Here is a 98,899-nt window from a genome sequence, read left to right on the forward strand (position 1 = left end):
GTCGCCGGGCGCGCGCCGTGCGGGCGGGGGGGTGGGGGGGGGGGGGGGGGGGGGGGGGGGCCCCCCCCCGCCCCGCGCCCCCGGTCCCTCGTCAGGGGTACGACACCACCGTCGACGGCGTGGTCGAGGTGCCCGCCGTCGGCGCCCCCGAGTCGTTGATCACGTGCTCGTACTGCCCGTTCCCGCCGAGCGAGACGACCAGCAGGTTGTGGAACCGCACGTCCGGCCGGGCGGGCGCGGCGAAGCCGTGGTGCTGCAGGATCGTCGGGTCGACGTTGTAGTAGCAGTAGCTGCCCAGGCCCCACCCCTCGTGCGCGGTGACGCCGTCGCCGACCTTGTAGGCGGCGTAGCCCTTCACCGGGCCGTCCTGGATCGCGGCCTGGTTCGGGGCGTCGTACGCCTTCTCGTTCTGGAAGAAGATCGTGCGGCCACGCTGGCCGTTCCACTGTACGTCGTACTTGTTGAAGTGCTCGACGAACAGGCCGGTCGCCAGGACGTCGTGGCCGTTGACGACGACACCGTAGTCGGCCCGGTTGGTCTCCCAGCCGACGCCGGTGCCGTGGTCGGCGCGCCACACCCAGGTGTGGTCGACGATCGTGTGCCGGCTGTTGACGACCATGCTCGTGGTGGCCCGGCCCGCGCCCGCGCCGCCGATGCGCACGAACACGTCCTGCACGGTGGTGGGGTTGGCAAAGTGGTCCCGGGACGCGCCCGCGGGCCCGATCTCCAGCAGGGTCGGGGAGTTGACCGGTCCCGCGTCGACGAGGAAGCCCGCGAGGCGGACCCCGTCCACGTCGGCGACCTTCACGGCGGTGACGCCGTTGTCGGGCACGATGGTCGCGTATCCCAGGCCCAGGACCACGGTGCCCGCACGGTCCACCTGGATCGGCCGGTCCACGTGGTAGATGCCCGGGGTGAGCAGCAGGTGAAGTCCCTGTGCGAGCGCCTGGTTGAGGGTCGCCGCGGTGACGCCCGGCCGGGCGACGTAGAACCGCGACAGCGACAGGGACGTCCCGCGTGGTGTGCCGTTGCCCCAGGTCACCCCGCGCGCGTTCGTCCGCTTCTGAGGCAGGAAGACACGGAACTCGCCTCCGCCGACGTACAGGAAGGGCTTCTCGCGGGAGACCGGCGTCGTGTCGAGCGTGGTGTACGGCGGGTTCGGGAAGCTCTGCGCCGGGGCGCCCTCGACGCCGGAGAACACCATGTTCCACACGCCGTTGAGCCAGCTGCCGATCGCGCTGTCGCGGGTGTACCACTGCTGCTGGGAGTACGGTCCGACCTGGCCGTCGATCCGGCTGTCCGCGATGTAGCCGCCGCTCGCCCATCCGTAGCCGGTGGGGGAGAGGTTGAGGCCGCCGCGGACGTGCATTCGGCGGAAGGGCGCCGCCTGGGCGACGGCCCACCGGTTGGTCCCGTTCGCGGGGACCAGGGCCAGGTTCTCCGCCGAACGCCAGAAGTTCTGCGTGGCGTTGCCGTTGAACCAGCCCGCGTCGACCGTCACGTCCCCGTTGATGGTCGTGTCGTCCGGGGACAGGCCGAGGCCCGCGATCGAGGTGTAGAAGCCGAGCTGGGCGTTGAGCCCGTGGTAGGTGCCGGGCTTGAACAGCAGGGCGTAGCGGCCGGTGCCGAACTGCGCCGACTCCTGCTGCCGGAACACCTGGTCCAGCCGGGCCTGGATGTCCGGCGTCGACGGGTCGAAGACCAGGACGCTCGGGCCCAGGTCGCCGCCGCCGGGCAGGGCGGCGGGACGCTTTCGGGACGGGGCGGCCGACGCGGGCGCGGCTCCGCCCGCCACGGCCGAGGCGACGGCGGCCGCGCCGGCGGCTCCGAGCAGGGTTCTGCGGCCGACGGAGGGTCCCCGCGAAGCGGGGGAGTGGGAGGTCATGGGGCGGCTCTCCTCATTCAGGAAGCGAACGGTGGGGAGTTCGGGGAGCGCTCTCTCGCCGGGGAATGCTTCATGCGGTGAATGGAACCGTCAAGGGGTGCGACGAGAGTTCGTCGCACTCTGTCCAAACCCTTGACGGACCCGCCTTCCGAGGTTTAACTCACGTCCTAAATTAAGCCATGATGGCAATCCCGGAAGGGGACACCAGGACCCATGCGCACCATCCGAGCCGCTGCTGTCGGCGCCGTCACCCTGTCTCTCGCCCTCGCGGCCACGGCCTGCGGCGGCGGTTCGTCGACCGGCGGGGGGTCCGACGACTCGCCGAAGACGCTCACCTACTGGGCCTCCAACCAGGGCGCCAGCATCGCCGTCGACAAGAAGGTCCTCCAGCCCGAACTCGACAAGTTCGAGAAGCAGACGGGCGTCAAGGTGAAGCTGGAGGTCGTCCCCTGGTCCGACCTGCTCAACCGGATCCTCACCGCGACCACCTCCGGTCAGGGTCCCGACGTGCTCAACATCGGCAACACCTGGAGCGCCTCGCTGCAGGCCACCGGCGCGCTGCTGCCCTGGGACGCGAAGAACTTCGCGAAGATCGGCGGCAAGGACCGGTTCGTCGACTCGGCGCTCGGCTCCACCGGCGCCGAGGGCAAGGACCCGGCGGCCGTCCCGCTGTACTCGATGGCCTACGCGCTCTACTACAACAAGCAGATCTTCGCCGACGCCGGCATCTCCAAGCCCCCGGCCACCTGGGACGAACTGGTCGCGGACGGCAAGAAGATATCCGCGAAGGGCAAGTCGGTGCTCGGCGCCGAGGGTTCGAACGTCGCGGAGAACATCCACCACGTCTTCGTCTTCGCCAAGCAGCACGGCGCCGACTTCTTCACCGCCGACGGCAAGCCCGACTTCACCAACGACAACGTGGTCGCCGCCGTCAAGCAGTACGTCGACCTGATGGCCAAGGACAAGGTCATCCCGACCGGCAACGCCGAGTACGCGCAGAACCAGTCCGTCAGCGACTTCGCCAAGGGCAAGCAGGCGATGCTGCTGTGGCAGTCCGCGTCCTCCAACCTCAAGTCGCAGGGCATGAGCGCCGACGCCTACGGCATCGCCCCCGTCCCCGTGCAGTCCGGCACCCCCGGCACCGGCACCCAGGTCAACTCGATGGTCGCCGGCATCAACCTCGCCGTCTTCAAGAACACCGACAACCTCGACGGCGCGACCAAGTTCGTGAAGTTCATGACCAGCGACGCGGAACAGAAGATCCTCAACACCGCCTACAGCTCCATCCCGCCGGTCAAGGCCGCCCAGTCGGACGCCGCGTTCACCGCCCCGGCGAACGCCGTCCTGAAGGACACCCTGGCCACCAGCGCCGCCGCGCTGCCGCAGGTCGCCTCCGAGTCGCAGTTCGAGACCACGGTCGGTACGGCCGTCAAGGACCTGTTCGCGGACGCCGCCGCCGGACGCCCGGTGACCACCGACTCGGTGAAGGCGGCGCTCCAGAAGGCCCAGCAGCAGATGCCCGCGAAGTGAGCACCGGCACCATGACGACCGCCACCGAGGTCAGGAAGTCGGTGCACAAGAGCTCCCCCGGGGCGGCGCGCCACCCGCGCCGCCCCGGGCGGATCCGCCGCGTCTCCCTGCCCTACCTGCTTCTTCTGCCCGCCCTGGTGCTCGAACTCCTGGTCCATCTGGTGCCGATGGTGATCGGCATCGTGATGAGCTTCAAGGAGCTCACGCAGTTCTACATCCGCGACTGGGGCAGCGCCCCCTGGTCCGGTCTCGACAACTACTCGATGTCGGTGGACTTCAACGCCCCCGTCGGCGAGGCGCTGCTGCACTCCTTCCTCGTCACCGTCGGCTTCACCCTGCTGTCGGTGGCCCTGTGCTGGCTGATCGGCACGGCCGCCGCGATCTGCATGCAGGACACCTTCCGCGGCCGCGGCCTGCTGCGCGCCCTGTTCCTGGTGCCGTATGCGCTGCCCGTCTACGCGGCCGTCATCACCTGGGTGTTCATGTTCCAGCACGACAACGGCCTGGTGAACCACGTCCTGCACGACCAACTGCACCTCACCGACAAGCCGTCCTTCTGGCTGATCGGCGACAACAGCTTCTACGCCCTGCTGACCGTGTCCGTGTGGAAGGGCTGGCCGTTCGCCTTCCTCATCGTGATGGCCGGTCTGCAGAACATCCCGAAGGAGCTGTACGAGGCGGCCGCGCTGGACGGCGCCGGGATGTGGCAGCAGATCCGCCGCATCACCCTGCCGTCCCTGCGCCCCGTCAACCAGGTGCTGGTCCTGGTCCTGTTCCTGTGGACCTTCAACGACTTCAACACGCCGTACGTCCTGTTCGGCAGGTCCGCCCCCGAGGCCGCGGACCTCATCTCGGTCCACATCTACCAAGCGTCCTTCGTCACCTGGAACTTCGGCACCGGCTCCGCGATGTCCGTCCTGCTGCTCCTGTTCCTGCTCGTCGTGACGGGCGCGTACCTGCTGCTCACCTCACGCGGACGGAGGGCCGCCGATGTCTAGCACCGCCGCCTCCCGGGTCCCCTCGGCCTCCCCGACGGCCCCACCGCGCTCCTTCCTCTGGACCCGGCGGATCTTCCTCACCCTGCTCACCGGCTTCGTCCTGGTGCCGGTGTACGTCATGATCTCCAGCTCCCTGAAGCCGCTCGCCGACGTCACGGGCAAGTTCCGCTGGCTGCCCAGCGGCCTGACGATCCGCCCGTACATCGACATCTGGTCGACGGTCCCGCTCGCCAAGTACTTCGCGAACTCCCTGATCGTGGCGGGCGCGGCGACCGTCTGCTCGGTGGTGATCGCGGTGTTCGCCGCGTACGCCGTCAGCCGCTACAGCTTCCGCGGCAAGCGCGTCTTCACGGTCACCGTGCTGTCGACGCAGATGTTCCCCGGCATCCTCTTCCTGCTGCCCCTGTTCCTGCTGTACGTCAACATCGGCAACGCCACCGGCATCGCCCTGTTCGGCTCGCGCGGCGGCCTGATCCTGACGTACCTCACCTTCTCCCTCCCGTTCTCGATCTGGATGCTCATCGGGTACTTCGACTCGGTGCCGCGCGATCTGGACGAGGCGGCGCTGGTGGACGGCTGCGGACCGCTCGGCGCGCTCTTCCGCGTCGTCGTGCCGGCCGCGATCCCCGGCATCGTCGCGGTCGCCGTCTACGCCTTCATGACCGCCTGGGGCGAGGTCCTCTTCGCCTCCGTCATGACCAACGACACCACCCGCACCCTGGCCGTCGGCCTCCAGGGCTACTCCACGCTCAACGACGTGTACTGGAACCAGATCATGGCCGCGTCGCTGGTCGTGAGCGTGCCCGTGGTCGCGGGCTTCCTGCTGCTGCAGCGCTATCTCGTCGCGGGACTGACGGCGGGCGCCGTCAAGTGAACCCGCCCCGTTCCGAAGGGACTTACGTGTCCGAACGTATCGACCTCGCCGCACTCCCGCACGACTTCCTGTGGGGCACGGCCACAGCGGCGTACCAGATCGAGGGAGCCGTCGCGGAGGACGGCCGCGCCCCGTCGATCTGGGACACCTTCTCGCACACCCCCGGAAAGATCGCGGGCGACGACCACGGCGACGTCGCCTGCGACCACTACCACCGCTGGCGCGAGGACATCGCCCTGATGGGCCGGCTCGGTACGAACGCCTACCGGTTGTCGATCGCGTGGCCGAGGGTGTTCCCCGGCGGCGACGGCCCGCTCAACCAGAAGGGCATCGACTTCTACGACCGGCTGGTCGACGGCCTGTTGGAGGCCGGCATCACCCCCTCCGTCACCCTCTACCACTGGGACCTGCCGCAGGCGCTCCAGGACCGCGGCGGCTGGCCCGAGCGGGCGACCGCCCTCGCGTTCGCCGACTACGCCTCGGCCGTCGCCGAACGCCTGGGTGACCGCGTGCGACTGTGGGCCACCCTCAACGAGCCCTCCTGCTCGGCCTGGATCGGCCACCTGGAAGGCAAGATGGCCCCGGGCCTGACCGACCTGACGGCCGCCGTCCGCGCCTCCTACCACCTGCTGCTCGGCCATGGCCTGGCCACCCAGGCGATCCGCGCGGCCGCCCCGGCCGCCCAGGTCGGCATCGTCAACAACCTCTCCACCGTGCACCCCGCCACCGACCGCCCCGAGGACGTGGCGGCCGCCCGGCGCCACGACGGCCACGTCAACCGCTGGTGGCTCGACCCGGTCCACGGCCGCGGCTTCCCGGCCGACATGCGCGAGGTCTACGGCGTCGAACTCCCTGAGCAGGAAGGTGACTCGGCGACGATCGCCGCTCCGCTGGACTGGCTCGGCCTCAACTACTACTTCCCGGCGTACGTGGCCGACGACCCCTCCGGCCCCGCGCCCTACGTCTTCTCGGTCCGCCGTGAGGGCGTCCCGCGCACCGGCATGGACTGGGAGATCGACGCGAGCGGTATCGAGACGCTGTTGCTCCGCCTCACCGACGAGTACGGCGCCCGGAAGATCTACGTCACGGAGAACGGCTCCGCCTACCCCGACGTCGTGCGCCCCGACGGCACCGTGGACGACCCCGAACGCCAGGAGTACCTGGTGAACCACCTCGCGGCCTGCACCGCGGCGGCCCGCAAGGGCGCCCCGCTGGCCGGCTACTTCGCCTGGTCCCTGCTCGACAACTTCGAGTGGGCGTACGGCTACGACAAGCGCTTCGGACTGGTCCACGTCGACTACCGGACGCAGGTGCGCACCATCAAGGGAAGCGGACACCGGTACGCGGACATCGTGCGCGGCCACCGCGGGCGTACACGCAAGGCCGCCTGAGGGGACCCCCGGTGGGCGCGCGTGCGGGAGCGCGCGCCCACCGCGAGGGGACCGACAGGCGAGTGAAATGACATGAGCACGCCAGGCATGCACGGTCACGGCACACACCTACCCACAGGAGGTCACCGGCCGCTACATCCGCCTGCGCGGCGTCGAACGCGCCACGCCCTGGGGCTACTCACTCTGGCGTGCCGGCCACGCGTGCCCGGCGTCAGCTCCACCTCGCCTACGAGGGGGAGAGCGAGCCGGCGCTGCTGGCACAGGTCGGACCGGGCGAGTTGCTGCGCGGCTGAATCGAGTTCGAGGGCGTCCTCGCCGGGGGCTGCCGCGGTCGCGCGTGGACAAGGTCGCGGGTGGGGGGTGGGGGGTGGGGGGCGGAGGCGGACTGGTTCGGGTGGAGCAGATGAGCTGACCGGTTGAATCATGCGGGTGGCTGCGTACGTGCGCACGGGTCTGACCAGTGGGTCCGGGGCGTGTTGGCTCGCATCGAGGCGGACGGCCGGTGCGAGCATCGGGCCGCCGCTGCGCATCGCTGTCGGCCTTTAGCACGTATCGGCTCTGTTCGCGAGGAGACCGCCGGATGCCACGGGTTCGTCCGCCGAGAGTTCGTTCGTACACACGCCTGCTTGTGGCGTTCCTGATGATGCTGGCGGGAACGGCGGCTCTCGGCGCGGCTCCGGCCCATGCCGCGACCGAACAGATCACTGTCAGCCTGTACCGGGTGGTCGAACTGTCGTGCAACGAGGGGGCCGGTGAGGCCTGCGGGAACGACTACTACCCGAAGTTCGAGATCGACCATCAAGGGCTGTTCGACGGCAAGGACGACTACTGCTGTGCCCACGGGTCCGACTTCAGGACGAACTGGGTGCGTCAGGCGACCGTGGACACCACCCACAACCCCGTTGACATCCACATGGAGTTGTGGGATCAGGACGACCTGAGCGGCGACGACGTGATCCACTGGGTCAAGGGCGCCGATTACCTGGACCTGCGGTTCGACCTGAACACCTGCACCTTCACCGGCGGTGGCCTGACCACACAACAAGGGGCGAACGTACCGACCCTGGCGGGTGAGAGCGAGACGGACGGCGAGGACTCGGCCCGGGGGTACTTCACCATCTCCACGCCGTCCTGCATGAACCTGGCGAAGAACGCGGACAGTGACGGCGACGGCATCATGAACACCTGGGAGACCCCCGGACAGGGCCTCGACTACGACAACGACCACACAGTCGAACTTCCTCTGGGTGACGAGCCCTACGGGGCCCTCCCGTACCGCAAGGACCTGTTCGTCGAAGCGGACTACATGTCCGGGGACAAGCCGCAGGCCGGAGCCCTTGCCGATGTCGTCAAGGCGTTCGCCGAGGCACCGGTCGATCCGTATCCCGACCCGTCCGATCCGACGAAGACCAAATACCGGGGCGTCAACCTTCACGTGACCGAGGACGAAACCGTACCGACGGTGTCCGTGATGCTTTTCGACTCGGACGGCCCGGGCGCGCTGGACGACTTCAACGACCTCAAGCACGGGAATCCGGCCGGTCCCTGTACGGGGCATTTCGGCACCGCCGCCGACCGGGCCAGCGCGAACTGCGCGAACATTCTGCAGGCGAAGCGCCAGGTGTACCGCTACATGATCTTCGGCGAAAAATACAGCGAACAACCCGGCTCGTCGGGCCGTGCGGAGTGGTCCGCCGTCGGCCCCCAGGGCGGCAACGACTTCATCGTGACGCTCGGCTCCTGGGGCGACAACGGGATCGCCCGCGCCGGCGGACGGAAGAATGCCGAAGCCGCCACGTTCATGCACGAGCTCGGACACACACTGAGCCTGGGACACGGGGGCGATGACGACATCAACTGCAAACCCAACTACCTCAGCGTGATGAACTACCCGCTCACGTTCGCGGACAACGACCACACGAGGCCCCTGGACTACAGCAGCGCGGCCAGGGGCACCGCCCTCGGCACGACGCCCACCACGCTGCTCGACGAGGCCCACCTCAACGAGAACAACGGCGTGTACGGGAACCCCGTACCGGACCGCAAGACCGTGTACGGGGTCGGCGGCAAGCTCCGGGTCGCACCCGCCACGAACGGCCCCATCGACTGGAACGGGGTCAACGGCGACAAGGAAGCCGATGCCGCCGCCGACCTCAATCGCATCACGTCCATCAAACCCGGATGCGAATTGGACAGTCCCGACGAGAAGCTGCACGGTTACGACGACTGGGCCCACATCCAGTACAACCCGCGTCTGAACGTGCGGTTCTTCGAGGACGGCCCTCGCCCCGACCTGCCGCTGGAGCTGACCGAGGACGCGGTTCTGGCCATGTCGCAGCAGGCCGACCTGAAGATCAGCAAGTCGGCCGACCAGACCGAGGCGGCCGGCGGGGACACCGTGAGCTACACGACCGCCGTGTCCGACCTCGGGCCCGGCACCGCCACCGGCATCAAGGTCACCGACACGCTGCCCGACGGCACCACGCAGGAGCGCTCACTGCCGGACCTGAACAACGGGGGCGTCGCCACCGTCTCGCCGCACTTCACCTATCAGGTGCCGTGCGACACCAAGGACGGCACGGTACTCACCAACCGGGCCACGGTCACCGGAACCGACACCGACGGCGTGCCCGACCCGTACACGGACGACAACACCGCACAGGCCACGACCACTGTGCACGCCCCCGTACTGACGGTGGACAAGGCCGCGACGAAGACGGTCAACGCCGGCGAGGCGATCACCTTCACCATCACCTACGCGAACACCGGCGGCGGGGCCGCATCCGGTGTCACCGTCACCGACACGCTGCCGGTCGGCGTCTACTACAGCCAGGCGCTGGACACCGGCCCGAGGCCGAGTTCGGTCACTGTCCATGACGACGGCACACGCACGCTCGTCTGGAACGCGGGCACCCTGCCGGCCCACTCCGGCGACCAGAAGATCGTCTTCACGGCACGCCCGACGCTCCTGGCACCGGCGGGCACCACCTACCGGGACACCGTCTCCGTCGCCTACAAGAACGCCACTGAGGCCTGCACCTTCGCTCCGGTCACCGCCTCGGCCGACACCACTGTGACGGTCGTGCCGCCCACGCGCGACCCGCTGTCCCAGGGCTACTGGAAGACCCATCCGGCAGCGTGGACGGCCGAGTTCCTGGCGCGCATCCAGGCCACGGACCAGCGCTACGACACCAACCGGGACGGAGCCCTTTCCGCTGCGGAGGTCATTGCTTCGTACGACAGCAACGAGCCCAAGAGCGTCCTGAGCAAGCAGCTGCTGGCCACGTACTTCAACCTGGCAGGCAGGCGCATCAACGCCGACACGGGCATCAGCTCGCCGACGGCCTCGGCCCTGGGGCTGCACACGGTGCGCGAGGCGGCCATCTACGCCCAGCAGACGCTGGAACTGCCGGTGAACCCCAGTACGTCGCCCCGCTACAGCAGAATCATCGACGTGCTGAACGACATCAACACCAACAGGAACGAGACGTACTAGCCGGATGAGGTCACGGCGACTCTCCTCAGGACCGCTCCTGTGCATCCCTCCTGAACAAGAGGATCACCCGCACACGTATGTCGTCTTCGTGGGAGGATCGCCCAGACCATGAGCGCATCCCCGGCGGTACGGAGTCTGCGCGCCGCGGTGTTCGCCGCGGTGTGCGTGCTGCTGGCTGCCGTCGGGCACGGGTTTGCCACCGGTGACATGCCGTCGGTGTGGGCGGACGGCGCCGGGTTCGGCGGTGTCTTCCTCGCCGGGTGGCTGCTCGGCGGCCGGGAGCGGTCTCTGCCGGGGATCGGGGCGGTCATGTTCGCCACGCAGGCGGGTCTGCACATCGCCTTCGATGTCGCGCACCCGCGCGCGGCCGTGTCCGCGCGCGACATGCGGCCGGCGTCCATGGACGGTCACGTCGATGCCGTCGTGGGCCATGCGCACGGCCACTTCGCGCTTGCCTCGGACGCCATTGCACATGTCCACGAGATGTGCACGCCCGTCACGGCCGCCCACCTCCTCGCCGCCCTCGTCGCTTCATGGTGGCTGCGGCGTGGGGAGGCCGCGCTGTGGTCGTTGCTGCGTCGGGCGGCCGCGTTCGTGCCCTTGCTCGGGGTGGTCCGGTGGCGGGGCGCTCCCGTCCCGCTTCCCACGCCTCCGGGCGGCCCAGGGCGCACGCACGCCGAGGCCGTCCCGCTGCGGCAGCTCCTGCTGCGGCACGCGATGCGTCGCCGAGGGCCCCCGGCCTGGATCCCGTACACGATCTGATCCACCATCACGCCTTTCATCCCGTACGGAGATCCACTCACCCATGTCCACGTTCACGTCACGCACCACCCTGCGCCGCGCCGCAACCGTCACCGCCCTCGTCGTCGCCGGAGTCCTCGCCGCCGCGGGTGTCGCCTCGGCGCACGTGACCGTCCACCCCGAGAGCTACGCCAAGGGCGCCACGGACGGTCTGCTGACCTTCCGTGTGCCCAACGAGGAGGACAGCGCGAGCACCACCAAGGTCCAGGTCTTCCTGCCCACCGACCACCCCGTCCTCGGTGTGCTCGTGCATCCGCAGGGCGGGTGGACCGCCAAGCTGACCACCACCAAGCTCAAGAAGCCGGTCAAGACCGACGACGGGACCATCACCGAGGCCGTCTCCGCGATCACCTGGACGGGGGGCAAGATCGGCGCCGGGCAGTTCGAGGACTTCGACGTCGCCTTCGGGCAGCTGCCGCAGGACACCGACGAGCTGACCTTCAAAACCCTCCAGACCTACTCCGACGGCAAGGTCGTCCGCTGGATCGAGCAGGGTGGGGAGGAGGAGTCGGAGAATCCTGCGCCGGTGCTGAAACTCACGGTCGGCGACAGCGAGTCTTCCACCGCGTCGGCCACGAAGGGCGGCGACACCAAGAGCGGTGACACGAAGAACTCCGCCCAAGCCGCCTCGGACTCCAGTGATTCCACCGCCCGCGGCCTCGGCATCGCCGGGCTGATCGTCGGCGTCCTGGGTCTGGCCGCGGCCGCCTTCGCGATCGTACGCGGGCGGTCCGCTCGCTCGTGACAGCCGCGCGCTGAACGCGAAGGGCCCGGATCAGTCGCTGATCCGGGCCCTTCGCACAAGCAGGAGCAAGGAGGAGCGTCACTGCGTGACCAGTTCCAGCCTCTCCAGGGCGGGTGCCTCTTCGACGACCGGGGACGTCCGTGACGTCCGCCACAGCCACAGCACGTCCCGCCCGAACGACCACAGCAGCGAGCCCAGCGCCAGCAGCGCCACGGCCAGGTTCGCGATGTGCGGGAGCAGTTCGGAGCCCGCCAGCAGCAGGCAGACGCCCTGCAGCGCGGCGACCGTCTTGCGGGCGAAGGACGGCGGGAGCGGCGCGTTCAGCCAGGGCGCCACGCGGGCCGCGGCGACGAACGCGTAGCGCATGCCGCCGATCAGCAGCACCCACGGGCCGAGCTGCATCGACACGTACACGCTCAGCACCAGGATCAGGAACGCGTCGACCTCCATGTCGAAGCGGGCGCCGAGCGCGGTCGAGGTGCCGGTGCGCCGGGCGACCTTGCCGTCGACGCCGTCCAGGATCAGGGCCACGGCCGTCAGGCCGACCAGCAGCGTCACCGGCGGGGAGCTCTCGAAGGAGTCCGCGACCAGCGCCGTCACCCCGCCGACCAGCGTCGCCCGGCCCAGGGTGACGCGGTTGGCGGGGCCGAAGGAGCGCAGCCGGGAGCGGTGCAGCGCCCGGGAGAGCACCGCCCAGGAGGCGATCGCGAACGCCAGGCCCGTCAGCCAGCCGGCCGGCCCCATGCCGATCGCCGAGCCCAGCAGGGCCAGCAACAGGATCTGTACGCCCGCTCCCACAGCGGTCTCCTGCTGGACCAGCCTCGCTTCGTAAGTGTTGTTCAGGGCCACCGCACGTCCTCCGGCCGAGTGACAGAGTCGATCAACGCCGCGTACTGTGCGCGGCCTGTGCACATCTCGGTACGTGAACAACTTCCCGATCGTTCAGGAGGATGCCGATGAACCGCTCCGCGCGCGCGTTCTGGCTCCGCTCGCCCGGCCAGGGCGAGCTCCGTGACCACGCCCTGCCCGCGCCCGCCGAGGGCGAGGTCGTGGTGCGCTCGCTCTACTCCGGAGTGAGCCGCGGCACGGAGACGCTCGTCTTTCGCGGCGGCGTCCCCGAGAGCCAACACGCCGCGATGCGAGCGCCGTTCCAGGAGGGCGACTTCCCCGGTCCGGTGAAGTACGGCTACCTCAACGTCGGCGTGGTCGAGGAGGGACCGGACGAGCTGACGGGCCGTACCGTCTTCTGCCTGTATCCGCATCAGTCCCGCTACGTCGTTCCGGTGAACGCGGTGACCCCCGTGCCCGACGGCGTGCCCGCCGAGCGGGCCGTCCTCGCCGGCACCGTGGAGACCGCAGTGAACGCCCTGTGGGACGCGACGCCGCTGATCGGCGACCGGATCGCGGTGGTCGGCGGTGGCATGGTCGGCTGCTCGGTGGCCGCCCTGCTGGCCCGCTTCCCCGGCGTACGGCTGCAGCTGGTCGACGCCGATCCGGCCCGCGCCAAGACCGCCGAGGCGCTCGGCGTGGCCTTCGCCGCGCCCGAGGACGCGCTCGGCGACTGCGACCTGGTCGTCCACGCCAGCGCCACCGAGCAGGGCCTCGCCCGCTCCCTCGAACTCCTGCGCGCCGAGGGCACGGTCCTCGAACTGAGCTGGTACGGCGACCGGCGCGTGGCCCTCCCGCTAGGCGAGGCCTTCCACTCCCGGCGGCTCACCGTGCGCAGCAGCCAGGTCGGCTCCGTCTCCCCGGCCCGCCGCTCCAGCCGCGACTACGCCGACCGGCTGGCCCTCGCCCTCGACCTGCTCGCCGACCCCGCGCTGGACGCCCTCATCACCGGGGAGAGCGCGTTCGAGGAGCTGCCGGAGGTCATGCCGAGGCTCGCCTCGGGGGAGCTCCCGGCCCTGTGTCACCGGGTCCGCTACGGCGACCGGGGCGACACAGACTGACGGAATCGCACAATCCAGGACGACGAGACGGCCTGACCTCAGAAAAGAGTGAGATCGGGCTGAACACGGGGAAGCGAAGAGCCGTACTACACGGCATCCCGCGGCAGGCATCAGCCGGGGGAACCAGACGCGCCGCACCTGGAGGGTCGTCCGTTGTTCAGCATCACCGTCCGCGATCACATCATGATCGCCCACAGCTTCCACGGCGAGGTTTTCGGGCCCGCGCAGCGCCTGCACGGTGCCACGTTCCTCGTGGACGCGACGTTTCGCCGTGAGCAGCTGGACGACGACAACATCGTCGTCGACATCGGACTGGCCACGCAGGAACTGGGCGCCGTCGTCAGCGAGCTGAACTACAGAAACCTCGACAACGAGCCCGACTTCGCCGGTGTCAACACCTCCACGGAGTTCCTGGCCAAGGTCATCGCCGACCGGCTCGCCGAGCGGGTCCACAAGGGCGCGCTGGGCGAGGGCGCCCGGGGGCTCGCGGGCATCACGGTCACCCTGCACGAGTCGCACGTCGCCTGGGCGAGTTACGAGCGTGCCCTGTGACCGACACGACCATGGACCGTGCGCCGTCCCTGACCTTCGTGCCCGCCCAGCGCGCGGCCCTCGACCACGTCGGGATCGTCCCCATGTCCCTGCGCACCGTGCACTTCGTGATGCCGGGCGGCGTCGACGACCCGGCCCAGCCCAGCGGCGGCAACGCCTACGACCGGCGGCTGTGTCTGGACCTGCCCGGCTTCGGCTGGCAGGTCACCCCGCACGCCGTGGACGGGACCTGGCCCCGCCCCGGCCGGGCCACTCGTGACGAACTCGCGCGCACGCTGCGGGAACTGCCGGACGGCGCGGTCGTCCTGCTCGACGGTCTGGTCGCCTGCGGCGTACCCGACATCGTCGTCCCCGAGGCCGCGCGCCTGCGCCTCGCGGTGCTGGTCCACCTCCCGCTCGGCGACGAGACGGGTCTCGACCCGGCGGTGGCGGCGGACCTCGACGCCAAGGAGCGCGAGGTACTGCGGGCGGTGCCGGCGGTCGTGGCCACCAGCGACTGGGCGGTCCGCCGCCTCGTCTCCCACCACGGCCTCGCCCCCGACCGCGTGCACGTCGCCGCGCCCGGCGCCGACATCGCCCCCCTCGCCCCCGGCACCGACGGCGTCTCGCGCCTGCTGTGCGTGGCGGCGGTGACCCCGCGCAAGGGGCAGCACCGGCTGGTCGAGGCGCTCGCCGCGGTACGGGACCTGCCGTGGAGCTGCGAGTGCGTCGGCGGCCTCGGGAACGATCCCGAGTACGTCACCCATCTGCGGTCCCTGATCGAGAAGTACGGCCTGACGGACCGTCTGCACCTGGCGGGCCCCCGCTCCGGCGCCGCGCTCGACGCCAGCTACGCCGCCGCCGACCTCATGGTCCTCACCTCGTACGCCGAGACGTACGGCATGGCGGTCACGGAGGCGCTCGCGCGCGGCATCCCGGTGCTGGCCACCGACGTCGGCGGTCTGCCCGAGGCGGTCGGCCGCGCCCCCGACGGCGGCGTGCCCGGCATCCTCGTCCCGCCGGAGGACCCGGCCGCCCTCGCCGCCGAACTGCGCGGCTGGTTCGGCGAGGCCGATGTGCGCCGGCGCCTGAAGGCCGCCGCCCGCGGCCGCCGCGCGGCCCTCGACGGCTGGGCGACCACGGCCCGCAGCCTGGCCGGAGTCCTGCACCGGCTCCCCGACGAACCCCGGAGGGCGGCATGAGCCAGACGACCACCACCACCCAGTCCGGGGGGATCCCGGCCCAGCCGGGCCTGCGGGACCTGACGGGCGCGGAGCGAGAGGGCACCCCGACCATGCCGGAGCCCGTCACACCGACCACCGCAGATTCGTCCGTGCCGGAGCCCGGCACGGCGACCGCCGCCGTGGCGAGCGACGCCGGACCCGCCGCGGTCATCGCCGGTGCCGGGCCCGTGGCGCGGCCCGGGGAGCGGGCCACCGTACGGCTGCGGGAGGACGTGTCCGACGAGCCGCCCCGGTACGCGCCCGAGTGGCTGCAGCTGCGCGAAGAGGTCGACGCGGCCGCCCGGGCGCACGATCTGCTCGACCCGCTGCGGATCCGGCTCGCCAATCTGCCGGGCCGCTGTGGCGGTCTGGTCGTGCACGACGTGGGCTGCGGCACCGGCTCCATGGGCCGCTGGCTCGCGCCGCGCCTGGACGGCGCCCAGCACTGGGTCCTGCACGACCGCGACCCCTACCTGCTGCACTTCGCCGCCGTCGCCTCCCCGCGCGCCGCCGCCGACGGCAGCCGCGTCTCGGTGGAGACCCGGCGCGGCGACGTGGCCCGGCTGACCCGGGACGCGCTGGCCGGCGCCTCGCTGGTGACGGCGTCCGCGCTGCTCGACGTCCTCACCCGCGAGGAGGTCGAGACGCTCGCCGACGCCTGCGTCGGTGCCGGCTGCCCCGCGCTGCTCACCCTCTCCGTCGCCGGGCGGGTCGAACTGACCCCGTCCGACCCGCTGGACACCGAGATCGCCGAGGCGTTCAACGCCCACCAGCGGCGCACCGGCATGCTGGGACCCGACGCGATCACCGCGGCCGCCGAGGCGTTCTCCGAGCGCGGCGCCACGGTGAAGGTGCACCCGAGCCCCTGGCGGCTGGGCCCCGAGGAGGCCGCGCTGACGGCCCAGTGGCTGCGCGGCTGGGTCGGCGCCGCCGTCGAACAGCGCCCCGAACTGCGGGAGCGCGCCGACCGCTACCTCCAGGACCGGCTGGCCGCCTGCGAGGCCGGTGAGCTCGACGTCGTCGTCCACCACAGCGACCTGCTCGCCCTGGTCCGGCCGACGGGCGGAGCGTCATGAGCGCGCACACGGCGGGACCGCAGGCGGTGGGCGCCGAGGCGCTGTCCCGGACGGCACGAACGGCCCCGCACGCGCGCGTGGCGCCGACGCTCACGACCCGCACGTGCTCGCACCTCGGCGACACGGCACGGGTCGCGGCGCCCCCGCGCGAGCCCTCGGCGGCAAAGACCGCCGCCCCGGAAGCGGCCGCCCCACCGGCCCCCGCCCGGGGCGGCGGTCCGCGCCGTTTCCTCGCCCGCCTCAACACCCCCGCCGTGCGCACCCACTCCGGCACCGTCGCAGGCGTCTCCATCCTCACCGCCCTGCTGTGGCGGCTGGGCACCGGCGTCCTCCTCGACGGGCTCCGCCGGATCGACACCGTGACCCTGCTCGCGGCGCTCGGCATCGGCGTCGTCACCACCGTGTTCAGCGCCTGGCGCTGGCAGTTGGTGGCCCGGGGCCTGCGGATCCGGCTGCCGCTGGCGCCCGCCGTGGCCGACTACTACCGGGCGCTGTTCCTGAACGCGGCCCTGCCCGGCGGAATCCTGGGCGACGTGCACCGGGCGGTCCGGCACGGGCAGAGCGCCGGCGACGTCCGGCGCGGGGTCAAGGCGGTCGTCCTGGAACGGGTCGCCGGTCAGGTCGCGCTGACCGTGTTCGGCGCGGTGGTGCTGCTGACGCTGCCGTCCCCGGTCCGCGACGACGCCCGCGACTTCGCCCCGCTGGTGGCCCTCGCCGCCGCGGGCGCGCTCGCCGTCGTCCTCGCCGTCCGTCTGAACCGCGCGCCCTCCCGGCGCGGCGGCGCCCTGCGCAACACCCTCGCCGAGGCGCGCGAGGTCCTGCTGTCCCGCGCCAACGGGCCGGGCGTCGCGGTGTCCTCCGCGGTCATCCTGGCCGGGCACCTGGCGATGTTCGTGGTGGCGGCCCGGGTCGCCGGATCGACCGCGTCCGTCGCCGTGCTGATGCCGATCGCGGTCCTCGCCCTGGTCGCCATGGGCCTGCCGCTGAACATCGGCGGCTTCGGCCCCCGCGAGGGCGTCACCGCCTGGGCGTTCGGCGCCGCGGGCCTGGGCGCGAGCAGCGGAGTGGCCGTCGCCGTGGTGTACGGGGTGCTGAGCTTCGTGGCGAGCCTGCCCGGCGTCGCCGTCCTCCTCGTCCGCTGGTCCGGCGGACTGCGTGCCGGGACCGCCGCGACGGAGCCCGGCCACGCTCCCGACGCCGGTTACCCGCGTTCGTCCGCGGACGTGAGCAACTCGGCATACGCGCCGAAGGATTCGGCGAGGCTCGCCAGCAGTTCCTTGCCCTTTTCCGCCGACCCCAGGGAAGGACGGCCGATGACACCCGATTCGGTATAGGCGGACATTCCCACGGTGAGCAGATGACGGCGGTCGTCCGCGACGAAATCGGCGGACTCGTAACCAGGGCGGACGAATTCAGGATGAGCGTGCAGCAGAATGGAGGTCTCGATTTCCCCCGCGTGCATGTCGGTCAGCAGCGAGGTGAGGACCCCGGCCCGCTCCCGCGCCGCCTCCCAGTCCTCCGCCGCCGGGAACAGCGCCATCCGCTCCCCACGCGCGGAGGCTTCCTGTACGACGTTCCCCAGCACATAGTTGCCGCCGTGGCCGTTGACCACGACGAGCGCGTCGACGCCCGAGCGGCGCAGCGACGCGGCGATGTCCCGTACCACCGCATGAAGAGTCACGGAGGAGATGCTGACGGTCCCCGGCCAGGCAGCGTGTTCGTGCGAGCAGGCGATCGTCACCGGAGGCAGGAGGTGCACCGGGTACGCCGCGGCGATCTCCCGGGCGATGGCACAGGCGACGAGCGTGTCGGTCGCGAGCGGAAGGAACGGCCCGTGCTGTTCGAAGCTTCCGACGGGAAGGACGGCGATCTGTGGTGAGACGCCGGCCCCCCGCGTCCGTACGTCCTGTGTGGTGTCCTCCGGCAACAGACCGTATGCCTCCGTACGCGCGCCCGAACCACTCATCTTTTCACGGCCTTTCGTCTCTGCTTAGGAATCAGATCATGACAGAAAACATCGGCGTACTCGGCAAGAAGTCCCCGCGGCGTTCGGGCGCGGAACGGGTTGTGAATGCCCCGCTGCCCACCGTGTACGGGAAATTCCAGGCGGTCGGCTACCTCGACCACGACCGCGGCGACGAGCAAGTGGCCCTGGTCTACGGAGACATCGGCACCGAGAACGTGCTGACCCGGCTGCATTCGGAATGCCTGACCGGTGACGCGTTCGGCTCCCAGCACTGCGAGTGCGGCGACCAGTTGGCCTCCGCGCTGCGCGCGGTCGTCGCGGAGGGCAGCGGCATCGTCGTCTATCTGCGGGGCCACGAGGGCCGGGGCATCGGCCTGCTGGCCAAGCTGCGCGCGATGGCCCTGCAGGCGGAGGGCCTGGACACCGTCGAGGCGAACCTGGCCCTGGGCCTGCCGGTCGACGCCCGCGACTACCGCGTCGCCGCCGAGATCCTGCGCGACCTGGGCGTCCGCTCCGTACGCCTGATGTCCAACAACCCGCGCAAGCGCGAGGCGCTGCTGCGCCACGGCATCGAGGTCGCCGAGCAGGTACCGCTGCTGATCGAGCCGTGCGAGAACAACATCACGTATCTGCGGACCAAGCGGGAACGAATGGACCACAACCTTCCCCATCTGGACGCGGTCGCCCACTGGTCCTGATTCGCCGGGCGGCGGTCCGGACAGGATGAGGGTGACATCGTCCACCGCGACGGCGGCGGGCCCGGCACCCAGGACGCCGCGGCGGCCCGGGCCGTGCTCCGCGCGGCGAAGGAGGCAGACGCGTGAATCTCCAGGCCCGGGTCGTGATCGTGGGCGGCGGTGTGATGGGCACGAGCATCGCCTACCACCTGGCGAGCGCGGGCGTACGGGACGTCGTCCTGGTCGAGCGGGACGAACTGGCCGCCGGGTCCACCTCCAGGGCGGCGGGTGGGGTGCGGGCGCAGTTCTCCGACGAGCTCAACATCCGGCTCGGGGCCAGGAGCCTGGAGGCCTTCGCCCGCTTCGGGGAGGAGATCGGCCACGACATCGGGCTGCACCGGGTCGGCTACCTCTTCCTGCTGTCGACGCCCGAACAGGTCGCCTCCTTCGAGCAGAGCGTCCGGCTGCAGAACTCCCTCGGCGTGCCCAGCCGCCTCATCACCCCCGAGGAGGCCCGCCGCCGCTCCCCGCTGATCACCACCGAGGGACTGCTCGCCGCCGCCTACTCCCCGGACGACGGGCACTGCACACCCGAAGCCGTCGTCCACGGCTACGCGGCAGCCGCCCGCGCCCACGGCGCCCGCATCCTGCGCCACACCGAGGTCACCGGCATCGAACGCCACGGCGACACCCTCACGGCCGTGACCACGACCCTGGGCCGCATCGCCACCGACACCGTGATCTGCGCGGCCGGCCCCTGGTCCCGGGCGGTCGGCGCGATGGCCGGCGTCGACCTGCCGGTACAGCCGCTGCGCCGCCAGATCGCGGTCACCGAACCCGTCACCGGGCTGCCGCCGGCGCTCCCCATGACGATCGACTTCACCACCAGCCTCTACTTCCACGCCGAGGGCCCCGGCCTCCTCGTCGGCATGTCCGACCCCGACGAGAAACCCGGCTTCGCCACCGACACCCACGACCGCTGGGTCCCCCGGCTGTACGAGGCGATGCGGCACCGCGCGCCCGCCCTGCTCGACCTGCGCCGCACGGGCGGCTGGGCCGGCCTGTACGAGAACACCCCCGACCACAACGCCCTGATCGGCGAGGCGACTTCACCGTCCCGATTCCTGTACGCGACCGGCTTCTCCGGCCACGGGTTCCTGCAGGGACCCGCCGTCGGCGAGGTCGTCCGTGACCTGTACCTCGGCCGCGCACCCTTCCTGGACGTCGGCCCGTTGAGCGCCGACCGGTTCGCCGCCGACGCCCCGCGCCCGGAGGCCAACCTGGTGTGACCGGGCTCCACCGGTGGCCGCGCCGGGCCGGTTCAGTCCACGACCGCCTCGTGCACGAGTCGCTTCAGCTCCGGGAACACCTTCAGCGTCTTCGGCCGCACCTGGGTCATGAACTGCGCGGTCAGGTCGCGGCCGGGGTCCACCCAGAAGGTGGTGGTCGCCACGCCGCTCCAGCCGTAGGCGCCCAGGCTCGTCGGGGCGAGGGTGCGGGCCGGGTCGATCACGACGGAGACGTTGAAGCCGAAGCCGACGCCCGCGTTGCCGGGCTCCTGGTGGGCGGGGGCGCCGAAGGCGCGCAGATCGGCGTTGTCCGGGAGGTGGTTGGCCGTCATCAGGGCCACCGACGCGGGCGTCAGCAGACGGGCGCCGTCCAGCTCGCCGCCCCGGCGGAGCATCTCCATGAACCGGTGGTAGTCGTGCGCCGAGGCGACCATGCCGCCGCTGCCGGACAGGAACCGCGGGCGCCCCTTGAGCGGCAGCCCCGGGATCGGCTCGATGCCGCCCGCCTCGGTCTCGCCGTACAGCTCGGACAGCCGCTCCTCCTGCTCCGGCCCGATGTGCAGGCCCGCGTCGGTCATGCCGAGCGGCCGGAAGATCCGCTCGGCGAAGAACTCGTCGAGCGGCTGCCCGGACACCACCTCGATGACCCGGCCGAGCACGTTGGAGGCGACGGAGTAGTTCCACTGCGTTCCCGGCTCGAACTGCAGCGGCAGGCTCGCGTACACGTCGACCGTCTCGGCGAGGTTCGCGCCCGGCGGCACCGAGGACTCCAGCCGCGCCGCGCGGTAGAGGGCGTCGACGGGGTGGGAGTAGTAGAAGCCGAAGGTGAGGCCCGCGGTGTGGGTGAGCAGATGCCGGACCAGGATCGGTCCGGCGGCCGGGCGGGTGCGTACCTCGTCGCCGGAACCGCCCTCGTACACCCGGGGGTTGGCGAAGACCGGCAGGTGGCGCTCGACCGGGTCGTCCAGCGACAGCCGGCCCTCCTGCACCAGCAGCAGGGCGGCGACCGCGGTGACCGGCTTGGTCATGGAGTAGATCCGCCACAGCGTGTCGGCCTCGACCGGCAGCCCGGCCGCGACGTCGCGGTGGCCGTACGTGGTGAGGTGGGCGACACGGCCGCCGCGGGCCACGGACACCAGATAGCCGGGCAGGCGCCCTTCGTCGACGTGGTGGGCGAAGTACTGGTCGAGGCGGTCGAGCGCCTTCGCGTCCAGTCCGGCCTCGTCCGGGTCGACGTCCTGACGCAGTGGTGCCATGGCTCTCCTCAAGTCGCGCCGTACGCGGTGCGGTCCGGCCTGCCCCGCCCCTGGGACGGCCTCGGAACCCACCGGTTCTCATCGTCGCGCAGGAACAGCCGCAAGGTCCCGTTCATCGGGGTGTGGTGTGATCGACGCGACGCGGTCGGCGGGCAGTGCGCGGGCCGCCGGCACCGCGAGCGCGGCCACGGCCGCGAGCAGGAGCAGGGTCCGCTCGGCGCCCTGGCCGGCCATGACCGCGCTCGCCACGGCGACCCCCAGCGTCGGGCCGATGTTGAGGGCCGTCTGCTGCAACCCGCCCGCCACTCCGGCCGAGCCGACGTCCGCCTGCCGTACGACGACATGGGTCGCCGCCACCATCACCGTGCCGAAACCGGCGCCCAGCAGCGCGAATCCGCCGCACAGGGCGGCCGTTGCGGAGGCCCGCGACAGCACCAGGACGCCGAGCGCGAGGACGGCCACCGCCGCCCCGGTCGTCCGGCGGGCACCGACCCGGCGCAGCAGGACGGGGCACCCGGGGGCGGCCACCACCATCAGCGCGGCCAACGGCAGTCCGCGCAGGGCGCTTTGGAAGGGGTCGAGGCCGAGCGTCCGCTGCAGGACATACGTGACGGCGAACAGCGTGCCGAACAGTGCCGCCGACGCCGCGACCAGGATGCCCAGCGCCGCGCCCACCGACGCCGAGCCGATCACCCGCGCCGGCAGCAGCGGGCTCGCGGTGCGCCGCTCGTGCCGGACGAGGACGGCACCGGCGAGCACCGCCACGCCCAGCTCCGGCCAGTAGGGGGCGACCAGGAAGTGGACCAGGCAGGCCAGCGTCACCGCGAGCAGCACCGCACCCGGCACGTCCAGCCGGCCGGCGCGGGAGCGCTCCGGCCGCGGCCCGCGCGCGGTGAGGGCTAGCAGACCGAAGCCGAGCGCGGGCAGCACGTTGAGGAAGAACACGGCACGCCAGCCCGGCCCGGTCACCAGCGCCCCGCCCACGACCGGCCCCGCGGCGGCCGCCAGACCGATGGCGCTGGTCCGCACCGCGAGCGGCATCGCGAGCCGGTCCGGCGGGTACGCGGCGCGCAGCATCCCCAGCGTGGCCGGCTGGAGCAGGGCGCCGCACACCCCCTGCGCGACGCGCAGCGCGATCACCCAGCCGATCCCGGGCGCGAGAGCGATGGCCGCCGACGCCGCACCGAAGCCGAGCATGCCCCAGGCGAACACCCGCCGCTGCCCGTACCGGTCGCCGAGCCGCCCGGCGAACACCAACAGGCTTGCCACCGCGATGAGATAGGCGGTACTCGTCCACTGGACCTCGGCGAACGAGGCGTGCAGATCCCGCTGCAGGGTGGGCTGCGCGACCGTGAGGACCGTACCGTCCAGGGCGACGACCACGGCGCCCACCACGCTGCTCGCCAGCGTCAGTCGGCGGTTCACCGGCCGCCCTCCGGGCCGAGGTGGGCGTCCAGGGCGGAGCGCAGCAGCGCGTCGAAGTCCTGGACACCGGTGGCCAGTTGGAGGCTGCCCCAGCCCCACAACTGGGCGATGCCGTGCAGGTTCGCCCACAACGCGCCCGCGACGAGCCGGGCGTCCGCCTCGGGCCGGACCCCGCCGACCAGCTCGGTCAGTAGACCGAACAGCGGCAGGCTCGTCTCCCGCAGGCCCAAGTGCCCGCTCTCCAGGAGGTCGTGGCGGAACATCAGCTCGTACATGCCGGGGTTGTCCAACGCGAACCGCAGATAGGTCCGGCTCAGCCGGGTCAGTCGCGCGCGGGGATCGGCCGTGCCGTCGACGAGCGCCGCGGCCGCCTGCTGAGCCAGCGCGTCGAAGCCGCGGCGCGCGATCGCCGACAGCAGTTCCAGATGGGTGGGGAAGTAGCGGCGCGGCGCCCCGTGCGAGACCCCCGCGCGGCGGGCGATCTCCCGCAGGGTGAGCGCCGGCGCGCCCTCGGCGGCCACCAGTTCCACGCCGACGTCGACCAGACGGGTGCGCAGCCCCGCCTCCGCATCACTGTTCATAGACACTGTCTACCAGTCGATAGTAGACGGTGTCTACTGAATGAGGTGGACGCCGTCTGCGAGTCGGACCCGCTCGGGAATGCGCGGCCCGCCCGGTCCCGTTGATCCAGACATGACTCAGGACGCGACACAGGACGCACTGCTGAAGCTGCTCTCCGAGCACCACGGCGGGGTGCTGGTCACCCTCAAGCGCGACGGCCGCCCCCAGCTGTCGAACGTGAGCCACGCCTACTACCCGGGCGAGCGCGTCATCCGGATCTCCCTCACCGACGACCGCGCCAAGACCCGCAACCTGCGCCGCGACCCCCGGGCGTCGTACCACGTCACCACCACCGACCGGTGGGCGTACACGGTCGCCGAGGGCACGGCGGAGCTGTCACCGGTCGCCGGCGACCCGCACGACGACACCGTCGAGGAACTCGTCCGCCTCTACCGCGACGCGGCCGGCGAGCACCCCGACTGGGACGAGTACCGGGCCGCGATGGTCCGCGACCGCCGCCTGGTCCTGCGGCTGCGGGTGGAACGGGCGTACGGCATCCCCAAGGGCGACTAGCCGGCCGTCCCCTCGGCGGTGCGGGCCTCGATCGCGTGCAGGACCGCCACCATGTCCTCGCCGCCATGCCCTTGGGTCACGGTCTCCTCGAAGAGCGCGTGGCAGGTGTCGAGGAGCGGTGAGGCGAGACCCGCCGCGCGGGCGGCCTCGGCGATCAGCCGGTTGTTCTTGAGGACGTCCAGTGCCGCCGCCTGCACCGCGAAGTCGCGGGTGTGCAGCTTGGGCGCCTTCATCCGGGAGACCCCGCTGGCCATCGGGCCCGCGTCCAGCACGTCCAGGAACTGACGCGGGTCCAGGCCCTGCCGCTCGGCGAAGTGGAACGCCTCGGTGAGTCCGGTGACCAGGGTGATCAGGAAGAGGTTCACCGACAGCTTCATCAGCAGGGCGCGGGGCGCCGGACCGCACACGAACGTCTCCCGGCACAGCGGCGCGAGCAGCGGTCGTACGACCGTCACCGCCGCCTCGTCCCCGGCCAGCATCGCCACCAACTGCCCCCGCTCCGCCGGGATCCGCGACCCGGAGACGGGCGCCTCGACATAACTCCCGCCCGCGGCACGGACGTCGGCCTCCAGGGCGTGGGAGTAGCCGGGCGAGGTCGTGCCCATCGGGACGACCACGCGTCCGGCGACCCGCGCCGCGAACTCCGGGGTGTCACGGGCCAGTACGGCGTCGGTCGCGGCCTCGTCGGCCATCATCAGCAGCACCACGTCCGCCCGCGCGAACACCTCGCCGGGGTCGCTCGCCACCGCCGCGCCGGCCGCGCGCGGCGGCTGCGCGCGAGCCGGGGTGCGGTTCCAGACCATGAGCGGGGTGCCGGCCCGCGCGAGCCGCAGGGCCATGGGCCCGCCCATCACTCCGAGACCGATGAAACCGACGCGCACGGGGGACCGCCCTCCGGCCGGGGACCGATTATGACAGCGGTCATAGTAGCGGGTGTTATGACGTCGGTCATAGAGTGGGCGCGGATCCACGCACGGCACGCCGGGAGGTCGGGATGGCACAGGCCCAGCGGGGGCCGCGCGAGCGGATGGTCTTCAGCGCGGCCCAGCTCATCCGGCGCGACGGGGTCACCGCGACGGGCATGCGCGAGGTCGCCGCCCACGCCGGGGCCCCGCGCGGATCGCTCCAGCACTATTTCCCGGGCGGCAAGGTACAGCTGGTCAACGAGGCCGTGGGCTGGGCGGGCCGGTACGCGGGCAGGCGGATCGCGCGGTTCCTGGCCGCTCTGGACGAGCCGTCGCCGAGCGGGCTGTTCGCGGCGATGGCGCGGCAGTGGACCGACGAGTACGAGACGTCCGGCTTCGACTCCGGCTGCCCGGTCGCCGCGGCCACCGTGGACTGCGCCGCCACGGGGGCCGCGACACGGCAGGCGGCGGCCGCCGCGTTCGCGACCTGGCGCGAGCCGCTCGCCGAGGCCCTGACGGACATGGGGGTGCCCGCCGCACGGGCCGCGTCGCTCGCCACGCTGATGATCAGCACCCTGGAGGGCGCGATCCTGATGGCCCGCGCCGAACGGGACGTACGCCCCCTGACGACCGTCGTCCGCGAACTCGGGCCGCTCCTCGATGCCGCCGTGGACCCGTCCGCGTGAGGCCCGGCGGCACCGGCCGGAGCCGGTGCTTGTCCCCGGCCCCGCACCGCACTAGCCTCCGCGCGTGATCAATGGGGCACATGTGGTGCTGTACAGCGGTGACGCGGAGGCGGACCGGGCGTTCCTGCGGGACGTACTGGGGTGGACGCACGTCGACGCCGGGCACGGGTGGCTGATCTTCAAGGCGCCGCCCACCGAGGTGGCCTGCCACCCGGCGGACGGCGAGCCGTCGCACGAACTGATGCTGATGTGCGACGACCTCGACGCGACCACCGCCGAACTCCGGGACAAGGGCGTGGAGTTCACCCGGCCGGTGGAGGAGGCGCGGTGGGGCCGGGTGACCGGCTTCCGGCTGCCGGGCGGCGGTGAGCTCAGCCTGTACGAGCCCCGTCACCCGCTACCGTGACCCCGGCCGACTCCTCCTTGACCCACCCTTCCAGCAGGTCCACGAACTCCACCGAACGGTCCTGCCAGTCGAAGGCGCTCAGGGCGGCCTCGCGGCCGAGTCGGGCGGTGCGCAGCCGCAGCTCGGTGTCGGCGGCCAGCCGCCGTACCGCCTCCGCCGCCGCCCGCGGGTCCTCGTAGGGCACCACGAGACCGCAGTCGTACCGCTCCACCAGTTCCGCCGCCAGCGGGTTCGGCGTGGTGACCACGGGGACGCCGTGGGCCATGTACTCGACGACCTTGGTGGGCCGTGAGTGGCGGTAGTTGGGCTGGTCGTGGAGCAGGGACAGCCCGGCGAGTGCGCCCGAAAGCCGGTGCAGGGCACGGTCGTTGGGCAGGAAGCCGTGCCAGCGCAGCACGCCGTCCCGGTCGGCCCTGGCGAGGATGTGCCGGACGTCGGGGTCGGCCGCGCCGATCACCTCGACGCGGACGTCCGGCGCCAGCAGCCGTGCCGTGGCGATCAGGTCGAGCGCACCGCGCGCCCGGGACAGATGACCCAGGTAGACGACCCGGTCGGTCCCCGGCGGGGCGGGCGGGTCGGCCGGTGCGGTGGCGAAGTTGGGGACGACGGGGTGGACGCGACGGAAACGGGCCTGGTAGGCGTCCTCGGCGAGCAGCAGCCGCAGATGCCGCTCCGCGAGCCGTTCCGCCGCCCGCACCGCCGAGCGCAGCGGCGGCCGCAGCGCCTTGGGCAGCCAGGCCTTCATGGTGAGCGCGGCGGCGGTGTCCTCGTGGACGTCCCAGACGGTCACGGGTGCCGCGCCGGCGCGCCGCCAACGGCGCAGGGTGCCGGGGAGCGTCAGCAGCAGCTCCGGATCGTGCAGCAGCACCACGTCCACCTCGGTGCCGCGTTCGGCCAGCAGGGCGCGGGCCGAGCGCAGGGCCGCGCGCCGGTCGCGGCCGGTCGCGCGGGGGAGGTCCACGCCCTCCAGATACGGGCGGGGGACCACCTCGCGGGCCGAGAACGGGGCCGCGTACACCACTTGGTGGCCCCGTTCCCGCAGCGCGGCGATCTCCCGGTGCAGGATGCGCGCGTCCTCGGGATGGTGGACGACGGTGACGACGAGTATCCGCATCAGAGCACCTTTCAACTCCGCGCGAGACAACCGCGATGGGCGACGGGGGCGGCCGACCGGAGGCCGGCCGCCTGGAGCATGGCCGACTGGGGGAGCGGGCTACAGGACCTCGACCCCGGGCCGGAAGATCCGTCCCCGGGTGTCGAACAGCAGCCGCGCCGCGTCGGCCAGGGCGGGCAGGTCGTAGGCGGAGTGGTCCTGGAGCAGGATGGTCAGTTCGTGCTCGCGCACCGCCGTCATCAGGTCGGGGACGCGGGGCACGTTGACCCCGTCGACCGACCACAGCGGTACGTGCGGATCGTGGAAGGAGATGTCCGCCTGCCGCTCCCGCAGCAGCCGCGCCACCGGCACGGCCGGGCTCTCGCGCTGGTCGGCGACGTCCGGTTTGTAGGTGACGCCGAGCAGCAGCACCCGCGAGCCGTGCAGCGGACGTTCGGCCGTGTTCAGGAGGTCCTGGGCGCGGCGCACCACGTACTCGGGCATCCGCCGGTTGATCTCCTGGGCCAGCTCGACGAACCGGAACTCGTAACCCAGTGACGAACGCACCTTGTACGAGAGGTAGTTGGGGTCGATGGGAATGCAGTGCCCGCCCACCCCGGGGCTCGGCCGGAAGGCCTGGAAGCCGAAGGGCTTGGTGCTCGCGCAGCGGATCGCGTCCCACACGTCGACGTGGAGTTCGCGGCTGATGATGGCCAGCTCGTTGACCAGCGCGATGTTCACGTGCCGGTAGGTGTTCTCCAGGAGCTTGGCCATCTCGGCCTCGCGGGTGCCCTTCGCCTGGACGACCGTGTCGATGAACTTGCCGTAGAAGGCCACCGCGCGCACCGCGCACGACGGGGTGCAGCCGCCGACCACCTTGGGGGTCTCGCGCAGCCCGTGCTGGGTGTTGCCGGGATCGATCCGTTCGGGTGAGAAGGCGAGCGCGAAGTCCTCGCCGACCCGCAGCCCGGACTCCTCCAGCAGCGGCCGGACGATCTCCTCGGTGGTGCCGGGGTAGGTGGTCGATTCCAGCACCACCAGGTGCCCCCGGCGCAGCCGGCCCGCCACCGCGCGGGTGGCCGAGGTCACCGCGCCCAGATCGGGCCCGCCGTCCTCGCCCAGCGGGGTCGGCACGCAGATCACCACGGTCTGCGCCCGGGCCAGACAGGCGTCGTCGGTATGGGCGGTGAAGCCGGCCTCCCGCATCCGGCGGACGTCGTCGTCGCTGACGTCGTCGACGTGGGAGTGTCCGGCGTTGAGACCCGCGACCACGCGCGGATCCCGGTCCAGGCCCACGACTCTCAGACCGACCGACACGGCTTCCCGTGCCAGCGGCAGTCCGACGTAGCCGAGCCCGATCACCGCGAGTTCGACACCGTCGGTCGGTTTCTCATCCCCGAGCTCTGCACTCATGTCCCCGAGTGGTTCGGCCTGTTCGACCTGCATAGGGATTCACCCGGCCTTCACGGCTGGATTGGGTTGTGTGCACGGGACCTCAGAGGCATCCCAGAGCTCGATACGCCTCACGGGTCGTCTGTGCGACCCGGTCCCAGGTGCGTTCCCGCGCGACCAGCGCGCGAGCGGCGGCTCCGCATTCGAGTCGCCGCTTTTGACTGTAAAGCAATATTTCGATGGCATCTGCCCAGGCAAGTGGTGATCCGGGAAGAATTAGCTGCCCGTTAACCCCCGATTCGACGAGTTCTCGCATCGCGGTGAGATCACTTGCGGCCACGGGGAGACCGCTCGCCATCGCTTCGACGGGCTTGAGAGGGGTCACCAGACGGCAGACGCGCTCGTCGGTGCGCGGCACCGCGAACACATCCAACACGGCGTGGAAATACCGCACTTGGGAGTGTGGGACGCGGCCGGTGAACAGGGCGACGCGGTCGTCCAGCAGGCCGAGCCGGGCGGCCTGCCGCTCCAGCGCCGCGCGCTCCGGTCCCTCGCCGACGATCAGCAACCGCAGCGGGATTTTTCGCCGGCGCAGCTCGGCACCCGCATGGAGCAATGTGCCGATGCCCTCGTGCGGGGTGAGGCTGCTGACCGTGCCGACGACGAACTCGTCCGGGGCGATGCCCAACCGGGCCCGCACCGGTGCCCCGTCCGGCGGCGGCGCAAGGAACATCTCGTCCACGGCGTTGGGCACGATCAGGACCCGCTCCTCGGGCACCCCGCGGCCCACGATCTCGGCCTTCATCGCCGCGCCCAGCGTCAGCACCAGGTCGGCCTCGCGCATGCAGTGCGTCTCCAGGGCGCGTCGCGTCCGGTAGACGGAGTCCCGCGGACCGCGCCCCGGCCGCTGGGTCAGCCAGGTCTCCTCCAAAAAGCCCCGCACCTCGTACACCACCGGCAGCCGGTAGGACTCCCGCAGGGCCAGGGCCACCCGGCCGTTGCCGTGGTCGGTCGCCGCGTGCAGCACGGCCGGCCGCAGCCGCTCCACCAGCCGGCCCGCCAACTCGGCGTTGCGGTTCAGCAGCGGGCCCTGTCCGTAGGGCAGCCAGGCCGGCAGCAGCCGGTGCTGCGGCACCTCGCCCACCGTCTGCAGCGCACTGGCGTCCAGCACCCCCTGCGCCACCGGGAACCCGATCCGCGTCACGACGTGCGGATCCAGCCCGGCCGTCCGCTGCGCCTCGGCGAGCTTCTGCGTGCGCACGGTGTAGCCGGCGTGCTTGAACGGCAGCGAATTGGTCACCACATGGAGCACCCGGCCGGGGACCGGCCGGACCGGCCGTCCGGCGGGGGCCGTCACCCGAACGGCGGACGGAGTGGCCACCGGTCCGGCCGGCCGGGCCCGGCCGGACAGCCACCGCTCGACGGGCCGCGCCCGGCGCCGCACCGGTGCCGGCAGCAGCCGCACACCGAGCAGCGCGGCCCGGGCGGGGTCGTGGCGCAACTCGCCCCAGGCCACCGAAGCGGCCAGACTGACAGCGCGGGGGATACGACGGGACATGCCGCCACGGTAGGCCGACGGAGCGCGCGACGCGGTGCCGAACGCCCGGCGGCACCCCGAAGGGCCGAGCACGAACGGGCTCTGCACATCCGCTCGGGCGCCCCGGAGGCGGGGCGCTCATGGGAGGCAACGACATGAACGGCCGCGTACTCCATGTGGTCGGCACCCGGCCCAACTTCGTGAAGGCCGCGCCGGTCGTCGCCGCGCTCGGGGTGGCCGGCTGCGACCAGGTCCTCGTCCACACCGGCCAGCACTACGACGCCCGGATGTCGGACGTGTTCTTCCGTCAGCTGGGCCTGCCCGAGCCGGACACCGACCTCGGCGTCGGCTCCGGCAGCCACGCCCGGCAGACCGCCGACCTGCTGGTGGCGCTGGAGGCCGAGCTGACCGCCCGCGCCCCGGCCCTCGTCGTCGTGTACGGCGACGTCAACTCCACGCTGGCCGCGGCCCTGGTCGCCGCCAAGCTGGGCGTCCCGGTCGCGCACGTGGAGGCGGGCCTGCGCAGCTTCGACATGACGATGCCGGAGGAGGTCAACCGGCGTCTGGTCGACCAGCTGGCCGAGCTGCTGTTCGTCACCAGCCCCGAGGCCGTCGGCCATCTCGCCCGCGAGGGCGCCGACCTGGACCGGGTGCACTTCGTCGGCAACCCGATGATCGACACCCTGCTCACCCATCTGGACCTGTTCGACCCGGCCGCCGCGCGGGCCGCCTACGGGCTGCCCGACCGCTACGGCGTGGTCACCCTGCACCGCCCCGCCAACGTCGACGACCCCGAGGCCGCCCACGCCGCCGCCCGCGCGCTGACCGAGGCGGCCCGCCATCTCGACCTCGCCGTCCCGCTCCATCCGCGCGGGCAGGCGGCGCTGCGCGCGGCCGGCCTGGACGGCGCGCCCGGCGTCCACCTGCTCGAACCGCTCGGCTACGTCGAGTTCATGAGCCTGGTGCGGGGCGCGGCCGCCGTGATCACCGACTCGGGCGGGGTGCAGGAGGAGACCACCGTGCTCGGTGTGCCCTGCCTGACCCTGCGCACCACGACCGAACGCCCCGTCACCGTCACCCACGGCACCAACCGCCTCGTGACGCACGCGGAACTCGTGCCCGCCCTGCGCAAGGCGCTCGACGGCGGGGCGGCGGCGTCGGCCGAGGGGCCGCCGCTGTGGGACGGCAGGGCGGGCACCCGGATCGCCCGCGTGGTCACCCAGTGGCTGGAGCACCATGACTGACCGCACCGACATCCCCCTGGACCTCGGCACGGACCCGGATCCCCCCGAGGACACGTACTGGGACATCCGCCACCGCGAGCAGGACGACCTGGCCTCCGGCGGTCACATCAGCCTGGACCGCGCGGGCAACGAGCTCTTCTACGGCCTGCGGCTCGGCGCCCTGCTCACCCTCATCGGCGACCTCAACAGCACGATCGCCCCGCTGTTCGTGCTCGACGCGGGCTGCGGCAAGGGCCACTTCGCCCGGGCCCTCGCCCGCTGCGGCCACCGCGTCGACGCCTTCGACGCGAGCCGGGAGGCGATCGAGCGGGCCCGCGCCGCGGCCGGCGGCCCGCGCTACACCGAGGCCCGGCTCGACACCTGGCGCAGCCCCTGGCCGTACGACGTCGTGCTCTGCGTCGACGTCCTCTTCCACGTCCTCGACGACGCGGAGTGGGCGGCGGGCCTGCGTAACCTGGCCTCCCTGGTCCGGGTCACCGGCCGGCTGATCGTCACCGACGAGGACGTCCGCGTGCCCCGACCGCGGGGCGACTACATCGTGCACCGGCCCACCGCCGCCTACCGCGCCGAACTCGAACCCCTCGGGCTGCGGCACACCGAGTTCCGGCCGTACGGCTTCCGGGAGAACGAAGTCGGCTTCCACGTCTTCACGAGGACCCGCTGATGCGCCTGACCGATCTGCTCCACCCGCACCTGGACGGCGTCACCACGGTCGTCGACGCCACCGGCCACGGCCTGCGCCTGGACTCCTACCTCCACCTCCCCGACGGCGTCGCCCTGCGCGAGGACGCCGAACGGCCGGTCGGCGAGGGCGAACTGGTGCTCCTGTCGTACGGCCCCGACCCCACCCTGCACGGCACCGAGGACGACTGCCTCGCCGTACTCGAACGCCTGCGGCCCGGCGCGCGCGGCCTGCTGCTCCTCGGACACCCCGAGCCGCCCTACCACCGGCTGCTGGACGCCCTGGTGACCCACGGCTGCCAGGTACTGCGCGCCGCCCCGCTCGACTACACGCACCTGCACGCGGGCGCCGTGTTCGCCCGCACCGGCGGGGACGAACTCCTGCCCCCGCACGACTGGTTCGGCCGCGTGGTGCCCTCGGACGGCTTCGCCACCGCCCTCAGGATCGCCGACGAGTACGTGTTCGCCGACCTCGTCTCGCGTTCCCTGCGCGCCCGGGTGCTCGACCTGGAGCGCCGTGCCGAGGAGGCCGAGCGCGCCCGGGACGCGGCCCGCGCGGACGGGCTCGCCGACCGGCTGGCCGCCGCCGTCCGCGAGCGGGAGCAGCTGGCCTCCGCCCTGCGCGGTGCCCGGGAGCGGGTCGACGTGCTGAAGGCACGCGTCGCCATGTTGGAGGGCTCGACCTCGCTGCGGGTCGGGCGGGCGCTGGTCTCGGCCGCCCGGTCGCCGCGCCGCGGAGCGGCGCGCCTGCCACGGGAGTTGTACGGGATGTGGCGCGGGCGGACCCTGATGAAGGCCGCGCCGACGGCCCGCCCGGCGGCCGACAACGCCGCGCCCGTGACCGCCGACGACCGCCTCCACCTCGTCCACCGCGCGTTCTCCTGCGCGCCCCGCGACCGGCTGGTGATCGCCGGCGTACTCACCGACGCCACCGCCGAGGACTTCGCGGCGGACGCCGTCGTCAACCGCCTGCTGCCGCACGACGGCGGCGTGCTCGTACGGCGGACCGACCCGGACGCCGTGGTGGTGCAGCTGAGCGCCTGCACGGGAACGGGGCCCTGGTCGCTCGCGGGCAGCGGCCTCGCCCCCGACCTGGACCGCCGCATGGCCGAACTCCTCACCGAGGCACGGGCCCTGGGCCGGGCCACCGTCCTGTGGCGGGACGCCCCGCCGACCACCGCCCCCGGCCTCGCCCAGTTCACCTGGGACGCCGTCCTCGACACGGACACCGGCGTCCGGCTCTCCCGGCTCGACCCGGCCGCACAAGGCAAGGAACGGCTCCGAGAGGTCTTCCAGTGGGACAGCACCCGGGTCCGGCTCGCCGAGCTGGCCCGGCTGGTCGGCGCCCCCGACCCGCTGGACGAACGCCGGGTCGCCGTGCTGGCCGCCCCGCGCGACCGCACCGACCGGGCCCGGCTCGTCGCGCAGGTCCTCGGCCAGGACCACCGGCCCGCCGAAGTGCTCGTACCGGACCCGGCGGGCCTGGAGGAACTCGACGCCGCCGGGGTCACCGTGCGCACCGGAGCACCCACCGTCGCCTGGGTCGCCGACTGGAGCGACCCCGACGAGGACCGCCCGGACACCCTGCTGCTGGACCTGATGTGCGCCCAGGAGTACTCGGGCGCCGACGCGCTGGGGCACGCGCCGGGCGGCGAGGACTTCACCTTCGTACCGGCCCTGCGGCGTCCGCTGCTGGTGCGCCGGTCCCTGCACCGGGCCGGTGCGCCACCCGAGGCGTGGTGCGGCCAGGGGTACCGACTGTTCGCCGTGCGCGGGAAGGAGCCGTCATGAGCCGTGTGGTGCGCGCCCTGGTCTACGGCGACGTGGACCTCAACCTCATCGACGGCTCCGCCGTCTGGGCCCAGTCGACGGTGCAGGCGCTGTCGCTGGCCGGGTGCACGACCCGGCTGGTGCTCAAGGCCCCCGTCCGCACCGGGCGGCTGATCGATCCGCTGGCCGGGCTGCCCGGCGTGACGGTGGTACGGCCGCACGAGGAACGGCTGGTCGACGGGCAACGTGGCCAGACCCTCTCTCCGGTGCAGGCCTCGCAACTGCTGGCCCGGCTGGACCGGGAGGAGCCCTGCGACCTGCTCGTGCTGCGCGGCCGCAGACTGGTCTCCCGGGTCGTCGCCGACGGCCACTTCCACGGACGGATCTGGGCCTACCTCACCGACATCCCGCAGTCCGCCGCCGCCATGACCGAGGAGGCCCGCGCGGAACTCGTCCGGATCGCCGCCGCCTCCCGGCAACTCCTGTGCCAGACCGAGGAACTGCGCGGCCACCTGGAGGCGTGGGTGCCGCAGGCCTGCGGCCGCAGCGTGCTCTGCCCGCCCGCCGTACCCGAGCCCGGCTTCCCGACGCCGGAGCGCACCCGGCCGCACGACCCCCTGCGGCTGGTGTACACCGGCAAGTTCGCACCGCTGTGGAACACCCTGCCCATGACCCGGCTGCCGGCCCTGCTGGCCGAACGGGGCGTGCACGCCGAACTCCACACCGTCGGCGACAAGATCCACGACGACTCCGCCCACCCCGGCTTCCGCGAGGCGATGTACCGGGCCCTGCACGGCGACACCCCCGGCGTCCGGCACCACGGCGGACAGTCCCGCGAGGAGGCCATGCGTATCGCCGCCGAGTGCGACGTCGGTCTCGGCTGGCGCGACAGTCTCCTCGACGCCAGCCTCGAACTGTCCACCAAGGTCCTGGAGTTCGGTGCGCTCGGCCTGCCCGTCGTGCTCAACCGCACCCCCGCCCACGAGACGCTGCTCGGCTCCGACTACCCGCTGTTCGTCCCGGGCCGCGCCGAACTCGCCGACGCCGCCGAGGCGGTGGCCCGCGCCGCCCGCGAACCCGAGGCCCGGCGCTTGGCGGCCGACCGCTGCCGGGAGGCCGCCGGCCGGTACACGCTCCGGGCCGCCGCGACCCGCTGGCGCGCCCACCTCGACCACGCCTTCCCGGCGGCGCCGCCCGCCGTGACCGCCCGGACGCGCCCGCTGCGGGTCGGCGTCGCGGGCCACGACCTGAAGTTCCTCACCCGGCTCCTGGACCACTTCCGCGCCCTGCCCGGACTCGACGTGCGCGTCGACGCCTGGCCCGCGCTCGCCCGGCACGACCCGGCCGCGAGCCGTGCGCTCGCCGACTGGGCCGACGTGGTGGTCGTCGAGTGGTGCGGTCCGGCCGCCGTCTGGTACAGCCGCCACAAGCGGCGCGGCAGCCGGCTCGTGATCCGGCTGCACCGCTTCGAGCTGGACGCCGAGTGGCCCCGGCAGGTCGAGATCGACGCCGTCGACCGGGTGGTGTGCGTCAGCCCGTACTACGCCCGCCGCACCCTGGAGCACACCGGCTGGCCCAAGTCCAAGGTCGTGGTCGTCCCGAACTGGGTGGACACCGACCAGCTCGACCGGCCCAAGGCGCCCGGCGCCCGCTTCCGGCTCGGCATGATCGGCATCGCGCCCAGCCGCAAACGCCTCGACCTGGGCCTCGACGTCCTGCAGCGGCTGCGGGCCCGCGACCCGCGCTGGCACCTCTCGGTCAAGTCCAAGCCGCCGTGGGAGTACTGGTGGATCTGGAACAAGCCCGAGGAGCGCAGGCACTACGACGCGATCCTGCGCCGTATGCAGACGTCCCCGCTGCTCGAAGGGGCCGTCGTCTTCGACGACTTCGGCGCCGACGTGCCAGCCTGGCTGCGCCGGATCGGGCACGTCCTGTCCACCAGCGACGACGAGAGCTTCCACCTCGCCCCGGCCGAGGGCATGGCCTCGGGCGCCGTACCGGCACTGCTGCCCTGGCCGGGGGCGGACGAGATCTACGACCGCCGCTGGATCCACGACGACCCGGAGGCGATGGCGGAGGCGATCCACGGCCTCGGCGAACCGGAGCCCTGGCGGGCCGCCTCGGAGCTGGCCCGCGACCAGGTACGGGAGTCCTACTCCCTGGACAGGGTGGCGGCGGCCTGGACCGACCTGCTGGTGAGCGGCGCTCAGCCCGCCGCGCGCTCCGCCGTGAGGTAGGCGATCACCATGTCGCCCAGCATGGCGCGGTCGTGCTCGCGCTGCGCGGGCACGACCGGGGTCCGGGCGAACAGCGCGCCGAAGGTGTGCCGGCCGGCGATCCGGAAGTAGCAGAACGAGCTGATCATCGCGTGCAGGTCGACGGCGTCCACCTCGGCCGTGAACCGGCCCGACGCCCGGCCCGAGGCTAGGGCGTTCCGCAGCGCGTCGAGGGCGGGCGAGCCGATCGTCCCGAGCTTCGCGGCGGCGGCGAGGTGGCCGGCCGCGTGGGCGCTGCCGATGCCCACCAGCCGGAGGAAGTCCGGGTGCCGCTCGTGGTGGTCGAAGGTGAGCTCGGCCAGCCGGCGCACGGCCGCGACCGGGTCCAGGTGCGCGACGTCCAGGTCCCGCTCGGCGTGGTGGATCGCGCGGTACGCCCGCTCCAGTACGGCCGTGTACAGCTGCTCCTTGCCGCCGAAGTAGTAGTAGATCATCCGCTTCGTGGTACGGGTACGGGCGGCGATCTCGTCGACGCGGGCACCGTCGTATCCGGACCGGGCGAACTCCTGGGTCGCCACGTCGAGGATCTCGGCCCGGGTACGGGCCCCGTCACGGCTCCGCCCGTTCGGTCGTGCCGGTCGGTCGACGGTGGTCATCGGTTTCCTTCGGGCCTGGAGCGCACCCTGCGCCGGAGCGGGAGACTACCCCGCCGGGGGCCCGATGGCGACGGTTCCCGCTGGGGGTGTGCGGGGGTCGTTGTTGCCGGTGTGGGGTGGTTCGGGGCTGGTGGCGTGTGGGGGTGGTTGTTGGTGTGGGGTGGTCCGGGGCTGGTGGTGTGTGGGGGTCGTTGCCGTTGGTGCGCGGCGGCTCAGGGCTGCCGGTGTGCGACGGCCGTCCGCCGCTGGTGTACGGCGACCCCTGCTGCCGGTGTGCGATGGCTTGCGGCTGGCGGTGTGCGGCGACCCCCGCCGGTGTACGACAGCCCGCGGCTGCTGGTGTGCAGCGACCCCCACTCCGGGTTTGCGAAGGCTGCCCGCTGTCGGTGCGCGATGGCTTGCGGCTGGCGGTGTGCGGCGACCCCCGCCGGTGTACGACAGCTAGCCCGCAGCTGCTGGTGTGCAGCGACCCCCACTGCCGGTATGCGAAGGCTGCCCGCTGTCGGTGTGCGACGGCCCCCGGCTGCCGGCTACGGCGACCCCCACTACCCGTGTGCGACAGCCCCGGCCGCCGGTATGCCGCGGCCGCCCGTCGCTGGTGTGCGGTGGGCGGCCGGGGCTTTCGTGTGGGGCGTCAGGGGCTGGTGTTCCACTGTGCGATCACGGGTCGTCCGTGTTCCGTCGACAGGCGGCTGAGTGTGCCCGTCGCCAGCTGGAACAGGCTGCCGTCGGCGGGGGCCAGGCCCAGGCGGCGGGCGGCCAGCACTCGTAGGAAGTGGGCGTGGGCCACGAGGATCACGTCGCCGGGGCCGGTGGTCAGGGCGGCGTCCACGCGGGCCAGCACCCGGTCGGCCCGCTCGCCCACCACGGCCGGTGACTCGCCGGGATGCCCCTCGGGGCCCGGCGGCACGCCGTCCAGCCACAGGTTCCAGCCGGGCCGGGTGCGGTGGATGTCGACGGTGGTGGCGCCCTCGTAGCCGCCGTAGTCCCACTCGTGCAGGTCGGGCTCGGGTTCGGCCCCGGTGATGCCGGCCAGCTCGGCGGTGCGTATCGCGCGGTCCAGGGGGCTGGTGAGCGCGAGGGCGAAGGTCCGGCCGGACAGGAGCGGAGCGAGGGATTTGGCCTGTTCCTCGCCGTCGTGGGTGAGGGGCAGGTCGGTCCAGCTGGTGTGCCGGCCCGACACGCTCCACTCCGTCTCGCCGTGGCGGACCAGCAGGAGGTCGCCCATGGCGTTACTCCTTCGACTCGACGGCGTGGCCGCCGAACTGGTTGCGCAGGGCCGCGATCATCTTCATCTGCGGGGAGTCGTCCTGCCGGGAGGCGAACCGCGCGAAGAGGGAGGAGGTGATCGCCGGGAGCGGCACCGCGTGGTCGATGGCCGCCTCGACGGTCCAGCGGCCCTCGCCGGAGTCCTCGGCGAACCCGCGCAGCTTGTTCAGGTGCTCGTCCTCGTCGAGGGCGTTGACCGCGAGGTCGAGCAGCCAGGAGCGGATGACCGTGCCCTGCTGCCAGGAGCGGTACACCTCGCGGACGTTCTCCACCGACCGGACCTTCTCCAGGAGCTCCCAGCCCTCGGCGTAGGCCTGCATCATGGCGTACTCGATGCCGTTGTGGACCATCTTGGAGAAGTGCCCGGCGCCGACCTTGCCCGCGTGGACGAAGCCGTACGGGCCCTCCGGCTTGAGCGCCTCGAAGATCGGCTGGAGCCGGTCGACGTGCTGCTTGTCGCCGCCGACCATCAGCGCGTAGCCGTTCTCCAGGCCCCACACGCCGCCGGAGACGCCCGCGTCGACGAAGCCGATGCCCTTGATGCCGAGTTCGGCGGCGTGCTTCTCGTCGTCCGTCCAGCGGGAGTTGCCGCCGTCGACGACCGTGTCCCCGTCGTCCAGCAGGTCCTTGAGTTCGTCGATGACGGACTGGGTGGCGTGCCCGGCCGGGACCATCACCCAGACCGTGCGCGGGGCGTCCAGCTTCCCGACCAGTTCGGCGAGGTCCTTGACGTCCGAGACATCGGGATTGCGGTCGTAACCGACGACGGTGTGGCCCGCGCGGCGGATCCGCTCGCGCATGTTGCCGCCCATCTTGCCGAGACCGACGAGTCCGAGCTGCATGATCAGTTCACTTCCTAAGCGTGCGGTAGGCGGCGACGAGATTGCTGGTGGACGGGTCGAGACCGGGCACGTCCGCGCCCTCGGTGAGGGCGGGCTCCACGCGCTTGGCGAGGACCTTGCCCAGCTCCACGCCCCACTGGTCGAAGGAGTCGATGTTCCAGACGGCGCCCTGCACGAACACCTTGTGCTCGTACAGCGCGATCAGCTGACCGAGAACCGACGGGGTCAGCTCGCGGGCCAGGACGGTCGTCGTGGGGTGGTTGCCCCGGAAGGTGCGGTGCGGGACCTGTTCCTCGGCCACACCCTCGGCGCGCACCTCGTCGGCGGTCTTGCCGAAGGCGAGCGCCTGGGTCTGGGCGAAGAAGTTGGCCATCAACAGGTCGTGCTGGGCCCGGAGTTCCCCGCTCAGCTCGGCCACCGGCCGGGCGAAGCCGATGAAGTCCGCCGGGATCAGCTTCGTCCCCTGGTGGATGAGCTGGTAGTAGGCGTGCTGCCCGTTGGTGCCGGGCGTGCCCCACACCACGGGACCGGTCTGCCACTCCACCGGATCGCCCTCCCGGTCCACCGACTTGCCGTTGGACTCCATGTCCAGCTGCTGCAAGTAGGCGGTGAACTTGGACAGATAGTGGGAGTACGGCAGCACCGCGTGCGACTGGGCGTCGAAGAAGTCGATGTACCAGATGCCCAACAGGCCGAGGATCAGCGGGGCGTTGGACTCCGCCGGGGCGTTCAGGAAGTGCTCGTCGACGAGCCGGAAGCCGTCGAGCATCTCCCGGAACCGGTCCGGGCCGATCGCGATCATCAGGGACAGGCCGATCGCCGAGTCGTAGGAGTACCGGCCGCCGACCCAGTCCCAGAACTCGAACATGTTGGCCGTGTCGATACCGAAGTCCGCCACCTTCTCGGCGTTCGTCGACAGGGCCACGAAGTGCTGGGCCACCGCCTTCTCGTCGCCGTCCAGGCCGGCCAGCAGCCAGGACCGCGCCGAGGTGGCGTTGGTGATCGTCTCGATGGTGGTGAAGGTCTTGGACGCGACGACGAACAGCGTCTCCGCCGGGTCCAGGTCCCGCACCGCCTCGTGCAGGTCGGCGCCGTCCACGTTCGACACGAAACGGAACGTCAACTCCCGTGCCGTGTAGGGGCGCAGCGCCTCGTACGCCATCGCCGGGCCGAGGTCGGAGCCGCCGATGCCGATGTTGACGACGTTCCTGATGCGCCGGCCGGTGTGACCGGTCCACTCGCCCGAGCGGACCCGGCGAGCGAAGTCGGCCATCTTGTCCAGGACGGCGTGCACGGCCGGGACGATGTTCTCGCGGTTCTCACCGTCGACCTCCACCACCGCCTCGCGCGGCGCGCGCAGCGCGGTGTGCAGCACGGCCCGCCGCTCGGTGAGGTTGATCCTCTCGCCGCGGAACATGGCGTCGCGCAGGCCGAACACGTCGGTGGCGGCGCCCAGTTCCCGCAGCAGGGCCAGGGTCTCGTCGGTGATCAGGTGCTTGCTGTAGTCGATCAGCAGGTCGCCGACCCGGACGACATAGCGGTCGGCGCGCCCCGGGTCCGCGGCGAACAGCTCCCGCAGCGAGGCCTGCCCCCGGGCGCGGTGGTCGGCGAGCGCCGTCCACTCGGGCCGCCGGTTGAGCTTCGGGTGATCCGACAGTGCGTCAGACATGTCAGGCGTTCTCCTTGATGCCGTCGCCGCGCAGGGCGATGGCGTACATCTCGTCGGCGTCGAGGCGGCGCAGTTCCTCGGCGATGAGTTCGGAGGTGGCGCGGACCTTCAGGGCGAGGGTGCGCGGCGGCTGGCCCGGCAGGGTCAGCGTGGCCAGGGGCCCTTCGGGGCGGTCGATGAGGATCTCGCCGTTGTCGGTGCCCAGGCGCACGGCCGTGACGACCGGCCCGGGGGTGACCACCCGCTGGACCGGGACCCGCAGGCGGACCTCCAGCCAGCGCGCGAGGAGTTCGGCGCTCGGGTTCTCGGCCTCGCTCTCCACGGCGGCCGAGATGATCTTCGTGCGGGCCTGGTCCAGGGCGGCGGCGAGCATCGACCGCCACGGGGTCAGCCGGGTCCAGGCGAGGTCGGTGTCGCCGGGCGCGTAGGAGCGGACGCGGGTCTCCAGGGCGTCGAGGGGGTGCTCGACGGCGTACATGTCGGTGATCCGGCGCTGGGCGAGCGCGCCCAGCGGGTCCTTCGCGGGGTTCTCGGGGGCGTCCACCGGCCACCACACGACCACCGGGGCGTCCGGCAGCAGCAGCGGCAGGACGACCGAGTCGGCGTGCTCGGACACCTCGCCGAAGGTCCGCAGGATCACCGTCTCGCCGGTGCCCGCCTCGGAGCCGACGCGGACCTCCGCGTCCAGGCGGGACCGGGTGCGGTCGCGCGGGGTCCGGGCGTGCCGCTTGATGACGACCAGGGTGCGCGAGGGGTGCTCGCGCGAGGCGTCCTCGGCGGCCTTGACCGAGTCGTAGGCGTTCTCCTCGTCCGTGACGATGACCATCGTCAGGACCATGCCCACGGCCGGGGTTCCGATGGCGCGGCGGCCCTGTACCAGCGCCTTGTTGATCTTGCTTGCCGTGGTGTCGGTCAGGTCGATCTTCATGGCCTGCGCCAGCTCCGTCCGTCTCGTGCGAGCATCTCGTCGGCTTCCTCGGGTCCCCAGCTGCCCGACGCGTACTGCGCCGGCCTGCCGTGTGTCGCCCAGTACTCCTCGATCGGGTCGAGGATCTTCCAGGACTCTTCCACTTCCTGGTGACGGGGGAACAGGTTCGCGTCGCCCAGCAGTACGTCCAGGATGAGTCGCTCGTACGCCTCGGGGCTGGACTCCGTGAACGACTCGCCGTAGGCGAAGTCCATCGTCACGTCCCTGATCTCCATCGAGGTGCCCGGCACCTTCGAGCCGAACCGCACGGTCATGCCCTCGTCCGGCTGGACGCGGATGACGATCGCGTTCTGGCCGAGTTCCTCGGTGGCCGTGGAGTCGAAGGGGGAGTGCGGGGCACGCTGGAAGACCACCGCGATCTCGGTGACGCGGCGGCCCAGCCGCTTGCCGGTGCGCAGGTAGAAGGGGACGCCCGCCCAGCGGCGGTTGTCGATCTCCAGCTTGACGGCCGCGTAGGTGTCGGTCTTCGACTGCGGGTCGATGCCGTCCTCCTGCAGGTAGCCGATGACCTTCTCGCCGCCCTGCCAGCCGCCCGCGTACTGTCCGCGCACGGTGTGGCCGCCGAGGTCCTCGGGCAGCCGCACCGACTTGAGCACCTTCAGCTTCTCGGTGAGCAGCGCCTCCGCGTCGAAGGCGATGGGCTCCTCCATGGCGGTGAGCGCCATCAGCTGGAGCAGGTGGTTCTGGATGACGTCACGGGCGGCGCCGATGCCGTCGTAGTAGCCGGCCCGGCCGCCGATGCCGATGTCCTCGGCCATCGTGATCTGCACGTGGTCGACGTAACTGCGGTTCCAGATCGGCTCGTACATCTGGTTGGCGAAGCGGAGCGCCAGTATGTTCTGGACGGTCTCCTTGCCGAGGTAGTGGTCGATGCGGAACACCTGGTCCGGGTCGAACACGTCGTGCACCACGGCGTTCAACTCACGGGCGCTGGCCAGGTCGTGGCCGAACGGCTTCTCGATGACCGCCCGCCGCCAGGAGCCCTCCGGCGCGTTCGCCAGGCCGTGCTTCTTGAGCTGCCGCACGACCTTGGGGAAGAACTTCGGCGGTACGGACAGGTAGAAGGCGAAGTTGCCGCCGGTGCCCCGGGAGGAGTCCAGCTCCTCGACGGCCTCGCGCAGCTGCTTGAACGCGGTGTCGTCGTCGAAGTCGCCGGGGATGAACCGCATGCCCTCGGCGAGCTGCTGCCAGACCTCTTCGCGGAACGGGGTGCGCGCGTGCTCGCGCACGGCGTCGTGCACCTCCTGCGCGAAGTCCTGGTCCTCCCAGTCCCGGCGGGCGAAGCCCACCAGCGAGAAGCCCGGCGGCAACAGACCGCGGTTGGCCAGGTCGTAGACGGCCGGCATCAGCTTCTTGCGGGACAGGTCGCCGGTCACCCCGAAGATGACCAGTCCGGACGGGCCCGCGACGCGCGGCAGTCGACGGTCGCGCGCGTCGCGCAGCGGGTTCGTCCAGGCGGTCCCCGGGATGACGGGCACCCGCACCTCGGCGGGTGCCGACTCCTGGTCGGAAGTGGTGGTCATTACGCTGCTACCCCCTTGCTGTTCAGGGACTTCGTCACGGCGTTCAGCAGGTCCTGCCAGGCCACCTCGAACTTGGCGACGCCCTCGTCCTGAAGCCGCTGGACGACCTCGGCGTAGGAGATGCCGACGACGTTCCTCGTGGCGACGAGTTCGGCGAGGTTGCCGGACTCGATCCGCCCCCGCGACAGGTCGTCGAGCCAGATCGAGACGCCCTCGTCGACGAGGCGTCCCAGCGCTCCCGCGGTCGCGGTTGCTTCGGTCACTTTGATCATCTTCTTTCTGGCGATCGGATCAACCGCGGGCGGCGGCGAGCGATTCCCGGGCCGCGGCGGCGACGTTCTCGGTGGTGAGACCGAACTCGGCGAACAGGGTCCGGGCGTCGGCGGAGGCGCCGAAGTGTTCGAGGGAGACGATGCGTCCCGCGTCACCCACGTAGCGGTACCAGGTCAGGCCGATGCCGGCCTCGACCGCGACCCGCGCCCTGACCGACGGCGGCAGCACCCGCTCGCGGTAGGCCCGCGGCTGCTCCTCGAACCACTCGACGGACGGCATCGACACCACACGGGTGCCGATCCCCTCGGCTTCAAGCAGTTCGCGCGCGTCGACCGCCAGGCGCACCTCGGAACCGGTGGCGACGATGATCACCTCCGGGGTCTCGGTGGCGGACTCGCGCAGCACATAGCCGCCCTTGGCCGCGTCCGGGTTCGGCGCGTACGTCGGCACGCCCTGGCGGGTCAGCGCGAGCCCGTGCGGGGCCGGGTGGGTGGCGTGCCTCTTCAGGATCTCGGCCCAGGCCACCGCGGTCTCGTTGGCGTCCGCCGGGCGGACGACGTTCAGCCCCGGGATGGCGCGCAGCGAGGCCAGGTGCTCGACGGGCTGGTGGGTGGGGCCGTCCTCGCCGAGACCGATGGAGTCGTGCGTCCACACGTAGGTCACCGGCAGCTGCATGAGCGCCGACATCCGTACGGCGTTGCGCATGTAGTCGGAGAAGACCAGGAACGTGCCGCCGTAGACGCGGGTGTTGCCGTGCAGGGCGATGCCGTTCATCTCCGCGGCCATCGAGAACTCGCGGATGCCGAAGTGGATCGTACGGCCGTACGGGTCGGCCTCGGGCAGCGGATTGCCCGTCGGCAGGAAGGACGACGTCGTGTCGATGGTGGTGTTGTTCGAGCCGGCCAGGTCGGCGGAGCCGCCCCAGAGCTCGGGGACGACGGCGCCGAGCGACTGGAGCACCTTGCCGGAGGCGGCGCGCGTGGCGACCGACCTGCCCTCCTCGAAGACCGGCAGGGCGTCCTCCCAGCCCTCGGGCAGCCGGCCGGCCACGATCCGGTCGAACAGCTCGGCCCGCTCCGGCCGGGCGCCGCGCCACTCGTCGAGCCGCTTGTCCCAGGCGGCGTGCGCCTCGGCGCCGCGGTCGAGAGCCTCGCGCGCGTGGGCGAGGACGTCGGCGTCGACCTGGAAGGACCGCCCGGGGTCGAAACCGAGGACGCGCTTGGTGGCGGCGATCTCGTCTTCGCCGAGCGCCGAGCCGTGGGAGGCCTCGGTGTTCCGCGCGTTCGGGGCGGGCCAGGCGATGATCGTGCGCATCGCGATGATCGAGGGGCGTCCGGTCTCGGCCCGCGCCGCCTCCAGAGCCGCGTACAGGGCGTGGACGTCGACGTCACCGTCCTGCGTCGGCTCGATGCGCCGGGTGTGCCAGCCGTAGGCCTCGTACCGCTTCAGCGCGTCCTCGGAGAAGGCCGTGGCGGTGTCGCCCTCGATGGAGATGTGGTTGTCGTCGTAGAGGAGGACGAGGTTGCCGAGCCGCTGGTGGCCGGCGAGGGAGGAGGCCTCGGCGGAGACACCCTCCTCCAGGTCGCCGTCGGAGACGATCGCCCAGACGGTGTGGTCGAAGGGGGAGGTGCCCTCGGGGGCCTCGGGGTCGAACAGGCCGCGTTCGTAGCGGGCGGCCATCGCCATGCCGACGGCGTTCGCGACGCCCTGGCCCAGCGGGCCGGTGGTGGTCTCCACGCCCGCGGTGTGTCCGTACTCGGGGTGACCGGGGGTCTTGGAGCCGTGCGTGCGGAACGCCTTCAGGTCGTCCAGTCCCAGCTCGTACCCGGCGAGGAAGAGCTGGGTGTAGAGGGTCAGCGAGGTGTGGCCGGGGGACAGCACGAAGCGGTCACGGCCGGTCCACTCCGGATCGGCCGGGTCATGGCGCATCACCTTCTGAAAGATCGTGTACGCGGCGGGCGCCAGGCTCATCGCGGTGCCGGGGTGGCCGTTCCCGACCTGCTGGACGGCGTCGGCCGCCAAGAGGCGGGCGGTGTCGACGGCACGCCGGTCGAGGTCGGTCCACTCGAAGCCGTCGGTTGTCTGCGTGCTCTTCTTCAAGAAGTCCTCGATTGAAGCGCGGTATCTGGCGGACGCGTTCAAAACTAAAAGTCTGACTTTTTGGAGGGAAGGTCGGGGTGTGTCAGCCTGTGGTGAAAGTGGGACACCGGCGGTACGGCAGGGCGGCACGAGAAGGACATGACGGACAGAGCACCCCACGGCGAGGGCGACGGGGACGGGATCAGAACCTTCGCCTTCCCGGCCGACCTGAGCGTCTGCGGCGTCGGCATGCAGGTGGGCCCCATGGGCGCCGGCCGCACCTGGCACGTGGACGCGCCTTTGCACCGTGTCCACCGCATCGACTTCCACGTGGTCATGCTGTTCGACGACGGCCCGGTGCGCCACATGGTCGATTTCGCCGACCACGAGGCGACGGCCGGCGACCTGCTGTGGATCCGCCCCGGACAGGTCCACCGTTTCTCGCGGACCAGCGAGTACCGCGGAACCGTGCTCACCATGCAGCCCGGTTTCCTGCCCCGCGCCACCGTGGAGGCCACCGGCCTCTACCGCTACGACCTGCCGCCCCTGCTGCACCCGGACGAGGCCCGGCTCGCCGCGCTGCGCGCGGCCCTCGCCCAGCTGCGACGCGAGTACGAGGACACCACGACCCTCCCGCTCACCCTGCACACCGCCGTACTGCGCCACAGCCTGACGGCGTTTCTGCTGCGGCTGTCCCATCTGGCCGCCAGCTCCGCGGAGGCGGCCCGGCAGCAGGCCGACACGACGTTCACCCTGTTCCGCGACGCCGTGGAGAAGGGGTTCGCCACCAACCACAGCGTCAGCGCCTACGCCGACGCGCTCGGCTACTCCCGCCGCACCCTCGTGCGCGCCGTCCGCACCGCCACCGGCGAGACCCCCAAGGGCTTCATCGACAAACGCGTCGTCCTGGAGGCCAAGCGGCTGCTCGCCCACACCGACATGCCCGTCGGCCGGGTGGGCGCGGCGGTCGGCTTCCCCGACGCGGCGAACTTCTCGAAGTTCTTCCAGCTGCGCACCGGACAGACGCCGGTGACGTTCCGGGCGGAGCTGCGGCAGTGACCTGAGCTGTTGTCAGTAACCCATCGGGCGGTAGTACCCCAGGACCGCCGCCAGGTGCGCGAACCACTGTCCCAGCAGTGCGCGCGGTTTCGCCGTCACGGCGCACTCGAAGACCCTGCCGTCGATGTGGACGACGGCCGTCATCAGGGCCTTGCCCGAGGGGCTCGCCTTGTAGTGGACGCTGCGGATCTCCTGCCAGGAGAACTCGGCGGTGAGGCCGTGGTCCTCGAACGTGACGCCGTCCACGTCGACCACGATCGAGTTGTGGCGGTCGACGATCATGAACTCCGGTCCCGTCGGCGCCGGTTGGGGCGGCACGGGCGGCTGGGGGTGCTGGGGCGGCGCGTACTGCGGTGGAGCGGGGGCGTACTGCGGCCGGGCGGGGGCGTACTGCGGCGGCGGAGGGCCGAAACCCTGTGGCTGCTGGTCGCCGTACGGCTGCTGATGCGTCATGGGTCCCCCGGTCCCCCGTGCTTTGTCTTCTCCTACGGAACCTACCCGTCGGCCGTGAGGGAGACGTTTCCGGGGGGCCCGGCGCATCGGTGACGTCTGGACGGCTCGGGCGGCCACGGCCGAAGTGTGGCGCGGATGCGTCGACCGGACCCTGGCGAACGGCATGCGGGTCGCCGTCCGCCAGGGCCGGGCGAGAGGGGCGAGAGGGGCGAGAAGGGCAGGGAGGCCGGGAGATCGCCCTCAGTCCGAAGGAAGGTCAGTGACCGAAGTCGAACCAGTTCACGTTCACGAAGTCTGCCGGCTGACCGCTGGTGAACGTCAGATACACATCGTGGGTGCCGGTGACGGAACCGATGTTCGCCGGTATCGTCCGCCACGTCTGCCAGCCGCCGGTGTCGGCCAGCGCGAAGCTGCCGATGGGGGAGTTGCCGCGGCTGTCGAGGCGTACCTCGACCAGGCCGCTCACCCCGGAAGCGGCGCCGCTCGCCACCCGGGCGTGGAACTGGGTGGCCGGCGTGGAGCCGAAGTCGACGCCCTTGTACAGCGCCCAGTCCCCGCCGGCGAGCCAGCCGATGTTCTGGCCGCCGCCGGTGTCCGAGGTGGCCTCGGTGCCCACGCCGGACTGGCTGTCGTAGGACTCGGCCTGGATGGTGCCGTAGGCGTCCCGGCCGCCGGACGGCGGAGGTGTGGTACCGCTCCCACCGTCCGACGACTGAAGCACCTGGACGTAGTCGACGACCATCGGGCGGCCGGACGCGGTGTCGCCGTCCAGGCCGCCGCCGAGCGCGTCCGGGAAGGCGCCGCCCATCGCCACGTTGAGGATGACGAAGTAGCCGTGGTGGGTGGCGTTGGCCCAGGTCGTCGCGTCGACCTGGTTCGCCGTCACCGTGTGGTAGTTGACGCCGTCGACGTAGAAGCGGATCGCCTCGGGGCTGACCGAACGGTCCCACTCCATCGTGTAGGTGTGGAAGCCGGACTGGCAGGTGCTGCCCGGGCAGGCGATGTTGTTGCCGATGCCGGTGGTCTCGTTGCAGGGGCCGCCGGGGTTGGTGCCGCAGTGCATCGTGGCCCAGACCTTGTTCAGGCCCTGGACGTTCTCCATGATGTCCAGCTCGCCGACGCCGGGCCAGTTCTGGTAGTTGCCGCGGTACGGCGCGCCGAGCGTCCAGAACGCGGGCCAGTAGCCCTCGGCGGCCGTGCCCGTGACGTTCGGCATCTGGAGGCGGGCCTCGACGCGCAGCTTGCCGCCGGACGGGGGCTGGAAGTCGGTGCGGTTGGTCTCGATGCGGCCCGACGTCCAGTTGCCGGCGGCGTCGCGCAGCGGGGTGATCCGGAGGTTGCCGTTGCCGTCGAGCGAGACGTTGTTCGTGCTGGACGTCATCGTCTCGACCTCGCCGGTGCCCCAGTGCGCGGGGCCGCCGGGGTACGAAGTGCCGGTGTCGTACTGCCAGTTGGCCGTGTTGACGCCGGAGCCGGCGGAGCCGTTGAAGTCGTCCAGGAAGACCTGGGTCCAGCCGGACGGGGGCGTGGGCGCGGAGGCGTTGGCCGGCAGGGTGGCGGCCGTGGCCGCGACGGCCGCCAGGCCGATCGTGGCGAGGACGGCGACGAGGGCCCGCCGCCGTCTGGGGATACCGGAGGTTTCACTCATGGGGGTGCCTCTCGGGTGCGGGGGAGTTGCGGGGGTTCCCTTGGGAGCCGGGTTTGAGAGCGCTCTCAAAGTGGGCCCAATGTGCTCTCCGCTCCTTCGGTCGTCAAGACTTGAATCAAAGAAAGTCCTTGCTTCTCGGTGGAGTTCATCCGGCGAAGCCACCCGCGTACGGCACGGCGCCGCCTGCCTTCCGGTCCGCCCAGGACGGATTCCAGCCGTTCAGGCCGGTACCGTCGCACGGGATTCGGGTGAGGACCCGCGGACGACACGGCCAAAAAGCGCGGTTGCCCCTGTCGATCCCGGTGTGAACGAGGTATGAACAGCCGACCGGTGTCCTGCTTTTCCGGTGGGATCCCGCGCCCCGTACGGCATTTCCGGAGGTATCCGTGACCGAAGTCCGCAAGCGGCACACCGTGGCCGTCGTCGGAGCAGGCGCGGCGGGCACACTGACCGCCGTTCAGCTCTGCGAGACGGCGTCGCGCCGCCGGACTCCCCTCGACGTCGTCCTGATCGACCCGGCCCCGGAGGCGGGCCGGGGCACCGCCTACGCCACGCCCGACCCGCGGCACCGCCTCAACGTGCCCGCCGGCAACATGAGCGCCTACCCCGACGACCCCGGCCACTTCACCCGCTGGCTGTGCCGGCACGGCGAACCCGAGGTCACCGGCGCCGACTACGCCACCCGCTACCGCTACGGCGCCTATCTCGCCGACACGCTCGGCCAGGCCGTCGTCCGCGCCCACGGCACGGTCGCCGTACGCCGCCTGCGCACCAGCGCGGAGAGCTGCGGCGCCACCCCCGACGGCCGGATGGAGCTGCGCCTGGCCGACGGGACACGGCTGGCCGCCGACGCCGCCGTCCTCGCCACCGGACCCGCCGGACCGGCCGCCGCCTGGGTGCCGCCCGCCCTGCGCGACTCGCCCCGCTTCGTCGGCGCGCCGTGGACGCCGGGTGCCCTGGACGGCGCGCGGGAGAGCACCGAGGCCGTGCTGCTCGTCGGGACCGGTCTGACCGCCGTCGACCTCGCCCTGACCCTCGACCGGCCCGACCGCAGCGTGCACGCCCTCTCCCGGAACGGACTGCTGCCCCAGCCGCACACGCTCCGCCCGGCCGGTGTGATGCCCGCCCCGGCGGACCTGTCCGACACCTCGTTGGCCCGGCTGCGACGGGCGGTCTACCGCCATCTCAGCCGTTCGGTCCGCACCCACGGCGACTGGCGCCCCGGCCTCGACAGCCTCCGCCCGCACACCCCCCGCCTGTGGCGCAGTCTCTCGCCCGAGGAGCGCGCGGAGTTCCTCGCCCGCGAGGGCGCCCTGTGGAACACCCACCGCCATCGCATGGCCCCCGCCACCGCCGAGCACGTCTCCCGCGCGCGGACCGCGCGGCGCCTGCACGTGCACACCGGCACGGTCGCCCGGGTGACCGCGCAGGACGACGGCCCGCTCGCCGTCGAGCTCTCCAACGGCCGTACCCTGCACGTGGGTTGGGTGATCGACTGCACCGGTCCCGGGCGGCTGCCGGACGGCCCGCTGTGGAGTTCGCTGTTCGCGGCCGGTACGACGGTGCCCGGTCCGCTGGGCATGGGTGTCGCCACCCACGACGGTCGGCTCCTCGACGCGAGCGGCGCCGCCGGGCTCCCGCTGTTCACGCTCGGCGCCCCGCGCCGCGGCGAGCTGTGGGAGACCACCGCCATCCCCGAAATCCGGGTCCAGGCGGCCGAGTTGGCCCAGCAGCTGCTGGCGCCGCTCGCCCCCCGGCGCCGTACCACCCGGCGCCCCGTCGACGGGCACGGACTGGCCCTGTCCACCCACGCCGAGGCGGCCGCCGCCTATCGCGGCGGGCTCGACCGGGTCCTCAAGGTCCGCTCCGGCGCCCGGGACGCCTTCGCCCGCGCGGTCGCCCTCGACCCCGGCTTCGCCCTCGGCCACGCCTCCCTCGCCCTGCTGGGCCACGAGTGCGGCGCCGCCGTCGACGTGCCCCGGGCCCTCGCCGACGCCCAGCGCTCGGCCCGCGAACGGGCCGACGAGCGCGAGCGGTCCTTCGTGGACGTGGTCACGCGCCGGGTCACCGGCGGGGACGGGGACGAGGCGCTCGTACGCCATCTGCGGGAGCATCCCGGCGACGCGCTGGCGCTCGCCGCCGCCGTGCCCACCATCGCCTTCTCCGGCGTGAGCGACCTGCACGACGACGACGCGCTCGGCCTGCTCGACGTGACCTCACCGGCCTACGACGGGCACTGGTTCCACACCTCGCTGCTCGCCTTCCTGCGCCAGGGACAGGGCCGGCTGCACGAGGCGGGCGAGCTCGCGCACCGGGCGCTGGCCACCGAGCCCGCCTCCGGGCACGCGGTGCACGCCCTCGCGCACGTGCACTACGAGTCCGGCGCGCACGAGGCGGGCCGCGACTGGCTGGAGAAGTGGGTGACCGGTCGGGGCCGCGGCGCGGTCCACCGGGCGCACTTCTCCTGGCACATCGCCCTGCACGAACTCGCCCTGGACGACCCGGCGGCGGTCCGCAGGCGCTGGTTCGCCCAGCTCGCGCCCGGCCGGGTGACCGGGGTGCGGGCGCTGGTCGACTCGGGGTCGCTCTTGTGGCGGGCGCGGCTGAGCGACAGCTGGCGGGGCGACCTGCCCGCGACCGACGTGCTGGACGCCGTCGAGCGCGAGGTGCTGGAGCGGCCCGCGACCGCGTTCACCGCGCTGCACGCGGCCGTCGCCCTGACCGCCGCCGGGGACCTGCCCGCCCTGCGCCGGCTGCGCGACCACGCGGCCGGCGCGGATCCGGTGCAGCGGGAGGTCGTCGCGCCGCTGTGCGAGGCGTTCGCGGCGCTCGTCGAGGAGCGCTTCTGGGAGGCGGCCAGCGGACTGGACGCGCTGCTGCCCGTGCTGCGCCGGGTCGGCGGCAGCGCGGCCCAGCGCGAGGTGGTCGAGGAGACGCTGCTGTACGCGCTGGTGGCGGCCGGCCGCTGCGACGCGGCCCGCCGTCTGCTGGACGCCCGCCTCGACCGCAAACCGGCGCCCCGCGACCGACGGTTGCTGGCCACGCTGCCGGGCTGACCCGGCACCCGTCTCCACCGGGCCCCGATCCGAGAACGAGTCGGACTCGGGGCCCTCTGGGTTCGTACACGTTCCGCGCCCCGGACAGGGGCACACCCCGGGCGGGCCGCGCACCCCGGCGCCGCACGAAAGCCCGGGTCACGAGCGCGGAACGGATGGTTCCGTACCCGTGCTCGGCATATGCGGCGCTAGTCACGGGCGGACAGCCGCGTCCCCGATGTTCATCATCCTTTAACTATCAGCGCTTACCTACGTCTCCGTAACCTCACGGCCTGCTCAGCTTCACGTGCCTCTTCACCCCACAGAAGGGACGTACCGAGGTGATGTCACGCAGGTTGAGGAAACCACTGCCCAGACGAGCCGCACTCGTCGCCGCCACCGCCCTGCTCGGCGGACTGCTGACGGTGCCGGCGGTCTCCGCCACCGCCGCCGGGACACCGCGGGTGTGCGACGCCGCGGACGCCGACATCTACCGGCCCCCGGACCGCGCGAGCGCCGCGCCCGGTGCCGTCGTCGCGTGCCGCCGCGTCGACTCCCTCCCCATGGTGGTCGGCGCACCGCCGCTGGACGCCTGGAAGGTGCAGTACGGATCCACCGACGGACGGGGCAGGCGGGTCGTCGTGGCCGGCACCGTCGTCGTACCGCGCAAGCCCTGGACCAAGCCCGGCGAGCGGCCGGTGGTCGCCTTCGTGCCCGGCACCCTGGGCATCGGGCCGCAGTGCGCGTTCTCCAAACAGCTCGCCGGCGAGTACCAGGACGCCTACGAGGGTCCGAACCTCGCGGCGCTGCTCAACGCCGGCTACGCCGTCGCCGCGACCGACGGCCAGGGGTACCTGGACGGCCAGGTCCATCCGTACGCGGTCGGCGCCGAGGCGGGCCACGCCACCCTCGACATGGCCCGCGCCGCCTCCCGGGTGCCCGGCAGCGGGGTGAGCCCCCAGGCTCCGGTGGGCATCTGGGGCTACTCGGAGGGCGGCTCCGGCAGCCTGTGGGCGGCCCAGCTGACCCGCTCGTACGCGCCCGAACTGAACGTCGTCGGCTCGGCGTCCGGCGGCATCCCGGCCGACCTCAAGCAGGTGGCGAGCAACCTCGACGGGCAGTTCTTCGCCGGGTTCCTGGTGGACGCGGTCATCGGCCTGTCCGTCACGCATCCGGACATGCCGTTCGACGAACTCCTCGACGACGACGGCCGCAAGGCGGTGCGGGACGCCGAGTCGCTGTGCGCCGTCGGCACGGTCGCGCGGTTCGCGGGCGCCCGGTTCGAGCAGTACACCAAGGACCGGCTGACCCTCGACCAGATCTACGCCCTGCACGCACCCGACGGCACCACGTGGAGCGAGGTCGTCGACGGCAACAGGCTCGGTGTCGGCGTGGGCACACCGGGCTCCGGCGCCCGCTACGAGATCGGCTTCCCCGTCCTGCAGTACCGCGGGATCCTCGACGAGGTGATCCCCGCCGAGACCGCCGACGCCACCCGCCGCGCCTACTGCGCCGCCGGCGTCACCACCCAGTGGACGCCGTACCTCGGTGACCACCTCTCCGGCGACCCGCAGACGATCGGCGACGTCGTCAACTGGCTCGGGGACCGCTTCGAGGGGAGGAGTACGAAGGGCAACTGCTGACCCGGGTCACGAGCACCGCGGACGGCGGCGGGAGACCCGCCGCCGTCCTGCGGCGTCCGTCGCGCTTCTACTGCAGGCGGTACGAGTAGACGGTCGTCGCCACCGCGCACACCCCCGGCGGGATCACCTCCGCGCGCAGGGTGCCCGACTTCGTGTCGTAGTCGACGCCCTCCGCCTCGAAGGTGCCCGTGCAGATGCTGGACTGGGGCACGGCGAACAGACTCCGCACCGAACCGGTGACCGGCTTTCCGTCGAGCCGGTGCGGGAGGTCGACCTGGAGCAGCGGCCGGATCTCGGGGAACAGCGCGCCCGAGGCGTCGTCCGAGGCGCACACCAGACGGGTGTCGGTGACGAAGTCGCAGCCCTGGATGTCGCGCACCGGCCGGTCCAGGGTGATCTGGCCCGCCTCCGGCAGGTCGCCGCCCCTGGCCGGGGTGGACGGGTTGAGCAGGGGAGCGGGGAAGACCTGGAGCCTGCTCTGGTCACCCCACTCGCCCGACACCAGCCACTGCCCGTCGGGGGAGACGGTGGCGAAAGAGTTGTTCACCTTCTCGCCCGGGTTCAGCCGGTGGGTGTAGTCGTAGCGCTGACCGGACGGCGTGGTGACCGCGTACATCTTCGACGTGGCCGAGTCCGCGCCCTGGTAGGCGTCGAAGACGTAGCCGCGCGCGATGTCCGGGTCGCCGACGTGGTTCCAGCCCTTGATCCGCAGGTCCAGCGGGATGTCCAGCAGCCCGCGGTACAGCAGGGAGCCGTCCGCGCGGTCCGCGAGGCCCTGCCCGCCGCCGAGGGTGTCCGTGTACGACGTTCCGGTCTGCGCCCAGTGCGGTTCCCCGGCCGCGAAGGCGCTCGGGGTCCCGAGGGTCAGGGCGGCCGCCAAAGCGGTGAGGGTGAGCAGCTGACGCTTCATCAACAACCTTTCACGTCCACGAAGATGGGGTTGGAATAGAACCACGTGTCGACCCACGGGTCACCATTGCCGGGCTCGTGCGCGATCGGGCCGTGCGGGTCGACGGACGCGCCCAGAAGACCCGCGCCGTGCCGGTTGCCGTCGCTGCCGCGCAGCCGGACGTAGAAGGACTCGTCACCGGCGGTCAGCGGGATGCGCAGGGTGTACGTCCCCGTGCGGCCGATGACCTCCTTGGACCGGACGACCTTGGTGTCGGGCGCCTTCCAGCTGTCGCGGTCCGTCACCGGGCCGCGCACCGCTCCCCGGATCACGTCCACGTGCGCCAACTCGGGCAGGATGTCGTGCGGGTTGGGCCGGGAGGCGGTGGTCACCGTGGCGTACAGCGTGAGCCGCTCGCCCTTGCGGACGCGCAGCCGGCCGCCGAGGGTGACGCCCCGCTCGTCGTCGCAGTCCCGCTTCAGCCGGACGTCGAGCCCGTCGAGCAGGTGCCCGTGGTCGAGCCAGACGCGGCCCGCCCGCAGGCCCGCCATCACGGCGCGGTAGCCGTAGCGGGTGACGCCGACGTGGGTGCGGCTGAACTCGCCGGGCCAGAAGTCGCTGCCCGGCTGCGGGGTGTCGGTGTCGACCGGGTCGGGCAGTCGGCCGGTGTTGTCGAAGTTCTGGCCGGGCGGCCAGTCGCCGTTCTTCCAGGTGTCGAAGACCACCCGGTGGACGTCGGAGTTGGTGGTGACGGAGAACAGCCTGCCCTCGGCGAGCATCGCGTCCCACAGGCCGCCCACGGTCGCCGTCGCCCAGTCGAAGCCGCCGTAGGTGACGTAGGCCTCCGCCGGGTAACCGGCCCAGGAGTTGGCGGACGGCCTGTTCTCGTACTCGCCGCGGATCGACGTGGTCGCGCCGCGCCAGCCGGGGATGGCCGCGCCCTGGGCGCCGGGCGCGCCCTCCATGCCGATCATGATCTCGGGCGCGGCGTCCCGCCAGTTGCGCAGCTCGTGCGGGGAGTCGATGCCCAGGCGCAGCGGGTGGTTGGCGAGGACCAGGACGTCGTCGACGTAGCCGGTGCGGCGCTGCTCGGCCAGCCACTGGACGGCCTTGACCGCGTGGGCCTCGTTGCGGGCGGTGTTCGGGTTGTCCGGGGCGCCGTCGGTGTAGCCGAGCAGCTTGCCGTCGTAGGCGAGCTCGAACTGCGTGAGCAGGTCGACCTCGTGGGGGCCGGGCGCGGCGAAGATCGTGGCGTGCTCGGCGCCCGGGATGTACCACTCCAGGCCCTGGAAGATCAGCTGGCGCGGGTTGGCGGCGCGCGCCTTGACGATCTCCTCGTGCTCCAGCTGGGCGCCGTAGCGGGCGTGCCCGAAGTTGGAGTGCTCGTTGAACACCATCCAGTCCAGGCCGTACCGGGCGGCGGCGCCGGCGATCTGGGCGAACGTGTACTTGGCGTCGTGGCTGTACACGGAGTGGACGTGGTGGTCGCCGACGACGTAGGCGAGACGCGGGTCGCTCCCGCCGAGGGCGGGGCCGCGCCCGGCGGCCAGCGCCGGGGTCGCCGCCGACCCCAGGGCGAACGCGGCGCCGAACAGGCCCGCGCGGCGCAGGAGATGGCGTCTCGACACGCCCTGGGGGTCGAGGCTCGCGGGGGAGACGGACGGGTCGGCCCAGGAGGGCAGCTGCTGCTCGGTCATGGGTGATCCTCGGGGAGGTCCGCGGACAGGGGGTCAGTGGTTCATGAACGACGTGACCGGCAGCGCCCGTTCGACGATCCGGATGTCGCCGAGCCGGCCGTGCAGGATCTGGTCGATCTTCCCGCCGTACTCGTAGCCGCCGACCAGCCAGGGCAGACCGGCCGAGGCGAGCCCGGCGGCGGGGGCGTGCGGGTTGCGGGCCACGGGGCAGCCCTGGACGTACATCGTCGTGTGCCGTCCGTCGTTGACCACGGCGACGTGCCACCAGGTCTCCCGCGCGGTCTCGTCACCCCAGTTGGTGGCGAGCTGCTGCTGGTTGAGCGGCCGGGCCGCCCACTGCGGACCGGGTCCGTCGGAGACGGACAGCGTGGCGAGCGGCTCGTCCGGGTCGTCCGTGGACGGCCCGGCGGTCCCGTTGCGGCCGGCCCGGCCGACCAGCCCGGACCAGGCGTTGTGGGAGGCGTCCCAGTCCGCCGGCAGCCAGTAGAAGGCCTCGATGGTGTAACCGGAGCGGAGGGTGGCCGAGTTGAGCGGCGCGCCGTCGACCGTGCGCAGGTAGGCGCCCCGCAGCGGGGACTTGTAGCCCTGGAACTCCAGGCTGCCGTGGCCCGGCTGGTCCGGGTGGTGTGCGGCGGACCACACGAGCCGGCCCTCGCCCACCGTGACCGGGACCAGGTCGTTGCCCCGACCGGACAGGTCGCGGACCGTGCCGGTGAGGGCGGCGCCGTACTCGTGGCCGTCGAAGCGCCAGTAGGCGACCGTGCCCGGGACGAGCATCCGCGCCGCGGGACGCGCCGGACGCGGCGGCACCGGCGCGAAGCCGGAGAACCGCTGCTCGAAGTCGATGTCGACGGAGAACCGGTCCGCGGCGCCGGACAGTTCCATCTCCTGCCGCTCCAGCTCGTTCAGCCCCTGGGCGGCCCGGCCCAGGATCCACGGCGACAGCGTCTCGACGTCGATGGTCTTGCGGTCGAGGTCGAAGTGGTAGAGGCGGATCATCGCCGCGCCGCCGAAGTAGCGGTTCTGGTAGTTCGTCAGGTGCAGGTGGACGTCGTTGCCCGCCGCGTTCTTGCGGATCGCCCGCCCGGCCGGCCAGTAGTGGCCGTTGAGGGTGAGGAAGATCTGGTCGTGGTCCTCGATCAGCTGGTCCCACAGCTGCTGCCCGTGGTCCGACAGGGCGTCGTCCGCCACGACCAGTTCGTGCGTGGTGAGCACGACCGGCGTCCTGGGGTGCCGGGCCAGGACGTCCTTCGCCCAGGCGTATCCCTGCGCCGACGGCCGCCAGTCGAGGGCGAGCACCAACCACTCCCGCCCGGCCGCGCGGAAGAGGTGGAAGGTGTTGTAGCCGTCCGGGGAGGCTCCGCCGAAGGTGGGCTTGCCCTGGAAGCGCCGCGGACCGAACGTGTCCAGGTACGGCGTCGGGCCGCGCTGGTCGTCCGTCGAGGACCGTACGTCGTGGTTGCCCGCGAGGACGCTGTAGCCGACGCCGCGCCGGTCGAGCGGCCCGAACGCCTCGCCGATCGCGGCGCATTCCTCCTTGGCGCCGTTCTGCGTGAGGTCGCCGAGGTGGGACAGGAAGACGATGTTGTCGTCCCGGCCGTGCTCCAGCAGATAGCGCAGCGAGGCCTCGACCGGCCTCTTGTCGATGCTGGGCCCGTCGAACAGGTACTGGGTGTCGGGCATCACCGCGAGCGTGAAGCGGCGGCTCTCGGCGTCGGGCCGCCACGCGGAGGCCGTCTCGGCGGTGGCCGCCTCCGCGGTGGCCGGGAGGACGGCACCGGCCGTGGCGGCGGCGCCCAGCAGCGCGGTGGCCCTCAGGAAACTGCGTCGTCCGGCACCGGCCTGCGCGGCCTCGCCCTGGGCATGGTCATGCGACGTACACACGTGTGCTCCGTAAAGGTGGCAGTAAAGGTGGCGGAGGGGGCAACGGGAGGAGGAGGTTCAAAGAGCGCGCAGCGTCCAGGTCCAGCGGTGGACGCCCGGTGCCACGAGACAGGACGGCGAGGTGTCGGGGCCGCACGAGGCCGTGCCCAGCCCCCGGTGCGCCGCGTCCAGGTGCACCACGCACCCGGGGTGCGGGACCAGTTCGTCGTGGTGGGTGGCGGCGGTCAGGTCCTCGGCGCGGAGGGGGGTCCCCCCGGCCGAAGGCTGGGGGAGGGTGACGGACACCTGGCGTGGTTCGTCCAGTTCGACCGTGAGCCCGCCGGCGTCCGGAGCCGACAGCGTGAAGCGGCGTACGCCGTGCCGGCCGCCGCTCTCCCGCGGCCGCAGATACGGGGTGAACAACTCGTCCACGCGCACCGTGTGGTGGCCGACGGGCGCGCCCGCGCCGCGGTCCGGGTACGACTCCCAGGGCCCCTGCCCGAACCACTCCAGCAGGTCCGGGCCCGACACCGTCTCGAACACCGAGCCGACCCGCGCCACGTCGTCGAACTCGACGGGCAGCTCGACCGTCTCGGCCACCCGCACGCCGCCCGCGACGGGCGTGAACTCCTGGCGGTGCCGGACGACGCCGACCGCGCCGGCGTACTCCGCGAGCACGGTCACCCGGTCGTCGTCCCGCCGTACCGACACCACCTTGCGGACCAGGGAGTCGAGCCCCCACCCGCGCCGGCGCCGGGCGATGCCGCCCAGCTCGTCGTTGTCGGTGGACGCCCGCCACAGGGACAGGGTGGGGCCGGCGGTCAGCAGCGGGTGGACCAGCAGACCCTCCCCGTCCACCTCGATGCCGCGGTGCGCCGCCGGGGGCTCGTCCGCGGGGGCGGGGGCCGCCCGCAGCCGCACCTGCGGCGTGCACACCCGCGTACCGCGCGGCGCCCACGGCAGGTCCTCGGTCGTGGTCACCCGCAGCGTCAGCCAGGCCTCGCCGCCGTCGTGCGGCACGGCGAAGGGGAGCGGCACGGCGGCCGTCTGGCCCGGCCGCAGGTCGGGCAGCTCGGCGGGTGCCGTCAGGGTGCGGCCGTCGGCCAGGGACAGCTCCCAGCGCCCCGCCAGCCAGTCCAGGCCGCGGAAGTGCTGGTGGTTGGAGAGGACGATGCCCTCGTGCCGGAAGCAGGCGATCCGCACCGGCGCCGCGAGCTCCCGGTGCTCGTACAGCACGGGCTTCGGGGTGCGGTCCGGGAAGACGACCCCGTCCGCGATGAACGCGCCGTCGTGGAGGGTCTCGCCGAAGTCGCCGCCGTACGCCCACCGGTAGCCGGGCGCGGAGACACCGTTGTCATAGAGTCCGGCGCCCGCGCGCCCTGCCGGTCTTCCGTCGCTCACGCGCTGCAGGATTCCGTGGTCCCAGAACTCCCAGATGAAGCCGCCCTGAAGACCCGGGGTGGACTCGATGGCGGCCCAGTGGTCGGCGAGCGTGCCGTTTCTGTTGCCCATCGCGTGCGGGTACTCGCACTGGATGAGCGGTTTGGTCTGCCGACCGGACAGCGCGGCCACGCAGTCCTCGATCGGCGCGTACAGGGGGCAGGCGATGTCGGAGGCCGAGTCCGGGTCCGCCCAGCCGCGCTTGGCCGCGCCCTCCGACAGGTCGAACTCGGCGGCCAGGTGCGAGTCCTTGGAGATGCCCACGGGCCGCCCGTCGACCTGGACCAGGAGCACGCTCTCGGCGGCCCCGACGTGGAGCACGATCCGCCGATCCGTCCAGTCGGCCGGGATGTCCACCGCACGCTCGTGGACGCCCGTCGGATGGGCCGCGGGCGCCGGCGGCGGAAACTCGGCGAACGGCATGCGGACGTTCGTGTACCGCGGCAGGTCGTCCGTGTCCTGCAGCGTCCACGCGCCGGGGACGCGGGCCGTCGACCAGGTGTCGTCGGCCGGCGCGTCCGGCGCCGGCAGCAGCCGTAACCGCCAGTCGCCGTCCAGGGACACCGCACCCGGCCGACGGTCGACGGCGCTCATCGGCAACCGCCCCCAGGAGGTCACCTCGGGTGCCTCCCAGGGGCGCAGGGCGATCAGGGGATCGCGGGACATCAGCGGATGGCCCCCTTGGCGAGGTCGCCGATGATCTGCCGGGCGCCGACCGCGAACACGATCAGCAGCGGGACGAGGGCGAGCAGGGCGCCGGTCATCACCATGCCGTAGTCGGTCGTGCCGTGGGTGCCGTTGAGCTGGGACAGCGCGACCTGGAGGGTCACGTTGTCCGGGTTGGTGAGGGCGATCAGGGGCCAGGCGTAGTCGTTCCACTGGCCCATGAAGGTGAAGATGCCGAGGAAGGCCAGCCCCGGCCGGACCACCGGGAGCGCCACGTGCCAGTACTGGCGCAGGAAGCTCGCCCCGTCGATCCGGGAGGCGTCCAGGAGTTCGTCGTGGATGGCGCCCTTCATGTACTGGCGCATCCAGAAGATGCCGAACGCGTTGGCCGCCGCCGGGACGATCAGCGAGGTCATCGTGCCGATCCAGCCGAGCTTCGCCATGATCACGAACTGCGGGATGGCGGCGAGCTGCGCCGGCACCATGAAGATGGCCATCAGCAGGGCGAACAGCGCGTTCTTGCCGGGGAAGTCGAACTTGGCGAAGACGAAGGCCGCCAGCGAGTCGAAGAACAGGACCAGGAAGGTCACCGAGCCCGCCACCAGCAGGGAGTTCAACATCGAGCCGAAGAAGTCGATGTTGTCGAAGAGGTGGCGGGCGTTGTCGAGGAGGTGCGAGCCCGGCAGCAGCTTCGGCGGGTAGGAGAAGATGTCCGACGTCTTGTGCGTCGACATGATGACGGCCCAGTAGAACGGGAAGGCCGACAGCAGCAGCCCGACGACCAGGACGGCGTGCAGGGCGGTGCCCCGGCTCCGGGTGCCCTTCACGGCCCTGGTCCTGCGTGTGCCTTGGATGGTTGCCATGGTGAGCGGCCTTCCTAGTCTTCGCCCCGGCGCTGCACCAGGCGCCAGTTGACGATCGAGAAGAGGATGACGACGAGGAAGATGCCCCACGCCACGGCGGCGCCGTAGCCGAAGTCGTTGTTGTCGAAGGTCTGCTGGAAGAAGTAGAGGACCATCGTCCGGCCGGCGTGGCCGGGCCCGCCGGAGAACGTCGAGTCGTTGGCGGTCGTCTGCAGCAGCACCTGCGGTTCGGAGAAGCTCTGCAGACCGGTGACCGTCGAGACGACCAGCACGAACAGCAGCACCGGCCGCATCATCGGCAGCGTGATCCGGAAGAAGGTCTGCCCCGGACCGGCACCGTCCATCCGGGCCGCCTCGTAGAGCTCGCCGGGGATCGTCTGCAGTCCCGCGAGGAAGATGATCGCGTTGTAGCCGGTCCACTGCCAGGTCATCAGGGTCGCGATGGCCACCTTGATGCCCCACGGTGTGTTCAGCCACGCCACCTGGTCCAGGCCGACGGCCTGCAACAGGGCGTTCACCAGGCCGAAGTTGGTGGAGAACACCGATCCGAAGATGATCGCGACGGCCACCACCGAGGTGACGTTCGGCAGGAAGTAGGCGAAACGGTAGACGTTCTTGAAGCGGACCGCCGAGTTGAGCATCACGGCCGTCACCATCGCCAGCAGGACCATGGGGAAGGTGGCCAGCGCCCAGATCACGACGGTGTTCCCGACCGAGCTCCAGAAGTCGCTGTCGCCCAGCAGGTACTGGTACTGGGACAGGCCCGCCCACTCCATCGGGCCGAGACCGTCCCAGCGGTGCAGCGAGACGTAGAGCGAGAAGCCGACGGGTATCAGGCCGAAGCCGAGGAAGAGGAGGTAGAAGGGGGAGATGGCGGCGTAGAGGTGCCAGTACTTGCGCCAGCCCCGCCGGGTGCGCGCGGCGGGCGCCGACGCCAGGGCGGCGGTGGGCTTCTCCAGTGCGGGGACGGTGGCCATCAGTGGCTCACCCCCAGGTGGTCCGCTATGCGCCGGCATTTGCTCATGGCGTCCCTCCAGGCCTTCTCCGGGTCCTTGCCGAGGACGCCGACGTTCTTGATCTCGTCCTTGACGGGCTGCCCGAGCGCCACGTCGAACGGGCTGTTGTAGGCGACCGCGATCTTCTGCGCCGCGGGTCCGAAGACGTCCATCGTGACCTGACCGCCGAAGAACGGGTCGGGCTCGCGCAGTTGCTTCAAGGCGTAGGAGGCGGGGGTGGAGGGGAAGAGTCCCGCGTCGACGAAGCCCTGGGCCTGGTTGGCCGCGTCGAGGATCCAGGTGATGATCTCGAAGGCCCGCTCCGGTTCCCGGCACGCCTTGGTGATCGACAGGAACGAGCCGCCGTTGTTGGAGGGCCGCACGGGCATCTGCGCCACCCGCCATCGGCCCTTCGTCTTCGGCACACCGGTCTTGAGGTCGTTGGTGGCCCAGGAGGCGCCGAGCTGGCTGGGCAGCTTGCCGTCCTGGATGGCGGACAGCTGGTCCGGGGTGCCGGTGACGAGGTCCGAGACGATCCCGCGCCGCTTCGCCTCCACGGCCAGCGCCCAGGCGGCGCGCACATGTTCCTGGTCGCCGATGAAGTGGCGGTCCCGGTCGACGAACCGCTTGCCGCCCTGCTGCACCGCGTTCTCGAAGACGGCGTTGACGTCGGTGAGCAGGTAGGTCCCGGGGATCCGCTTGCGGAGCTGCTCGCCGGCCCCGAAGAACTTCTCCCAGGTGTTCAACTCCCGGGAGACGTCGGCCGGTTCGTGGGGCAGTCCGGCCTTGCGGAAGACGTCGTACTGGTAGAAGTGCGCGACCGGGCCGCAGTCGATGGGGAAGCCCACCATGGTGCCGCCGTCGGCGATGCCCTGGTCCCACTTCCAGGGCAGGTACTGGCTCCTGTACTTGTCCGCGCCCAGCGTCCTGAGGTCCACGAACTGGTCGGCGTTGGGCAGGTAGGAGGCCATGTCCTCGCCCTTGAGACCCGCGATGTCGGGGATGTGGGCACGGCCGGTCATCGTGGTGATCAGTTTGGCGCGGTAGTAGCCGCCGATCTTGACGGCCCGCAGGTCGACCGACCTGCCGTAGCGGGCCCTGGCCTTGTCGACGACGGTGTCGCCGAGACCGCCGTCCCAGTACCACAGGACCATGTTCCGGCCGGTCGAGCCGGTCGGAACGGCGCAGCCGGTCGCCAGGCCGCCGAGCGCCGTGGCGGCCGAACCGGCCAGGCCCGCGCGCAGCAGGCCTCTTCGTGAGAGCCGCACAGCTCCCACCGCCTTTCGGATCTGTTCGGGACTTGCGTACGGGGATCAGTGCTGCCGGTCGGGAGGGGTGACGGGGGCGTACGTCACGGGCGGGCCCACCCGCGCGGGGATGCGGTCGGCGAGGAAGCCGTACGACCGCCGGAGCTCGGGGTCGGTCAGCGCGCGCCACCAGCGGTCCACGCCGTACCAGCCGGGGGCCGCCAGCGCTCCGCCGTGGTGCCGTACGGACAGTCCCGCCGCCAGCACCGCGAACCGCAGCCGCTCCGCCAGCGGCCAGCCGCCCAGCGAGGCCGCGACGAAGCTCGCGCCGAAGACGTCGCCGGCGCCCGTGGCGTCGAGGACATCGATGTCGAGGGCCGGGACGTCCGCGTACTCGCCGGTCGTCTGGTCGACGGCGACGGCCCCGTCACCGCCGCGGGTGACCACGGCCACCGGGACGAGCTCGCAGAGCGTGCCGAGGGCCGCCACCGCGCTGTCGGTGCGCGTATAGGCCATCGCCTCGGCCTCGTTGGGGAGGAAGGCGTGGCACAGGGCCAGTTGGTCGAGCAGATCGGTGGACCACTGCCGGCTGGGGTCCCAGCCGACGTCGGCGTAGACGTGCGTGCCGTTCGCGGCCGCCTTGGCGATCCACTCGCGCGGTTCGGCCTCGATGTGGACGAGGGCCGTGCGCGCCTCGGGCGGGTCGCCCATCAACGCGTCCTGCGAGTAGGGAGGTTCCTGGCCGTGGGTGACGAGCGCCCGGTCGTGACCGTGGGCCAGGGCGACGGTGACCGGGGTGGGCCAGCCGTCGGCGGTGCGGGAGAGGGAGAGGCCGACGCCCTCCTGTCCGTCGAGGACGTCACGGCAGTACGCGCCGTAGAAGTCGTCACCGAACACCGTGGCCAGCGAGGTGCGCAGGCCGAACCGGGAGGCGGCGACCGCCAGGTTGGCGATGCCGCCTGGCCCGCAGCCCATGCCGGCCGTCCAGATCTCCTCGCCCGGTGTGGGCGGCTTGCCCAGCCCCGTGAGGACGAGGTCGTAGAAGAGCAGCCCGGTCAGCAGCACGTCGGGCCGGTCGTCGTCCACGTGCACGTCCTCTCGCTCGGGAGAGCTCGTCAAAACTCTTCATTTCGGTGACCGGAATCGTGCGCCGCCCCGACGAGATTGGTCAATACCCGAGCAGAACTGAGCATGGATTTGATTGAAGATGACGAGTAGTGTTCATGGCGTGCTGGCAGAACGACGACATCAACTCATCCTGCGGGCCCTGCGCTCCGGTGGCCCCGCGGCCGTGACCGACCTCTCCGAGGAGCTGGGCGTCAGCCCGGCCACGATCAGGCGCGACCTGGTCAAACTGGAGGAGGACGGGCTGCTCACCCGGGTGCACGGCGGCGCCGTGGTGGACGAGGGCGACCAGCCCTTCGCCGAGGTCGCCGAGGTGCGCGTACCCGAGAAGGACGCCATAGCGGTGCGCGCGGCGGGCATGGTCCGGGACGGCCAGTCGGTGCTGCTCGACATCGGCACCACCGCCTACCGCCTCGCCCGCCAGCTGCACGGCCGCCGCCTCACCGTGATCACCAGCAACCTGGTGGTCTACGAGGAGCTCGCCGACGACGAGGGCATCGAGCTCGTCCTGCTCGGCGGCATGGTCCGCCGCGAGTACCGCTCGCTGGTCGGCTTCCTCACCGAGGACAACCTGCGCCAGCTGCACGCCGACTGGCTCTTCCTCGGCACCAGCGGGGTGCGGCCCGGCGGGCAGGTGATGGACACGACGGTCGTCGAGGTGCCGGTCAAGCGCGCCATGATCAAGGCGAGCAACCGGGTCGTCCTGCTCGCCGACGCCGCGAAGTTCCCGGGGACGGGTATGGCGAAGGTGTGCGGTCCCGAGGAGCTGGACGTGGTGGTGACGAACGCGCCCGTGGACCCGGCGACCCGGGCCTGTCTGGAGGAAGCCGGCGTCGAGGTGGTCGTGGCGGGAAAGGTGCAGGCGTGAGACTGACGATTCTGGGCGGCGGCGGATTCCGGGTGCCGCTCGTGTACGGCGCACTGCTGACGGACCGCGCCGAGGGACGGGTGACCGAGGTCGTCCTGCACGACCTGGACGACGGCAGACTGCGCGCGGTCGCCCGTGTCCTGGCCGAACAGGCGACGACCGTCGCCGACGCCCCCCGGGTGACCGTCACCACCGATCTCGACGAGGCGCTGCGCGGCGCCGACTTCGTCTTCTCCGCGATCCGCGTCGGCGGCCTGGAGGGCCGGGCCGCCGACGAACGCGTCGCCCTGGCGCAGGGCGTCCTCGGCCAGGAGACGGTCGGCGCGGGAGGCATCGCCTACGGACTGCGGACGGTCCCCGTGGCCGTCGACATCGCCCGGCGCGTGGCCCGGCTCGCCCCCGACGCCTGGGTCATCAACTTCACCAACCCCGCGGGCCTGGTCACCGAGGCCATGTCCCGCCACCTCGGCGACCGGGTCATCGGCATCTGCGACTCGCCGGTCGGCCTCGGCCGCCGTATCGCCCGCGTGCTCGGCGCGCGCCCGAACGAGGCGTGGATCGACTACGTCGGCCTCAACCACCTCGGCTGGGTCCGCGGCCTGCGCGTCGCCGGGCGCGACCAGCTCCCGCGCCTGCTCGCCGACGACGACCTGCTCGGCTCCTTCGAGGAGGGCAAGCTCTTCGGCGTCGACTGGCTCCGCTCGCTCGGCGCGATCCCCAACGAGTACCTGCACTACTACTACTTCAACCGGGAAGCCGTACGGGCCTACCAGCAGGCCGAGAAGACCCGCGGCGCCTTCCTGCGCGACCAGCAGGCGCGCTTCTACGCGAACGCCCGGCTCGCCGACGTCTCGGCCCTGGACCTCTGGGACCGCACCCGCGCCGAGCGCGAGGCCACCTACATGTCCGAGAACCGGCAGACGGCCGGCGCCGGCGAACGCGACGCCGACGACCTCTCGGGCGGGTACGAGAAGGTCGCGCTGGCGCTGATGCGGGCGATCGCACGCGACGAGCGGGCGACGCTGATCCTGAACGTGCGCAACCGGGGCACCCTGTCGGTCCTGGACACGGACGCCGTCGTCGAGGTCCCCTGTCTGGTCGACGCCAACGGCGCCCACCCGGTCGCCGTCGACCCGCTGCCCGATCACGCCACCGGACTGGTGTGCGCGGTCAAGGCCGTCGAGCGCGAGGTGCTCGCCGCCGCCGAGTCCGGTTCCCGCGCGACGGCCGTCAAGGCCTTCGCGCTGCATCCCCTGGTCGACTCCGTGAACGTGGCCCGCAGGCTCGTCGAGGGCTACACCGCCGTCCACCCCGGCCTGTCCTACCTTGCGTAAGGGCTTTCACCCCGCCTCCTGGAGACTTCCATGCACGACGAACGCCGTCGCGTCGAGGAGCGCGTAGAGCGCCTCCACCACCAGCGCGTCAAGCCGGCGATCCATGCGGCCACCGTCCCCTTCGAGGTGGAGGCCTGGCAGGCTCCCGGGGAGCCGGTGTCCTTCGCGGAGGCCGCTGCCGCCCCGTACGCACCCTTCGCGATGGACACCCCCTGGGGGCCGCCCTGGGGCACGACCTGGTTCCGGATGCGCGGACAGGTTCCGGCCGATTTCGCGGGCCGGCGGGTCGAGGCCGTCATCGACCTCGGCTTCGTGGGGGACTGGCCCGGCAACCAGGCCGAGGCCCTCGTCCACCGCACGGACGGCACCCCGCTCAAGGCGGTCAACCCGCTCAACCAGTACGTGCCGATCGCCAACCCGGCCGTCGGCGGCGAGGAGATCCACTACCTGGTGGAGGCCGCCTCCAACCCCGACATCCTCGCCAACGACTTCGCGGGCCCGACGCCCTTGGGCGACGTGCTGACGGCGGGCGACCGTCCGCTCTACACCTTCCGGCGCGCCGACATCGCCGTGCTCGACGAGGAGGTCTGGCACCTCGACCTCGACCTCCAGGTGCTGCGCGAGCTGATGCTGGAGCTCGGCGAGCACGACCCGCGCCGACACGAGATCATGCACGCCCTCGACCGGGCCATGGACCTGCTCGACCTGGACGACATCTCCGGCTCGGCGGCCGGGGTGCGCACCGCCCTGAAACCGGTCCTGTCGAAGCCCGCGCACGCGAGCGCGCACATCCTCTCCGGTGTCGGCCACGCCCACATCGACTCCGCCTGGCTGTGGCCGATCCGCGAGACCAAGCGCAAGACGTCCCGCACCTTCTCCAACGTCACGTCCCTGGCCGACGAGTACGAGGAGTTCGTGTTCGCCTGCTCGCAGGCCCAGCAGTACGAGTGGGTGCGCGACAACTATCCGCACGTGTGGGCCCGCATCCAGGAGTCCGTCAAGAAGGGCCAGTGGGCGCCGGTCGGCGGCATGTGGGTCGAGGCCGACGGCAACCTGCCCGGCGGCGAGGCGCTGGCCCGTCAGCTGATCCACGGCAAGCGCTTCTTCATCGAGCACTTCGGCGTCGAGACCAAGGGCGTCTGGCTGCCGGACTCCTTCGGCTACACCGCGGCCTACCCGCAGTTGGCCAGGCTCGCGGGCAACGAGTGGTTCCTCACCCAGAAGATCTCCTGGAACCAGACCAACAAGTTCCCGCACCACACCTTCTGGTGGGAGGGCATCGACGGCACCCGCATCTTCACGCACTTCCCGCCGGTCGACACCTACAACGCCCGCTTCAGCGGCGAGGAGATGGCCCGCGCGGTGCGCAACTACCAGGAGAAGGGCGGCGCGACGCGCTCCCTGGCCCCCTTCGGCTGGGGCGACGGCGGCGGCGGTCCCACCCGCGAGATCATGGAGCGGGCCCGGCGGTTGAGGGATCTGGAGGGCTCCGCGAAGGTCGAGATCGAGCATCCCGACGCGTTCTTCGCCAAGGCGCGCGCGGAGTACCCGGACGCCCCGGTCTGGGTCGGCGAGCTCTACCTGGAGCTGCACCGCGCCACCTACACCTCCCAGGCCCGCACCAAGCAGGGCAACCGGCGCTCCGAACACCGCCTGCGCGAAGCGGAGTTGTGGGCGACGACGGCCGCCCTGCACGCGCCGGGCTACAGCTACCCGTACGACAAGCTCGACCGGTTGTGGAAGACGGTCCTGCTGCACCAGTTCCACGACATCCTGCCCGGCTCGTCGATCGCCTGGGTGCACCGCGAGGCGGAGGCCGAATACGCCCGGGTGGCGGGGGAGTTGGAGGAGCTGACCGCCGAGGCGGTCGCCGCGCTCGGAGCCGGCGAGGCGCGGGTGTTCAACACGAGCCCGTTCGACCGCGCCGAGGTGCTCCGCACGGCCGAGGGCGCACCGGTCTACGTCGAGGTGCCCGCCGGCGGCAGCGCGCCGCAGGCGCACGCCGAGCCGCCGCGGCCGGTGACGGTCGACGGGACGGTGCTGGACAACGGGCTGGTCCGGGTGCGGGTGGCGGACGACGGAACCCTGTCCTCCGTCCTCGATCTGCGGGCGAACCGCGAGGTCCTCGCCGACAGCGGCAACCTGCTGCGCCTGCACACCGACCTGCCCAACTACTGGGACGCCTGGGACATCGACAAGCACTACCAGAACCGCTACACCGACCTGCGGGACGCCGACTCCGTCACCGTCGTCGAGGCGGACCCGCTCCTCGCCGCCATTCGCGTCGAGCGCTCCTTCGGCAAGGGCTCCAGGATCACCCAGACGATCACCGTCCGCGCGGGCAGCCCCCGGATCGACATCGAGACCGACATCGACTGGCACGAGACCGAGAAGATCCTCAAGGCGGCGTTCCCGGTGGACCTCCGGGCGCCGCACTCCTCGGCGGAGATCCAGTTCGGCCACGTCCAGCGACCCACCCACACCAACACCAGCTGGGAGGCGGCCCGTTTCGAGGTCTCGGGCCACCGCTGGGTGCACATCGGCGAGCCCGGCTACGGCGTCGCCGTCGTCAACGACTCGACGTACGGCCACGACGTCTCCCGCACGGTCCGCGAGGACGGCGGTACGACGACCACCGTCCGACTGAGCCTGGTGCGCGCCCCGCGGGTCCCGGACCCCGGCGCCGACCAGGGCCGACACCGCTTCACCTACTCCCTCCTGCCGGGCGCGAGCATCGCGGACGCGGTCGCCGAGGGCTACGCGCTGAACCTGCCACTGCGGGTGGCCCGGGCGGCGGGCGCGCCCGCACCTGTGGTCTCCGCCGACGGCGAGGGCCTGACCGTCGAGGCGGTCAAGCTGGCCGACGACCGCTCGGGCGACGTCGTCGTACGCCTCTACGAGTCCCGCGGCGGCCGGGCCCAGGGCGTGCTGCGCACCGGCTTCCCACTGGCCGGCGCCCAGGTCACCGACCTGCTGGAGCGGCCGCTGCGGGACGCGGAGGTCGACGCGGGCGGTGCGGGCGGTGCGGTCTCCGTGACGCTGCGCCCCTTCCAGATCCTGACCCTGCGTCTGCGGCGCGCCGGGGTGAGCTGACCCGTGCCCATGCAACCCTGGTTCACCGACGCCAAGTTGGGGATCTTCGTCCACTGGGGCGTGTACGCCGTCGACGGCGTCCAGGAGTCCTGGTCGTTCTACGACGACCTCGTGCCCTACGACCGGTACATGTCCCAGCTGGACCGCTTCACGGCCGCCCGCTACCAACCCCGCGACTGGGCGGCCCTGTTCGCCCGCGCGGGTGCCCGGTACGCCGTGCTGACCAGCCGGCACCACGACGGCGTCGCCCTGTGGGACACCGCGCACGGCGACCTGAACGTGGGCCGCGACCTGATCGCCGGCTACGCCGACGCGCTGCGCGAGCGGGGCCTCAAGGTCGGCCTCTACTACTCGCACTCCGACTGGAGCCATCCCGACTACGCCTCCACACGCAAGCCGGGCCGTCCGGCGGAGCTGGAGGACAACCGGTACTCGGAGGTCGCCGCCGGGTTCGAGGACCCGGCCGCCTGGGAACGGTTCATCGCCTACCGCGACGGCCAGATCCGCGAGCTCACCGGCCGCTACCGGCCCGACCTGATGTGGTTCGACGGCGAGTGGGAGCGCGCCGCGGAGCAGTGGCGCATCCCCGAACTCGCCGCGCTGATCCGCTCCGAGGTGCCCGACGTCGTCTTCAACGCCCGGATGCTCGACGAGGGCAACTACGCGACACCCGAACAGGGCGCTCCCGTCGTACCGCCCCAGGGGCCCTGGGAGCTGTGCCTGACCGTCAACGACTCCTGGGGTCATCAGCACCACGACCACCATCACAAGTCGGTGGACCAGCTGATCCGTTACTTCACGGAGACGATCGGCGGCGGGGGCAATCTGCTGCTCGGCGTCGGCCCGCGCGAGGACGGCACCATCCCGGACGCACAGGCCGAGCGGCTGGAGGGACTCGGGGCCTGGATCCGCCGGCACGCGGACGCCGTGTACGGGACGGTGCGGGGGCTGCCGGCCGGGCACCACTACGGCCCGAGCACCCTGTCCCCGGACCGCCGCACGCTGTATCTGATGCTCTTCGACGCCCCGCGCGCCGAGATCAACGTCCGGGGGCTGCTCGGTTCGGTGCGCCGGGTCACCGTGCTCGGCAGCGGTACCGAACTGGCCCACCGGGTCACCGGCGGCCTGCACGAGACTCCCGGGGTGCTGTGGATCGAGCCGCTCGCCGGGGCCGATCTCGACCCGCACGCCACGGTGCTCGCCGTCGAACTCGACGGGGAACTGGAGTTGTACCGCGGCGCGGGCCGCTCCTAGGGGATTTCATCGGGTCGGCCGGTCGCTCCCCGTGACCGCGGCCGGCCGACCCGATCCCCCGTTCCCCCGTTGGTGCATCCCCCGTCGGTTGGTGCTTCCCCCGTCGGGTTCCCCCGTGGTTCCCCCGTTCCTGGTATGGAGAGCGCCCAGTTCGCCTCCTGATACACCCTCCGCGGAAAAAAAATCCCCCGGCCCTGAGGCCGGGGGGATCTCGGTGGTGCCGGTGCGCCGGTCAGCCGGTGAAGCCGGCCGTGATCGAGGTGAACTGCCAGTTGTTCTGGCTGATCCCGGAGCAGTTGCTCACCACGCCGCCGCCCGGGCAGGGCCGGTCACGGTTGGCCGACCAGAACGCGAGGCGGGCGATGTGGTGGGAGTTGGCCCAGTCGCGGATCTGGGTCCAGATCGCCGGGGTGGTGTTCTCCTGCTGGTCGGACAGTCCGTTCATGCCGGATATGCCGATGTGGGAGTAGGCGGTGGCATCGTCCCAGCCGAAGGTGGACTTCAGCTTGGCCTTCAGCCCCTCGGCCGCGTTGACGGTGTTGCCGTACATGTCCGAGCCACCACCGAAGTCGAACGGCATGATGGTGAAGACGTCGACGTTGGCGCCGAGCGACTGCGCCTGCTCGATGAGCCGGTTGCCGTAGTAGGTCGGGCCGGTCGTCGAGGTGCCGAAGGTGACGATGGTCTTCAGGCCGGGGTTGTTGGCCTTGACCGTCTTCAGGGCGGTCAGGATCTTCGCCTGGACGGCCTCGTTCTCGAACTCGTCCGAGTTCTCGATGTCCATGTCGATCGCCTTCAGGGAGTAGGCGTCGATCACCCTCTGCAGGGCTCCGGCGAGCGCGCTCGCGGAGGAGCAGTTGGCGCCGAGCTTGCTGCCCTGCCAGCCGCCGAACGACGGGACGATGTCACCGCCCGCGGAACGGATCTGGTTGATGGCGCTCTGGTCGACACCGCCGGTCAGCGGCCTGCTGCCGTCCCAGGCGGGAGTGCAGCCACCGGAGTCCAGCACGAACGCCATCGTGAACCACTTGATGCCCGTCGCGCTCATCACCGTGGTCGGGCTCGGCGGATCGCCCCAGCCCTCGTACAGATACGGCGCGGCCTGCTTGAAGCCGGTGCCGCCGCCACCGCCCGCGTTCGTCGTGACGCTCACGGAGTTGGAGGCCCCGGAGGTGTTGCCGGCCGCGTCGCGCGCCCGGACCGTGAAGGTGTAACCCGTGCTCGGGGACAGCCCGCTGACCGTGGCGGACGTACCGGCGACGGTCATGACGTTGTTCGACCCGCTGTAGATGTCGTACCCCGTCACCCCGACGTTGTCCGTCGAGGCGTTCCACGACAGGGAGACGCTGGAGGAGGTCTTGCCCGTGGAGGTCAGGCCGGTGGGCGTGGTCGGCGCCTGGGTGTCGCCGCCGCCCCCGCCACCGCCCGGGCCGTCCAGGTTGATGTCGTCGGCGTAGTACGTGCCCTGCGCGTACCAGCCGTGGACGTAGATGGTGGCACTGGTCTGGGAGGCGCCGGTGGTGAACGACACCGACAGTTGGCTGTACGCCGACGGGGAGGTCGTCCACGTCGAGGCGCCGCCGTTCACGCCGAGGTACACATAGCTGCCGCGTACCCAGCCGCTCAGGCTGTAGGTGGTGTTGGGCTGGACCGCGACGGTCTGGGTGCACTGCGCGTTGTCGCTCGAAGTCACCGCCCCCGCCAGGGCCTTGGAGCCGCCGTGCACGGGGGAGGAGACGATCGAGCCGAGGTTGCCGGTGCAGGTCCAGGGGGAGAGGCCGCCCGACTCGAAGCCGGGGTTGGTCAGGATGTTGGCCGCTTGGGCCGTGCCGGGCAGGGCGAGGGCCCCGCCGAACGCGAGGGCGACGGTGCCGAGCAGGGCGAGGAGACGGCGTCTGGAACGCCGGAGTGTGTTGCGCACGCGATCTCCCTGAAGGAATGGGGGTGTTCGGGAGTGCACGGATGTGCGGAGGGGGTGCGCAACCAAGTTGGTATGGACCAATCCGGGTGTCAAGGGCTGCGTCGGAATTGGTCCATACCGGTGGCCGACCGCGCGGCCGGCCACCCGACCGTGCGGTCGATGACCTACAGAGGCAGCGCCGGTGCCGCCGCCCCGGTCGGTGCCGACTCCACGGGCGCGGGCACGGCCGGCGCGGAGTCCGCGGGTGCGGGCACGGCCGGCAGCAGCACCTCGGTCTCCTCGATCCGCTGTGAGGGCAGCGTCACCGGCCGCACCGGCCGCGGCCCCGACACCACCGCGTAGTCCTGGCCCAGGAACGGCGGCTCCATGACCCCCGGGTCCTCGCCCAGCGCCAACTGCACCGCCGCCCAGGGCGCGTTCACCCCGCAGAGGGACAGCTGGTGCAGGCCTCCGGCGGGCCGCGTGTTGACGTCGAGCAGCACCGGCTCGTCCTCGTACATCCGGAACTGGATGTTGGACAGGTAGTGCAGCCCGAAGCCCTCGGCGATCAGCCGCGCCGGCTCCAGCCACCGCTCGTGCAGGGTGAACCCGCGACGGCGGCCGTTCTTGGTGCGGCCCACGGCCAGCCGGATCCGGTTGTCCGGGCCGGTCAGGCAGTCCACCGAAACCTCCGGCTCCGCCAGGCGCGGCATCACCAGCCAGTCCACCGGGTGGTCGGCCTGCCTGAGCGCCTCGACGACCAGGTCGAGCTGGACATACGGGCCAGGGAAACCGCTGAGGTGGAGGAGCGAGAAGGGGGCGCGTGTGATCACCCGGAAGCCCACGCCGCCGGCGCCGGCCGCGGGCTTGAAGCACGCCTTGTGGCCCGCCGCCTCCAACTCCTCGACGGCGGCGACGAGTTCGTCGGCCGTCCGGACCCGCCACCACGGCGGCACCGGGACCCCGACCGAGCGGACCGCCTCGTAGGCCGTGGCCTTGTCCTCGAAGACGGCCACCGCCTGCGGCGTCGGCGCCAGCAGCGCCGTACCGACCGCCTCGAAGTCGGCCCGGTGCGCCACGATCGCCGCCTGGTGCAACCGGGGCACGAACACGTCGATGCCACGCCGCACGCACTGGTCCAGCGCGTACTCCACGTACGCGGCCGGGGACAGGCCCTCGGGCTCCAGGTCCGCGGTGTCGGCGGCGGCCAGCACGGGGGAGTCGGGGTCGCCGTGCGTGGCGTGGATCTCGACCGCCCGATCGCTCGGATTTCTCCGCAGCTGATCCAGGAAGAACACGTTCTCCGCGTACGTGCGGTTGAGCCAGACGCGTACGCCAGAGAGCATGCAGGCCGCCTTTCGGGGGAATGCGGGCAGGACTCGGTGGCCCGTGCCCGGGCAGGGTGGTGTGGAGGGACACCAAACCGCCCTGTCGAAAGGGACGTTCATGGCGGTGGTGTTGGGGCGATCATACGGGTTTCAAGGGCCTCGTCGTGCAACGCGCGTGTTACGGATTTCCCACCGGCAGGCGACCCGCCGTCCGGGTTTCCCCTTGTTCGGCGACCGTGAATGTGTTCTCGTGTTGCCATTGGGTGATCGGAAGGGGCGACGGGTGGAACCGACGGCCGGTGGCGCCGGACAGTTGCTGGCCATCAGCGACCTGCACATCGCGTACGCCGAGAACCGCGCGCTCGTCGAGCGGATGCGCCCCGAGACCCCCGACGACTGGCTGATCGTGGCCGGAGACGTCGCGGAGACCGCGGCCGACGTCCGCTGGGCCCTCCAGACGCTCTCCGCGCACTTCCGCAAGGTCCTGTGGGTCCCCGGCAACCACGACCTGTGGACCCACCCCAAGGACCCCGTCACCCTGCGCGGCGCCTCCCGCTACGAGCACCTGATCCATGTGTGCCGGGAGCTGGGCGTGGTCACCCCCGAGGATCCCTACCCCGTGTGGCACGGCCCCGGCGGCCCGGTGGTCGTGGCCCCGCTGTTCCTCCTGTACGACTACTCCTTCCTGCCGGCCGGCTGCTCCACCAAGGAGGAGGGCCTCGCCTACGCGCACGGCACCGGCATCGTGTGCAACGACGAGTACCTGTTGCACCCCGACCCGTACCCCTCCCGCGAGGCCTGGTGCCACGCCCGGGTCGCCGAGACCGAGCGCCGGCTCGCCGAACTGCCCCCCGAGCTGCCCACCGTCCTGATCAACCACTATCCGCTGGACCGGCACCCGACCGACGTCCTGTGGCACCCCGAGTTCGCCATGTGGTGCGGCACCGCTCTCACCGCCGACTGGCACCGCAGATTCCGCGTCGCCACCATGGTCTACGGTCATCTCCACATCCCGCGGACCACCTGGCACGACGGCGTCCGCTTCGAAGAGGTGTCCGTGGGATACCCCCGCGAGTGGCGCAAGCGTCCGGAGCCCCCGGGCAGACTGCGTCGTATTCTGCCGATGGAGGTCGGATCCGGTGATCGAGGAGCTGCTCCCGGACTCGGTCGTCGCCGTGGAACTGCACGGTGACGACGCGATCCAGGACGCCCCGCTCTACCCCGAGGAGGAGGCGCTCATGGCCCGGGCCGTGGCCAAGCGCCGCCGTGAGTTCTCGTCCGTGCGCGCCTGCGCCCGGCGTGCCATGGAGAAGCTCGGAGTACCCGCCCAGCCCGTGGTGACCGGCGAGAGCGGGGCCCCGCGCTGGCCGGCCGGCCTGGTCGGCAGCATGACCCACAGCGACGGCTACTGCGCCGCCGCCCTGGTCCGCGCCACCGACCTGGCCTCCCTCGGCATCGACGCCGAACCCGACGAGCCGCTCCCGCAGGACGTCGTCTCCTACGTCTTCCTGCCCGCGGAGAACGAGCGGCTGCGCCTGCTTCAGGCGCGGCGTCCCGACGTCCACTGGGACCGGATCCTGTTCAGCGCCAAGGAGTCCGTCTACAAGGCGTGGTTCCCCCTCACCGGAAAGTGGCTCGACTTCGGCGAGGCCGACATCGAGCTGAGCGCGGACCCCGGCGAGCGGCGGCGGGGCACCCTGCGCGCCGAACTCCTCGTCCCCGGCCCTCAGGTGGGCGGCAGCCGCCTCCAGTGCTTCGAGGGCCGGTGGAGCGTGCAGCGCGGCGTCGTGACCACGGCGGTCGTCGTGCCGCACGCCGCCTGAGCGCCGGGCCCGGGTCCGCGGGCACCGGCCGGTCTCAGGCGCTCGGGCACCAGTGGCGCAGCAGCCGGAAGAACTCCTCCTCGTTGCCCGACAGTCCCGCCCGCGCGAGGGCCCGGTCCGCCTCGGCGAGCACGGCGGGCGGGACGAGGGCGGGCCGGCCACCGTCGGGTGGGCCGTCGAAGGCGGCGCGCACGGTATGCAGCAGGCGCAGATAGGCCTGTACGGCGGTGCGCTCACGGTCGGTCAGTACGGCGGTGGGCATCGTCGGCTCTCCCCTGTCGGCATCTCGGTCGCGCGCCCGCACGGCGCGTACCTCCAGCTTGCCGCCCACCACTGACAACGCCCTTTCTCCCGCGCTCTCGGCTTCGCCCGACCGGGGGGAGCGCGAGGGGAGCGCATCGGGTCGCTTCGCACGCTCGGCGCGGGCGGGAGCGAGGTCAGCCCTGGGGCCCCAGATAGCCCAGCGACGCCTCGATGCGCCCCGCCAGATGGTCCCGCTGCACGGGGCCGCGCACGGACGAACCGGCCAGCCAGGTGCGGCACTTGCTGGCGAGGAGCAGGCCGAAGGTCTCGGCCTCGCGTTCCTCGTCGAGGTCGAAGCGGGTCCGGGCGGCGACCTTGTGGATGGTGGCCTGGAGGGCGTCCTGGTCGGTGTCGTCGCTCAGCAGGCGGGTGGCGACGCCGACACCGACACCGTCGACGTGGTGGCCGCAGTGGTCCGCCTTCATGTGCCACAGCTCGTGGCCGAGGATCACCAACTGGTGGTCGGGCGCGGTGCGTTCCTCGACGACGATCAGGTCGCGGTCGGCCATGTCGAGCCACAGCCCGCTCGCGGTGCCGATCGGGAAGACGGCCGTACGGAACAGGACCGGGCGGCCTCGGCGGCGGCTCATCCCGTCGCACAGCGCCGCGTACAGGTCCTGCGGCCGGGCCGGCGCGGGCAGCGTCAGCTCTCCGACGAGCTCACCGCTCAGCCTCCGCATGTCCTTACCGATGCCCACAGTCCTCCCCCGGGTCACGACTCGGGTCGCTTGACGCTCTCCAGAAGCATGTCCAGCCACTCCGCGACCTTGTCCCGGTGCTGGTCGGTGGGCAGCTGTGCGGCCCGCCAGGCTATCCCGCGGACGCCGTGGTCCTGGAGCAGCCGCTCCAGCGGGTCCTGCGCGGCCGAGGCCGCCGCCCGCTCCCGGTCGGCGAGCTTCTGCAGGAGCTCCTGCTCGGTGCGCTGCAGCGCGCCCGCGAGGGCCTCGGGGTCCTCCGCCGTGAGGAAACCGGCGTGTACGCGGAAGAAACGCTGGAGAGCGTCGCAGTGCTCCATGGTGGGGCGCCGGTCGCCGTTGATGAGGGCGCCGGCCTGCTGTCGGGACATGCCCGCGCCGTCGGCGATCTCCTGCTGGGTGTACCGGCGGCCGTTGGGCTTGAGCCGGGTGCGCCGCAGCAGGTCGAGGCGCTGCAGGAAGCGGGCCTGTACGTCGGGCTCGCCCGCCGGGCGGCCGCTCAGCAGGGCCCGGACGACGGGCTCGGGGACGCCGCAGGCGACGGAGAGCCGCCCGACGTCGAAGACCTCGGCGTGCGGGACGCCGAGCCGGTCGGCGAGCGCGGTGACGCGGGCGACGACGGCAGGTATCTGGGCGGTCGCCGTGGCGCCCGGATCCTCGTAGCCATCGGTCACCGACAGAACTCCTACGTCTCTCAGAGGAATCAGCGCCTTCTCACAAGCGGTTCCCGTGAACTTCCCGGAGAGTAGCGGGTGCTTCGAACTCACATCCAGGTCTCGCCACAACTGTGGCCAATTTCAGCCGTCAACAGGCATGAAATGCCACGATAGTTGACATGGCTCTTGTTGGAGCAGCAGGATCACAACGCCGCGTGAAGGCCGCATAGGCAAGAGGGGTGACCTCCCGATGGCATATCAGGCAGGTGGGCAGCGGCCGGCGCCGCGGCCCGTGCCCGAGGGTTTTGAGGCCCAGGCGTATCTCCAGGACTACGCCACGATGCTGGAGGCTGTGCCCTTCCCGTCCGTCGTGTTCGACCACCGCTGGGACGTGGTGCTGGCGAACAGCGCGTTCGAGACACTTTTCCGTGGCGTCGGCCCGCATCCCACGGCCATGCCGTGCGACAACTTCCTGCGGTTCGTCCTGTTCCACCCCGACGCGGGGCGGGTGCTCGGCGAGCACGAGGCGCGCTGGTGCCTGCCGATGCTCGCGGCGTTCAGGTCCGCGGTCGAGCGGTACGGCCACGATCTCGAACTGCAGGCGATCCGCCGGGAGATCGCCCAGGACCCGATCATGGAGGCCGCCTACCGGCAGGGCCTGCCGCACTGGATCCGCGTGGTCGGCGAGGACGCCGCCGCGGAGCACGACGGCGCCGTCCGCCCGCTGCTGCACCCCGACCCGCGCTGGGGCGCCACCGAGTGCCGGGTGGTCGGTGAGACGCCGCGGATGCTGGAGGCCATGGGCTACACGCGCCTGACGTTCGTCCTGCGCGACGCGCGCCGCCCCGCCGCGGCCCCGCGTCGCCCCCGGCGCCTCGCGGGCGCCGCCACGCACCTGACCGTCGTGCCGACACCGGAGGCCTGACCCGGCACCGCCGGCGTTCAGGTCGCCGACGGCGCCGGGCCGGCCGCGGACGCGCACCCCGACCCACCGGCTCGGCTGCCGCCCACGCGACTTGGCCGACGGCCAGGCCCCGCGGCCGGCCGGCGTTGGCTCGGAGGCAGGTTGTCGTGTTGCTGTGAGTCCGTAGCCTCGGTGCCCGGCTGGTTGCCGCGGCTCGGCGCCCGTCGCCGCGCCGCCCGGTCCGTCGCTTCGGCGCTCTGCCCGTTGCCACGGTCCGCTGCCTTCCGGCAGGCGCTGCGCGTTGCCGTGCCTGGCTGTCTGCCGGGCCGCCCGGCCCCGTCGTCGCGGCTCGGAGCCAGTCACCGTGCCGCCCGGTCCGCCGCCTCGGCGCTCTGCCCGCTGCCACGGTCCGCGGCTTGCCTGCCTGCCCGCCGGCAGGCGCTGTGCCTTGCCCCGCCCCGCCGCCTCTCGGGCGCGCCCGGCTCGTCCTCGCAGCTCGCAGCTCCTCGTCGCGCCGCCCGGTCCGTCGTCTCGGCGTTCAGCCCGTCGTCACGACCAGGACCAGCGGCACGCTCGGGCACGGCACCAGGCGGAGGGGGCCGAACGTCGCCGTGCGGGCCCGTTCCAGTACGGCGCCGAAGTCCGGGCCCTTTGTCAGGGAGCCGGCCAGGTGGGCCGGGTCCGCGGAGGCTGCCACCCGGCCGCGGGCGTTGACCAGATGGGCGGGGCCGGGCAGCTCGCGGAGCAGGGGCAGTGCGGCCGCCTCGAAGTGCCGCAGGTATATGTCTGCCGCGGCCACGCCCACGAACCGGCCCGCCACCTCCACCGGCGCGGACAGGGTCAGGCTGTACTCGTCGGAGCAGAGGTAGTCGACGTACGGGCCGGCCACCGCCCGCCGCCCGGTGTCCCGGGGCAGGGCGAACCAGTCCCAGTGGGTGTAGTCCGAGTACGCCGACCGCTCCGGGTCGAGGTCCGGCAGCAGTGGTCGTACGTCCCCGTCGGCCGTCGTCTGCCACCACTCCAGCCAGGCCGGCACATCGCCCAACAGCCCCGGCGCGGCGATGAAACCCACCCCGGAGACCAGCTCCTGCCGGGCCAGCCGCAGATGCAGCCCCGGACGCAGCGCGGCCAGGTCGACCGAGGCGGGCGCGCGGCCCTGCTCGCTCACCCGGGCCAGCAGCGCGGCCGTCTCGGCGCGGGTCTGCGCGACGGCGGCGAAGACGGCTTCCAGGGCGTCGCCCACCCGGGACGCGACGCGTTCCTCGGCCGACGCGTCGAGCGTCGTGGTGCCGCCAGGACCTGGGCTGCTGCGCATGGCGCCCTCCAGCGGACGGGGACCGAAGCGGCGCGCCCTACAGGGTCAGGCGCAACGCGATGAGCCGCGCCGTCGACTCCTGGACGCACCGTTCGGCCAGCGTGCGGGCCGATTCGTGGGCCCCATCCTGCACGGCCGAGATCACGGACCGGTGACGGTCCGCCACTTCTTCACGATATGTGTCGTCCCCGAGCACGAGACACAGCAGCGCCCCGACCTCCGTCTGCAACGTGACCTGTTCCCGGGTGAGCCGGGCGGACTGGGCGGCCGCCGCCAGCTCCACATGGAACCGGCCGTACACCCGGCCGCGCGCCGCCGCGTCCCCGGCGTGCGCCAACTCCTCGGCACTGCGGCGCAGCTGCGCGAGGTCGTCCGGCTCGGTGCGCTCGGCCGCGAGCCGGGCCGCCGCGCCCGACAGGGCGGCCCAGTGGTCGCCGAGGTCACGCAGCTCCTCGGTGCTCCAGCCGCGCAGCCGGACCTTGAGCCGCTCCTCGCCGGGGACGTCGGGCAGCGAGACGAAGCTGCCGCCGCCGCGGCCCCGGCGGGTGACGACCAGCCCCTGCTGGCGCAGCGCCATGAGCGCCTCCCGCAGGGTCACCGTGGACACGCCGAGCTGCCCGGCGAGCTCGCTCTCGCCGGGCAGCTGCTCCCCGTCGGCGAGCAGCCCGAGCTCTATGGCGTCGCCCAGCCGGTGGACGACCGTTTCGACGCGGGCACGGTTGTCCACCGGCGTGAAGATGGCTCTGCGGGCCCCGCCGTCAGTCGGTTGCTTCACGGCCACCACCTTCCACGTTGACTCAAGCTTTACCCTAAGGGGGCCTTGAGCTTTGAACTATGACTTCATATCTTTCCTCATAACGACAGCGAGTGCCAGAAAGGTTCCCGCCATGGAGGGAAGCGCGATCCGGCTACAGGATCTGCGGAAGTCGTTCGGCGAGACGGCCGCGGTGGCCGGCGTCGACCTGGAGATCAGGGACGGGGAGTTCTTCTCCATGCTCGGCCCGTCCGGCTCGGGCAAGACGACCGTGCTGCGGATGATCGCCGGCTTCGAGACCCCGAGCGGGGGCCGGGTCGAGCTCGCCGGTCAGGAGGTCACCGGCCTCGCCCCGTTCGAGCGGGACGTGCACACCGTCTTCCAGGACTACGCCCTCTTCCCGCACATGACGGTGGAGCAGAACGTCGCCTACGCCCTCAAGGTCCGCAAGGTGCCCAAGGCCGAACGCCTCGTCCGCGCCCGCAAGGCCCTCGCCGAGGTCCGCCTCGACGGCTACGGCAGGCGGCGCCCCGCCCAGCTCTCCGGCGGCCAGCGCCAGCGCGTCGCCCTCGCCCGCGCCCTCGTCGGCCGCCCCCGCGTACTGCTGCTCGACGAACCCCTCGGCGCCCTCGACCTCAAACTGCGCGAGCAGATGCAGGTCGAGCTCAAGGCGCTCCAGCGCGAGGTCGGCATCACCTTCGTCCTGGTCACCCACGACCAGGAGGAGGCCCTGACCATGAGCGACCGCATAGCGGTCTTCCACCAGGGCCGCATCGAGCAGGTCGGCACCCCCGCCGAGATCTACGAGCGTCCGGCGACCGCGTTCGTCGCGTCCTTCGTCGGCACCTCGAACCTCCTGACCGGCGAGTCCGCCCAGCGCGTCGTCGGCACCGCGGGCACCTACAGCATCCGGCCCGAGAAGATCCGGGTGCTCAAGGAGTCCGCCGTCGCCGACGAGCCCGAGCACGCCACCGCCACGGGCACCGTCGCCGAGGTCGTCTACCTGGGCAACGCCACCCGCCTGCTGGTCGACCTCGACGCCGGCGGCCGCCTGACCGCACTCCAGCAGAACCTGGAGACCTCCGCCGAGGACGTCGCCGCCTACCGCGGCACCCGCGTCCGCCTGCAATGGCACCGCCGCCACACCGTGCGGGTCCCCGACGACGTCCGCTGACCCCCTCGTCACCCATGGAGAACGCCGTGCGCCTCACCCGAACCCTGCAGGGCGCGGCAGCAGCCGTGCTGCTGCTCGTCGCCGCCACCGCCTGCGGCTCCGCCGACTCCGGCGGCTCCTCGGCCACCGGCCTCAATCCCCCCGACCTGAAGGCACAGAAGTCGCTCGGCAAGACCGAGGGCCAGGTCAACCTGATCGCCTGGGCCGGCTATGTCGAGGACGGCTCCAACGACCCCAAGGTGAACTGGGTCGGCGACTTCGAGAAGCAGACCGGTTGCCAGGTCAACTCCAAGGTCGCGGCCAGCTCCGACGAGATGGTCAAACTGATGAAGACGGGCCAGTACGACGCCGTGTCGGCCTCCGGCGACGCGTCCCTGCGCCTGATCGCCTCCGGCGACGCCGCTCCCGTCAACACCGGCCTCGTACCGAACTACAAGGACGTCTTCAGCGGCCTGAAGAACGGGGCCTGGAACTCGGTCGACGGGCGGATGTACGGCATCCCGCACGGCCGGGGCGCCAACCTGCTGATGTACAACACCGAGAAGGTCACGCCCGCGCCCACCTCCTGGGCGGCCGTCTTCGACGACGCGTCGAAGCACCAGGGCCACGTCACCGCGTACGACTCGCCGATCTACATCGCCGACGCGGCCCTGTATCTCAAGGCGACCAGGCCGGAGTTGAAGATCAAGGACCCCTACGCGCTGGACCAGAAGCAGTTCGACGCGGCCGTGGCCCTGCTGAAGAAGCAGAACGCGAACATCGGCGAGTACTGGAGCGACTACCTCAAGGAGGTCTCCGCCTTCAAGAGCGGTGACTCCGTGGTCGGCACCACCTGGCAGGTCATCGCCAGCCTCACCGCCGACGAGGGCGCCAAGGTCAAGGCCTTCGTACCGAAGGAGGGTTCGACCGGCTGGTCGGACACCTGGATGCTGTCCGCGAAGGCCAAGCACCCGAACTGCGCCTACAAGTGGATGGACTGGATCATCTCGCCGAAGGTGAACGCCCAGGTCGCCGAGTACTTCGGCGAGGCCCCCGCGAACGCCAAGGCCTGCGCGCAGACCAGTGACAAGAACTTCTGCGCCACCTACCACGCCAGTGACGAGGGCTACTGGAAGAACATCGCCTTCTGGAACACGCCCATCGAGCAGTGCCTGGACGGCCGCACCGACGTCAAGTGCGTGCCGTACGCGAAGTGGGTGCAGGCCTGGACCGAGATCAAGGGCTGAGCCATGACCGTCGTCGCGCAGACCGCCGGACGGCGCCCCACGGGCACCGTCCGGCGGCTCGCCGGGCAGCTGCACCGCCGTCCCCGGCTCAGACTCGCCCTGCTGCTCACCGCCCCGCTGCTGTGGCTCGCCGTGCTCTACCTCGGCTCGCTGACGGCCTTGTTCGTCTCCGCGTTCTGGACGACGAACTCCTTCACCTCCGAGGTGGTGAAGGTCTGGTCGACCGACAACTTCCACGCCCTGTTCACCACCCCCGTCTACCGCCAGGTGATCCTGCGCAGCATCGGCGTGGCGCTCGCGGTCACCGTCCTGTGCGCGATGATCGCCTTCCCGCTCGCCTTCTACACGGCCCGCGTCGCCCGGCCGAAGTGGCGCCCGCTGCTCGTGGTCGCGATCCTCACCCCGCTGTGGGCCAGCTACCTGGTCAAGGTGTACGCCTGGCGGCTGATCCTGTCCGAGGGCGGGCTCGCCGACTGGATGCTGAAGCCTTTCGGGCTGAGCGGCCCCGGGTTCGGGCTCCCGGCCACCGTTTTGACGCTGACGTACCTCTGGCTGCCGTACATGATCCTGCCGGTCCACACGGCCCTGGAGCAGCTGCCCGCCAACCTGCTCGACGCGTCGGCGGACCTGGGCGCCCGGCCCGGCCGGACCTTCCGGTCCGTCGTCCTGCCCATGGTCCTGCCGTCGGTCGCCGCCGGTTCGGTCTTCACGTTCTCGCTCAGCCTCGGCGACTACATCACCGTGCAGATCGTGGGCGGCAAGACGCAGCTCATCGGCAACCTCGTCTACTCCAACATCGAACTCAACCTGCCCATGGCCGCCGCCCTCGGCACGGTCCCGGTCGTCGTCATCGTGGTGTACCTGCTGGCGATGCGCCGCACGGGCGCCCTGAGCAGCCTGTAGAGGAGCCGACCGTGCAACTCTCCCGTTCCGCGCGCCTCGCGCTGCGCGTCGCCGCCGGGTTCGGCTTCGCGGTGATCTACGTGCCGCTGCTGCTGGTCCTCGTCAACTCCCTGAACCCGGACCGCAGCGCGAGCTGGCCGCCGCCCGGACTGACCCTGCACTGGTGGTCGGTGGCCCTGGACAACGCGGGCGCACGGGAGGCGCTGTGGGTGTCGGTCAAGGCGGGACTGGGCGCCACCGCCATCGCGCTGGTCCTCGGCACGCTGATCGCCTTCGCGGTGGCCCGGCACCGGTTCTTCGGCCGCGACGCGATCTCATTCGTGGTGGTCCTGCCGATCGCGCTGCCCGGCATCGTCACCGGCATCGCGCTCAACTCCGCGTTCGGCACGGTCCTCGCGCCGCTCGGCGTGGGCCTCGGACTGTTCACCGTGATCGTCGGCCACGCCACGTTCTGCATCGTGGTCGTCTTCAACAACGTCGTCGCGCGCCTGCGCCGCAGCGCCGGCTCGTACGAGGAAGCCGCGATGGACCTGGGTGCGGACACCTTCCGCGCCTTCGTCGACGTCACCTTCCCGCTGGTGCGCTCGGCGCTGCTCGCCGGCGGGCTGCTCGCCTTCGCGCTCTCCTTCGACGAGATCGTGGTGACCACGTTCACCGCCGGGCCCGGCATCGAGACCCTGCCCATCTGGATCTTCAACAACATGACCCGCCCACAGCAGGCCCCGGTGGTGAACGTCGTCGCCGCCGTCCTGGTCCTGCTCTCCGTGATCCCGATCTACCTGGCCCAGCGCCTGTCGTCGGACACGGCGACCGGGAGCCGGGTGTAGCGGACGCGCGGCCGCCTCCGTCGTTCCTCGCCGTTACGCAAGCAGCTTGCGTTACTTGCGCTATTCTTGCGCGCATGACGCGACGACTTGCTGAAGTGGCGAAGAAGGTCGGGGTCAGCGAGGCCACGGTCAGCCGGGTGCTCAACGGCAAGCCTGGGGTCTCCGAAGCCACCCGGCAGGCGGTGCTGTCGGCGCTCGACGTGCTCGGGTACGAACGGCCCACCCAGCTGCGCGGGGAGCGGGCCCGGCTGGTGGGGCTCGTGCTGCCGGAGCTGCAGAACCCCATCTTCCCCGCGTTCGCCGAGGTCATCGGCGGCGCGCTGGCCCAGCTGGGACTCACCCCGGTGCTGTGCACCCAGACCAAGGGCGGTGTCTCCGAGGCGGACTACGTGGACCTGCTGCTGCAGCAGCAGGTCTCCGGCGTTGTCTTCGCCGGCGGCCTGTACGCCCAGGCCGACGCGCCGCACGACCACTACCGGGTGCTCGCCGACCGCAACATCCCGGTCGTGCTGGTCAACGCGGCCATCGAGCACCTCGGCTTCCCCGGCGTGTCCTGCGATGACGCGGTGGCCGTCGAGCAGGTGTGGCGGCACCTGGCCTCGCTGGGCCACGAGCGCATCGGGCTCGTGCTGGGCCCCGGTGACCACGTGCCGTCGGCGCGGAAGCTGGCCGCGGCGCGGGCGCTCGCCGGGGAGTTGCCGGAGGAGTTCGTCGCGCGGGCCATGTTCTCCATCGAGGGCGGCCACGCGGCGGCCTCCCGGCTGATCGACCGGGGTGTCACCGGCATCATCTGCGCCAGCGACCCACTCGCCCTCGGGGCGATCCGGGCCGCCCGGCGCAAGGGACTCGCCGTCCCGTCCCAGGTGTCCGTGGTCGGCTACGACGACTCGGCGTTCATGAACTGCACCGAGCCCCCGCTGACGACCGTCCGCCAGCCCATCGAGGCCATGGGCAGGGCGGCCGTGGAGCTGCTGAACGCGCAGATCGGCGGCGCGACCGTGACCGCCGAGGAGTTGCTGTTCGAGCCCGAACTGGTGGTGCGGGGGTCGACCGCGCAAGCGCGCCGTGACTGAGATCCAGTAGATCCACCTCGCTGTCGAATAATTACGGATTCTGCGCGACATCTTGCGGACGGGTGTCGCCGGTGCTTGAGTGTGCGGCGCCCACCGCTCCTGCCCAGAGGGGTCCACCGATGAGAAGCACCGGGTTCCGCCGTACCTTTGTCGCGATCGGCGTCTGTTCCTCCCTCGCGCTCACCGCCTCCGCCTGCGGGTCGGGCGACGAGGACGCGGGGAGCGGCAAGACCCGTATCACCGTCAACTGCGAGCCGCCGAAGAGCGCCAAGGTCGACCGGAGGTTCTTCGAGCAGGACATCGCCGCCTTCGAGAAGCAGCACCCGGACATCGACGTCGTCGCCCACGACGCGTTCCCCTGCCAGGACCCGAAGACCTTCGACGCCAAGCTCGCCGGCGGCCAGATGGAGGACGTGTTCTACACGTACTTCACCGACGCCAAGCACGTCGTGGACATCCACCAGGCGGCCGATCTCACGCCGTACGTCAAGGAGTTGAAGAGCTACGACACCATCCAGCGGCAGCTGCGGGACATCTACACCGTCGACGGCAAGATCTACGGAATCCCGCGCACCGGCTACTCGATGGGCCTGATCTACAACCGCAAGATGTTCGAGAAGGCGGGCCTCGACCCCGACAAGCCGCCGGCCACCTGGGACGAAGTGCGCGCCGACGCCAAGCGGATCGCCGCGCTCGGGGACGGCACGGTCGGCTACGCCGACTACAGCGCCCAGAACCAGGGCGGCTGGCACTTCACGGCGGAGCTGTACGCACAGGGCGGCGACGTCGTCGACGCCGACGGCAAGAAGGCCACGATCGACACCCCCGAGGGCCACGCCGTGCTGCAGAACCTGCACGACATGCGCTGGACCGACGACTCCATGGGCAGCAAGCAGCTCCTGGTCATCAACGACGTCCAGCAGATGATGGGCGCCGGCAAGCTCGGCATGTACCTCTCCGCCCCGGACAACATCCCGATCCTCGTCAAGGAGAAGGGCGGCAACTACAAGGACCTCGCCCTCGCCCCCATGCCCGGCGGCAAGGGCACGCTCATCGGCGGCGACGGCTACATGTTCAACAAGAAGGCCACGCCCGCCCAGATCCGCGCCGGCCTCAAGTGGCTCGACTCCATGTTCCTCACCCCGGGCGACGGCTTCCTCGGCGACTACGCCCGCGCCAAGAAGAACGACGCCCCGGTCGGCCTGCCCGAGCCGCGGCTGTTCACCGGCGCCGCCGACGCCAAGGACCAGCAGGTCAAGAAGGCCAACGCCAATGTGCCCGTGGAGAACTACCAGGCCTTCCTCGACGGCAACCAGAGCCTGCGGATGAAGATCGAGCCGCCGAACGCCCAGCAGCTCTACTCCGTCCTCGACGGGGTCGTCTCCGCCGTCCTCACCAAGAAGGACGCGGACATCGACCAGTTGCTGCGGGACGCCTCCGGGAAGATCGACGGCATCCTGGCCCGGAGCTGACACTCATGACGAAGACGGCTGCGCGGCGGCCCGCCGAGGCGATCGCCGTACGACCGGTCCGGGCGCCGTCCCCGGTAGGGGGCCGGGGGCGGCGCCGCCTCGCCGACCAGCTCCGCGCCTACGGATTCCTGCTCGGCGGCCTTCTCTGCTTCGCGCTGTTCTCCTGGTACCCGGCGATCCGCGCGGTCGTCATCGCCTTCCAGAAGTACACGCCCGGCTCCGAGCCCGAGTGGGTCGGCACCGCCAACTTCACCCGCGTCCTGCACGACCCGGAGTTCACGGCGGCCTGGCGCAACACCCTCACCTTCACCCTGCTCGCCCTGCTCATCGGCTTCGCGGTCCCCTTCCTGCTCGCCCTGGTCCTCAACGAACTGAGGCACGCGAAGGGCTTCTTCCGGGTCGTGGTCTACCTGCCCGTGATGATCCCGCCGGTGGTCAGCGCCCTGCTGTGGAAGTGGTTCTACGACCCCGGAGCCGGCCTCGCCAACGAGGCGCTGCGATTCGTGCACCTGCCCACCTCGAACTGGTCCAACGGCGCCGACACCGCGCTCGTCTCCCTCGTCATCGTCGCCACCTGGGCCAACATGGGCGGCACCGTCCTCATCTATCTGGCCGCGCTCCAGTCCATCCCCGGCGAGCTGTACGAGGCCGCCGAACTCGACGGCGCCACACTCCTGCAACGCGTCCGGCACGTGACGATCCCGCAGACCCGTTTCGTCGTCCTGATGCTGATGCTCCTGCAGATCATCGCCACGATGCAGGTCTTCACCGAACCCTTCGTCATCACCGGCGGCGGCCCGGAGAACGCCACGGTCACCGTCCTCTACCTCATCTACAAATACGCCTTCCTCTACAACGACTTCGGCGGAGCCTGCGCCCTGAGCGTGATGCTGCTGGTGCTGCTCGGCCTCTTCTCCGCCGTGTACCTGCGGCTGACCCGCTCCGAGGGGGACGCGTGAGCACCCGGACCCTGGTCTCCCCGGCGGCCCTGGCCCGCCCCCGCGGCAAGGCCCTCTACTGGACCGTCTTCACCGGCGTCGTCCTCCTGTTCGCGCTGGCCTTCCTCTTCCCGGTCTACTGGATGGTGACGGGCGCGGCGAAGTCCCCGGACGAGGTGGCCCGGACCCCGCCCACCCTCGTACCGAAACACTGGCACCTCAGCGGCTACACCGACGCCTGGGACCTCATGCAGCTCCCGCAGCACCTGTGGAACACCGTGGTGCAGGCGGCCGGCGCCTGGCTGTTCCAGCTGGTGTTCTGCACGGCCGCCGCCTACGCCCTCTCCCGGCTGCGACCGGCCTTCGGCAAGGTGATCCTCGGCGGCATCCTGGCCACCTTGATGGTGCCGGCCCAGGCACTGGTCGTACCGAAGTACCTGACCGTCGCCGACCTTCCACTGATCCACACCAGTCTGCTCAACGACCCGCTGGCGATCTGGCTGCCGGCCGTCGCCAACGCCTTCAACCTCTACCTGCTCAAACGGTTCTTCGACCAGCTGCCGGCCGATGTGCTGGAGGCCGCCGAGATCGACGGCGCCGGGAAACTGCGCATCCTGTGGTCGATCGTGCTGCCGATGTCCCGGCCGGTGCTCGGCGTGGTCTCGATCTTCGCGCTGGTGGCCGTCTGGCAGGACTTCCTGTGGCCGCTGATGGTCTTCTCCGACACCGACAAGCAGCCCATCGGCGTGGCCCTCGTCCAGCTGTCGCAGAACATCCAGCTGACCGTGCTCATCGCCGCGATGGTGATCGCCAGCATCCCGATGGTCGCCCTGTTCCTCGTCTTCCAGCGGCACATCATCGCCGGGATCGGCGCGGGCAGCACGAAGGGCTGACGCCGCCCTCCTCCCCGACACAGAAAGGCAGGCACCGTGGGACAGCCCAGCCATGCCCGAAGGGCCGACTGGTGGCGCTCCGCCGTCATCTACCAGGTGTACGTACGCAGCTTCGCGGACGGCGACGGCGACGGCGTCGGCGACCTCGCGGGCGTGCGCGCGAAGCTCCCGTACCTCGCCGAACTCGGCGTGGACGCCCTGTGGTTCAACCCCTGGTACCCGTCGCCCATGAAGGACGGCGGCTACGACGTGGCCGACTACCGGGCCGTCGACCCGGCCTTCGGGACGCTCGCCGAGGCCGAGAAACTCATCGCCGAGGCTGCCGAGTCGGGCATCCGCACCATCGTCGACATCGTGCCCAACCACGTCTCCGACCAGCACGCCTGGTTCCGGGCGGCGCTCGCCGCGGGCCCCGGCAGCCCCGAGCGCGAGCTGTTCCACTTCCGGCCCGGCCGCGGGCGGCACGGCGAACTACCGCCCAACGACTGGCCGTCCCAGTTCGTCGGCTCCACCGCGCCCGTCTGGACCCGGCTGCCGGACGGCGACTGGTACCTCCACCTGTTCACCCCCGAACAGCCCGACCTCAACTGGGCCCACCCGGCCGTCCGCCGCGAACACGAGGACATCCTGCGCTTCTGGTTCGAGCGGGGCGTCGCGGGCGTCCGCATCGACTCCGCCGCCCTGCTGGCCAAGGACCCCGCACTGCCCGACCTCGCCACCGCACCCCACCCGCACCCCTTCGTCGACCGCGACGAACTGCACGACATCTACCGTTCCTGGCGGACGGTGGCCGACGACCACGACGGCGTCTTCGTCGGCGAGGTCTGGCTGCCCGACCCCGAACGCTTCGCCCGCTACCTCCGCCCCGACGAGCTCCACACCGCCTTCAACTTCTCCTTCATGACCTGCCCCTGGGACGCCGGACGCCTGCGCGCATCGATCGACGGGACCCTCGCCGCCCACGCCCCCGTGGGCGCCCCGGCCACCTGGGTGCTGTGCAACCACGACGTGACCCGCACGGTCACCCGGTACGGCCGCGCGGACACCGGTTTCGACTTCGCCACCAAGGCCTTCGGCACGCCGACCGACCTCGTCCTCGGCACCCGCCGGGCCCGCGCCGCCGCCCTGCTGTCGCTCGCCCTGCCCGGCGCGGTCTACGTCTATCAGGGGGAGGAACTGGGGCTGCCGGAGGCGGACATCCCCGCCGCCCGCGTCCAGGATCCGATGTACTTCCGGTCCGGCGGCACCGCCCCGGGCCGCGACGGCTGTCGGGTGCCGCTGCCGTGGGCGGCCGCGGAGCCGTACGCCGGCTTCGGTTCGCGCGAGGAACCGTGGCTGCCGCAGCCCGCCGACTGGGCGTCGTACGCGGTCGACCGGCAACAGGACGACCCCGGCTCGATGCTCGGCCTCTACCGCGAGGCGATCCGGCTCCGCCCGGTGTTCGGCGACGGACCGCTGCGCCCGCTGCCCGCGCCCGAGGGCGTGCTCGCCTTCACCCGCGCGCAGGGAGCGATCTGCGTGGTGAACCTCGCGGCATCGCCCGCCGCACTCCCGGTGCACAGCGAACTCCTGCTCAGCAGCGGCCCGTTGGACGACCGGGGCCGCCTCCCGCAGGACACGGCGGCCTGGCTCCGGGCCTGAGCCGCCGCTCCGCGCTATCCCCGTACCCCCACCACGAAGGGATCAGCACATGCACAGGAGCACCGCCAGGTATGTCAGGCGCATGCCAGCCATCGGGGCGACCGTCGCCCTCACCGCCGGCATGCTCGTCGCCCTCGCCCCGGCCGCCCACGCGGCCGTCGGCGCGAGCCTCCCCCTCACCTCGGTCGAGGCCGAGTCGGCAGTGACCACCGGCACGAAGATCGGTCCTGACTACACCCAGGGCACCCTCGCCTCCGAGGCCTCCGGACGGCAGGCCGTCCGGCTCATCGCCGGGCAGCGCGTCGAGTTCACCGTGCCCCGCGCCGCCAACGCCGTGAACGTCGCCTACAGCGTCCCGGACGGCCAGTCCGGCTCGCTCGACGTCTACGTCAACGGCACCCGGCTCGCCAAGACCCTGCCCGTCACCTCCAAGTACTCCTACATCGACACCGGCTGGATCCCCGGCGCCAAGACGCATCACTTCTTCGACAACGCCCGCCTGCTGCTCGGGCAGGACGTCCAGCCGGGCGACCGGATCGCGCTCCAGGCCACGGGCACCCAGGTCACCGTCGACGTCGCCGACTTCGAGCAGGTCGCCGGGGCCGCCGGTCAGCCCGCCGGATCGGTGTCCGTCACTTCCAAGGGCGCCGATCCCAGCGGCCAGGGCGACTCCACCCAGGCCTTCCGCGACGCCGTCGCGGCCGCCCAGGGGGGAGTGGTCTGGATCCCGCCGGGCGACTACCGGCTGACCTCCTCGCTCAGTGGCGTGCAGAACGTGACCCTCCAGGGCGCCGGCAGCTGGTACTCCGTCGTGCACACCTCGCGCTTCATCGACCAGTCCGGCTCCTCGGGCAACGTCCACATCAAGGACTTCGCGGTCATCGGCGAGGTCACCGAGCGCGTCGACTCCAACCCGGACAACTTCGTCAACGGGTCGCTGGGGCCGCACAGTTCGGTGTCCGAGATGTGGATCCAGCACCTCAAGTGCGGGTTCTGGCTGATGGGCAACAACGACAACCTGGTCGTCGAGAACAACCGCATCCTCGACACCACCGCCGACGGCCTCAACCTCAACGGCACCGCGCGCGGCGTCCGCGTGCGCAACAACTTCCTGCGCAACCAGGGCGACGACTCGCTCGCCATGTGGTCCCTGTACGCCCCGGACACCGACAGCAGCTTCGAGAACAACACCGTCTCGCAGCCGAACCTCGCCAACGGCATCGCGATCTACGGCGGCACGGACATCGCCGTGCGCAACAACCTGGTCTCCGACACCAACGCCCTCGGCAGCGGCATCGCGATCTCCAACCAGAAGTTCCTCGACCCCTTCAACCCGCTGTCCGGCACGATCACGGTCGACGGCAACACACTCGTCCGCGCCGGTGCCATGAACCCCAACTGGAACCACCCGATGGGCGCGCTGCGCGTCGACTCGTACGACAGCGCCATCAACGCCACCGTCAACATCACCAACACGACGATCACCGACAGCCCCTACAGCGCCTTCGAGTTCGTCTCCGGCGGCGGGCACGGCCACCGGGTCGGCAACGTCACCGTGGACGGCGCGACCGTACGGAACACCGGGACGGTCGTCGTCCAGGCCGAGGCCCAGGGCGCCGCTGCCTTCCGCAACGTCACGGCCACCGGGGTCGGCGCGGCGGGCATCTACAACTGCCCCTACCCGTCCGGCTCGGGCGCCTTCACGCTCACCGACGGCGGCGGCAACTCCGGCTGGAGCAGCACCTGGTCAAACTGCTCGACCTGGCCCCAGCCAGGCCAGGGCAACCCCGACCCCGACCCCAGCCGGAACCTCGCCAAGGGCCGCCCCGCCACCGCCACCGGCTCGCAGGACGTCTACACACCCGGCAAGGCCGTCGACGGCGACGCGTACAGCTACTGGGAGTCGGCCAACAACGCCTTCCCGCAGTCCTGGACGGTCGACCTCGGCTCGCCCTACGCCGTGCGTCGCCTGGTCCTCAAACTGCCGCCGCTGTCCGCCTGGGGCGCCCGCACCCAGACCGTCACCGTGCTCGGCAGCACCGACGGCTCCACCTACACCACGGTGCTGGACGCCCGCGACTACCGCTTCGACCCGGCCACCGGCAACACCGCCACGGTCACCCTGCCGAACGGCACCACCCTGCGCCACCTGCGCCTGACGGTCAGCGCCAACACGGGCTGGCCCGCGGGCCAGTTCAGCGAGGTGGAGGCATACCAGACGTCGTGACCCAGCCACCACCCGCGCTTCGCCGGCCCGTTCCGTGACCGGGCGAGGCGCGGGTGTGCGGCCGCGAGGGAGGATGGGGGCGATTCATACGTCCCCGGCACCGACGCGGGAGCCCCGCCGAACCAGAGGGTCGATCCGGACTCGGGGCGACCCGGCCCAGGGGGTTGCGGAGTTCGTGCTTCAGGACGACGGGCAGTCGGTCGCACAGGTCCAGCAGCGGGCCCATTTTCGGCCATGTGCCGATTTCCAACCCTATGGTGTCGCGAAGCGCTTGCTTGGTGAGGACTTGGCCGCGCGTACCGGTGGTCGTCACATTGGCGCCATCGGACCCTTCCCTGACGTTTGCTGCTCTTGGAACACTCGCAACGCGCACAATCCGTCATCGCTACGGCCATCCCGCACATCAGGATGAGAGGTTCCTCACTCATGTCCGAAGTCAACCGGCGTCGGTTCCTCCAGATCGCGGGCGCCACCACGGCGTTCACCGCACTCTCCAGCAGCATCCAGCGCGCGGCCGCGCTGCCCGCGAATCACCGCACGGGATCGATCGAAGACGTCGAGCACATCGTCGTCCTGATGCAGGAAAACCGTTCGTTCGACCACTACTTCGGCTCGCTCAGAGGCGTCCGCGGCTTCGGTGACCCGCGCGCCGCGGTGACCCGCCAGGACGGCAAGCCGGTCTGGTACCAGTCGGACGGCACGAAGGACCTCCTGCCCTTCCACCCCGACGCCGACGACCTCGGCATGGCCTTCCTCCAGGACCTCCCGCACGGCTGGAACGACGGCCACGCGGCCTTCAACGGCGGCAAGTACGACAAGTGGGTGCCGTCCAAGGGCGCCACGACGATGGCGTACCTGAACCGCGAGGACATCCCGTTCCACTACGCGCTCGCCGACTCCTTCACCATCTGCGACGCGTACCACTGCTCGTTCATCGGCTCGACCGACCCGAACCGCTACTACATGTGGACGGGTTACACCGGCAACGACGGCCAGGGCGGCGGCCCGGTCCTCGGCAACGACGAGGCCGGCTACGCCTGGACGACCTACCCGGAGCGGCTGGAGAAGGCCGGGATCTCCTGGAAGATCTACCAGGACATAGGCGACGGCCTCGACGCGAACGGCTCCTGGGGCTGGATCCAGGACGCCTACCGCGGCAACTACGGCGACAACTCGCTCCTCTACTTCAAGCAGTACCAGAACGCCCAGCCCGGCGACCCGCTGTACGACAAGGCCCGCACCGGCACCGACGCCCGCAAGGGAGAGGGCTTCTTCGACCAGCTCAAGGCCGACGTCTTGGGCGGCAAGCTGCCCCAGGTCTCCTGGATCGTGGCCCCCGAGGCGTTCACCGAGCACCCCAACTGGCCCGCAAACTACGGCGCCTGGTACGTCGCCCAGGTCCTGGACGCGCTCACCTCGGACCCGGCGGTGTGGGCGAAGACGGCCCTGTTCATCACGTACGACGAGAACGACGGCTTCTTCGACCACATGGTCCCGGCGTTCCCGCCGGCCTCCGCGGACCAGGGCAAGTCGACGGTCGACGTCGGCCCCGACGTCTTCAAGGGCGACGGCGGCAAGGTGGCCGGCCCCTACGGCCTCGGCCAGCGCGTGCCGATGCTCGTCGTCTCGCCGTGGAGCAAGGGCGGCTTCGTCTGCTCCGAGACCCTCGACCACACCTCGATCATCCGGTTCATGGAGCGCCGCTTCGGTGTGCACGAGCCGAACGTCTCGCCCTGGCGGCGCACGGTCTGCGGCGACCTGACCGCCGCCTTCGACTTCTCCCGCAAGGACACCAAGCCGGTCGAGCTCCCGGACACCGACGGCTACCGGCCCACGGACACCGACCGTCACCCGGACTACGTCCCGACCCCGCCGGCCAACCCCGTCCTGCCCAAGCAGGAGCGCGGCCTGCGCCGGGCCCGCCCGCTCAAGTACGCCCCGCTCGTGGACGGCTCCGTCGACCCGGCGTCCGGCAAGCTCACGCTCACCTTCGCCTCCGGCGCGCAGGCCGGCGCCGCCTTCCTCGTCACCTCCGGCAACCGCACCGACGGCCCCTGGAGCTACACCACCGAGGCCGGCAAGACGGTCTCCGACACCTGGAACTCGGCGTACTCGAAGGGCTCGTACGACCTGACCGTGCACGGCCCGAACGGCTTCCTGCGCGTCTTCAAGGGCCCGAACAAGACGGCCGGTCCCGAGGTCACCGCCCGGCACTCCGGCGACGACGTCGTGCTCACCTTCACCAACAAGGGCTCCTCGGCGGTCGAGCTGAAGATGGCCAACGGCTACGGCGGCCGCCCCCTGCGGTTCCATGTCCGTCCGGGCGCCACGGTGCGGCACAGCGTCGACCTCTCGGTGACCCGGCGCTGGTACGACCTCACGGTCACCTCGGACAACGACCCGGCGTTCGTGCGGCGTTTCGCCGGACATGTCGAGAATGGCTGCCCCGGCGTCAGCGACCCGGCGATCGTGTCCGAGTAACGACCGGATGAACGGCGCTGAATACGGCACGAGGGGTCTGGTCAGGTGCCGGTCGGCTCACGGTAGTGTGCCCCGGTGACCACGCAATCGAACACTCCTGCAGGCTGGTACCCGGATCCGCACGGCGCACCCCAGACGCTCCGTTACTGGGACGGCGTGCAGTGGACCGACCACACGAGCCCTGATCAGCAGGGCGCTCAGCCGTCAGCGCCGCAGGGGGCCGCCATTCCGCAGCAGCCCACCGGTGACGCCCGCGTGCACAAGCAGGTGCAGCAGCAGGCGGGCGTCGCCGCCGGTGGTCCCGGCGGCGGCACCCTGTTCACCGAGCCGGTCCTGGTGGTGAACCAGAAGGCCAAGCTGATCGAGCTGACCAACGAGTACAAGGTCATGGACCAGAACGGCCGGGACATCGGCTCGGTCGTCCAGGTCGGTCAGGGCGTGCTGAAGAAGATCCTGCGATTCGTCTCCAGCCTCGACCAGTTCATGACGCACAAGCTGGAGATCCGCGACGCCTACGGCCAGCCGCAGCTGCTGCTGATCCGGCCGCGGAAGTTCATCAAGTCCCGCGTGCTCGTGCAGCGTCCGGACGGCTCGCCGATCGGTGAGATCGTCCAGCAGAACATGATCGGTAAGATCAACTTCGCGATGAACGCGAACGGCCAGAAGGTCGGCGCGATCAAGGCGGAGAACTGGCGGGCGTGGAACTTCGCGATCGTCGACCACGCGGACAACGAGGTCGCCCGGATCACCAAGACCTGGGAAGGCCTCGCCAAGACGCTGTTCACGACCGCGGACAACTACGTCCTGCAGATCCACTACCAGCTCCCCGAGCCGCTGCTGAGCCTGGTGGTGGCGACGGCCCTGACCGTCGACACCGCGCTCAAGCAGGACTCGCGCGGCCTGGGCTGACCCGGGTCCCTCGGGACAACGGCAACGGCGGCCGGTGTGTGCGAAGTTCCGCACGCACCGGCCGCCGCCTTCGTCGGTGCCTCAGCAGGGCACTCCTTGCGTTCGCTACAGGGGTGTGAGGTGACCGGGCTCCGACTGCCGGGGCACCATGGCCGGTTCGGGCGAGGCGGTCCCGGGCTCCAGCGCGAGCACCTTGACGACCGGGTGTTCCTCGTCGTGCTCCGCGGGCGCCGGAGCGGGCGTCGCCCGGGTCAGCAACACTACGCCGCAGGACGCCACCGCGGCGCCGGCCAGCGCGAGCAGCACGCCCGCCGCGCCGCCCCGCAGTCCTTGCCCGAGGAGTGTGAGCCCGATCGCCGCGGCCGCCATCGGGTTGGTCAGCGTCACCAGCGCCAGCGGGCCGCCGAGGCCGCCGCGATAGGCGGTCTGCGACAGCAGCAGCCCGCCGACGGCGAACGCGGCGACGAGCAGCGCCACCACGACCACCTCGGTGCTGAGGACCGGACCGGAGCGGTCGGTCGCCGCCACCGTCACGGTCTGGGTGAGCGCCGAGGCCACGCCGGAGGCGAAGCCGGACGCCGTGGCGTGCCGCAGGCCGGGCCGGGCGCCGGGCCGGGACAGCACGCCGATCAGGGCGGCCGTCGTCCCGGCGACCGCGAGGGCCTCGGTGAGTGTCAGCACCCGCTCGGGCGCCGGACCCGAGGCGCAGATCAGCAGTGCGCCCAGCCCCAGCAGCGTCAGGCCGGTGCCCCGCCACTCGACGGCGCTGACCCGCCGCCCGGCCAGCCGCGCCCCCATCGGCACGGCCGCCACCAGGGTGAGCGCGCCCAGCGGCTGCACCACGGTCAGCGGACCGTACCTGAGGGACACGACGTGCAGCAGCGCGGCGGCCGCGTTCAGCCCGACCGACGACCACCAGGCGCCGGTGCCGAGCAGCCGCAGCAGACCCGTGCCCGCGTCGCGCCGGGCGAGCCGCTCCTGGGCGACCGCGGCGGCCGCGTAGGCGACGGCCGAGACCAGGGACAGGGCGACGGCGACCAGTGCGGCGCTCATCGGCCCGCTCCGACCAGGACCGGCTCCTCGGGTACGAGCCTGCGGGTGCCGCGTCCGGCCGTGGTCGCCGTGCGGTGCGGCGGGTGGATCAGCGCGAGCGCGACGCCGAGCATGGCCGTGGCGATGATCGCGTCGAGCCAGTAGTGGTTGGCCGTGCCCACGATCACCAGCAGCGTGATCACCGGGTGCAGCAGCCACAGCCAGCGCCAGCGGGACCGCGTCGCCACGATGAGGCCGATCGCCACCATCAGGGCCCAGCCGAAGTGCAGTGAGGGCATCGCCGCGAACTGGTTGGAGAGGTGGTCGGTGCGCGGCGGGCCGTACACCGACGGCCCGTACACCCGGGCGGTGTCCACCAGGCCGGTCGACGCCAGCATGCGCGGCGGGGCGAGCGGGAACGTGAAGGGCAGCACCAGCGCGGCGGCGGTCACCACGGCGAGGACCCGGCGGGCCCAGACGTAGTGCGCCGGGCGCCGCAGCCAGAGCCAGACCAGGAAGGCCAGGGTGGCCGGGAAATGGACGGTCGCGTAGTAGGTGTTCGCCAGTCGGGCCAGTCCGTCGCCGTGCAGCAGCACCGACTGCACGGAGCCCTCGCCCGGAAGCCGCACGGCCCGTTCCAGGTCCCACACGCGGTGGGCGTTGTGGAGGGCTTCGCCGGTATGGCCCGTGGCCAGTTGCCGGCCGAGCTTGTAGACGAGGAAGAGCCCCGCGACGAGCAGGAGCTCACGGACGAGCGGCGGCCGGGCTATGGACCCTGGCTCGGGCTCTGCAGGCTCGGTTCGGGCATTCATCCCCCGGCCCCTTCGCTGACGGTGGTGCGTGTGGTGGTGCGTGCTGAGACCCGGGCGGCGGCCCGAACTCATCGATACGTCTCCGTACCGGTACGCCAGTGTACCGATACGCCCGCGTACCGGTACACTGGCGTATCGCTAGACATGCGACACACTGGTGACAGGTTTCGAAACCGCGCTTGAGAACCGCTTCAGCCGGGGTCGAGTCCTGGCAGGGCACCCGAGTCGTTCACGAGTGAGGGGAGAGCACATGACGTCGCAGGCCGCGGACGGACCGGACACGGTCACCGCCTCGCGCCGCTCCAAGATCACGCCGGAGCGTGAGCGAGAGTTCTTCGACGCCGTGCTCGACCAGATCCGCGAGTGCGGCTACGACTCCCTCACCATGGAGGGCGTCGCCAGCAGCACCCGGTGCAGCAAGTCCACGCTCTACCGGCAGTGGAAGAGCAAGCCGCAGTTCGTGGCCGCGGCGCTGCGCGCCAACCGCCGGGTGCGGTTCGCCGGCATCGACACCGGATCGCTCGCGGAGGACCTGCGCCAGGCCGGGCGGGCAGCGGGGGACTGGTCGGGCAAGGACACGCGACTGCTCCAGGCCCTCGGTCACGCGATCACGCAGGACCGCGAGCTGCAGGAGGCGCTGCGCGAGACGCTCGTCGACCCCGAGATCGCCGCGCTCCAGGACATCCTGCGGCGGGGTGTCGAGCGGGGCGAGGTACGCGCGGACCATCCGGCGCTGGAGTACGTGCCCGCCATGATGTACGGAGTGCTGCGCGTCCGCCCGATGCTGTGCGGCGAGTACGCCGATTCCGACTATCTCGTGCGGTTCGTGGAGGCCGCCGTACTGCCCGCACTCGGGCTGACCTGAGACTCAGGCCGCCGTCCACGGGATGACTGGACGGCGACCTGTCCGCGCCGCACCGTGGGGACGGGGGCGGCGCACCACCCGGCCGGGGGGGGTGGGGGTGG

General features: G+C 71.7%; 79 protein-coding genes and 2 pseudogenes. 44 read left to right on the top strand and 37 right to left on the bottom strand.

The genetic code is table 11. The features are described 5' to 3' along the window. Window positions 1-91 precede the first annotated feature (91 nt). Complete coding sequence (locus ACWGKT_RS32490; protein WP_453276476.1) at window positions 92-1,885, bottom strand: coagulation factor 5/8 type domain-containing protein; 1,794 nt, start codon at window positions 1,883-1,885, stop codon at window positions 92-94. Between the two features lie 213 nt (window positions 1,886-2,098). On the opposite strand from ACWGKT_RS32490, the gene ACWGKT_RS32495 reads away from it, so the two are divergent. From ACWGKT_RS32495 to ACWGKT_RS32525, 7 genes are all read left to right on the top strand, one after another. After that, window positions 2,099-3,415, top strand: coding sequence for an ABC transporter substrate-binding protein (locus tag ACWGKT_RS32495; RefSeq protein ID WP_453276477.1), 1,317 nt, complete (start codon window positions 2,099-2,101; stop codon window positions 3,413-3,415). 11 nt (window positions 3,416-3,426) lie between these two features. Then, window positions 3,427-4,413, top strand: coding sequence for a carbohydrate ABC transporter permease (locus tag ACWGKT_RS32500; RefSeq protein ID WP_453276530.1), 987 nt, complete (start codon window positions 3,427-3,429; stop codon window positions 4,411-4,413). Continuing rightward, window positions 4,406-5,287, top strand: a complete 882-nt coding sequence (locus tag ACWGKT_RS32505; protein ID WP_453276478.1) for a carbohydrate ABC transporter permease — start codon at window positions 4,406-4,408, stop codon at window positions 5,285-5,287. Before ACWGKT_RS32500 ends, ACWGKT_RS32505 begins: the two co-directional genes overlap by 8 nt. 26 nt (window positions 5,288-5,313) lie before the next feature. Next, on the top strand, window positions 5,314-6,678 hold the full coding sequence (locus ACWGKT_RS32510) for a GH1 family beta-glucosidase (RefSeq protein WP_453276479.1): 1,365 nt from the start codon (window positions 5,314-5,316) through the stop codon (window positions 6,676-6,678). Between the two features lie 628 nt (window positions 6,679-7,306). Then, window positions 7,307-10,174, top strand: coding sequence for a hypothetical protein (locus tag ACWGKT_RS32515; RefSeq protein WP_453276480.1), 2,868 nt, complete (start codon window positions 7,307-7,309; stop codon window positions 10,172-10,174). Window positions 10,175-10,282: 108 nt separating this feature from the next. Beyond that, entirely contained in the window at window positions 10,283-10,936 is a 654-nt protein-coding gene (locus tag ACWGKT_RS32520) for a hypothetical protein (RefSeq protein ID WP_453276481.1), read from the top strand. A 43-nt stretch (window positions 10,937-10,979) separates the two neighbouring features. Then, on the top strand, window positions 10,980-11,720 hold the full coding sequence (locus tag ACWGKT_RS32525; RefSeq protein ID WP_453276482.1) for a YcnI family protein: 741 nt from the start codon (window positions 10,980-10,982) through the stop codon (window positions 11,718-11,720). Window positions 11,721-11,798: 78 nt separating this feature from the next. Here the strand turns inward: ACWGKT_RS32525 and ACWGKT_RS32530 are convergent, their stop codons facing one another. Then, a complete protein-coding gene (locus tag ACWGKT_RS32530; protein ID WP_356154700.1) occupies window positions 11,799-12,569 on the bottom strand; it encodes a CDP-alcohol phosphatidyltransferase family protein in 771 nt (256 codons plus the stop codon). A 107-nt stretch (window positions 12,570-12,676) separates the two neighbouring features. Between ACWGKT_RS32530 and ACWGKT_RS32535 the strand changes: the two genes are divergently transcribed. From ACWGKT_RS32535 to ACWGKT_RS32555, 5 genes and pseudogenes are all read left to right on the top strand, one after another. Further along, window positions 12,677-13,669, top strand: a complete 993-nt coding sequence (locus tag ACWGKT_RS32535; RefSeq protein ID WP_356154698.1) for a zinc-dependent alcohol dehydrogenase — start codon at window positions 12,677-12,679, stop codon at window positions 13,667-13,669. A gap of 153 nt (window positions 13,670-13,822) precedes the next feature. Then, a complete protein-coding gene (locus tag ACWGKT_RS32540; RefSeq protein WP_235452033.1) occupies window positions 13,823-14,221 on the top strand; it encodes a 6-pyruvoyl trahydropterin synthase family protein in 399 nt (132 codons plus the stop codon). Then, window positions 14,218-15,402: a glycosyltransferase family 4 protein gene (locus ACWGKT_RS32545; RefSeq protein ID WP_453276483.1), complete on the top strand. Its 1,185-nt coding sequence runs from the start codon at window positions 14,218-14,220 to the stop codon at window positions 15,400-15,402. Before ACWGKT_RS32540 ends, ACWGKT_RS32545 begins: the two co-directional genes overlap by 4 nt. Window positions 15,403-15,494: 92 nt before the next feature. Continuing rightward, entirely contained in the window at window positions 15,495-16,499 is a 1,005-nt protein-coding gene (locus ACWGKT_RS32550; protein ID WP_453276531.1) for a methyltransferase domain-containing protein, read from the top strand. After that, a pseudogene (locus ACWGKT_RS32555) lies at window positions 16,496-17,605 on the top strand (lysylphosphatidylglycerol synthase transmembrane domain-containing protein); the annotation flags it as partial. The gene ACWGKT_RS32550 and the pseudogene ACWGKT_RS32555, both read left to right, overlap by 4 nt. A 95-nt stretch (window positions 17,606-17,700) precedes the next feature. On the opposite strand, the gene ACWGKT_RS32560 reads toward ACWGKT_RS32555, so the two are convergent. Continuing rightward, window positions 17,701-18,465 (bottom strand): creatininase family protein, encoded by a 765-nt coding sequence (locus tag ACWGKT_RS32560; RefSeq protein ID WP_308407420.1) that lies wholly within the window; start codon window positions 18,463-18,465, stop codon window positions 17,701-17,703. A 38-nt stretch (window positions 18,466-18,503) separates the two neighbouring features. Between ACWGKT_RS32560 and ribA the strand changes: the two genes are divergently transcribed. After that, window positions 18,504-19,163, top strand: coding sequence for a GTP cyclohydrolase II (gene ribA / locus ACWGKT_RS32565; protein ID WP_235452037.1), 660 nt, complete (start codon window positions 18,504-18,506; stop codon window positions 19,161-19,163). A 122-nt stretch (window positions 19,164-19,285) separates the two neighbouring features. Beyond that, complete coding sequence (locus ACWGKT_RS32570) at window positions 19,286-20,431, top strand: NAD(P)/FAD-dependent oxidoreductase (protein ID WP_453276484.1); 1,146 nt, start codon at window positions 19,286-19,288, stop codon at window positions 20,429-20,431. A gap of 32 nt (window positions 20,432-20,463) precedes the next feature. Here the strand turns inward: ACWGKT_RS32570 and ACWGKT_RS32575 are convergent, their stop codons facing one another. The 3 genes from ACWGKT_RS32575 to ACWGKT_RS32585 form a co-directional block, all read right to left on the bottom strand. After that, window positions 20,464-21,687, bottom strand: coding sequence for a serine hydrolase domain-containing protein (locus ACWGKT_RS32575; RefSeq protein WP_453276485.1), 1,224 nt, complete (start codon window positions 21,685-21,687; stop codon window positions 20,464-20,466). Window positions 21,688-21,765: 78 nt separating this feature from the next. Continuing rightward, window positions 21,766-23,112: an MFS transporter gene (locus tag ACWGKT_RS32580; protein WP_453276486.1), complete on the bottom strand. Its 1,347-nt coding sequence runs from the start codon at window positions 23,110-23,112 to the stop codon at window positions 21,766-21,768. Continuing rightward, a complete protein-coding gene (locus ACWGKT_RS32585) occupies window positions 23,109-23,693 on the bottom strand; it encodes a TetR/AcrR family transcriptional regulator (protein ID WP_453276487.1) in 585 nt (194 codons plus the stop codon). Before ACWGKT_RS32585 ends, ACWGKT_RS32580 begins: the two co-directional genes overlap by 4 nt. Before the next feature lie 112 nt (window positions 23,694-23,805). Here ACWGKT_RS32585 and ACWGKT_RS32590 point away from each other — a divergent pair, with 112 nt between their 5' ends. Beyond that, window positions 23,806-24,246 carry a PPOX class F420-dependent oxidoreductase gene (locus ACWGKT_RS32590; RefSeq protein ID WP_235452042.1) on the top strand — a complete coding sequence of 147 codons (441 nt, stop codon included), beginning with the start codon at window positions 23,806-23,808 and terminating at the stop codon, window positions 24,244-24,246. On the opposite strand, the gene ACWGKT_RS32595 is transcribed toward ACWGKT_RS32590, so the two are convergent. Continuing rightward, window positions 24,243-25,127, bottom strand: a complete 885-nt coding sequence (locus tag ACWGKT_RS32595; protein ID WP_453276488.1) for an NAD(P)-dependent oxidoreductase — start codon at window positions 25,125-25,127, stop codon at window positions 24,243-24,245. The two genes, ACWGKT_RS32590 and ACWGKT_RS32595, sit on opposite strands and share 4 nt — an antisense overlap. 113 nt (window positions 25,128-25,240) lie before the next feature. Between ACWGKT_RS32595 and ACWGKT_RS32600 the strand changes: the two genes are divergently transcribed. Continuing rightward, window positions 25,241-25,837 carry a TetR/AcrR family transcriptional regulator gene (locus ACWGKT_RS32600; RefSeq protein WP_453276489.1) on the top strand — a complete coding sequence of 199 codons (597 nt, stop codon included), beginning with the start codon at window positions 25,241-25,243 and terminating at the stop codon, window positions 25,835-25,837. Window positions 25,838-25,901: 64 nt separating this feature from the next. After that, window positions 25,902-26,243: a VOC family protein gene (locus tag ACWGKT_RS32605; RefSeq protein WP_235452045.1), complete on the top strand. Its 342-nt coding sequence runs from the start codon at window positions 25,902-25,904 to the stop codon at window positions 26,241-26,243. On the opposite strand, the gene ACWGKT_RS32610 is transcribed toward ACWGKT_RS32605, so the two are convergent. From ACWGKT_RS32610 to ACWGKT_RS32620, 3 genes are all read right to left on the bottom strand, one after another. Next, window positions 26,209-27,357 carry a glycosyltransferase gene (locus tag ACWGKT_RS32610; protein ID WP_453276490.1) on the bottom strand — a complete coding sequence of 383 codons (1,149 nt, stop codon included), beginning with the start codon at window positions 27,355-27,357 and terminating at the stop codon, window positions 26,209-26,211. The genes ACWGKT_RS32605 and ACWGKT_RS32610 overlap by 35 nt on opposite strands. Before the next feature lie 99 nt (window positions 27,358-27,456). After that, a complete protein-coding gene (locus ACWGKT_RS32615; protein ID WP_453276491.1) occupies window positions 27,457-28,749 on the bottom strand; it encodes a nucleotide sugar dehydrogenase in 1,293 nt (430 codons plus the stop codon). 82 nt (window positions 28,750-28,831) lie between these two features. Further along, window positions 28,832-30,286: a glycosyltransferase family 4 protein gene (locus ACWGKT_RS32620; RefSeq protein ID WP_453276492.1), complete on the bottom strand. Its 1,455-nt coding sequence runs from the start codon at window positions 30,284-30,286 to the stop codon at window positions 28,832-28,834. A gap of 134 nt (window positions 30,287-30,420) precedes the next feature. On the opposite strand from ACWGKT_RS32620, the gene wecB reads away from it, so the two are divergent. Genes wecB through ACWGKT_RS32640 form a run of 4 tightly spaced genes read left to right on the top strand, consistent with a single transcriptional unit; the run spans window position 30,421 to window position 36,197 of the window. Continuing rightward, window positions 30,421-31,509 (top strand): non-hydrolyzing UDP-N-acetylglucosamine 2-epimerase, encoded by a 1,089-nt coding sequence (gene wecB, locus ACWGKT_RS32625; protein ID WP_356154667.1) that lies wholly within the window; start codon window positions 30,421-30,423, stop codon window positions 31,507-31,509. Then, on the top strand, window positions 31,502-32,173 hold the full coding sequence (locus ACWGKT_RS32630) for a class I SAM-dependent methyltransferase (protein WP_235452050.1): 672 nt from the start codon (window positions 31,502-31,504) through the stop codon (window positions 32,171-32,173). The genes wecB and ACWGKT_RS32630 overlap by 8 nt, the downstream gene beginning before the upstream one ends. Beyond that, window positions 32,173-33,981, top strand: coding sequence for a hypothetical protein (locus ACWGKT_RS32635; protein ID WP_453276493.1), 1,809 nt, complete (start codon window positions 32,173-32,175; stop codon window positions 33,979-33,981). The genes ACWGKT_RS32630 and ACWGKT_RS32635 overlap by 1 nt, the downstream gene beginning before the upstream one ends. Next, entirely contained in the window at window positions 33,978-36,197 is a 2,220-nt protein-coding gene (locus tag ACWGKT_RS32640) for a glycosyltransferase (RefSeq protein WP_453276494.1), read from the top strand. The genes ACWGKT_RS32635 and ACWGKT_RS32640 overlap by 4 nt, the downstream gene beginning before the upstream one ends. Here the strand turns inward: ACWGKT_RS32640 and ACWGKT_RS32645 are convergent. The 8 genes and pseudogenes from ACWGKT_RS32645 to tkt all read right to left on the bottom strand — a co-directional run bounded on the left by ACWGKT_RS32645 (window position 36,167) and on the right by tkt (window position 45,496). After that, entirely contained in the window at window positions 36,167-36,832 is a 666-nt protein-coding gene (locus tag ACWGKT_RS32645) for a TetR/AcrR family transcriptional regulator (RefSeq protein WP_356154657.1), read from the bottom strand. The genes ACWGKT_RS32640 and ACWGKT_RS32645 overlap by 31 nt on opposite strands. A 634-nt stretch (window positions 36,833-37,466) precedes the next feature. Next, complete coding sequence (locus tag ACWGKT_RS32650; RefSeq protein WP_453276495.1) at window positions 37,467-38,060, bottom strand: histidine phosphatase family protein; 594 nt, start codon at window positions 38,058-38,060, stop codon at window positions 37,467-37,469. A gap of 4 nt (window positions 38,061-38,064) precedes the next feature. After that, window positions 38,065-38,943: a phosphogluconate dehydrogenase (NAD(+)-dependent, decarboxylating) gene (gene gnd, locus ACWGKT_RS32655; protein WP_356159824.1), complete on the bottom strand. Its 879-nt coding sequence runs from the start codon at window positions 38,941-38,943 to the stop codon at window positions 38,065-38,067. A 7-nt stretch (window positions 38,944-38,950) separates the two neighbouring features. Continuing rightward, complete coding sequence (gene pgi, locus ACWGKT_RS32660; protein ID WP_453276532.1) at window positions 38,951-40,600, bottom strand: glucose-6-phosphate isomerase; 1,650 nt, start codon at window positions 40,598-40,600, stop codon at window positions 38,951-38,953. Between the two features lie 13 nt (window positions 40,601-40,613). After that, on the bottom strand, window positions 40,614-41,540 hold the full coding sequence (opcA, locus tag ACWGKT_RS32665; RefSeq protein WP_453276496.1) for a glucose-6-phosphate dehydrogenase assembly protein OpcA: 927 nt from the start codon (window positions 41,538-41,540) through the stop codon (window positions 40,614-40,616). Continuing rightward, window positions 41,537-43,123 carry a glucose-6-phosphate dehydrogenase gene (gene zwf, locus ACWGKT_RS32670; RefSeq protein ID WP_356147340.1) on the bottom strand — a complete coding sequence of 529 codons (1,587 nt, stop codon included), beginning with the start codon at window positions 43,121-43,123 and terminating at the stop codon, window positions 41,537-41,539. Before zwf ends, opcA begins: the two co-directional genes overlap by 4 nt. A 116-nt stretch (window positions 43,124-43,239) precedes the next feature. Continuing rightward, window positions 43,240-43,395: pseudogene (locus tag ACWGKT_RS32675) on the bottom strand (transaldolase); the annotation flags it as partial. Window positions 43,396-43,414: 19 nt separating this feature from the next. Then, window positions 43,415-45,496 (bottom strand): transketolase, encoded by a 2,082-nt coding sequence (gene tkt / locus ACWGKT_RS32680; RefSeq protein WP_453276497.1) that lies wholly within the window; start codon window positions 45,494-45,496, stop codon window positions 43,415-43,417. 138 nt (window positions 45,497-45,634) lie between these two features. Here tkt and ACWGKT_RS32685 point away from each other — a divergent pair, with 138 nt between their 5' ends. Beyond that, the gene (locus ACWGKT_RS32685; RefSeq protein ID WP_453276498.1) at window positions 45,635-46,534 is read left to right on the top strand and encodes a helix-turn-helix domain-containing protein; all 900 of its coding nucleotides are present in this window, start codon (window positions 45,635-45,637) and stop codon (window positions 46,532-46,534) included. A gap of 12 nt (window positions 46,535-46,546) precedes the next feature. Here the strand turns inward: ACWGKT_RS32685 and ACWGKT_RS32690 are convergent, their stop codons facing one another. Both ACWGKT_RS32690 and ACWGKT_RS32695 read right to left on the bottom strand, forming a co-directional pair. Further along, window positions 46,547-46,987 (bottom strand): hypothetical protein, encoded by a 441-nt coding sequence (locus ACWGKT_RS32690; protein WP_453276499.1) that lies wholly within the window; start codon window positions 46,985-46,987, stop codon window positions 46,547-46,549. Window positions 46,988-47,243: 256 nt separating this feature from the next. After that, complete coding sequence (locus ACWGKT_RS32695; protein WP_453276500.1) at window positions 47,244-48,635, bottom strand: glycoside hydrolase family 16 protein; 1,392 nt, start codon at window positions 48,633-48,635, stop codon at window positions 47,244-47,246. Between the two features lie 386 nt (window positions 48,636-49,021). On the opposite strand from ACWGKT_RS32695, the gene ACWGKT_RS32700 reads away from it, so the two are divergent. Then, entirely contained in the window at window positions 49,022-51,691 is a 2,670-nt protein-coding gene (locus tag ACWGKT_RS32700; protein WP_453276501.1) for an FAD/NAD(P)-binding protein, read from the top strand. Between the two features lie 335 nt (window positions 51,692-52,026). Further along, entirely contained in the window at window positions 52,027-53,313 is a 1,287-nt protein-coding gene (locus ACWGKT_RS32705) for a lipase family protein (RefSeq protein WP_453276502.1), read from the top strand. Window positions 53,314-53,380: 67 nt separating this feature from the next. Here the strand turns inward: ACWGKT_RS32705 and ACWGKT_RS32710 are convergent, their stop codons facing one another. Genes ACWGKT_RS32710 through ACWGKT_RS32745 form a run of 8 tightly spaced genes read right to left on the bottom strand, consistent with a single transcriptional unit; the run spans window position 53,381 to window position 64,059 of the window. Then, window positions 53,381-54,223 carry a hypothetical protein gene (locus tag ACWGKT_RS32710; protein WP_235452069.1) on the bottom strand — a complete coding sequence of 281 codons (843 nt, stop codon included), beginning with the start codon at window positions 54,221-54,223 and terminating at the stop codon, window positions 53,381-53,383. Next, window positions 54,223-55,899, bottom strand: coding sequence for a histidinol-phosphatase (locus ACWGKT_RS32715; protein WP_453276503.1), 1,677 nt, complete (start codon window positions 55,897-55,899; stop codon window positions 54,223-54,225). The genes ACWGKT_RS32710 and ACWGKT_RS32715 overlap by 1 nt, the downstream gene beginning before the upstream one ends. A 33-nt stretch (window positions 55,900-55,932) precedes the next feature. Next, window positions 55,933-57,783, bottom strand: coding sequence for a LamG-like jellyroll fold domain-containing protein (locus tag ACWGKT_RS32720; RefSeq protein WP_453276504.1), 1,851 nt, complete (start codon window positions 57,781-57,783; stop codon window positions 55,933-55,935). A gap of 57 nt (window positions 57,784-57,840) precedes the next feature. Beyond that, on the bottom strand, window positions 57,841-59,868 hold the full coding sequence (locus ACWGKT_RS32725; protein WP_453276505.1) for a beta-galactosidase small subunit-related protein: 2,028 nt from the start codon (window positions 59,866-59,868) through the stop codon (window positions 57,841-57,843). Next, a complete protein-coding gene (locus ACWGKT_RS32730; protein ID WP_453276506.1) occupies window positions 59,868-60,731 on the bottom strand; it encodes a carbohydrate ABC transporter permease in 864 nt (287 codons plus the stop codon). The genes ACWGKT_RS32725 and ACWGKT_RS32730 overlap by 1 nt, the downstream gene beginning before the upstream one ends. A gap of 14 nt (window positions 60,732-60,745) precedes the next feature. Continuing rightward, a complete protein-coding gene (locus ACWGKT_RS32735; RefSeq protein ID WP_453276507.1) occupies window positions 60,746-61,708 on the bottom strand; it encodes a carbohydrate ABC transporter permease in 963 nt (320 codons plus the stop codon). Continuing rightward, window positions 61,708-62,994, bottom strand: a complete 1,287-nt coding sequence (locus tag ACWGKT_RS32740) for an ABC transporter substrate-binding protein (protein WP_453276508.1) — start codon at window positions 62,992-62,994, stop codon at window positions 61,708-61,710. The genes ACWGKT_RS32735 and ACWGKT_RS32740 overlap by 1 nt, the downstream gene beginning before the upstream one ends. 45 nt (window positions 62,995-63,039) lie before the next feature. Then, window positions 63,040-64,059: a carbohydrate kinase family protein gene (locus tag ACWGKT_RS32745; RefSeq protein WP_453276509.1), complete on the bottom strand. Its 1,020-nt coding sequence runs from the start codon at window positions 64,057-64,059 to the stop codon at window positions 63,040-63,042. 142 nt (window positions 64,060-64,201) lie between these two features. Between ACWGKT_RS32745 and ACWGKT_RS32750 the strand changes: the two genes are divergently transcribed. From ACWGKT_RS32750 to ACWGKT_RS32765, 4 genes are read left to right on the top strand one after another with little or no spacing between them, the layout of a single operon-like run. Next, window positions 64,202-64,966, top strand: a complete 765-nt coding sequence (locus tag ACWGKT_RS32750; RefSeq protein ID WP_453276510.1) for a DeoR/GlpR family DNA-binding transcription regulator — start codon at window positions 64,202-64,204, stop codon at window positions 64,964-64,966. Further along, the gene (locus ACWGKT_RS32755; protein ID WP_453276511.1) at window positions 64,963-66,300 is read left to right on the top strand and encodes a 6-phospho-beta-glucosidase; all 1,338 of its coding nucleotides are present in this window, start codon (window positions 64,963-64,965) and stop codon (window positions 66,298-66,300) included. The genes ACWGKT_RS32750 and ACWGKT_RS32755 overlap by 4 nt, the downstream gene beginning before the upstream one ends. Before the next feature lie 30 nt (window positions 66,301-66,330). Beyond that, window positions 66,331-69,393 carry an alpha-mannosidase gene (locus ACWGKT_RS32760; RefSeq protein ID WP_453276512.1) on the top strand — a complete coding sequence of 1,021 codons (3,063 nt, stop codon included), beginning with the start codon at window positions 66,331-66,333 and terminating at the stop codon, window positions 69,391-69,393. 3 nt (window positions 69,394-69,396) lie between these two features. Then, window positions 69,397-70,647: an alpha-L-fucosidase gene (locus ACWGKT_RS32765; RefSeq protein ID WP_453276513.1), complete on the top strand. Its 1,251-nt coding sequence runs from the start codon at window positions 69,397-69,399 to the stop codon at window positions 70,645-70,647. 232 nt (window positions 70,648-70,879) lie between these two features. On the opposite strand, the gene ACWGKT_RS32770 is transcribed toward ACWGKT_RS32765, so the two are convergent. Further along, a complete protein-coding gene (locus ACWGKT_RS32770; RefSeq protein ID WP_453276514.1) occupies window positions 70,880-72,568 on the bottom strand; it encodes a carbohydrate binding domain-containing protein in 1,689 nt (562 codons plus the stop codon). A 164-nt stretch (window positions 72,569-72,732) separates the two neighbouring features. Next, a complete protein-coding gene (locus tag ACWGKT_RS32775; protein WP_453276515.1) occupies window positions 72,733-73,893 on the bottom strand; it encodes an ATP-grasp domain-containing protein in 1,161 nt (386 codons plus the stop codon). Window positions 73,894-74,158: 265 nt separating this feature from the next. Here ACWGKT_RS32775 and ACWGKT_RS32780 point away from each other — a divergent pair, with 265 nt between their 5' ends. Next, complete coding sequence (locus ACWGKT_RS32780) at window positions 74,159-75,067, top strand: metallophosphoesterase family protein (protein ID WP_356147281.1); 909 nt, start codon at window positions 74,159-74,161, stop codon at window positions 75,065-75,067. Then, window positions 75,015-75,698 (top strand): 4'-phosphopantetheinyl transferase family protein, encoded by a 684-nt coding sequence (locus ACWGKT_RS32785; protein WP_356147279.1) that lies wholly within the window; start codon window positions 75,015-75,017, stop codon window positions 75,696-75,698. The genes ACWGKT_RS32780 and ACWGKT_RS32785 overlap by 53 nt, the downstream gene beginning before the upstream one ends. Window positions 75,699-75,732: 34 nt before the next feature. Here the strand turns inward: ACWGKT_RS32785 and ACWGKT_RS32790 are convergent, their stop codons facing one another. The 3 genes from ACWGKT_RS32790 to ACWGKT_RS32800 form a co-directional block, all read right to left on the bottom strand. Further along, window positions 75,733-75,960: a hypothetical protein gene (locus ACWGKT_RS32790; RefSeq protein WP_356147277.1), complete on the bottom strand. Its 228-nt coding sequence runs from the start codon at window positions 75,958-75,960 to the stop codon at window positions 75,733-75,735. Between the two features lie 175 nt (window positions 75,961-76,135). Further along, the gene (locus tag ACWGKT_RS32795; protein WP_235452176.1) at window positions 76,136-76,681 is read right to left on the bottom strand and encodes a toxin-antitoxin system, toxin component; all 546 of its coding nucleotides are present in this window, start codon (window positions 76,679-76,681) and stop codon (window positions 76,136-76,138) included. 32 nt (window positions 76,682-76,713) lie between these two features. Next, on the bottom strand, window positions 76,714-77,370 hold the full coding sequence (locus ACWGKT_RS32800) for a helix-turn-helix domain-containing protein (protein WP_356147274.1): 657 nt from the start codon (window positions 77,368-77,370) through the stop codon (window positions 76,714-76,716). 232 nt (window positions 77,371-77,602) lie between these two features. Between ACWGKT_RS32800 and ACWGKT_RS32805 the strand changes: the two genes are divergently transcribed. Then, on the top strand, window positions 77,603-78,277 hold the full coding sequence (locus tag ACWGKT_RS32805; RefSeq protein WP_453276516.1) for an MmyB family transcriptional regulator: 675 nt from the start codon (window positions 77,603-77,605) through the stop codon (window positions 78,275-78,277). 517 nt (window positions 78,278-78,794) lie between these two features. Here the strand turns inward: ACWGKT_RS32805 and ACWGKT_RS32810 are convergent. Next, window positions 78,795-79,571, bottom strand: coding sequence for a cache domain-containing protein (locus ACWGKT_RS32810; protein WP_453276517.1), 777 nt, complete (start codon window positions 79,569-79,571; stop codon window positions 78,795-78,797). Between the two features lie 37 nt (window positions 79,572-79,608). Further along, a complete protein-coding gene (locus ACWGKT_RS32815) occupies window positions 79,609-80,355 on the bottom strand; it encodes a FadR/GntR family transcriptional regulator (protein WP_453276518.1) in 747 nt (248 codons plus the stop codon). Window positions 80,356-80,458: 103 nt separating this feature from the next. Between ACWGKT_RS32815 and ACWGKT_RS32820 the strand changes: the two genes are divergently transcribed. The 12 genes from ACWGKT_RS32820 to ACWGKT_RS32875 all read left to right on the top strand — a co-directional run bounded on the left by ACWGKT_RS32820 (window position 80,459) and on the right by ACWGKT_RS32875 (window position 96,089). Beyond that, on the top strand, window positions 80,459-81,499 hold the full coding sequence (locus ACWGKT_RS32820) for an ABC transporter ATP-binding protein (protein WP_453276519.1): 1,041 nt from the start codon (window positions 80,459-80,461) through the stop codon (window positions 81,497-81,499). Between the two features lie 26 nt (window positions 81,500-81,525). Continuing rightward, window positions 81,526-82,725 (top strand): ABC transporter substrate-binding protein, encoded by a 1,200-nt coding sequence (locus ACWGKT_RS32825; protein ID WP_356147259.1) that lies wholly within the window; start codon window positions 81,526-81,528, stop codon window positions 82,723-82,725. A gap of 3 nt (window positions 82,726-82,728) precedes the next feature. Further along, window positions 82,729-83,628, top strand: coding sequence for an ABC transporter permease (locus ACWGKT_RS32830; RefSeq protein WP_453276520.1), 900 nt, complete (start codon window positions 82,729-82,731; stop codon window positions 83,626-83,628). Between the two features lie 11 nt (window positions 83,629-83,639). After that, the gene (locus ACWGKT_RS32835; protein WP_453276521.1) at window positions 83,640-84,455 is read left to right on the top strand and encodes an ABC transporter permease; all 816 of its coding nucleotides are present in this window, start codon (window positions 83,640-83,642) and stop codon (window positions 84,453-84,455) included. A gap of 74 nt (window positions 84,456-84,529) precedes the next feature. Then, complete coding sequence (locus tag ACWGKT_RS32840; RefSeq protein WP_453276522.1) at window positions 84,530-85,528, top strand: LacI family DNA-binding transcriptional regulator; 999 nt, start codon at window positions 84,530-84,532, stop codon at window positions 85,526-85,528. Between the two features lie 119 nt (window positions 85,529-85,647). Then, a complete protein-coding gene (locus ACWGKT_RS32845; protein ID WP_453276523.1) occupies window positions 85,648-87,000 on the top strand; it encodes an ABC transporter substrate-binding protein in 1,353 nt (450 codons plus the stop codon). 5 nt (window positions 87,001-87,005) lie between these two features. Then, entirely contained in the window at window positions 87,006-87,959 is a 954-nt protein-coding gene (locus tag ACWGKT_RS32850; protein ID WP_453276524.1) for a carbohydrate ABC transporter permease, read from the top strand. Continuing rightward, window positions 87,956-88,831 (top strand): carbohydrate ABC transporter permease, encoded by an 876-nt coding sequence (locus tag ACWGKT_RS32855; RefSeq protein ID WP_453276525.1) that lies wholly within the window; start codon window positions 87,956-87,958, stop codon window positions 88,829-88,831. Before ACWGKT_RS32850 ends, ACWGKT_RS32855 begins: the two co-directional genes overlap by 4 nt. A 36-nt stretch (window positions 88,832-88,867) precedes the next feature. Beyond that, window positions 88,868-90,472, top strand: a complete 1,605-nt coding sequence (locus ACWGKT_RS32860) for a glycoside hydrolase family 13 protein (RefSeq protein WP_453276526.1) — start codon at window positions 88,868-88,870, stop codon at window positions 90,470-90,472. Between the two features lie 49 nt (window positions 90,473-90,521). Then, entirely contained in the window at window positions 90,522-92,699 is a 2,178-nt protein-coding gene (locus ACWGKT_RS32865) for a discoidin domain-containing protein (protein WP_453276527.1), read from the top strand. Window positions 92,700-93,125: 426 nt separating this feature from the next. Continuing rightward, on the top strand, window positions 93,126-95,180 hold the full coding sequence (locus tag ACWGKT_RS32870; protein ID WP_453276528.1) for a phosphocholine-specific phospholipase C: 2,055 nt from the start codon (window positions 93,126-93,128) through the stop codon (window positions 95,178-95,180). Between the two features lie 75 nt (window positions 95,181-95,255). After that, a complete protein-coding gene (locus tag ACWGKT_RS32875; protein ID WP_453276529.1) occupies window positions 95,256-96,089 on the top strand; it encodes a phospholipid scramblase-related protein in 834 nt (277 codons plus the stop codon). A 105-nt stretch (window positions 96,090-96,194) separates the two neighbouring features. Here the strand turns inward: ACWGKT_RS32875 and ACWGKT_RS32880 are convergent, their stop codons facing one another. Beyond that, the gene (locus tag ACWGKT_RS32880; RefSeq protein WP_356147233.1) at window positions 96,195-97,142 is read right to left on the bottom strand and encodes a DMT family protein; all 948 of its coding nucleotides are present in this window, start codon (window positions 97,140-97,142) and stop codon (window positions 96,195-96,197) included. Further along, on the bottom strand, window positions 97,139-97,933 hold the full coding sequence (locus ACWGKT_RS32885) for a phosphatase PAP2 family protein (protein ID WP_235452103.1): 795 nt from the start codon (window positions 97,931-97,933) through the stop codon (window positions 97,139-97,141). Before ACWGKT_RS32885 ends, ACWGKT_RS32880 begins: the two co-directional genes overlap by 4 nt. Before the next feature lie 250 nt (window positions 97,934-98,183). Here ACWGKT_RS32885 and ACWGKT_RS32890 point away from each other — a divergent pair, with 250 nt between their 5' ends. Further along, the gene (locus tag ACWGKT_RS32890) at window positions 98,184-98,798 is read left to right on the top strand and encodes a TetR/AcrR family transcriptional regulator (RefSeq protein ID WP_356147228.1); all 615 of its coding nucleotides are present in this window, start codon (window positions 98,184-98,186) and stop codon (window positions 98,796-98,798) included. Window positions 98,799-98,899 lie beyond the last annotated feature (101 nt).

This window comes from Streptomyces sp. NPDC054794 (assembly GCF_053611585.1).

Bases quoted from the DNA above. Each gene is read 5' to 3' on its own strand.
- ACWGKT_RS32640 (WP_453276494.1), top strand. From the start codon at position 33,978: ATGAGCCGTGTGGTGCGCGCCCTGGTCTACGGCGACGTGGACCTCAAC.
- ACWGKT_RS32830 (WP_453276520.1), top strand. From the start codon at position 82,729: ATGACCGTCGTCGCGCAGACCGCCGGACGGCGCCCCACGGGCACCGTC.
- ACWGKT_RS32880 (WP_356147233.1), bottom strand. From the start codon at position 97,142: ATGAGCGCCGCACTGGTCGCCGTCGCCCTGTCCCTGGTCTCGGCCGTC.
- ACWGKT_RS32590 (WP_235452042.1), top strand. From the start codon at position 23,806: ATGACTCAGGACGCGACACAGGACGCACTGCTGAAGCTGCTCTCCGAG.
- ACWGKT_RS32520 (WP_453276481.1), top strand. From the start codon at position 10,283: ATGAGCGCATCCCCGGCGGTACGGAGTCTGCGCGCCGCGGTGTTCGCC.
- ACWGKT_RS32575 (WP_453276485.1), bottom strand. From the start codon at position 21,687: ATGGCACCACTGCGTCAGGACGTCGACCCGGACGAGGCCGGACTGGAC.
- ACWGKT_RS32615 (WP_453276491.1), bottom strand. From the start codon at position 28,749: ATGAGTGCAGAGCTCGGGGATGAGAAACCGACCGACGGTGTCGAACTC.
- ACWGKT_RS32790 (WP_356147277.1), bottom strand. From the start codon at position 75,960: ATGCCCACCGCCGTACTGACCGACCGTGAGCGCACCGCCGTACAGGCC.
- ACWGKT_RS32810 (WP_453276517.1), bottom strand. From the start codon at position 79,571: ATGCGCAGCAGCCCAGGTCCTGGCGGCACCACGACGCTCGACGCGTCG.
- ACWGKT_RS32690 (WP_453276499.1), bottom strand. From the start codon at position 46,987: ATGACGCATCAGCAGCCGTACGGCGACCAGCAGCCACAGGGTTTCGGC.
- ACWGKT_RS32890 (WP_356147228.1), top strand. From the start codon at position 98,184: ATGACGTCGCAGGCCGCGGACGGACCGGACACGGTCACCGCCTCGCGC.
- gnd (WP_356159824.1), bottom strand. From the start codon at position 38,943: ATGCAGCTCGGACTCGTCGGTCTCGGCAAGATGGGCGGCAACATGCGC.
- ACWGKT_RS32710 (WP_235452069.1), bottom strand. From the start codon at position 54,223: ATGAAGCGTCAGCTGCTCACCCTCACCGCTTTGGCGGCCGCCCTGACC.
- ACWGKT_RS32495 (WP_453276477.1), top strand. From the start codon at position 2,099: ATGCGCACCATCCGAGCCGCTGCTGTCGGCGCCGTCACCCTGTCTCTC.
- ACWGKT_RS32735 (WP_453276507.1), bottom strand. From the start codon at position 61,708: ATGGCCACCGTCCCCGCACTGGAGAAGCCCACCGCCGCCCTGGCGTCG.
- ACWGKT_RS32775 (WP_453276515.1), bottom strand. From the start codon at position 73,893: ATGCTCTCTGGCGTACGCGTCTGGCTCAACCGCACGTACGCGGAGAAC.
- wecB (WP_356154667.1), top strand. From the start codon at position 30,421: ATGAACGGCCGCGTACTCCATGTGGTCGGCACCCGGCCCAACTTCGTG.
- ACWGKT_RS32645 (WP_356154657.1), bottom strand. From the start codon at position 36,832: ATGACCACCGTCGACCGACCGGCACGACCGAACGGGCGGAGCCGTGAC.
- ACWGKT_RS32560 (WP_308407420.1), bottom strand. From the start codon at position 18,465: ATGAGTGGTTCGGGCGCGCGTACGGAGGCATACGGTCTGTTGCCGGAG.
- ACWGKT_RS32730 (WP_453276506.1), bottom strand. From the start codon at position 60,731: ATGGCAACCATCCAAGGCACACGCAGGACCAGGGCCGTGAAGGGCACC.
- ACWGKT_RS32525 (WP_453276482.1), top strand. From the start codon at position 10,980: ATGTCCACGTTCACGTCACGCACCACCCTGCGCCGCGCCGCAACCGTC.
- ACWGKT_RS32840 (WP_453276522.1), top strand. From the start codon at position 84,530: ATGACGCGACGACTTGCTGAAGTGGCGAAGAAGGTCGGGGTCAGCGAG.
- ACWGKT_RS32885 (WP_235452103.1), bottom strand. From the start codon at position 97,933: ATGAATGCCCGAACCGAGCCTGCAGAGCCCGAGCCAGGGTCCATAGCC.
- ACWGKT_RS32685 (WP_453276498.1), top strand. From the start codon at position 45,635: ATGACGGACAGAGCACCCCACGGCGAGGGCGACGGGGACGGGATCAGA.
- ACWGKT_RS32865 (WP_453276527.1), top strand. From the start codon at position 90,522: ATGCACAGGAGCACCGCCAGGTATGTCAGGCGCATGCCAGCCATCGGG.
- opcA (WP_453276496.1), bottom strand. From the start codon at position 41,540: ATGAAGATCGACCTGACCGACACCACGGCAAGCAAGATCAACAAGGCG.
- ACWGKT_RS32620 (WP_453276492.1), bottom strand. From the start codon at position 30,286: ATGTCCCGTCGTATCCCCCGCGCTGTCAGTCTGGCCGCTTCGGTGGCC.
- ACWGKT_RS32600 (WP_453276489.1), top strand. From the start codon at position 25,241: ATGGCACAGGCCCAGCGGGGGCCGCGCGAGCGGATGGTCTTCAGCGCG.
- ACWGKT_RS32715 (WP_453276503.1), bottom strand. From the start codon at position 55,899: ATGACCGAGCAGCAGCTGCCCTCCTGGGCCGACCCGTCCGTCTCCCCC.
- ACWGKT_RS32695 (WP_453276500.1), bottom strand. From the start codon at position 48,635: ATGAGTGAAACCTCCGGTATCCCCAGACGGCGGCGGGCCCTCGTCGCC.
- ACWGKT_RS32610 (WP_453276490.1), bottom strand. From the start codon at position 27,357: ATGCGGATACTCGTCGTCACCGTCGTCCACCATCCCGAGGACGCGCGC.
- ACWGKT_RS32760 (WP_453276512.1), top strand. From the start codon at position 66,331: ATGCACGACGAACGCCGTCGCGTCGAGGAGCGCGTAGAGCGCCTCCAC.
- ACWGKT_RS32795 (WP_235452176.1), bottom strand. From the start codon at position 76,681: ATGCGGAGGCTGAGCGGTGAGCTCGTCGGAGAGCTGACGCTGCCCGCG.
- ACWGKT_RS32805 (WP_453276516.1), top strand. From the start codon at position 77,603: ATGGCATATCAGGCAGGTGGGCAGCGGCCGGCGCCGCGGCCCGTGCCC.
- ACWGKT_RS32845 (WP_453276523.1), top strand. From the start codon at position 85,648: ATGAGAAGCACCGGGTTCCGCCGTACCTTTGTCGCGATCGGCGTCTGT.
- ACWGKT_RS32550 (WP_453276531.1), top strand. From the start codon at position 15,495: ATGCCGGAGCCCGTCACACCGACCACCGCAGATTCGTCCGTGCCGGAG.
- ACWGKT_RS32505 (WP_453276478.1), top strand. From the start codon at position 4,406: ATGTCTAGCACCGCCGCCTCCCGGGTCCCCTCGGCCTCCCCGACGGCC.
- ACWGKT_RS32635 (WP_453276493.1), top strand. From the start codon at position 32,173: ATGCGCCTGACCGATCTGCTCCACCCGCACCTGGACGGCGTCACCACG.
- ACWGKT_RS32650 (WP_453276495.1), bottom strand. From the start codon at position 38,060: ATGGGCGACCTCCTGCTGGTCCGCCACGGCGAGACGGAGTGGAGCGTG.
- ACWGKT_RS32850 (WP_453276524.1), top strand. From the start codon at position 87,006: ATGACGAAGACGGCTGCGCGGCGGCCCGCCGAGGCGATCGCCGTACGA.
- ACWGKT_RS32820 (WP_453276519.1), top strand. From the start codon at position 80,459: ATGGAGGGAAGCGCGATCCGGCTACAGGATCTGCGGAAGTCGTTCGGC.
- ACWGKT_RS32870 (WP_453276528.1), top strand. From the start codon at position 93,126: ATGTCCGAAGTCAACCGGCGTCGGTTCCTCCAGATCGCGGGCGCCACC.
- ACWGKT_RS32535 (WP_356154698.1), top strand. From the start codon at position 12,677: ATGAACCGCTCCGCGCGCGCGTTCTGGCTCCGCTCGCCCGGCCAGGGC.
- ACWGKT_RS32725 (WP_453276505.1), bottom strand. From the start codon at position 59,868: ATGTCCCGCGATCCCCTGATCGCCCTGCGCCCCTGGGAGGCACCCGAG.
- ACWGKT_RS32490 (WP_453276476.1), bottom strand. From the start codon at position 1,885: ATGACCTCCCACTCCCCCGCTTCGCGGGGACCCTCCGTCGGCCGCAGA.
- zwf (WP_356147340.1), bottom strand. From the start codon at position 43,123: ATGACCACCACTTCCGACCAGGAGTCGGCACCCGCCGAGGTGCGGGTG.
- ACWGKT_RS32500 (WP_453276530.1), top strand. From the start codon at position 3,427: ATGACGACCGCCACCGAGGTCAGGAAGTCGGTGCACAAGAGCTCCCCC.
- ACWGKT_RS32630 (WP_235452050.1), top strand. From the start codon at position 31,502: ATGACTGACCGCACCGACATCCCCCTGGACCTCGGCACGGACCCGGAT.
- ribA (WP_235452037.1), top strand. From the start codon at position 18,504: ATGACAGAAAACATCGGCGTACTCGGCAAGAAGTCCCCGCGGCGTTCG.
- ACWGKT_RS32585 (WP_453276487.1), bottom strand. From the start codon at position 23,693: ATGAACAGTGATGCGGAGGCGGGGCTGCGCACCCGTCTGGTCGACGTC.